At 58.5% G+C, this 114,049-nt stretch carries 106 protein-coding genes, 4 tRNA genes and 1 pseudogene (1 of these 111 cut by a window edge); 36 read left to right on the forward strand and 75 right to left on the reverse strand.

The window, feature by feature from the left end; genetic code table 11:
• The 6 genes and pseudogenes from ACM110_RS15850 to ACM110_RS15875 form a co-directional block, all read right to left on the reverse strand.
• Window positions 1-919, reverse strand: a pseudogene (locus tag ACM110_RS15850) (type IV secretion protein Rhs); the annotation flags it as partial.
• 210 nt (window positions 920-1,129) lie between these two features.
• A complete protein-coding gene (locus tag ACM110_RS15855) occupies window positions 1,130-1,537 on the reverse strand; it encodes a sel1 repeat family protein (protein ID WP_416128527.1) in 408 nt (135 codons plus the stop codon).
• Window positions 1,538-1,909, reverse strand: a complete 372-nt coding sequence (locus ACM110_RS15860; RefSeq protein ID WP_007945207.1) for a hypothetical protein — start codon at window positions 1,907-1,909, stop codon at window positions 1,538-1,540. It abuts the gene before it with no gap.
• Complete coding sequence (locus ACM110_RS15865; RefSeq protein ID WP_338585441.1) at window positions 1,906-2,247, reverse strand: helix-turn-helix transcriptional regulator; 342 nt, start codon at window positions 2,245-2,247, stop codon at window positions 1,906-1,908. Before ACM110_RS15865 ends, ACM110_RS15860 begins: the two co-directional genes overlap by 4 nt.
• A gap of 114 nt (window positions 2,248-2,361) precedes the next feature.
• Window positions 2,362-2,817, reverse strand: coding sequence for a YkvA family protein (locus tag ACM110_RS15870; RefSeq protein WP_416128528.1), 456 nt, complete (start codon window positions 2,815-2,817; stop codon window positions 2,362-2,364).
• 293 nt (window positions 2,818-3,110) lie between these two features.
• A complete protein-coding gene (locus ACM110_RS15875; RefSeq protein ID WP_338585439.1) occupies window positions 3,111-3,824 on the reverse strand; it encodes an FKBP-type peptidyl-prolyl cis-trans isomerase in 714 nt (237 codons plus the stop codon).
• A gap of 269 nt (window positions 3,825-4,093) precedes the next feature.
• Here ACM110_RS15875 and ACM110_RS15880 point away from each other — a divergent pair, with 269 nt between their 5' ends.
• Window positions 4,094-5,896, forward strand: coding sequence for a di-heme-cytochrome C peroxidase (locus tag ACM110_RS15880; protein WP_416128529.1), 1,803 nt, complete (start codon window positions 4,094-4,096; stop codon window positions 5,894-5,896).
• A 28-nt stretch (window positions 5,897-5,924) separates the two neighbouring features.
• Window positions 5,925-7,061 (forward strand): catalase family protein, encoded by a 1,137-nt coding sequence (locus tag ACM110_RS15885; RefSeq protein WP_416128530.1) that lies wholly within the window; start codon window positions 5,925-5,927, stop codon window positions 7,059-7,061.
• Between the two features lie 97 nt (window positions 7,062-7,158).
• On the opposite strand, the gene ACM110_RS15890 is transcribed toward ACM110_RS15885, so the two are convergent.
• The 4 genes from ACM110_RS15890 to ACM110_RS15905 form a co-directional block, all read right to left on the reverse strand.
• A tRNA-Asp gene (locus tag ACM110_RS15890) sits at window positions 7,159-7,235 on the reverse strand.
• Between the two features lie 15 nt (window positions 7,236-7,250).
• Window positions 7,251-7,326 (reverse strand) — tRNA-Val (locus tag ACM110_RS15895).
• A gap of 198 nt (window positions 7,327-7,524) precedes the next feature.
• A tRNA-Asp gene (locus tag ACM110_RS15900) sits at window positions 7,525-7,601 on the reverse strand.
• Window positions 7,602-7,620: 19 nt separating this feature from the next.
• Window positions 7,621-7,696: transfer RNA gene (locus ACM110_RS15905), tRNA-Val, on the reverse strand.
• A 159-nt stretch (window positions 7,697-7,855) separates the two neighbouring features.
• Between ACM110_RS15905 and rdgC the strand changes: the two genes are divergently transcribed.
• The 3 genes from rdgC to sugE all read left to right on the forward strand — a co-directional run bounded on the left by rdgC (window position 7,856) and on the right by sugE (window position 10,332).
• Window positions 7,856-8,776: a recombination-associated protein RdgC gene (gene rdgC / locus ACM110_RS15910; RefSeq protein ID WP_008060875.1), complete on the forward strand. Its 921-nt coding sequence runs from the start codon at window positions 7,856-7,858 to the stop codon at window positions 8,774-8,776.
• 157 nt (window positions 8,777-8,933) lie between these two features.
• Window positions 8,934-9,899: a bile acid:sodium symporter family protein gene (locus ACM110_RS15915; RefSeq protein WP_416128531.1), complete on the forward strand. Its 966-nt coding sequence runs from the start codon at window positions 8,934-8,936 to the stop codon at window positions 9,897-9,899.
• A 118-nt stretch (window positions 9,900-10,017) separates the two neighbouring features.
• Entirely contained in the window at window positions 10,018-10,332 is a 315-nt protein-coding gene (sugE, locus tag ACM110_RS15920) for a quaternary ammonium compound efflux SMR transporter SugE (RefSeq protein ID WP_027922462.1), read from the forward strand.
• Window positions 10,333-10,451: 119 nt separating this feature from the next.
• On the opposite strand, the gene ACM110_RS15925 is transcribed toward sugE, so the two are convergent.
• The 3 genes from ACM110_RS15925 to ACM110_RS15935 form a co-directional block, all read right to left on the reverse strand.
• A complete protein-coding gene (locus ACM110_RS15925; protein WP_416128532.1) occupies window positions 10,452-12,320 on the reverse strand; it encodes an MFS transporter in 1,869 nt (622 codons plus the stop codon).
• Window positions 12,321-12,418: 98 nt separating this feature from the next.
• Entirely contained in the window at window positions 12,419-13,570 is a 1,152-nt protein-coding gene (locus ACM110_RS15930) for a TDT family transporter (protein ID WP_416128533.1), read from the reverse strand.
• A 118-nt stretch (window positions 13,571-13,688) separates the two neighbouring features.
• Window positions 13,689-14,885 carry an MFS transporter gene (locus tag ACM110_RS15935; protein WP_416128534.1) on the reverse strand — a complete coding sequence of 399 codons (1,197 nt, stop codon included), beginning with the start codon at window positions 14,883-14,885 and terminating at the stop codon, window positions 13,689-13,691.
• A 152-nt stretch (window positions 14,886-15,037) separates the two neighbouring features.
• Here ACM110_RS15935 and ACM110_RS15940 point away from each other — a divergent pair, with 152 nt between their 5' ends.
• Window positions 15,038-15,577: a TetR/AcrR family transcriptional regulator gene (locus ACM110_RS15940; RefSeq protein WP_416128535.1), complete on the forward strand. Its 540-nt coding sequence runs from the start codon at window positions 15,038-15,040 to the stop codon at window positions 15,575-15,577.
• Window positions 15,578-15,704: 127 nt separating this feature from the next.
• The gene (locus ACM110_RS15945; RefSeq protein WP_416128536.1) at window positions 15,705-16,070 is read left to right on the forward strand and encodes an Mpo1-like protein; all 366 of its coding nucleotides are present in this window, start codon (window positions 15,705-15,707) and stop codon (window positions 16,068-16,070) included.
• Here the strand turns inward: ACM110_RS15945 and ACM110_RS15950 are convergent, their stop codons facing one another.
• The 3 genes from ACM110_RS15950 to ACM110_RS15960 all read right to left on the reverse strand — a co-directional run bounded on the left by ACM110_RS15950 (window position 16,071) and on the right by ACM110_RS15960 (window position 18,180).
• Complete coding sequence (locus ACM110_RS15950) at window positions 16,071-16,868, reverse strand: thioesterase family protein (RefSeq protein WP_338585428.1); 798 nt, start codon at window positions 16,866-16,868, stop codon at window positions 16,071-16,073. It abuts the gene before it with no gap.
• A gap of 219 nt (window positions 16,869-17,087) precedes the next feature.
• Window positions 17,088-17,855: a CHAD domain-containing protein gene (locus ACM110_RS15955; protein ID WP_416128537.1), complete on the reverse strand. Its 768-nt coding sequence runs from the start codon at window positions 17,853-17,855 to the stop codon at window positions 17,088-17,090.
• Window positions 17,856-17,901: 46 nt separating this feature from the next.
• Window positions 17,902-18,180 carry a hypothetical protein gene (locus ACM110_RS15960; RefSeq protein WP_338585426.1) on the reverse strand — a complete coding sequence of 93 codons (279 nt, stop codon included), beginning with the start codon at window positions 18,178-18,180 and terminating at the stop codon, window positions 17,902-17,904.
• Window positions 18,181-18,401: 221 nt separating this feature from the next.
• On the opposite strand from ACM110_RS15960, the gene ACM110_RS15965 reads away from it, so the two are divergent.
• The gene (locus ACM110_RS15965; protein WP_416128538.1) at window positions 18,402-19,442 is read left to right on the forward strand and encodes a patatin-like phospholipase family protein; all 1,041 of its coding nucleotides are present in this window, start codon (window positions 18,402-18,404) and stop codon (window positions 19,440-19,442) included.
• Between the two features lie 121 nt (window positions 19,443-19,563).
• Here the strand turns inward: ACM110_RS15965 and ACM110_RS15970 are convergent, their stop codons facing one another.
• The 6 genes from ACM110_RS15970 to kdpF all read right to left on the reverse strand — a co-directional run bounded on the left by ACM110_RS15970 (window position 19,564) and on the right by kdpF (window position 27,627).
• Window positions 19,564-20,256, reverse strand: coding sequence for a response regulator (locus ACM110_RS15970; protein ID WP_416128539.1), 693 nt, complete (start codon window positions 20,254-20,256; stop codon window positions 19,564-19,566).
• Window positions 20,257-20,324: 68 nt separating this feature from the next.
• Window positions 20,325-22,970, reverse strand: coding sequence for a DUF4118 domain-containing protein (locus tag ACM110_RS15975; RefSeq protein WP_416128540.1), 2,646 nt, complete (start codon window positions 22,968-22,970; stop codon window positions 20,325-20,327).
• 119 nt (window positions 22,971-23,089) lie between these two features.
• Window positions 23,090-23,635 carry a potassium-transporting ATPase subunit KdpC gene (gene kdpC / locus ACM110_RS15980; protein ID WP_416128541.1) on the reverse strand — a complete coding sequence of 182 codons (546 nt, stop codon included), beginning with the start codon at window positions 23,633-23,635 and terminating at the stop codon, window positions 23,090-23,092.
• A gap of 131 nt (window positions 23,636-23,766) precedes the next feature.
• Complete coding sequence (kdpB, locus tag ACM110_RS15985; RefSeq protein WP_416128542.1) at window positions 23,767-25,824, reverse strand: potassium-transporting ATPase subunit KdpB; 2,058 nt, start codon at window positions 25,822-25,824, stop codon at window positions 23,767-23,769.
• A gap of 10 nt (window positions 25,825-25,834) precedes the next feature.
• Complete coding sequence (gene kdpA / locus ACM110_RS15990) at window positions 25,835-27,529, reverse strand: potassium-transporting ATPase subunit KdpA (protein ID WP_416128543.1); 1,695 nt, start codon at window positions 27,527-27,529, stop codon at window positions 25,835-25,837.
• Window positions 27,530-27,537: 8 nt separating this feature from the next.
• Window positions 27,538-27,627, reverse strand: a complete 90-nt coding sequence (gene kdpF, locus ACM110_RS15995) for a K(+)-transporting ATPase subunit F (protein ID WP_007899818.1) — start codon at window positions 27,625-27,627, stop codon at window positions 27,538-27,540.
• A 228-nt stretch (window positions 27,628-27,855) separates the two neighbouring features.
• Here kdpF and rfbC point away from each other — a divergent pair, with 228 nt between their 5' ends.
• From rfbC to ACM110_RS16025, 6 genes are all read left to right on the forward strand, one after another.
• On the forward strand, window positions 27,856-28,401 hold the full coding sequence (gene rfbC, locus ACM110_RS16000) for a dTDP-4-dehydrorhamnose 3,5-epimerase (RefSeq protein ID WP_416128544.1): 546 nt from the start codon (window positions 27,856-27,858) through the stop codon (window positions 28,399-28,401).
• Between the two features lie 153 nt (window positions 28,402-28,554).
• Window positions 28,555-29,637, forward strand: coding sequence for a dTDP-glucose 4,6-dehydratase (gene rfbB, locus ACM110_RS16005; RefSeq protein WP_416128545.1), 1,083 nt, complete (start codon window positions 28,555-28,557; stop codon window positions 29,635-29,637).
• On the forward strand, window positions 29,634-30,512 hold the full coding sequence (gene rfbA, locus ACM110_RS16010) for a glucose-1-phosphate thymidylyltransferase RfbA (protein WP_416128546.1): 879 nt from the start codon (window positions 29,634-29,636) through the stop codon (window positions 30,510-30,512). Before rfbB ends, rfbA begins: the two co-directional genes overlap by 4 nt.
• A 40-nt stretch (window positions 30,513-30,552) precedes the next feature.
• The gene (gene rfbD / locus ACM110_RS16015; RefSeq protein WP_416128547.1) at window positions 30,553-31,422 is read left to right on the forward strand and encodes a dTDP-4-dehydrorhamnose reductase; all 870 of its coding nucleotides are present in this window, start codon (window positions 30,553-30,555) and stop codon (window positions 31,420-31,422) included.
• Between the two features lie 191 nt (window positions 31,423-31,613).
• Window positions 31,614-32,978: an ethanolamine permease gene (gene eat / locus ACM110_RS16020; protein ID WP_416128548.1), complete on the forward strand. Its 1,365-nt coding sequence runs from the start codon at window positions 31,614-31,616 to the stop codon at window positions 32,976-32,978.
• Window positions 32,979-33,103: 125 nt separating this feature from the next.
• Window positions 33,104-33,271, forward strand: a complete 168-nt coding sequence (locus ACM110_RS16025; RefSeq protein WP_338585414.1) for a DUF2897 family protein — start codon at window positions 33,104-33,106, stop codon at window positions 33,269-33,271.
• A gap of 108 nt (window positions 33,272-33,379) precedes the next feature.
• On the opposite strand, the gene ACM110_RS16030 is transcribed toward ACM110_RS16025, so the two are convergent.
• The gene (locus ACM110_RS16030; RefSeq protein ID WP_416128549.1) at window positions 33,380-34,231 is read right to left on the reverse strand and encodes an urea carboxylase-associated family protein; all 852 of its coding nucleotides are present in this window, start codon (window positions 34,229-34,231) and stop codon (window positions 33,380-33,382) included.
• A gap of 15 nt (window positions 34,232-34,246) precedes the next feature.
• Window positions 34,247-34,900, reverse strand: a complete 654-nt coding sequence (locus ACM110_RS16035; RefSeq protein ID WP_416128550.1) for a GntR family transcriptional regulator — start codon at window positions 34,898-34,900, stop codon at window positions 34,247-34,249.
• Between the two features lie 175 nt (window positions 34,901-35,075).
• Between ACM110_RS16035 and ACM110_RS16040 the strand changes: the two genes are divergently transcribed.
• The gene (locus tag ACM110_RS16040) at window positions 35,076-35,633 is read left to right on the forward strand and encodes a TetR/AcrR family transcriptional regulator (protein ID WP_338585410.1); all 558 of its coding nucleotides are present in this window, start codon (window positions 35,076-35,078) and stop codon (window positions 35,631-35,633) included.
• Here the strand turns inward: ACM110_RS16040 and fabF are convergent.
• The 5 genes from fabF to ACM110_RS16065 all read right to left on the reverse strand — a co-directional run bounded on the left by fabF (window position 35,630) and on the right by ACM110_RS16065 (window position 40,821).
• Complete coding sequence (gene fabF, locus ACM110_RS16045; RefSeq protein ID WP_416128551.1) at window positions 35,630-36,904, reverse strand: beta-ketoacyl-ACP synthase II; 1,275 nt, start codon at window positions 36,902-36,904, stop codon at window positions 35,630-35,632. The two genes, ACM110_RS16040 and fabF, sit on opposite strands and share 4 nt — an antisense overlap.
• A gap of 32 nt (window positions 36,905-36,936) precedes the next feature.
• On the reverse strand, window positions 36,937-37,731 hold the full coding sequence (locus tag ACM110_RS16050) for an SDR family NAD(P)-dependent oxidoreductase (protein ID WP_416128552.1): 795 nt from the start codon (window positions 37,729-37,731) through the stop codon (window positions 36,937-36,939).
• A 209-nt stretch (window positions 37,732-37,940) separates the two neighbouring features.
• Window positions 37,941-38,276, reverse strand: coding sequence for a ComEA family DNA-binding protein (locus ACM110_RS16055; RefSeq protein WP_416128553.1), 336 nt, complete (start codon window positions 38,274-38,276; stop codon window positions 37,941-37,943).
• Between the two features lie 112 nt (window positions 38,277-38,388).
• Entirely contained in the window at window positions 38,389-40,383 is a 1,995-nt protein-coding gene (locus ACM110_RS16060) for a polysaccharide biosynthesis protein (RefSeq protein ID WP_416128554.1), read from the reverse strand.
• Window positions 40,384-40,575: 192 nt separating this feature from the next.
• Window positions 40,576-40,821 (reverse strand): hypothetical protein, encoded by a 246-nt coding sequence (locus tag ACM110_RS16065; protein WP_416128555.1) that lies wholly within the window; start codon window positions 40,819-40,821, stop codon window positions 40,576-40,578.
• Between the two features lie 262 nt (window positions 40,822-41,083).
• On the opposite strand from ACM110_RS16065, the gene ACM110_RS16070 reads away from it, so the two are divergent.
• The 3 genes from ACM110_RS16070 to ACM110_RS16080 all read left to right on the forward strand — a co-directional run bounded on the left by ACM110_RS16070 (window position 41,084) and on the right by ACM110_RS16080 (window position 44,983).
• Window positions 41,084-42,334 carry a hypothetical protein gene (locus ACM110_RS16070; RefSeq protein ID WP_416128556.1) on the forward strand — a complete coding sequence of 417 codons (1,251 nt, stop codon included), beginning with the start codon at window positions 41,084-41,086 and terminating at the stop codon, window positions 42,332-42,334.
• Window positions 42,324-43,859 (forward strand): hypothetical protein, encoded by a 1,536-nt coding sequence (locus tag ACM110_RS16075; RefSeq protein ID WP_416128557.1) that lies wholly within the window; start codon window positions 42,324-42,326, stop codon window positions 43,857-43,859. Before ACM110_RS16070 ends, ACM110_RS16075 begins: the two co-directional genes overlap by 11 nt.
• Window positions 43,860-43,936: 77 nt before the next feature.
• On the forward strand, window positions 43,937-44,983 hold the full coding sequence (locus ACM110_RS16080; RefSeq protein ID WP_416128558.1) for an acyltransferase family protein: 1,047 nt from the start codon (window positions 43,937-43,939) through the stop codon (window positions 44,981-44,983).
• 147 nt (window positions 44,984-45,130) lie between these two features.
• Here ACM110_RS16080 and ACM110_RS16085 read toward each other — a convergent pair whose 3' ends face one another.
• The 15 genes from ACM110_RS16085 to mtnA form a co-directional block, all read right to left on the reverse strand.
• Window positions 45,131-46,147 (reverse strand): MraY family glycosyltransferase, encoded by a 1,017-nt coding sequence (locus ACM110_RS16085; RefSeq protein ID WP_416128559.1) that lies wholly within the window; start codon window positions 46,145-46,147, stop codon window positions 45,131-45,133.
• A 34-nt stretch (window positions 46,148-46,181) separates the two neighbouring features.
• Window positions 46,182-47,135 (reverse strand): NAD-dependent epimerase/dehydratase family protein, encoded by a 954-nt coding sequence (locus tag ACM110_RS16090; protein WP_416128560.1) that lies wholly within the window; start codon window positions 47,133-47,135, stop codon window positions 46,182-46,184.
• A gap of 52 nt (window positions 47,136-47,187) precedes the next feature.
• Window positions 47,188-48,294, reverse strand: coding sequence for a glycosyltransferase family 4 protein (locus ACM110_RS16095; RefSeq protein WP_416128561.1), 1,107 nt, complete (start codon window positions 48,292-48,294; stop codon window positions 47,188-47,190).
• 133 nt (window positions 48,295-48,427) lie between these two features.
• Window positions 48,428-49,360, reverse strand: a complete 933-nt coding sequence (locus ACM110_RS16100) for an NAD-dependent epimerase/dehydratase family protein (protein WP_416128562.1) — start codon at window positions 49,358-49,360, stop codon at window positions 48,428-48,430.
• Between the two features lie 90 nt (window positions 49,361-49,450).
• Window positions 49,451-49,693 carry a DUF1049 domain-containing protein gene (locus ACM110_RS16105; RefSeq protein WP_416128563.1) on the reverse strand — a complete coding sequence of 81 codons (243 nt, stop codon included), beginning with the start codon at window positions 49,691-49,693 and terminating at the stop codon, window positions 49,451-49,453.
• Window positions 49,694-49,717: 24 nt separating this feature from the next.
• Window positions 49,718-50,014, reverse strand: a complete 297-nt coding sequence (ihfB, locus tag ACM110_RS16110) for an integration host factor subunit beta (RefSeq protein ID WP_108215432.1) — start codon at window positions 50,012-50,014, stop codon at window positions 49,718-49,720.
• Window positions 50,015-50,118: 104 nt separating this feature from the next.
• On the reverse strand, window positions 50,119-50,397 hold the full coding sequence (locus ACM110_RS16115; RefSeq protein ID WP_416128564.1) for a hypothetical protein: 279 nt from the start codon (window positions 50,395-50,397) through the stop codon (window positions 50,119-50,121).
• A gap of 216 nt (window positions 50,398-50,613) precedes the next feature.
• The gene (gene rpsA / locus ACM110_RS16120; RefSeq protein WP_008065216.1) at window positions 50,614-52,308 is read right to left on the reverse strand and encodes a 30S ribosomal protein S1; all 1,695 of its coding nucleotides are present in this window, start codon (window positions 52,306-52,308) and stop codon (window positions 50,614-50,616) included.
• Window positions 52,309-52,427: 119 nt separating this feature from the next.
• Entirely contained in the window at window positions 52,428-53,117 is a 690-nt protein-coding gene (gene cmk, locus ACM110_RS16125) for a (d)CMP kinase (protein WP_196585297.1), read from the reverse strand.
• Window positions 53,114-55,321 carry a bifunctional prephenate dehydrogenase/3-phosphoshikimate 1-carboxyvinyltransferase gene (locus tag ACM110_RS16130; protein ID WP_416128679.1) on the reverse strand — a complete coding sequence of 736 codons (2,208 nt, stop codon included), beginning with the start codon at window positions 55,319-55,321 and terminating at the stop codon, window positions 53,114-53,116. The genes cmk and ACM110_RS16130 overlap by 4 nt, the downstream gene beginning before the upstream one ends.
• 28 nt (window positions 55,322-55,349) lie before the next feature.
• Window positions 55,350-56,462, reverse strand: a complete 1,113-nt coding sequence (gene hisC / locus ACM110_RS16135) for a histidinol-phosphate transaminase (protein ID WP_338585384.1) — start codon at window positions 56,460-56,462, stop codon at window positions 55,350-55,352.
• A 13-nt stretch (window positions 56,463-56,475) separates the two neighbouring features.
• The gene (gene pheA, locus ACM110_RS16140; protein WP_027620100.1) at window positions 56,476-57,570 is read right to left on the reverse strand and encodes a prephenate dehydratase; all 1,095 of its coding nucleotides are present in this window, start codon (window positions 57,568-57,570) and stop codon (window positions 56,476-56,478) included.
• Window positions 57,570-58,655, reverse strand: a complete 1,086-nt coding sequence (gene serC, locus ACM110_RS16145) for a 3-phosphoserine/phosphohydroxythreonine transaminase (protein ID WP_416128565.1) — start codon at window positions 58,653-58,655, stop codon at window positions 57,570-57,572. The genes pheA and serC overlap by 1 nt, the downstream gene beginning before the upstream one ends.
• 228 nt (window positions 58,656-58,883) lie before the next feature.
• Window positions 58,884-61,550, reverse strand: a complete 2,667-nt coding sequence (gene gyrA / locus ACM110_RS16150) for a DNA gyrase subunit A (protein ID WP_338585381.1) — start codon at window positions 61,548-61,550, stop codon at window positions 58,884-58,886.
• A 425-nt stretch (window positions 61,551-61,975) separates the two neighbouring features.
• Entirely contained in the window at window positions 61,976-63,052 is a 1,077-nt protein-coding gene (gene mtnA, locus ACM110_RS16155; RefSeq protein WP_416128566.1) for an S-methyl-5-thioribose-1-phosphate isomerase, read from the reverse strand.
• Between the two features lie 108 nt (window positions 63,053-63,160).
• On the opposite strand from mtnA, the gene ACM110_RS16160 reads away from it, so the two are divergent.
• The 5 genes from ACM110_RS16160 to ACM110_RS16180 all read left to right on the forward strand — a co-directional run bounded on the left by ACM110_RS16160 (window position 63,161) and on the right by ACM110_RS16180 (window position 68,062).
• Window positions 63,161-64,495, forward strand: coding sequence for a TRZ/ATZ family hydrolase (locus tag ACM110_RS16160; protein WP_416128567.1), 1,335 nt, complete (start codon window positions 63,161-63,163; stop codon window positions 64,493-64,495).
• A 58-nt stretch (window positions 64,496-64,553) separates the two neighbouring features.
• On the forward strand, window positions 64,554-65,252 hold the full coding sequence (gene ubiG / locus ACM110_RS16165; protein ID WP_033055822.1) for a bifunctional 2-polyprenyl-6-hydroxyphenol methylase/3-demethylubiquinol 3-O-methyltransferase UbiG: 699 nt from the start codon (window positions 64,554-64,556) through the stop codon (window positions 65,250-65,252).
• 4 nt (window positions 65,253-65,256) lie between these two features.
• Window positions 65,257-65,928, forward strand: a complete 672-nt coding sequence (gene mupP, locus ACM110_RS16170) for an N-acetylmuramic acid 6-phosphate phosphatase MupP (protein WP_217873267.1) — start codon at window positions 65,257-65,259, stop codon at window positions 65,926-65,928.
• Between the two features lie 105 nt (window positions 65,929-66,033).
• Complete coding sequence (locus ACM110_RS16175) at window positions 66,034-66,774, forward strand: YciK family oxidoreductase (RefSeq protein ID WP_150704677.1); 741 nt, start codon at window positions 66,034-66,036, stop codon at window positions 66,772-66,774.
• 361 nt (window positions 66,775-67,135) lie between these two features.
• Complete coding sequence (locus ACM110_RS16180) at window positions 67,136-68,062, forward strand: GGDEF domain-containing protein (RefSeq protein ID WP_416128568.1); 927 nt, start codon at window positions 67,136-67,138, stop codon at window positions 68,060-68,062.
• Window positions 68,063-68,196: 134 nt separating this feature from the next.
• On the opposite strand, the gene ACM110_RS16185 is transcribed toward ACM110_RS16180, so the two are convergent.
• The 7 genes from ACM110_RS16185 to ACM110_RS16215 all read right to left on the reverse strand — a co-directional run bounded on the left by ACM110_RS16185 (window position 68,197) and on the right by ACM110_RS16215 (window position 76,080).
• Window positions 68,197-68,958, reverse strand: coding sequence for a TenA family transcriptional regulator (locus tag ACM110_RS16185; RefSeq protein ID WP_416128569.1), 762 nt, complete (start codon window positions 68,956-68,958; stop codon window positions 68,197-68,199).
• A 77-nt stretch (window positions 68,959-69,035) separates the two neighbouring features.
• Complete coding sequence (locus ACM110_RS16190; protein ID WP_416128570.1) at window positions 69,036-71,492, reverse strand: EAL domain-containing protein; 2,457 nt, start codon at window positions 71,490-71,492, stop codon at window positions 69,036-69,038.
• Between the two features lie 186 nt (window positions 71,493-71,678).
• Window positions 71,679-73,496: an ABC transporter ATP-binding protein gene (locus tag ACM110_RS16195; protein ID WP_416128571.1), complete on the reverse strand. Its 1,818-nt coding sequence runs from the start codon at window positions 73,494-73,496 to the stop codon at window positions 71,679-71,681.
• A complete protein-coding gene (locus tag ACM110_RS16200) occupies window positions 73,489-74,091 on the reverse strand; it encodes a DsbA family protein (protein WP_416128680.1) in 603 nt (200 codons plus the stop codon). Before ACM110_RS16200 ends, ACM110_RS16195 begins: the two co-directional genes overlap by 8 nt.
• A gap of 36 nt (window positions 74,092-74,127) precedes the next feature.
• Complete coding sequence (locus tag ACM110_RS16205; protein WP_338585373.1) at window positions 74,128-75,072, reverse strand: rhodanese-related sulfurtransferase; 945 nt, start codon at window positions 75,070-75,072, stop codon at window positions 74,128-74,130.
• A 171-nt stretch (window positions 75,073-75,243) separates the two neighbouring features.
• Window positions 75,244-75,543 carry a BolA family protein gene (locus ACM110_RS16210; RefSeq protein ID WP_150704429.1) on the reverse strand — a complete coding sequence of 100 codons (300 nt, stop codon included), beginning with the start codon at window positions 75,541-75,543 and terminating at the stop codon, window positions 75,244-75,246.
• Between the two features lie 12 nt (window positions 75,544-75,555).
• Window positions 75,556-76,080: a DUF2059 domain-containing protein gene (locus ACM110_RS16215; RefSeq protein ID WP_150704430.1), complete on the reverse strand. Its 525-nt coding sequence runs from the start codon at window positions 76,078-76,080 to the stop codon at window positions 75,556-75,558.
• A gap of 190 nt (window positions 76,081-76,270) precedes the next feature.
• On the opposite strand from ACM110_RS16215, the gene ACM110_RS16220 reads away from it, so the two are divergent.
• On the forward strand, window positions 76,271-77,665 hold the full coding sequence (locus tag ACM110_RS16220) for a class II fumarate hydratase (RefSeq protein WP_338585371.1): 1,395 nt from the start codon (window positions 76,271-76,273) through the stop codon (window positions 77,663-77,665).
• 131 nt (window positions 77,666-77,796) lie between these two features.
• Here ACM110_RS16220 and ACM110_RS16225 read toward each other — a convergent pair whose 3' ends face one another.
• Window positions 77,797-78,756 carry a DMT family transporter gene (locus ACM110_RS16225; protein WP_416128572.1) on the reverse strand — a complete coding sequence of 320 codons (960 nt, stop codon included), beginning with the start codon at window positions 78,754-78,756 and terminating at the stop codon, window positions 77,797-77,799.
• A 210-nt stretch (window positions 78,757-78,966) separates the two neighbouring features.
• Here ACM110_RS16225 and ACM110_RS16230 point away from each other — a divergent pair, with 210 nt between their 5' ends.
• Window positions 78,967-79,161 (forward strand): DUF6316 family protein, encoded by a 195-nt coding sequence (locus ACM110_RS16230; RefSeq protein ID WP_416128573.1) that lies wholly within the window; start codon window positions 78,967-78,969, stop codon window positions 79,159-79,161.
• 138 nt (window positions 79,162-79,299) lie between these two features.
• Here the strand turns inward: ACM110_RS16230 and ACM110_RS16235 are convergent, their stop codons facing one another.
• Together ACM110_RS16235 and pap are read right to left on the reverse strand one after the other, a co-directional pair.
• Entirely contained in the window at window positions 79,300-80,484 is a 1,185-nt protein-coding gene (locus ACM110_RS16235; protein ID WP_416128574.1) for a thiolase family protein, read from the reverse strand.
• A 102-nt stretch (window positions 80,485-80,586) separates the two neighbouring features.
• Window positions 80,587-82,110 (reverse strand): polyphosphate:AMP phosphotransferase, encoded by a 1,524-nt coding sequence (gene pap / locus ACM110_RS16240; RefSeq protein WP_416128575.1) that lies wholly within the window; start codon window positions 82,108-82,110, stop codon window positions 80,587-80,589.
• Between the two features lie 227 nt (window positions 82,111-82,337).
• On the opposite strand from pap, the gene mnmC reads away from it, so the two are divergent.
• The 5 genes from mnmC (at window position 82,338) to ACM110_RS16265 (ending at window position 89,586) form a co-directional block, all read left to right on the forward strand.
• Window positions 82,338-84,323 (forward strand): bifunctional tRNA (5-methylaminomethyl-2-thiouridine)(34)-methyltransferase MnmD/FAD-dependent 5-carboxymethylaminomethyl-2-thiouridine(34) oxidoreductase MnmC, encoded by a 1,986-nt coding sequence (gene mnmC / locus ACM110_RS16245; protein WP_416128576.1) that lies wholly within the window; start codon window positions 82,338-82,340, stop codon window positions 84,321-84,323.
• A 145-nt stretch (window positions 84,324-84,468) separates the two neighbouring features.
• Window positions 84,469-86,241 (forward strand): N-acetylglutaminylglutamine amidotransferase, encoded by a 1,773-nt coding sequence (locus ACM110_RS16250; protein WP_416128577.1) that lies wholly within the window; start codon window positions 84,469-84,471, stop codon window positions 86,239-86,241.
• 3 nt (window positions 86,242-86,244) lie between these two features.
• Window positions 86,245-87,990, forward strand: coding sequence for an N-acetylglutaminylglutamine synthetase (ngg, locus tag ACM110_RS16255; protein ID WP_416128578.1), 1,746 nt, complete (start codon window positions 86,245-86,247; stop codon window positions 87,988-87,990).
• Window positions 87,991-88,006: 16 nt separating this feature from the next.
• Entirely contained in the window at window positions 88,007-89,197 is a 1,191-nt protein-coding gene (locus tag ACM110_RS16260; protein ID WP_416128579.1) for an osmoprotectant NAGGN system M42 family peptidase, read from the forward strand.
• Window positions 89,198-89,358: 161 nt separating this feature from the next.
• The gene (locus ACM110_RS16265) at window positions 89,359-89,586 is read left to right on the forward strand and encodes a YheU family protein (RefSeq protein ID WP_003199186.1); all 228 of its coding nucleotides are present in this window, start codon (window positions 89,359-89,361) and stop codon (window positions 89,584-89,586) included.
• Here ACM110_RS16265 and csrA read toward each other — a convergent pair.
• The 3 genes from csrA to ACM110_RS16280 all read right to left on the reverse strand — a co-directional run bounded on the left by csrA (window position 89,575) and on the right by ACM110_RS16280 (window position 91,131).
• The gene (gene csrA, locus ACM110_RS16270) at window positions 89,575-89,766 is read right to left on the reverse strand and encodes a carbon storage regulator CsrA (protein WP_416128580.1); all 192 of its coding nucleotides are present in this window, start codon (window positions 89,764-89,766) and stop codon (window positions 89,575-89,577) included. The two genes, ACM110_RS16265 and csrA, sit on opposite strands and share 12 nt — an antisense overlap.
• 152 nt (window positions 89,767-89,918) lie before the next feature.
• Window positions 89,919-90,251 (reverse strand): YnfA family protein, encoded by a 333-nt coding sequence (locus tag ACM110_RS16275; RefSeq protein WP_416128581.1) that lies wholly within the window; start codon window positions 90,249-90,251, stop codon window positions 89,919-89,921.
• A gap of 64 nt (window positions 90,252-90,315) precedes the next feature.
• Entirely contained in the window at window positions 90,316-91,131 is an 816-nt protein-coding gene (locus ACM110_RS16280) for an SDR family oxidoreductase (protein ID WP_416128582.1), read from the reverse strand.
• Window positions 91,132-91,417: 286 nt separating this feature from the next.
• On the opposite strand from ACM110_RS16280, the gene ACM110_RS16285 reads away from it, so the two are divergent.
• Entirely contained in the window at window positions 91,418-91,570 is a 153-nt protein-coding gene (locus ACM110_RS16285; protein ID WP_008060837.1) for a DUF3309 family protein, read from the forward strand.
• A gap of 62 nt (window positions 91,571-91,632) precedes the next feature.
• Here ACM110_RS16285 and ACM110_RS16290 read toward each other — a convergent pair whose 3' ends face one another.
• From ACM110_RS16290 to ACM110_RS16335, 10 genes are all read right to left on the reverse strand, one after another.
• The gene (locus tag ACM110_RS16290; RefSeq protein ID WP_416128583.1) at window positions 91,633-93,732 is read right to left on the reverse strand and encodes an LTA synthase family protein; all 2,100 of its coding nucleotides are present in this window, start codon (window positions 93,730-93,732) and stop codon (window positions 91,633-91,635) included.
• A 375-nt stretch (window positions 93,733-94,107) separates the two neighbouring features.
• Window positions 94,108-94,713: an START domain-containing protein gene (locus ACM110_RS16295; RefSeq protein ID WP_416128584.1), complete on the reverse strand. Its 606-nt coding sequence runs from the start codon at window positions 94,711-94,713 to the stop codon at window positions 94,108-94,110.
• 40 nt (window positions 94,714-94,753) lie between these two features.
• Window positions 94,754-95,008 (reverse strand): YkgJ family cysteine cluster protein, encoded by a 255-nt coding sequence (locus ACM110_RS16300; protein ID WP_416128585.1) that lies wholly within the window; start codon window positions 95,006-95,008, stop codon window positions 94,754-94,756.
• Window positions 95,009-95,173: 165 nt separating this feature from the next.
• Window positions 95,174-95,641, reverse strand: coding sequence for a translation initiation factor 2 (locus ACM110_RS16305; RefSeq protein ID WP_416128586.1), 468 nt, complete (start codon window positions 95,639-95,641; stop codon window positions 95,174-95,176).
• A gap of 99 nt (window positions 95,642-95,740) precedes the next feature.
• Window positions 95,741-97,180, reverse strand: a complete 1,440-nt coding sequence (locus ACM110_RS16310; RefSeq protein ID WP_416128587.1) for a PLP-dependent aminotransferase family protein — start codon at window positions 97,178-97,180, stop codon at window positions 95,741-95,743.
• A 337-nt stretch (window positions 97,181-97,517) separates the two neighbouring features.
• Window positions 97,518-98,330 (reverse strand): OmpA family protein, encoded by an 813-nt coding sequence (locus ACM110_RS16315; protein ID WP_416128588.1) that lies wholly within the window; start codon window positions 98,328-98,330, stop codon window positions 97,518-97,520.
• The gene (locus ACM110_RS16320; protein ID WP_338585346.1) at window positions 98,327-98,683 is read right to left on the reverse strand and encodes a DUF4398 domain-containing protein; all 357 of its coding nucleotides are present in this window, start codon (window positions 98,681-98,683) and stop codon (window positions 98,327-98,329) included. The genes ACM110_RS16315 and ACM110_RS16320 overlap by 4 nt, the downstream gene beginning before the upstream one ends.
• A gap of 9 nt (window positions 98,684-98,692) precedes the next feature.
• Window positions 98,693-99,508, reverse strand: a complete 816-nt coding sequence (locus ACM110_RS16325) for a substrate-binding periplasmic protein (RefSeq protein ID WP_416128589.1) — start codon at window positions 99,506-99,508, stop codon at window positions 98,693-98,695.
• Window positions 99,509-99,711: 203 nt separating this feature from the next.
• Window positions 99,712-100,641: an electron transfer flavoprotein subunit alpha/FixB family protein gene (locus ACM110_RS16330; RefSeq protein ID WP_416128590.1), complete on the reverse strand. Its 930-nt coding sequence runs from the start codon at window positions 100,639-100,641 to the stop codon at window positions 99,712-99,714.
• A gap of 2 nt (window positions 100,642-100,643) precedes the next feature.
• Window positions 100,644-101,393, reverse strand: a complete 750-nt coding sequence (locus ACM110_RS16335; RefSeq protein ID WP_007987229.1) for an electron transfer flavoprotein subunit beta/FixA family protein — start codon at window positions 101,391-101,393, stop codon at window positions 100,644-100,646.
• Window positions 101,394-101,941: 548 nt separating this feature from the next.
• On the opposite strand from ACM110_RS16335, the gene ACM110_RS16340 reads away from it, so the two are divergent.
• Window positions 101,942-103,606, forward strand: coding sequence for an electron transfer flavoprotein-ubiquinone oxidoreductase (locus ACM110_RS16340; protein ID WP_416128591.1), 1,665 nt, complete (start codon window positions 101,942-101,944; stop codon window positions 103,604-103,606).
• A gap of 180 nt (window positions 103,607-103,786) precedes the next feature.
• Here the strand turns inward: ACM110_RS16340 and ACM110_RS16345 are convergent, their stop codons facing one another.
• The 6 genes from ACM110_RS16345 to ACM110_RS16370 all read right to left on the reverse strand — a co-directional run bounded on the left by ACM110_RS16345 (window position 103,787) and on the right by ACM110_RS16370 (window position 109,633).
• Window positions 103,787-104,590, reverse strand: a complete 804-nt coding sequence (locus ACM110_RS16345; protein ID WP_416128592.1) for an IclR family transcriptional regulator — start codon at window positions 104,588-104,590, stop codon at window positions 103,787-103,789.
• A 60-nt stretch (window positions 104,591-104,650) separates the two neighbouring features.
• Window positions 104,651-105,961 (reverse strand): MFS transporter, encoded by a 1,311-nt coding sequence (locus ACM110_RS16350; RefSeq protein ID WP_416128593.1) that lies wholly within the window; start codon window positions 105,959-105,961, stop codon window positions 104,651-104,653.
• A 171-nt stretch (window positions 105,962-106,132) separates the two neighbouring features.
• Window positions 106,133-107,281, reverse strand: a complete 1,149-nt coding sequence (gene dgoD, locus ACM110_RS16355) for a galactonate dehydratase (RefSeq protein WP_008085519.1) — start codon at window positions 107,279-107,281, stop codon at window positions 106,133-106,135.
• Between the two features lie 48 nt (window positions 107,282-107,329).
• A complete protein-coding gene (locus ACM110_RS16360) occupies window positions 107,330-107,950 on the reverse strand; it encodes a 2-dehydro-3-deoxy-6-phosphogalactonate aldolase (RefSeq protein WP_416128594.1) in 621 nt (206 codons plus the stop codon).
• A 27-nt stretch (window positions 107,951-107,977) separates the two neighbouring features.
• A complete protein-coding gene (locus ACM110_RS16365; RefSeq protein ID WP_416128595.1) occupies window positions 107,978-108,961 on the reverse strand; it encodes a 2-dehydro-3-deoxygalactonokinase in 984 nt (327 codons plus the stop codon).
• A gap of 189 nt (window positions 108,962-109,150) precedes the next feature.
• Window positions 109,151-109,633, reverse strand: a complete 483-nt coding sequence (locus ACM110_RS16370; RefSeq protein WP_416128596.1) for a GNAT family N-acetyltransferase — start codon at window positions 109,631-109,633, stop codon at window positions 109,151-109,153.
• 198 nt (window positions 109,634-109,831) lie between these two features.
• On the opposite strand from ACM110_RS16370, the gene ACM110_RS16375 reads away from it, so the two are divergent.
• The 4 genes from ACM110_RS16375 (at window position 109,832) to ACM110_RS16390 (ending at window position 112,150) form a co-directional block, all read left to right on the forward strand.
• The gene (locus tag ACM110_RS16375; RefSeq protein ID WP_416128597.1) at window positions 109,832-111,037 is read left to right on the forward strand and encodes an MFS transporter; all 1,206 of its coding nucleotides are present in this window, start codon (window positions 109,832-109,834) and stop codon (window positions 111,035-111,037) included.
• Between the two features lie 84 nt (window positions 111,038-111,121).
• Window positions 111,122-111,460 carry a hypothetical protein gene (locus tag ACM110_RS16380; RefSeq protein WP_416128598.1) on the forward strand — a complete coding sequence of 113 codons (339 nt, stop codon included), beginning with the start codon at window positions 111,122-111,124 and terminating at the stop codon, window positions 111,458-111,460.
• Window positions 111,461-111,488: 28 nt separating this feature from the next.
• Entirely contained in the window at window positions 111,489-111,743 is a 255-nt protein-coding gene (locus ACM110_RS16385) for a hypothetical protein (protein ID WP_416128599.1), read from the forward strand.
• A 26-nt stretch (window positions 111,744-111,769) separates the two neighbouring features.
• Window positions 111,770-112,150, forward strand: a complete 381-nt coding sequence (locus ACM110_RS16390) for a Rho termination factor N-terminal domain-containing protein (protein WP_416128600.1) — start codon at window positions 111,770-111,772, stop codon at window positions 112,148-112,150.
• A 132-nt stretch (window positions 112,151-112,282) separates the two neighbouring features.
• Here ACM110_RS16390 and ACM110_RS16395 read toward each other — a convergent pair whose 3' ends face one another.
• Together ACM110_RS16395 and ACM110_RS16400 are read right to left on the reverse strand one after the other, a co-directional pair.
• Window positions 112,283-113,212, reverse strand: coding sequence for a PfkB family carbohydrate kinase (locus tag ACM110_RS16395; RefSeq protein WP_416128601.1), 930 nt, complete (start codon window positions 113,210-113,212; stop codon window positions 112,283-112,285).
• Window positions 113,205-114,049: the 3' portion of a purine-cytosine permease family protein gene (locus ACM110_RS16400; RefSeq protein WP_416128602.1), read on the reverse strand. Its footprint extends 622 nt past the window's final position; 845 of the gene's 1,467 nt are visible here — the last part of the coding sequence; its start codon lies off the right edge, out of view; it ends in the stop codon at window positions 113,205-113,207. The genes ACM110_RS16395 and ACM110_RS16400 overlap by 8 nt, the downstream gene beginning before the upstream one ends.

The raw sequence follows: 114,049 nt of genomic DNA on the forward strand, positions 1-114,049 counted from the left end.
GGATCGCCAGATAGGCAACTCCCGCCCCCGCCGTGGCGAAGGTCAGGACGACGGCGATCAGAATGTCGATCAGCAACTCCACCACCCGCATCGATACGGCCTTGGCGGTTTCGCCGGCAATCACGCTCGGCGGCAGCATCTCCAGCCAAAGACTGGCCGTGCGCAACAGCAGACACAGCGCCGCTTCATCGCTGACCAGCAGCTGGAGTCTGGCCATGGCTTCGGGCGTTTCTTCCGCCAGTGTCTTCAGCTGCTCGACGCCGCTGCCCAGCCGATCAGCAAACTTGCCGGGGTCCTGCAGCATGTCCGAGAGCAGATTGATGCCGTCCCACACGCCCTCAATGGCTGCCCAACTGCCGGCCAGCAAACCGTTACCCACGGCGGCCGAAGTCGACTGCGACCACCGAGGCTTGAACTCATCCCACTCGCTACGCAGCCAGGTTTCGAGTGACTGGCCAAGGCCGTCATACGAGGAAAACAGCTCATCAACCTGCTGCGGTGTCACCTCGTTCTGCACACGCACGCGATAGAACTTGTCCGCCTCTCCCCTGAACTGCCCCTTGCCGTTTTCATCGAGCGTGACCGGCGTCGACTCGCCACCCTCCACCGCGATTACATCGACCTGAATATTGCCCAGCGGAACGTCATACACCGACTCGAACTTGCTCTCGATCAGCAGGGTTCCGCCTTGCGGACACTGCGCAACGGTCGAAATAAAATCGTCGTCGGTGCTGCTGACCACGGTGCGGGTGTTGCCCAGTTTGATCACCCGCTCCATGTCCATCAGTGAGGGCATGTCGGTGGCGCGGCTGAGCTTGTCGGCGGCCTGGCTGAACCAGCGTTTGAGCTGTTGGCGGTAGAGCGTCAGGGTGTCCGGGAAACTGTCGAGTTCGTGCTCGATGCGGGTGATGTGATCCATCAGCCCACCGAAAGGAACGGAGCCGGGTAAAAAACCGGGTCGAACATAAGCAATCCTTCGCGCAGGAAATTTGGCGCAAGGGACTTTGCTGGGGATCAGCGAGGAAAGAAGTCAGGCAAGGATGATGTTGATGTAGGGCGATTCGCTAAAACCAAAACGTGGCGTAGGGATCGGTCCCTACGCCACGCTGTTTGTCAGATAAGTCGGTATTTACTGTGCAGAATCGCGAGATGCCAATTCTTGCAGTTTGATCTGTGCCAGTGGATGCCCGGCCTTGGCGGCAATCTCCCAGAACCTGGCCGCTTCAGCCGGGTCCGGTGCCTTGCTCGGGCTCCCGGCGAGGCTGATCACACCTACTTGGTAGGCCGCTTTGCCATCACCGGCCAATGCCGCCAGACGCAGCAGGCGAACACCTTCTTCTCGCGCTCCCAGACCCACACCGCGAAAGGTCAGGATGTGACCATAGAAGCTCTGGGCGCCGACATCGCCGAGGTTCGCCATACGGGCGAACTGACCTTCCAGCCAGCTCCAGCCACGCGGTTGGCGTACAAACCACTGCCAGTGAAACAGCCTACGCGCCAACCAGTAACTGGCCTGCGCCTTGAGTCGAAAAAACACTCAAGCCTCTGCCGACTCGGGGTACTCGTATTCGAATACCCGCACCACTTCCGAAGCATGCCAGGAAGCGGCAGCGACACCATCGGACGGACCGGAAAACCGCCCGAGGCGCTCGACACACTCAAAAAAACCGGTGCGAGGCAGGCGGCTCGCGCCCTGGCTGATCACCAGCGAACTGCGCAACGGCTGCTCGGCCTTGGCGTCCAGCGCCGCCAGATGTTCCAGCGCGGCGGTCAGGGTTTGCATGGCTGGCGTAGGCAACTGCAAACGTTCCAGCAATGCCCGATAAGTCAGGAGGTGACGCTGACGGCGCGCCTGATCCAGTTCGCCCAGCAATCCGTCCCAATGATGACGACTGATGCGCACGCTCACGATTCATCCCTCCACCCTGGCACCGTCAATTCCCAGGCCAGGCTGCGGCGAATCGCGGCGTCGGGCAGACGCTCGCCACTTTCGATCATGGCCAGGTAAGACGGGCTGATGCCTACCGTGCGGGCGAGCGCCTCGATGGCGATGCCCTTCCCTTCGCGCAAACTGCGTAGTTGATCAAGACCTGGAAGAATCGGGTCTTGAGTTGTCGCCAGCGGCGCTGGGGCCGGACGCGACGGTGCTTCGTTGATGCCTGCTGCTTTCAGTAGAGCCTGATACTGAGCCCATGGCAGAACCGCATATTCGGGCTCGCCTTCGCGTGTAATTATCTGAATATCCATGACTACCCCGTAGGACAACAACACTTAGCGAGTCGGCACTTTTCCCTAGAAGTGTAATCCTAACAGCGGCTAAGGTCGCGGGGGCTATCTATCTGAGAATGAGGCTGAATTGGCTTAGCTTTTTTTCGGTCTCTGAAGGCGAAGTTGCTCTGGCGTATCAGGCAGGCGCTCGACCACTGCGAGCTTTTCCGGGACCTGACGTTTGCGCCAGGCGCGGAACGCGTTGAGTTCATCGTCGAGAACTTTCATCAGCCAGGCCAGCACGGCGATGTCATCGATCATGCCGAACAGCGGAAGGAAATCCGGAATTGCATCTACCGGGCTGAGGAAATACATCAGGCCGGCAACGACTGATATCAGCGCCTTGGGGCTGATGGCCCGGTACTCGCCACGCCAGTACGCCAGACAAAGTGCCTGCAATAGTCGCAAGTCGTCCTTGAGTTTGCCCAACCGGTTACCTTGGCTGGCACCTTTGCTGGCCACCGCGAACAACAAGGTCGGCAAGCGCCCACGTGCGAGCAGGCGTCCGGCCAGTGGCAGGAAACGAGCGAAATTCCAGGGTGCTTTCATGGATGACTCCCATGTAAATGTTATCCACACAAATTGTGGATAACCTTGTGAACAGAGCTACTTTTCACGTCTGAAAGCCCCGTAATACAAGGGCCGAGCTTAGATCGGGCGTTTTTTACTCATCAAAAAAAACCCAATATTTCATTGACTTGCTGGTCCGGCGCGGTTAGCGACGGTCCCACAATGGCTATGACTCCAGCCGGCAGCATCTGTTCGCTTTGTTTACCCGCGCCAGACCCCAGATGCAACAACGCCCCGCATAAGCGGGGCGTTGTTTTCAAAGCAGACGCTGATTACTTGGCGGCGTCTTCTTTGGATGGATCCTTGATCGCCAGCAGTTCCAGGTCGAACACCAGCACCGAGTTGGCCGGGATTGCCGGGCTTGGGCTTTGCGCGCCGTAAGCCAGTTCGCTAGGAATGTACAACTTGTACTTCTCGCCGACGTGCATCAGTTGCAGGCCTTCGACCCAACCCGGGATCACACCGCTGACCGGCAGATCGATCGGGCTGCCGCGCTCGACGGAGCTGTCAAATACGGTGCCATTGGTCAGCTTGCCGGTGTAGTGAACGGTCACTACGTCAGTCGGCTTAGGCTGAGCGCCATCAGCTTTCTTTTCCACTTCGTACTGCAGGCCCGAAGCAGTGGTCACGACGCCAGCTTTCTTGGCGTTTTCTTCGAGGAATTTCTTGCCGGCGGCTGCCGACTCTTCGCTCATCTTGGCCATACGTTCTTCGGCACGCTTTTGCAGTGCGGCGAACGCTTCAACCAACTCTTCGTCTTTGAGTTTCTGCTCTTTCTTGCCGACGGCATCTTCGATGCCCTGGGCTACGGCTTTGGAATCCAGATCATCCATGCCTTCCTGAGCCAGGCTCTTGCCCATGTTCAGACCAATGCCGTAGGAAGCTTTTTGCGCCGGGGTTTTCAGCTCTACGCTGGTCTGCGAATCGCAACCCGCGAGTACCAGGCTTACCAGGGCCACCGCCGCCGCCAACCGATGCTGTTTCATGCTATTTCCTTGTTCATGCGCCTAAAGGGCAATCGAGTAAAGCCGCGAGCTTATCAGGCGGCCACGACCAATGGCTACCGGCATGAGAGCCGGAGATTTCCGATAAGTTCAGGTGTTTAAACGCTTTCGCAGGTGGGGATGATGAAACTTCTGTCATCTGCCTCTTACGAAGGCCGCTTCCTTGTCCCACGGCATCTGGCGTAATGGCCACTTGCCGCTTATCGGGGACTCAGGCATAACGGCAGAACAAATCGACAAGGATGTTCATCTTGCGCCTCTTATTCCGCTTGCTGGTTCTGATCATTGTGCTGCTGGGGCTGGGCCTGGCCGTGGTTTTGTACTACGTCGTAAACCCGAAACTGCCGCTCTGGACGCCCGCGCAACAGGTGCATTACCTGGAGCAATGGAGCGCTGCCGACCGCGAGGCGTATTACTTCACGCCTCAGGGCACTCAGGTCAAAGGCTTGCGCTACGACTGGTTCACCGCGCTCGAACTGCCCTTCTCGCAACAGCGCTTCGCCGCCCCCGAATATCTCGCGCGATTCGGCTTCCTGATCGACCCCGGCCAGAAACCCACGCCGAACAACCCCGGCAACCTGCCCGTGGGCTTTGCCCGGCATCAGAACCCCGGCAGCCCGGATACGTTTCTGGATATTACCTGCGCCGCCTGCCACACCGGAGAACTGCGCTTCAAAGGTCAGGCCGTGCGTATCGACGGCGGTTCTGCACAGCATGTTTTGCCTTCCAGCGTTCCTACACTCAAGGGTGGCAGTTTCGGACAGGCCTTGGTGGCGAGTCTGACCTCGACTTACTACAACCCATGGAAATTCGAACGCTTCGCCCGCACAGTCCTGGGCGCTGATTACGACGTCCGACACCAGCAACTGCGCAAGGAGTTCAAAAGCTCCCTCGACACTTTCCTGAAAGTGGCCTGGAACGACACACATCGCGGACTCTATCCTACCGAAGAAGGCCCGGGACGTACCGACGCCTTCGGGCGCATTGCCAACGCCAGCTTCGGCGATGCGATCTCCCCCGCCAACTACCGCGTGGCCAATGCCCCCGTTGACTATCCGCAGTTATGGGACATGTGGACCTTCGACTGGGTGCAGTGGAACGGCTCGGCGCAGCAGCCGATGGCACGCAATATTGGTGAAGCCCTGGGCGTCGGCGCCACGCTTAACTTCTTCGACAAAAATCGCCAGCCACTGATGGGTGATGACCGTTACCCCTCCAGTGTGCGTGTCCGCGATTTGCACCTGATTGAAGAGACCCTGCAACGGCTCGAACCGCCCGCCTGGCCAGAGACATTGCTGGGCACAATCGATAAGCCCCTTGCCGCCAAAGGCCGCGCACTGTTCGCCGAGAATTGCGCCGGCTGCCACGTACCCCGAGTGTCGCAAGGCGAAGGCCGATACGTACAACACCTGAAAATGATCCCGGTGGACCACATCGGTACCGATCCCGGCGCCGCCAACAATATCGCCGACCACCGCTTCGACCTGACGGCATTGCAATGGAATCAGGCGGAGCTGGAAAAGCTGGATGTCGATCCCAAACCCACCGAACCGCTGGATATGAGCCAGATGTCGGTGGCCAAGGGGCTGGCGTATGTCACCGCATTTGTCGAGAACCGCGCTTATCGTGAAGCCGGCATCACCCCGGCCGAGAGTCCGGAGATGGATGGCTTCGGTCTGTCAATCGGTGTTCGCGAGCTGCGCGCCTACAAGGCTCGACCACTGGCGGGGGTGTGGGCGACGGCGCCGTTTCTGCACAACGGTTCGGTGCCAAGCATTTATCAACTGCTCTCGCCGCAGGATGAGCGCGCAACGACGTTCTACAAAGGCACGTTCGAGTACGACCCGAAACACCTGGGCTATCGCACCGAAGCCTTTACCAACGGATTCCTGTTCGACACGCGCATCACCGGCAACCACAACAGCGGTCACGAATTCCGCTCCGGCAAGCTCGGAAACGGCGTGATCGGCCGCCTGCTGCAACCGCAGGAACGCTGGGCATTGCTGGAGTATTTGAAGGTGCTGGGCGGCCCGCTGGAGTCGCAACTGCCGTGACCCTGGTTCTTAACGAAAGGATTTCTGCATGTTGAAGACCCTCTGGCTGCGCCTGGGCGCTTTTCTCGGCAAGACGCTGCTGTGGTTGTTGGCGCTTGGGCTTCTCGGCTGGGCGCTGGCCACGGCGTGGTTTGCCTGGCAACACCGTGGACCGGTATCAGCGCAAGAACTGATCCCGGACGGCGAAGCGGCGATGACTCAGGACATCATTCAGACCGCCGTGCGTATCGTCGACCAACACCGCGAAAGCACCCGCTATCTGCGCGATGCCCATGCCAAGGCCCACGGTTGTGTGAGAGCCGAAGTGCAGGTGTTGCCGGAGCTGGCAGGCGAGTTGCGTCAGGGAGTGTTCAGCGAGCCCGGTAAAACCTGGCAGGCGACGATGCGCCTGTCCAACGGCAACGCTTATCCACAGTTCGACAGCATCCGCGATGCCCGGGGTATGGCGATCAAGCTGCTCGATGTGCCGGGCAAGCAACTGCTGAGCGACCAGCAGCAACGAGGCGACCAGGACTTCGTGATGTTCAGCCATCCGAACTTCTTCGTCAGCGATGTCGCCGAGTATCGTCAGAACGTCGCTGCTCAGGCGGATGGCAAGAAGATGATGGCGTTCTTTCCGGGCTGGGATCCGCGTAGCTGGCAGGTTCGTCACCTGTTTATCGCCCTGGCGACGCTGTCCCCTGCTCCGTCGAGCCCGACCCAAACCACCTATTTTTCGGTTTCGCCGTACAAATTCGGCGAGGCCAATGCCAAGTTTCGTGTGATGCCCGACCCGGAAAACTGCCCGGCTTACAACCTGCCTGCGCAAAACCAGAAGTTGCCCAACTTCCTGCGCAGCGCGCTGAACCAACAGTTGTCGACCGATCGGGTGCCCGCATGCTTTGTACTGCAGATCCAGCGTCAGGACGCGAACAAGTACATGCCGATCGAAGACACCAGTATTGAATGGAGCGAGAAGGATGCGCCGTTCCAGACCGTGGCGCGGATCAAAGTACCGGCACAGGATTTCGATACGCCGGCGCTGAATCTGCAATGCGACAACCAGTCCTTCAATCCATGGTTCGGCCTTGAAGCGCATCGCCCGATCGGCGGCATCAACCGCCTGCGCAAAGCCGTCTACGAAGCCGTCAGCGATTACCGCCACGCGCGCAATGCCGGGCAATGATCCCGCAGGAAAAGCCAAACTCCAGACAGCAAAAAGCCCGCACTAAGCGGGCTTTTTGTGTGGTGACCTGGCGTTCAGTATTCCAGGTTACCGAATATGGCGCAGCGGACGGGACTCGAACCCGCGACCCCCGGCGTGACAGGCCGGTATTCTAACCGACTGAACTACCGCTGCGCGTAGCGTTGAGAGTGGTGGGTGATGACGGGATCGAACCGCCGACATTCTGCTTGTAAGGCAGACGCTCTCCCAGCTGAGCTAATCACCCTTTACCTTCGTTGCGGGGCACATTATGCCACAGGTTTTTATAAAGTGTTGATTTAATTGAAGTTTTATCAAAAAAATCTAAAAACCGGTGAAACGACGCATCCCGCAGGAACAACAGTCAAACTTGAGGCAGAAAAAAACCCGCTTCAGCGGGTTTTTCCGTGGTGACCTGGCGTTCAGTGTTCCAGGTTACCGAATATGGCGCAGCGGACGGGACTCGAACCCGCGACCCCCGGCGTGACAGGCCGGTATTCTAACCGACTGAACTACCGCTGCGCGTAACACATGAAACGAATGGTGGGTGATGACGGGATCGAACCGCCGACATTCTGCTTGTAAGGCAGACGCTCTCCCAGCTGAGCTAATCACCCTTCGCTTCGGTGTGGCGCGCATTCTACGGAGCGACCCTACCTCTGGCAAGCACTTTTTTAATTAATTTTCTGATGCCTTCCAAAGGCTTAGAGAAGGGTTGGCCTATGGCACACGGAGGACAATAATGCCCGCCTTTGTATAAAGGAGAGACTCACCCCATGTGGTTCAAAAACCTGCTTATCTATCGCCTGACCCAAGATCTGCCTGTTGATGCCGAGGCGTTGGAAACTGCACTGGCCACCAAACTGGCGCGCCCATGTGCAAGCCAGGAGTTGACCACCTACGGTTTCGTCGCACCGTTCGGCAAGGGCGAAGATGCGCCGCTGGTGCACGTCAGCGGTGACTTCCTGCTGATCAGCGCGCGCAAGGAAGAACGCATTCTGCCGGGCAGCGTCGTGCGTGACGCTGTGAAGGAAAAGGTCGAAGAGATCGAAGCCGAGCAAATGCGCAAGGTCTATAAGAAGGAACGCGACCAGATCAAGGATGAGATCATCCAGGCCTTCTTGCCGCGTGCCTTTATTCGCCGCTCGTCGACCTTCGCTGCCATCGCGCCGAAACAAGGTCTGATCCTGGTCAACTCGGCCAGCCCGAAACGCGCCGAAGACTTGCTGTCCACTCTGCGTGAAGTGATCGGCACCCTGCCGGTACGCCCGCTGACCGTGAAAATGTCGCCGACCGCGACCATGACCGAATGGGTCACCACCCAGAAAGCCGCGGACGATTTCTTTGTGCTGGACGAGTGCGAACTGCGCGACACCCACGAAGACGGCGGCATCGTGCGTTGCAAGCGCCAGGACCTGACCAGCGAAGAAATCCAGTTGCACCTGAGCACTGGCAAAGTGGTCACTCAGCTGTCGCTGGCCTGGCAGGACAAACTGTCTTTCGTCCTCGACGACAAGATGGTGGTCAAGCGCCTGAAGTTCGAAGACCTGTTGCAAGACCAGGCGGAACAGGACGGTGGCGACGAAGCTCTCGGCCAACTGGATGCCAGCTTCACCTTGATGATGCTGACCTTCGGCGACTTCCTGCCGGCGCTGGTTGAAGCGTTGGGTGGGGAAGAGACTCCGCAAGGGATCTGATTTTTTCTCCCGGATAGTCGACGTCTTTAAAAGATCGCAGCCTGCGGCAGCTCCTACAGGGAAATTCATTCCAATGTAGAGCTGCCGCAGCTGCGATCTTTTTTTGCGAGAGGCGTATGCTTAGCTCCCTACGCTTTCACATAACAAGGAACAAGCCATGCGCGCACTGGCTGCATTGAGTCGTTTTGTCGGCAACACCTTCGCTTACTGGGTACTGATTTTCGCTGTCGTGGCGTTCCTGCAACCGGCGTGGTTCATCGGCCTCAAAGGCGCCATCGTGCCGCTGTTGGGCCTGGTGATGTTCGGGATGGGCCTGACACTCAAGCTTGAAGACTTCGCTGAAGTCGCCCGTCATCCGTGGCGCGTGGCTTTGGGTGTAGTGGCGCATTTCGTGATCATGCCCGGCGTAGCGTGGTTGCTCTGCCAGGCGTTCCATTTGCCACCGGAAATCGCCGTCGGTGTGATCCTGGTCGGCTGCTGCCCAAGCGGCACGTCGTCGAACGTGATGACCTGGCTCGCCCGTGGCGATCTCGCGCTGTCAGTGGCCATCGCGGCCGTGACCACCCTCCTCGCCCCGCTGCTGACCCCGGCTTTGATCTGGTTGCTGGCTTCGGCCTGGTTGCCGGTGTCGTTCATGGAACTGTTCTGGTCGATCCTGCAAGTGGTGCTGCTGCCGATCGTGTTGGGTGTGGTTGCCCAGCGCCTGCTTGGCGACAAGGTGCGTCACGCGGTGGACGTGCTGCCGCTGGTATCGGTAGTGAGCATCGTGATCATCGTCACCGCCGTGGTCGCCGCCAGCCAGGCGAAGATCGCCGAATCCGGCCTGCTGATCATGGCCGTGGTCATGCTGCACAACAGCTTCGGCTACCTGCTGGGTTACTTCACCGGTCGCGTATTCAAGCTGCCATTGGCTCAGCGCAAATCCCTGGCACTGGAAGTCGGTATGCAGAACTCCGGTTTGGGCGCCGCCCTGGCCAGTGCGCACTTCTCGCCGCTGGCGGCGGTACCGAGCGCATTGTTCAGCGTCTGGCACAATATTTCCGGGGCGCTGCTCTCGACGTATTTCCGACGCATGAGCGAGAAAGAAGATCGCGAAATAGCCGCTCAGCAGGCCACTGACTGATTCAAAAACTTGATCCCCGGGTTAATGCTGGGCACTCTATTGCGCAACGCGGGGACGACCTCGCGGCTCGATCGAGTCATTAATCTGGGGACGACCCCGTCAATCGATGGAGGTCTTCATGTCCTGGATCATTCTGTTTTTCGCCGGCCTGTTCGAAGTCGGCTGGGCCGTCGGCCTGAAGTACACCGACGGTTTCAGCCGTCCCCTCCCAACTGCCCTCACCGTCGCCGCCATGGCCATCAGCCTTGGCTTGCTGGGCCTTGCCATGAAGGAATTACCGCTGGGCACGGCCTATGCGATCTGGACTGGCGTGGGCGCCGTCGGCACGGTGATTGCCGGGATCATTTTGTTTGGTGAGTCGATGGCATTGTTTCGACTGGCCAGTGTGGCGTTGATTATTGCCGGGTTGGTTGGGCTGAAGGTCAGCGCTTAAGCGGCTGGCCCCATCGCGGGCAAGCCCGCTCCCACAGGTTCTGTATTGTGTGCCGATATTGTGAACGACCTAGAACGTGGGAGCGGGCTTGCCCGCGATAGGGCCGGCACAGACACCGACTATCTAACGGTGCCCCGCAATTCACCCACCACGCGCTGCAACTCCGCAGGCTCAACCGCTTCAACAGCCGGCCCAGCCACCAACGTCACCCGCGACCACAACCGGCGAAACAATCCCTTACCCGGATCGCGGCTGAAGAAGCTCCCCCACAACCCCTGCAAAGCCAATGGAATCACCGGCACCGGAGTCTCTTCAAGAATCCGCGTCAGCCCGCCCTTGAACTCATTGATCTCGCCATCAGCCGTCAACTTGCCCTCGGGGAAAATGCACACCAGTTCGCCGTCCTTCAGATACCGGGCAATGCGCGTGAAGGCCTTTTCGTAGATCTGGATGTCTTCGTGACGTCCCGCAATCGGAATCGTCCCCGCCGTACGGAAGATAAAGTTCAGCACCGGCAGGTTGTAGATTTTGTAGTACATGACAAAGCGAATCGGCCTACGTACCGCACCGCCAATCAGCAAGGCATCGACGAACGAAACGTGGTTGCACACCAGCAACGCGGCGCCTTCGTCCGGTATCAATTCAAGATTGCGATGCTGCACGCGGTACATGGAATGGCTGAGCAGCCAGATCATGAAACGCATGGTGAACTCGGGGACAATTTTGAAGATGTAGGCGTTGACGCCGATGTTGAGCAACGACACCACCAGGAACAACTGCGGGATCGACAGCTTGGCCATGCTCAGCAGGATGATCGAGACAATCGCCGACACCACCATGAACAACGCGTTGAGAATGTTGTTGGCGGCAATCACCCGCGCCCGCTCGTTCTCGGCAGTGCGTGACTGGATCAGTGCATACAACGGGACGATGTAGAAGCCACCGAACACGCCGAGTCCGAGGATGTCGAGCAACACCAGCCAGGTGTGGCCGAAGCCGAGAATTTCGATCCAGCCATGCCCCGCAACGCTGTCCGGAATTCCGCCGGAATGCCACCACAGCAGCAAACCGAACACGGTCAGGCCGAACGAACCAAAGGGCACCAGGCCGATTTCGACTTTGCGCCCGGACAGTTTTTCGCAGAGCATCGAACCCACGGCGATACCGACCGAGAACACCGTCAGAATCAGCGTCACCACGGTCTCGTCACCGTGCATCCATTCCTTGGCGTACGCCGGGATCTGCGTCAGATAAATCGCCCCGACAAACCAGAACCACGAGTTGCCGACTATCGAGCGCGATACCGCTGGAGTCTGCCCCAGGCCCAGCTTAAGCGTGGCCCACGACTGGCTGAAAATATTCCAGTTCAGGCGCATTTCCGGCGTCGCCGCCGCTGCCCGCGGAATGCTGCGACTGGCCAGGTAACCGAGCACGGCGATGCCGATGATCGCGGTAGAAACCACGGGCGCGTAATGACTGGACGACATCATGATCCCGGCACCGATGGTCCCGGCCAGAATCGCCAGGAAGGTGCCCATTTCCACCAGACCGTTGCCACCGACCAGCTCATCTTCACGCAGCGCTTGCGGCAGGATCGAATACTTCACCGGACCGAACAGCGCCGAATGCGTGCCCATGGCGAACAGCGCCAACAGCATCAGCGACAGGTGATCGAACATGAAGCCGACCGCGCCGACCGCCATGATGACGATTTCCCCGAGTTTGATCAGACGGATCAAGGCGTCCTTGGCAAATTTTTCCCCGAACTGCCCGGCCAGCGCCGAGAACAGAAAGAACGGCAGGATGAACAGCAGCGCACACAGGTTGACCCAGATCGACCGGTCACCTTCGATGGTGAGCTTGTACAAAATGGCGAGGATCAACGACTGCTTGAAGATGTTGTCGTTGAACGCCCCGAGGGACTGGGTCACGAAGAACGGCAGGAAACGCCGGGTGCGCAGCAAGGTGAATTGTGAGGGGTGACTCATCGTCCATGTGTCCCTGATGTTGGGTAAAGAGTGGCCTGGGTTCTTTGATTGGAATGTCGATCGTCGATCCAGGCCACACATTACCTAAACTTCGCAGGTTATTTCTTCAAACCTGCGATGCATGGCGACACAAACAACTCACCGCGCCATGCACCTTGCAGCGTGCGCTTGCCGACGATCAGCCACATCACCGCCAGCAATGCCACCAGCAGGCAGCCGAAGACCGCGAAAAACGTCAGGTTCAAGGTACTGGCCAGTTTCAGCGTTGCCAGGGAATAGACGCCCAACGGAAAGGTGAAGCCCCACCAGCCAAGGTTGAAAGGTATGCCGGCGCGCAGATAACGCAAAGTGATCAGCACCGCCATCAGCATCCACCACAAGCCGAAGCCCCACAGGGTGATACCCGCGACCAGACCTAACCCGGCCGCAATTTCACCGATGCCCGCCATGCCATTCTCGGCGAAGATTGCCGGAGCGTCGGCGCCCAACAGCAACATGCCCAGCGCACCGGTGCCGATCGGCCCCAATGCCAGCCAACTGGAAGCGGCCATGTTTTCGTGGGGCAATTTGTGCAGCGCCATGCGCAGAAGCAGAATCGTCAGAATGCTGAATGCCACCGGTAGGGAAAATGCCCAGAGCACGTAGCTGGTTACCAGCACCACCAGTTGCGAATGGGCGTCGTCCAGATGCGGCGCCAGCAGGCCACCGCTGGCGGCCGCCACTTCAGCTGCCACCACTGGCAGCAGCCAGACGGCAGTCATTTGATCGATGCTGTGCTCCTGGCGGGTGAACATCATGTAAGGAATCAGCACCCCGCATGCCAGAGACATCGCCACATCCAGCCACCACAGCACCTCGGCCAGTTGAATCACGCCTTCGCCCCAGCGCGGCAAACCGAACAGCAAAAAGCCGTTGATGATGGTCGCCAGGCCCATGGGAATGGTGCCGAAAAACATCGAAACCGTGGAGTGGCCGAAAATCCGCCGCGCCTCATCGAAAAACAGCAGCCAACGCGCCGCGTACAGTGTCGTGAACAACAGGAACAGAAAGATATTGAATAGCCAAAGGGCTTCGGCGATGCCGTGCAAAACGGAATTGCCGATGGGCAATTGCGCCAGCGCCAGGGCCAGCACGCCGGTGCCCATGGTGGCGGCAAACCAGTTCGGAGTGAACTGGCGAATCACCTCGCGCGGATGCTGCAAGTGGCTGAAAGGTTTGATGCCGGGCTTGGCGATGTTGGGGCATGTCATGGCGAACTCCTGTCCTCTTGTGAGGTGGAGCCCATCATAGATCCGGATCGAATATCTATATAACGGGTAATATCTCTAACTGTTATCTATTTTGTAGATACAAACAGCAACCGCTTTTTTATGGCTGTCCGGTAGCGCTGCAAGCGCTGACCGAGCGCTGGCGCATCAATGCGAACAAGGCACTGAGGGACAGGATGATCAACACCGCTCCATAACCATCGGTAGTGGTGACCAGCCCAAAGGTGTGCGTGAGGTTACCGGCCAGCAGCGACGGGAGACAGAACGCCAGATAACTGAGCACGTAATACGCCGACATCAACCCGGCCCGTTCATGGGGCAAGGCCAACGGCACCAGACTGCGCACGGCGCCGAGGAAGCCGGCGCCAAAGCCACACCCGGCGATGAGGGTGCCAAGGAAAAACAGCGTCAGGCTCGCGTTGTGCACACCCAGCAAAATCAGGATCAGGCCGATCGGCAGCAGACTCGCCCCCAACTGCAACGATCTGGCGGCAGCCCGATTGCGCAACGTGTAGATCATCAACGCGCCCGTCAAAGTCAGTGCGGCGACAGTCGCGCCGCCGATCAGGTTCGACGTCGAGCCAGTCGCGGTGCGCACCAAGGATGGTGCCAGGGATGCGTAAAAACCGCCGAGCGCCCAGGTTGCGGTATTGAGCGGCAGCACCCGCCACAACGTAGAACGCGCCTGAACCGGCACATGCAGGGTTGGCCGCAACGAGGCCCAGGCGCCGGGTTGTGACGAGACACTTTCCGGCAACCGCCAGACATACAAAGCCTGTATCGCGAACAAAGCCAGCAGTAGCCAATAGGTCAAGTGCAACGGCGCCGGCGCAAACTGCGCCAGCAAACCGCATCCCAATCCGCCCAGCGCCATGCCGATCAACGGGGCCACGCTGTTGATCAACGGCCCTTGCTGGCGATCGGTGTCCAGCAGCGTTGCACTCAGCACAGCAGTCGCTATGCCGGTGGCGAAGCCTTGGAGTACTCGGGCGCTGATCAGCCACGTGACGCTGTCGGCGTAGATGAACAACAGCATCGCCACGGCATTGAGCATCACTGCCGTGAAGATCACCGGTTTGCGCCCAAGAAAGTCCGAGAGCGAACCGACCGTCAGCAGTGCCGCCAGCAGGCTGAGGGCGTACACGCCGAAAATCAGGGTCAGCACGGCAGACGAGAATTGCAGTTGCTCTTGATACAAGTGATACAACGGCGTCGGCGCAGTGGACGCTGCCAGGAAACTGAGCAAGGTGATCGCCAGGAACCACAGGCTTGCACGGTTAGAACGGGAACTGGACATGGACACTCTCCGCAAAAGCTAATTTTTTGCTTTTGCGGAGTGTGCTACCGGTTTGCGCTTAAAGCAAATTCTTTGTGTTAAGGTCCGATGCATTGCTTTTCAGAACCGGCGTTCTGTCGACACAGGCCCCGGCGCGAGACAGGAACTACGTGATGACCGCTCCCACTTTACGCCCCGGTGGCCGCAGCGCCCGGGTGCAAGAATCAGTTCATACCGCCGTGCGCGAACTCCTCGAAGAGCAGGACCGCGCCAGCGTGACGGTGCCGCAGATCGCAGCACGCGCAGGCGTTACGCCCTCGACCATTTATCGGCGTTGGGGTGATTTGTCGGCGTTGCTCGCGGACGTTGCGCTCGCCCGCATGCAACCGGAAACGGAATCGACCAACACCGGCAGCTTGTCCGGCGATGTGCGCGCCTGGGCGGAGCAATATCTGGACGAGATGAGCTCCGCGCCCGGTCGCAACATGCTGCGCGACGTGCAATCGAGCCTCAAGCCGAGCTATTGCGCGACGATCATTGGCGGGCAGTTGCAGGTCATTCTCGATCGCTATCCGGATGAGCCAAAACCTGGTGTTGATCGACTGATCAACCTGGTCGCGGCCCCTATCGTGTTTCGCATTCTGTTTTCCGAGGCGCCGCTGGAGGCCGAGGAGTTGCATCGGTTGGTCGAGATCGCCTTGAGTCAGCCATAGCGGCCGACGCCAGCATCAAGATTGCCCATGGCGCCTATCACTTCGATAGCCAAGCTCGATTCGCCGCCTGCATTTAGCGGGCCTATTCTTCAAGCATGTGTTCAACATGGACTTGAGGATCAGCATCATGGGCAAACGTCATCCCAACCTTCCCGCCTGGCAATGGCGCGCCTACCCGAACAATCACCAGCACCCGACCAATCTGGTGTTGCACCTGATTGCCGTGCCGCTGTTCATCGTGGCGTTTCTATTGATTGTGTCCGGGGTGTTCGGCCTGAATCTGGCGAACTTCGCCATCGGCATCATCGGCGTGATCGCCGCGCTCGGTCTGCAGCGTCATGGTCATAGCCTGGAGGTTGAAGCCTCCGAGCCGTTCAGCGATCGTAAAGACGCGATCTCGCGTTTGATGGTCGAGCAGTTCCTGACCTTCCCTAGGTTTTTCCTCAGTGGCGGCTGGTGGCGCGCCTGGCGTGAGCGCCACCGCCGTCATTGATCAGGCGAACACTGTCACCGTTTGCCGGCTCATGGCAATCAATCGACCTTCAGCGTCCCACATCTTGGCTGCAGCGTGGCCGTAGCCGTCGGCGGCGTGCTCGGTTTCCACAAGGTATTTGCACCAGTCCAGCGTGCTCAATTCCAGCAACGGCTGCACGAACTCGATGGTCCAGGTCAGCGTGCTGCCCATCGCCGGTTTCTTCAGGAACGGCATTACGGCCGGAGGCCAGGCGTCTACCAGCGCGAGGATGTGCGCCTCGCTGACCGCCTCTTCCTTCACATCACCGCGCAAGCGTACCCAGCCACCCATCTGGCGAGACGTGCTGCCGGAGAACGGCAAGCCGCCGACACTCCAGCGCATCGCCAGGTGCCGCATGAACTCCGGGATGACGCCCTCGATGAAAGGCAGTTCCTGACAGTCGTCCCAATGCTTCATCTCGGGCGCGGGCTCTGATTTCACCGCCACTTCCGAGGGACGCGAAGCGCCGAAGCTGCCCTGGATCAACGTCACGACCTGCCCCTTCTGCATCGCCCGCCCCAGCACCTGGCTGACAGCCTTGCCTTCGCGTAGCACGTCGACTTCAAAACTGACCGGCACTTCCGGCTCGACGGGGCCTACGAAAGTAATCGCCAGCGAACGCACCGGTCGATCCGCCGGGACTTTTGCGCGCATGGCTTCGTACTGCAAAGCGGCCACTAAACCACCGAAACTGGCGCGGCCCTGCGCCCAAGAGGCCGGGATAGACAACTCCAGCGGCTGGCGGCGGACGGCGTCGAGCAGATCGGAGAAGCGCATGAAAACCTCAGGTGCGGGAAAAGGATGAAGGGATCTTAACCAGCCGGCGAATGCTGTACAGCGCGCATTCCGGCCAAATTGACTGACAGATGGGCCGCTGACGTGTGGTTTTATTTAGGAACTGCCGAAGGCTGCGATCTTTTGATCCTGGCAATGTCATCTGTGCAAAGATCAAAAGATCGCAGCCTTTGGCAGCTCCTACAAAGGGTCATGGTTTCTTCAGGATTTGAAGCAGTCTGCGCTGAGCTTGTCCAGCACGCGGTCGGCGCGTTGTTCGGCCTTGATCATGGTGGCTTGCCAGACTGCGACACAGGGTTGCAAATCGGCTTCCTGCTCGGCAATGGCCAGCCATTGCAGGCAGTCGTGCCAGTCGCCCAAAGCGCCCTGTGCCGATTTCAATCGGGGCATCGCCGCTTTCGGCAAGCGATCCAGTTCAGGATAGGCATCGATGCCATAGCGCACGCGCTTGATCAGCAGGCGCAAACGATGGCGGTCATGGGCGGGATCGTGCAGGGCTTCGTCGAGTTTCTTCCACTGTTTGCCCAGGCGTTTCTCAATGCGTTTACCCAATCCCTTGAGCAAACCCTGACGTTGAGAGGCCCGCAAAAAACGTGGAAAGGCATCAAGAATGACCAGCAATTGCGCGAGCTCGGTACTGGTCGCAACCGCCGGATAAGCCTCGGCCATCTGCGCTAACCGGCGCTGCGCGGCTTCGGGTTGGTCGTGCTTTAGCAAGTAAGCCGCCAACACTTCACGATCGCGCCACGGCGTGGTCAGGTCGCCGACGCCGGAGGCCGCCGCTTCCAGTTGCTCGACGCCGGGCAATCCGCGCAATGGCCGCAACAGACTGCGCAAACGGCGCACCGTGGTGCGCAGGTCATGCAAGGCTTCAGGGTCGGTACGCGCACTTAAACGCGCCTGACAGGCCAGTACACGAACTTCCAGGCCCAAGACATGAGCCACTAACCGATCCACCAATGCCGACATCACTTGCTCCCTGTCTCGAATGTCCCGTGTAGCCCTGCATCATGCCTCAACGGCCGGCGCGTGACTCACGAATATAGAAGCGCGCCTTCTCGGCTTTTTTGGTGCAACCTTCGAAGCCTTCGAATTGCTGTTGGGTCTTGGCCGCGGTCAGCAGCGACAAGGCCTTGGAGTAACTGACGTTCCCGGCGAAACCTTCAGCCTTGGCCAGGTCCAGTTCATGCCATGCAGCATCGAGGTTGCTGCCGCAGCTGTCGCGATAAGCGGTTTTACCGGCGCAACCGGCGAGTGCCAGGGCTATCAGCGGCACACAGATCCAGGCTTTCATCACTCACTCCTCAAAGATAGGAAAACAGTCATGCACGTAGGACGGTCTGGCGCGTGAAAAGTGCCGTCCATCGCCCGCGCAAACTGTAGCGCTGGCGAGAATAACCATCCGCCGCCATCAAGTGTCGAAAAAACGACGCGTTCGCTGTGCCAAGCGACCTTGACGATTGAAGCGTGCCCCTCGATGGGTGCATTGTTGAACCATTCAAACGAGGGCGATTCATGAAAAAGCGTGTCGCACTGGTGTTGGGCTCGGGTGGAGCCCGGGGTTATGCCCATATCGGCGTTATCCAGGAGATCGAACGGCGTGGCTACGATATCGCCTGTATCGCCGGTTGTTCCATGGGGGCGGTGGTCGGCGGGATCTACGCCGCCGGCAAACTCGATGAATATCGCGACTGGATCGAGAGCCTGGATTACCTCGACGTGTTGCGTCTGGTGGATGTCAGTTTTCGCCTGGGGGCGATCCGTGGGGAAAAGGTCTTCGGGCAGATCCGCAAGATCGTCGGCGAGATCAATATCGAAGACCTGCGCATTCCCTACACTGCGGTCGCCACCGACCTGACCAACCAGCAGGAAATCTGGTTCCAGGAAGGTTGCCTGCATCAGGCGATGCGCGCCTCGGCGGCGATTCCCAGCCTGTTTACCCCGGTGATGCAGGGCAATCGCATGCTGGTGGATGGCGGTATTCTCAACCCGTTGCCGATCGTGCCGGTGGTCTCGAGTCATTGCGATCTGATCATCGCGGTCAACCTCAACTCCACTAACCAGCGTCACTATCAACTGCCGGTAATCCAGCGCCCCGCCGCGTTCAAGAGTCGTTTCAACAGCCTGCTTAACTCCCTCGGTTCGAAGATGCCATTCCGGCGCAAACAGGCCGAGCAATTACTGCTGCTGGAGAAAGAGGCGTTGATGGCGGAAGCGGCCGAGATCAACCCTTGGGTCGAATCCGCCGCACCGGAAGCCCAACAACCGGCTGCAGCCCCGGAACGCGAAGGCGCGCCGAAGTCCGCCACCGGGTCGTTCATCATCGACAACGTCGGCCCGGCGTCCTTGCTGGACTTGATCAACCAGAGTTTCGAAGTGATGCAGACTTCGTTGGCGCAGTACAAGATTGCCGGGTATCCGCCGGACGTTTTGATCAACGTGCCGAAGCGGGTGTGCCGGTTTTTCGAGTTCTACAAGGCGCCGGAATTGATCGCGCTGGGACGGGAGATTGCGCGGGATACGTTGGACCGGTATGAGAATGAGCGGGATTCTTGAAGTTCTCGAGTGAATGTACCGGCGTCATCGCGAGCAAGCTCGCTCCCACATTGGAATGCATTCTCCTGTGGGAGCGAGCTTGCTCGCGATGACGCCGGGTCAGACAACACAAAACTAAAGACTACCCCTCACTCAACAACCGATACCCCACCCCCGCCTCGGTCACGATAAACCGTGGCTGGGTCGGATCGTCCGCGAGTTTTTGCCGCAGGTGCCCGACCACGATCCGCAGGTAGTGACTGTCTTCGGTATGGGTCGGCCCCCAGATGTCCTTGAGCAATTGCTGCTGGGTGATGACCCGCCCGGGATGCCGCGCCAGTTGCGCCAACACTGCGTATTCCTTGCGGGTCAGCGCAACTTCGACACCTTCGAGCAATACCCGGCGATAAGCCAGGTCCACCGTCAGCGGACCGAAGGTCAACGCCGCTTGCTGCGCCTCGCCCACCGGCGCCTGACGCAACAGCGCACGTACCCGCGCCAAGAACTCCTGAATGCCGAAGGGCTTGGTCACGTAGTCATTGGCGCCGCCATCCAGCGCCTCGACTTTCTGCCCTTCGCCGGCACGCACCGAGAGCACCAGCACCGGCACCGTCGACCACTCGCGGAACTCGCGCAGAACCTGCTGGCCGTCCATGTCCGGTAAACCGAGGTCGAGCACCAGCAAGTCCGGTTTGTTCAACGCAGCCTGGGCCAGCCCTTCGCTGCCGGTACCGGCCTCCAGCACTTTGTAGCCTTGAGAAGCGAGGCTGATGCGCAGGAATTTGCGGATCTGCGGTTCGTCATCGATGACCAAAATGGTCGCGGTCTGGCTCATGAATTCACGTCAACACAAAGAGGTGGCTAGAGAGTAACGCACGCACGATCAGGCTTCACTTTCGGCCCTTAACTTTCAAAGGCCGGCTGAGCCTGCAAAGGCAGGTGCAAAGTGATGCAGGTGCCGCGCCCTTCGATGCCGTCGGCGACGCTGATCCGCCCACCATGGGCGCCGACCATGCCCTGACAGATCGCCAGCCCCAGCCCGGTGCCCTGCCCGCCACGATCGCCGCGAGCGGCGGTGTAGAACATGTCGAAAATTTTCGACCGTTCCGACTCTGGAATCCCCGGGCCTTCATCGCTCACCGAGAAAAACAGCTCACTGTCGTCGGCCCCTGCGCGCAATTGCAAACGCCCATGGGACGGCGAAAAACGCGCGGCGTTTTCCATCACGTTGATCAGCGCCTGCTCGATCAGCGCAGCATGGACGAACAGCAGCGGCAATTCTGCCGGTACTTCGGTGCTGACCTGCAACGGCGCCAGCACCGCACGCAGCCGATTGAGCGCGCTGCCGACGATGTCCGCCGGCGATACCCAGTCCCGCGCCAGCTTCAGCGCGCCGTGACCGAGACGGGTCATGTCCAGCAGGTTTTGAATGTAGCGATCGAGCCGTTCGGCTTCATCGCGGGTGCCTTCGAGCAATTCACGGCGATCCTCCAGCGGGATCGCTTCGCCAAGCGCCAGCAGGCTGTCGATACTGCCGCGCATGGAGGTCAGCGGCGTGCGCAAATCGTGGGACACCGAGGCCAGCAAAGCACTGCGCAGTTGCTCGGTTTCGCCGTGCAGCCGCGCCGCTTCCAGATCATCGGCCAACTGCGCGCGGGCCAGCGCCTGGGCCAGCGGCTGACTCAACGCGGTCAACAAACGTCGACGTTGACCGCTCAAGGTCTGGCCTTCCTTGGCACACACGCCGAGTAACGCCAGCGGTCCGTCCTCCACGGTGAGCGGCCACCACCACCAACGCCCGAACGGCAAAGTACCGGTGCCGGCGCCGGCCGGTTGATCGTGCTGCCAAGCCCAATCGGCGGCGGCACGTTCCGCTTCGGAGAACTCCAGCGGGCCGCCGGTTTCGACTTTCCAGCCACTGGGACCGTCGCGATTGAGCAGGCACAGTTGCAGATCGCTCCAGCCTTCGAGATGGTGCGCGGCCGCGCTGATCACTGCCTGGCGGTCGGTGGCGGCGGTGAGTTTGCGCGACAGGTCGAGCAGTTCGGTGGTTTCTTCCTGGGTATCGCGCAGGGCCTGCAATTGCCGCCGCTGCCGCGCCGCGAGGTTACCGGTGAGGGCCGCCATCAGCAGGAAGAACAGCAAGGTCAGCACGTCTTCTTCGCGCTGGATGCTGAAGGAAAAATTCGGTGGAATGAACAGGAAGTCGTAGGTCAGAAACGACAGCGCCGCACAGACCAGCGCCGGCCCCAGGCTACTACGGACCGCCACCAGCAATACGGCGGCGAGGAACACCAGCGAGATGTTGGGTAACGGTAGAGTTTTTGCCACGGCCCAGGCCAGCGCGGAAGCCAGAATCGTCGCCACCACCGCTAAGGCGTAGTCGAACCACACCAGCGACTGCATCGAACGCTGCCGTGGCTGATGCTGTTCGTGATCGCTGTCGAGGACGTTGATTTCCAGCCCGCGAGCAGTGCGCAGCAGCCGCGCCGCCAGCCCGCCGCCGAACAGACGGCGACGCAAACTCGGTCGGGACTGGCCCACCAGCACCAGGCTGGCACGACGCTCGGCGGCATGCTGGATCAGGGTTTTCGCCACTTCACCGGCCCGCAGCAACACCACTTCGCCGCCCAGGCGTTCGGCCAGTTGCTGCGCGCTTTGCAAACGCAGGCGCGACTGCTCGTCACGCACGCTGCCATTGTCCACATGCACCAGACTCCATGGCAGATGCCGACGCTGAGCGACGCGACTGGCATGCCGGACAAGGCGTTCGGCCTCGGCATCGCCGTCGACACCCACCAGCAAACGTCCGCGAACGGCTGGCGCTGCCTGACCCAACTGACGGTAGCCCTGGGCCAGATCGTTATCGACCTGGGCCGCCGCGGTTTGCATCGCCAGTTCGCGCAGGGCCGTCAGGTTGGTCTGGGAAAAAAACGCGTCGATGGCCGCCCGCGCCTGCTCCGGCACGTAGACCTTGCCATCGCGCAGACGCTCCAGCAGCTCGCGCGGCGGCAGGTCGATCAAAAGCAGTTCGTAGGCTTCCTGCAGCACCCAATCCGGCAGGGTTTCGCGAACCTGCACGCCGGTAATCCCGCGCACTTGATCGTTGAGACTTTCCAGGTGCTGGACGTTGACCGTGGTGTACACGTCGATGCCGGCGGCGAGCAGTTCCTGAATGTCTTGCCAGCGCTTTTCGTGACGGCTGCCGGGTGCGTTGGTGTGGGCCAGCTCGTCCACCAGCACCAGTTTCGGTTTGGCCACGAGCAGGCCGTCGAGGTCCATTTCCTCAAGCTCGACGCCTCGGTATTCCGAGCGCACCAAAGCTTGTTGGGGCAAGCCGCTGAGCAGCGCTTCGGTTTCGGCGCGGCCGTGGGTTTCGACGACGCCGGCGATGACTTTCACCCCTTGGCGCATCTGGGTGTGAGCCGCTTGCAGCATGGCGTAGGTCTTGCCGACACCCGGCGCGGCGCCGAGGAATACCTTGAGCCGGCCACGGCCATCGCGGGGCAGGTCTGCTAATAGCGCGTCGGCGCGGCCGGAGTCGCTCATTTGTCTTTGCCTTGTTCGACTTGAAAGTGGGGGGTGCCTTAAAAGATCGCAGCCTTCGGCAGCTCCTACATCGGACGGCGAACATCCTGTAGAGCTGGCGGAGCCTGCGATCTTTTGATCTACAGGTTTTCCAGCGCCCGATTCAACTCAAGCACATTCACCACCGGCGGTCCCACCAGCGGCTGCTCGATATGGGCGTCCAGCAGGTTTTGCAGGGTCGCCACCGGCACGTTACGCGCCGTCGCAACACGCGCCAGTTGATAGGCAATTGCGGCCGGTGGCAAGTGTGGATCGAGGCCGCTGCCGGACGTGGTGAGCATGGCCAGCGGCACGGGGCCCTGACCTGGGACCTGCAATTTGTTGGCATCGTCGATCACCCGAGTGGCCAGCGCCGGGTTGCTCGGCGACAGGTTGCTCGCGCCGCTCGCCACGGTGGCAAAGGCACCGGCCGATGGCCGTGGGTGGAACCAGGCGTCGCCGACAAAATCCTGGGCGATCAGCGAGGAACCGCGGACCTTGCCGTCGATGTCGCGCACCAGGCTGCCATTGGCTTGATCCGGGAAGGCAACCTGGGCCACGCCGGTGACCACCAAGGGATAAGCGACGCCGGTGATCAGGGTCATCAGGACCAGCAGGCTCAGGGCCGGACGTATCATTGTGGACATTTCAAAATCCTCGAATTGTAGGAGCGAGCTTGCTCGCGAAAAACCGGAGGGCGCTGCGCTCATACAGACAGAACGCGTCATCGTTAACTTCCATCGCGAGCAAGCTCGCTCCTACAGGGTGTGTAGGGTGCTTAAACCAGATGCAACGCCGTCAACAGCATGTCGATCGCCTTGATGCCCACGAAGGGCACCAGAATCCCGCCCAGCCCGTAGATCAGCAGATTGCGTCGCAGCAATGCCGCCGCACTCGCCGCCTGAACTCGCACACCGCGTAGCGCCAACGGAATCAGCACCACGATGATCAGTGCGTTGAACACGATGGCCGAGAGAATCGCGCTCTGCGGACTGCTCAGGTGCATGACGTTGAGCACACCCAGTTGCGGATAGATCGAGGCGAACAGTGCCGGCAGAATCGCGAAGTACTTGGCCACGTCGTTGGCGATGGAAAACGTCGTCAGCGCGCCGCGGGTCACCAGCAATTCCTTGCCGATCTGTACCACGTCCAAGAGCTTGGTCGGGTCGCTGTCGAGATCGACCATGTTGGCCGCTTCACGCGCCGCTTGCGTACCGTCGTTCATCGCCATGCCGACGTCTGCCTGGGCCAGGGCGGGGGCATCGTTGGCGCCGTCGCCGCACATCGCGACCAGGCGTCCGTCGTTCTGCTCGTGACGGATGCGCGCCAGTTTTTTCTCCGGCGTAGCTTCGGCCAGCACGTCGTCCACGCCCGCTTCAGCAGCAATCGCCGCAGCGGTCAGCGGGTTGTCGCCGGTCACCATGACCGTGCGGATCCCCAGTTTGCGCAGCTCGGCGAAACGCTCGCGGATGCCGGGCTTGACCACGTCCTTGAGGTGGATCGCACCGAGCAATTTGCTGTCGACGCAGACCAGCAACGGGGTGCCGCCGCTCTGGGCGATCTTGTCGATTTCTCGGGACAACGGTGCGGCGAGATCGGCGCGAGTGAGGCCCACAAAAGCCAGCAAAGAATCCACCGCGCCTTTGCGATACACGCGACCCTGATAGTCGACACCGGACAAGCGAGTCTCGGCGCTGAACGGTACGGCAGTCAGCAATTCGGCGGAAGGCTCTGGCTGCGGCTGGGTTCCACGCAGGTACTCGACGATGGACTTGCCTTCCGCCGTGTCATCAGCCAGCGAGGCAAACAACGCACCCTCGGCCAGTTCCCGGGCAGTGACGCCCGGCGCGGCATAGACCGCGGTGCAACGACGGTTACCGAAGGTGATGGTGCCGGTCTTGTCCAGCAACAGCACGTGCACGTCCCCCGCCGCTTCCACGGCGCGGCCGGACTTGGCGATCACGTTCAGGCGCACCAGACGGTCCATCCCGGCGATACCAATCGCCGACAACAGGCCGCCGATAGTGGTCGGAATCAGCGTGACCAACAACGCCACCAGGAACACCAGCGGCAGGTTGCCGTTGGCGAAGTGGGCGAACGGTTGCAGCGTCACCACCACCATCAGGAAGATCAGGGTCAGGCCGATCAGCAGGATGTCGAGCGCCACTTCGTTCGGGGTTTTCTGGCGCTTGGCGCCTTCGACCAGAGCGATCATGCGGTCCAGTGTCGACTCGCCAGGGTTGGCGGTGATCTTCACCAGCAGCCAGTCGGACACCAGCCGCGTATTGCCGGTGACGGCCGAACGGTCGCCGCCGGACTCACGAATCACCGGTGCGGATTCACCGGTAATCGCCGCTTCGTTGACCGCCGCGATGCCTTCGATCACTTCGCCGTCACCGGGGATCATCTCCCCCGCTTCGACACGCACCACATCACCTTTGCGCAGGCTGGTGGCGGGCACCACCTGGAAGGTGCCGTTGCTGGTTTTGCGACGGGCGCTCAAACCTTCACTGCCGGCCTTGAGGCTGTCGGCGCGGGCCTTGCCGCGACCTTCGGCCAGGGCCTCGGCGAAGTTGGCGAACAGCACGGTGAACCACAGCCACACGGCAATTTGCGCGGCGACGAAAGTCGGCACCGCCGTGTCGGGAATGAAGCACAGCACGGTGGTCAGGATGGCGGTCAGTTCGACCACCAGCATCACCGGCGCACGTTGCAATTGCCGTGGGTCGAGCTTGACGAAGGCTTGCACCAGCGCCGGGCGCCACAGGGCCGAAATCGCGGTTTTCGGTTGCTCCGGCGCCTTCACGGCAACCGGTTTAGTTACGGGCATATTCATCAAATAGTCCTCAGAAGCCCATGCTCAAATGTTCGGCGATTGGACCCAGAGCCAGAGTCGGCAGGAAGGTCAGGCCGCCCACCAGCAAAATGGTCACGGTCAGCAAAGTCACGAACAGCGGGCCGTGGGTCGGGAAGCTGTTCTGGCCGATCGGCGCGGTTTTCTTCATCGCCAGGCTGCCGGCCAACGCCAGAACCGGGAGGATGTAGCCGAAGCGACCGATCAACATGCCCAGACCCAGCATCAGGTTGTGGAACGGCGTGTTGGCGCCGAAGCCACCGAACGCGGAACCGTTGTTCGCACTGGCCGAGGTGTAGGCGTAGAGCAACTGGCTGAAACCGTGGGGGCCGGGGTTGCTCACCGAGGCCACCGGGCCAGGCAGGCTGGCGGCAATGGCGCCGAGCACCAGCACGCCGATCGGCATGACCATCAAGGTTACTACCAGCAATTGCACTTCCTTGGCTTGCAGTTTCTTGCCGAGGTACTCCGGAGTGCGGCCGATCATCAGGCCGGCGAGGAACACCGCGATCAATACGTTGAGCAACATGCCGTAGAGCCCGGCGCCGACGCCGCCGAAGATCACTTCGCCGACCATCATGTTGACCATCGCGACCATGCCGCTCAGCGGGTTGAGGCTGTCGTGCATGCCGTTGACCGAACCGTTCGATGCAGCGGTGGTGGTCACCGACCACAGCACGGTGGCGGTGGTGCCGAAGCGTGCTTCCTTGCCTTCCAGCGGCGCAGTCTGTTCGACGGCGACGTTGTTCAAGGCCGGGTTCGGTTGGTATTCAGCCCACAGCGACGTCGCGCCGCCGATCAGGAACAGCGCCAGCATGCAGGCGATGATCGCGCGGCTCTGACGCAGGTCTTTCACGTAGTGGCCGAAGGTGAACACCAGCGCCACAGGGATCAGGATGATCGACGACAGTTCGAACAGGTTGCTCCACGCCGTCGGGTTCTCGAACGGATGCGCCGAGTTGACACCGAAGAAGCCACCGCCGTTGGTGCCCAGTTGCTTGATCGCAATCTGGCTGGCCGCCGGGCCGAGCGGGATCACTTGATCAACGCCCTGCATGGTCACCGCATTCACATATTGCGCGAAGGTTTGCGGCACGCCTTGCCACACCAGGTACAGCGCCAGCAGCAGGCACAGCGGCAGCAGGCCATAGAGGGTGGCGCGGGTCATGTCGACCCAGAAGTTGCCGAGCGACGCGGTGGATTTGCGGCCGATGCCACGGCACAGCGCGACCAAAACCGCCAGGCCGGTGGCGGCGCTGACGAAGTTCTGCACGGTGAGGCCGACCATCTGGCTCAGGTAGCTCAACGATGCTTCGCCGCTGTAGGCCTGCCAGTTGGTGTTGGTCATGAAACTGATGGCGGTGTTGAACGCCAGCGTCCACTCCTGACCCGGCAAATTCTGCGGGTTGAGCGGCAAGTGATCCTGAAACAACAGGATCGCAAACAACAGCAGGAAGCCCGCAAGGTTGAACGCGAGCAAGGCCAGCGTGTATTTCTGCCAGCTCTGTTCGGCCTGCGGATCGACGCCGGCCAGACGATAACAGCCGCGCTCGACCGGGCCGAGAATCGGCGTCAGCCAGGTGCGTTGGCCTTCCATTACCTTGTAGTAGAAGCGCCCGAGAAACGGCGCCAGGACCAATACCACCGCGAAAAACGCGAGGATCAGCCAATAGTCATAACTGTGCATAGCCGCTCCTAGTTCCGGTCCGCGCGCAACAGCGCAACCAACAGATAAATGAACAGCCCCACTGCCAACAGCAGTGACACCCCGTCCAGAACGCTCATGGAAGTTCTCCGTGTTACGGCGTATTGCCGCGTGTGCAGCCATTGTCGGAAAGGAGGCTGTAAAGGAACGAGACCGAGGGTGCGCGCGGGGCATAAAGAAAGCGTAAAGAGTGGGTTTATGCGGGCGTTACAGCAGCGTTTTGTCGACCTCTGTGGCGAGCGGGCTCGCTCCCACTGCGACTTTGCGCAAGAATGTCGGCTGTCGCTGCCCATTGCCGGAAAAACACCATGAATGTAATCACCACCGATTTGCCCGGTGTTCTGATCATCGAGCCGAAGGTGTTTGGTGATGAACGCGGCTTTTTTTACGAGAGTTTCAACGCGAGGGCTTTCAAGGAAGCCACGGGGCTGGACGCTGATTTCGTTCAGGACAATCATTCGCGCTCAAGCAAAGGGGTGTTGCGCGGTCTGCATTACCAACTGCAGAACACTCAGGGCAAATTGGTGCGGGTCACTGCCGGTGAAGTACTCGACGTTGCCGTGGACATTCGCCGCAGCTCAAAGCATTTCGGCAAATGGGTGGCGGTGCGACTGTCGGCCGAGAATCATCGTCAGCTCTGGATTCCTGAAGGCTTCGCCCATGGTTTCGTGGTGCTGAGTGAGTTCGCCGAGTTTCTCTACAAGACCACCGACTACTACACGCCATCCGCCGAACGCTGCATTCGCTGGGATGACCCGGACCTGGCCATCGACTGGCAACTGGACGAAGCGCCGCAACTGTCTGCGAAAGACCAGGCGGCGGTGTTCTTCAGGGATGCTGAAGTTTTTTCCTGAGCCATGGCCGTATGCACCTCATCCGCAAGTGCACGATCCTCTTATTGCTCGACAATCCGCCAGATCGGACCAACACTTCCAGTGCAACGCTGCGCTCATGCCTGCAAGTTGTGCGCATTTGGTGTCAACGACTTACTGCAAAGGCTGGTCAACATGCGAATTCTCATCACCGGCGGTGCCGGTTTCATCGGCTCGGCCCTGATTCGAGAGTTGATTCGACACTCCAGTCACGAAGTGCTCAATCTGGACAAGCTGACCTACGCCGGCAATCTCGAATCGCTGACCAGCATTGCCAATGACACTCGCTATGAATTCGTTCAAGCCGACATCATTGATCAAGCCGCTGTCAGTGCTGTGCTGAACCGTTTCGAGCCGCACGCCATCCTGCATCTGGCTGCTGAATCCCACGTCGATCGATCCATCGACGGCCCCGCTGCTTTCATCCAGACCAACATCGTTGGCACCTATAGCTTGCTGGAAGCCACCCGCGCCTACTGGGAGACCCTCGACGAGCCGCAAAGAAGGGCCTTTCGCTTTCACCACATTTCCACCGACGAGGTCTATGGCGACCTGCAGGGTGTCGATGCGCTGTTTACCGAAACAACGCGTTACGCTCCCAGCTCGCCGTATTCCGCCAGCAAAGCGGCGTCCGACCATCTGGTCCGCGCCTGGCATCGCACTTATGGCCTGCCGGTCGTGCTGAGCAATTGTTCAAACAACTACGGCCCCTGCCAATTTCCTGAAAAACTGATTCCGCTGGTAATACTCAATGCGCTGGCGGGCAAGCAGTTGCCGGTCTATGGCAATGGCCTTCAGATCCGCGATTGGCTGTTTGTCGAAGATCACGCCCGAGCGCTGCTCAAAGTGCTGAACGCAGGCAAAGTCGCAGAGACCTACAACATCGGCGGGCATAACGAACAAAAGAATATCGATGTGGTGCGGGCCATTTGCACATTGCTGGAGGAGCTGGCCCCACAAAAACCTGAGGGTGTCGCGCGCTACGTCGACTTGATCACTTTCGTTGAGGACCGCCCTGGCCATGATTTGCGCTACGCAATCGATGCCAGCAAAATCGAACGTGAACTGGGCTGGGTGCCCGCTGAGTCATTCGAAACCGGCCTGCGTAAAACCATTCAGTGGTACCTGAAAAACCTGGAATGGTGCCGACGTGTACAGGATGGCAGCTATCAAGGTGAACGCCTGGGCGCCATCGATCCAAAGGAGTTACTCGCTTGATGAAAGGCATCGTTTTGGCGGGCGGCTCGGGCACGCGCCTGCATCCGATTACGCTCGGTGTGTCCAAACAACTGTTGCCGGTTTACGACAAACCGATGATCTACTATCCGATTTCAGTCCTGATGCTGGCCGGTATCAAAGAAATCCTGGTGATATCGACGCCTCAGGATCTGCCTCAATACCGCAACCTGCTGGGTGACGGCAGCCAGTTCGGGGTGAGCTTCAGCTACGCCGAACAGCCGTCGCCGGATGGTTTGGCACAGGCCTTTCTGATTGGCGAACAATTCATCGGCAGCGATTCAGTGTGCCTGATCCTCGGTGACAACATCTTCCACGGCTCCAACTTTGGCGGGCAATTGCAGGACGCTGCAAAACGCTCTCGCGGCGCGACCGTGTTCGGGTATTGGGTAAACGACCCCGAGCGCTACGGCGTAATTGATTTCGACGACAATGGCCGTGCGCTCTCCATCGAAGAAAAACCGAAAAATCCCAAATCCAGCTACGCCGTTACCGGGCTGTATTTCTATGACAACGATGTGATCGACATTGCCAAGGCTGTCAAACCTTCGCTACGTGGCGAACTGGAAATCACCGACGTCAACAATGCCTACCTGCAACGTGGCGACCTGCAAGTAGAGCGCTTCGGCCGTGGCTTTGCCTGGCTCGACACCGGCACTCACGACAGCCTGCTCGAGGCCTCACAATATGTGCAGACCATCGAACATCGCCAAGGTCTGAAAATCGCCTGCCTTGAAGAAATCGCTTATCTCAATAAGTGGATCAATCGCGAACAGCTGCTTGAGCGCGCCCATTATTTCGGCAAGACCGGATATGGTCAGTACCTGGCTAAATTGGCGGGTGAGCAACAACGATGAATGAGTCCGGCCTCTGCAATCACGTAACCAGGTTATCCCGATGAAAGTTCTCATCGTTGGCCGGCATGGTCAGGTCTCACGTGAGCTGCAACATCGGTTGGGCGCGCTCGGCGAGCTGATCGTGATGGGTCGCGATCAGCTCGACATGGCGCAACCCGATCAGATTCGTCGTCAGGTCCAATGCATCCATCCCGATCTGATCATCAACGCAGCAGCCTATACCGCGGTCGACCTCGCAGAAAGCGAACCGCAAACAGCCTTCGCCATCAACGCCGTAGCGCCCGGGATCCTTGCCGAAGAGGCGCTGACACTCGACATCCCGCTGATTCATTACTCGACCGATTATGTATTCGACGGGATGAAACCCGCTCCTTACACCGAGGACGACAGGCCAAACCCGCTCGGGGTCTACGGCAAGAGCAAGCTGGCGGGCGAGCAGGCAATCATCGAGGTGCAAGGCAAACATCTTATCTTGCGCACCAGTTGGGTCTACTCGACCGAGGGCCGCAATTTCTTGCTGACCATGCAGCGGTTACTGCAAGAAAAAACAGAACTGCGGGTGGTTGCCGATCAGATCGGTGCGCCCACGTGGGCCGGCACCGTAGCCCAGAGCACACTGGCCTTGATTGAGCGCTGGCAGTCACACGCCCCGGCGAACTGGGGTGTTTATCACTTGACCGCTCAGGGCAGCACTTCCTGGTTTGGTTTTGCCCAGGCCATTGGCGAGGCATTGCGGCAACAGGGAAAAACTTGCGCAACTCTGCTGCCGATTTCTTCCAGCGATTACCCGCTGCCTGCCGCCCGGCCACTCAATTCATGCCTGGATTGCAGTCGTTTGCAGCGTGAATGGGGAGTCGGCCTGCCGGACTGGCAAACCGCCTTGCGCGAATGTCTCGCCCAGCAAGCCTGAGTACCTGAGGCCTGCCCACGAAGGTGGCAACAGAGCCACGCCTGCTCCTGGCTGGCGCACAAAAAGCCGGCATTTAGCCGCGAACATCCTCGATACGACAAATTTTCTTCCTTTGCGACCGCTGTCATAACACTGGCACGCCCGCTGCACTGCCCTCCCCGAGCTTTCCAAACCGTTCAGGGAGCAAACGCATGAACACACAACTCAAACCCACGCTGGGCACGCTGCACTTGTGGGGCATTGCGGTGGGGCTGGTGATTTCCGGGGAGTACTTCGGCTGGAGTTATGGCTGGGGCGTGGCCGGGACGTTGGGCTTTCTGGTGACGTCCTTCATGGTCGCCACCATGTACACCTGTTTCATCTTCAGCTTCACCGAACTGACCACCGCAATTCCTCATGCCGGTGGTCCCTTTGCCTACAGCCGCCGCGCCTTCGGCGAGAAAGGCGGATTGATCGCCGGGCTGGCGACGCTGATCGAATTCGTCTTCGCCCCGCCCGCCATTGCCTTGGCAATTGGTGCGTACCTCAACGTGCAGTTCCCCGCCCTCGATCCAAAGCACGCGGCGGTCGGTGCCTACATCGTGTTCATGGGCCTGAACATCCTCGGCGTGAAGCTGGCGGCGACTTTCGAGTTGGTGGTCTGCGTGCTGGCAGTCGCTGAGTTGCTGGTGTTCATGGGCGTGGTCGCGCCCGCCTTCAGCTTCAGCAACTTCGCCCTCAATGGCTGGGCCGGTTCTGATGTATTCGGCGCACCGGCGATTGCCGGGATGTTCGCGGCGATCCCGTTCGCGATCTGGTTCTTCCTCGCCATCGAAGGCGCGGCCATGGCCGCCGAAGAAGCCAAGGACCCGAAACGCACGATTCCCAAGGCCTACATCAGCGGCATCCTGACCCTGGTGTTGCTGGCGATGGGCGTGATGTTCTTTGCCGGTGGCGTCGGCGACTGGCGCACCCTGTCGAACATCAACGACCCGCTGCCGCAAGCGATGAAAACCGTGGTCGGCGAAAGCTCGGGCTGGTTGCACATGTTGGTATGGATCGGTCTGTTCGGGCTGGTGGCGAGTTTCCACGGGATCATCCTCGGCTATTCGCGGCAGTTCTTCGCCCTCGCCCGCGCTGGCTATCTGCCGGCGTCACTGGCCAAATTGTCGCGCTTTCAAACGCCACACCGGGCGATCATCGCCGGCGGCGTGATCGGCATCGCGGCGATCTACAGCGACGGCCTGATCAATCTCGGCGGCATGACCCTGACGGCGGCGATGATCACCATGGCCGTGTTCGGCGCCATCGTGATGTACATCATGAGCATGCTCAGCCTGTTCAAATTGCGTAAAACCGAACCGAATCTGGAGCGCACCTTCCGCGCGCCCTGCTACCCACTGGTGCCAATGATTGCACTGGTGCTGGCGGTGGTGTGCCTGGTGGCCATGGCGTGGTTCAACACCCTGATCGGCTTGATTTTCCTCGCCTTCATGGCCGTGGGTTTCGTGTACTTCGTACTGACTGCGCAACTGCGCGCCGATGCCCCGGCGGATGCGATGTTGACCGGGCTTTAATCAATGACGGTGCGGGGTCATATCAGGCATAGAATGGAACCACTGCGAAAATAATTCGCTCAATAGTGGTATGCAGGATTGATTGGCGAAATCCGTCAATCGACCTGCTTTTAAGGAGAGCCCCTATGCCCTGGTATGCCTGGTTGATTCTGATCGTTGCAATAGGCTCGATCGTTGGTGGGTTGATGATGCTGCGCGACACCGCCACCAAGGTTGAGCTGACCGAAGAACAGCGCGCTCGCGTGGCTGAACGCAACGCGCAAGCGGATGCCAAGGATGCGCAGGACCGCTAAAAACGGCTGAACCGCTTTTCGTAGGATCAAGGCTTGCCCGCGGTGGCGATCTCAAGGACGCTGTCGCGGGCAAGCCTTGCTCCTATAAGTCCAATGTGTGTGGGTAGATTATTTTTCCCAATTGGCCTTGGCGATGTGCAAGCCATGCAGGCCTTTGTACGCTGCGCGCTCCGGCTGGCTCCAGCCCTCCAGCAACGAATCCTCCAGACGATAGATTTCCACGCCCAGCGGGCGACATACGCTCAACGGGTCCTGAGCATCCGGCCCCCACATGGCCAACGACAGGTCGCCCCCCGGGCAGGTCGACAGTGCGCACAGCAAATCGATCTCGGCAAAGAACTCCAGGTAATCGCCCTTCTGCGCCGGACAGGCTTTCATGAAGTACATGTCGTCGTGGTTCAGGCCCGTGCACTGGAAAATATTCAGCACGTCATGCACATCGAATTCGGTCAGGCCGTGGGGCAGTACGGCGCGGGTCAGGTTGGAGTGGCAGTGATGATGGAAATCTTCGCCGGTGAGCATTTTATTCACATAGGGATCGCAACGTGTTCCGAGCAAATCGTGCAAACGACCGCCATGTTCATCGATTCCGTAACCGGCCAGGCTGTCATCGGTGATGGTCACCAGCGGCCGAAGAAACGGCAGGTTCGACCACAACCGGTCATGGGTGCTGACATGCGCGCCCTGCAACTGCCGGGTGCGTGACGCCCACAGGCGTTCGCGCGGATCATGGGCATTCCAGACGTTGAAGTCGCCTACTTGCGGGCCAACAGGGGTTGTAACCCGGAACACATGCCCGGCCGGAACATTCCAGGCGCGGCCGGTGCGAATCGGCACTTCGAAAGACTCGACCAACGTGCGCCCGTCCTTCGCGTCGCGCACCCGTTCGTAGAAGGCCTTGTCCACCTGCAATGCCGAACCTTTGCTGACTTGATAGGTCGCCGGATAGTCTTTGTACATGGCAAGAATCCTCGATCAGTGATGGGAAGATGGGGTGATCATTTGTAAAAGGAGGTGTTCCGAATCGTCGAGATAGAGGCTCATCGCATCCTCGGCGGCGCGTTTATCACCCTCGACCAGCAGCTCATGGATCTGCCTGTCGCGAATCAGCCAAGGCTTCTGAAAACTTGATTCATCGGGAGCCGTGCAGAACACCAGGCGCAACTGCGCGACGACATTGGTGAAGAACTCATCGAACAACGGACTGCACAGCAACCCGACGACGTGCTGATGAAAGGCCAGACTGTGGGTGCCGACGGCCCGCCAGTCTTCGCGTTCCCGGGCAAGCTCAGTCGCCTCCAGCGCTTCGAGCATCCGGTCGGATTGGTAATCGCGCAGCGGGTAGCTGCTGTTGATGGCTTGCAGTTCTAGCGTGCGGCGAACCTTGAACAGGTCCCGCACATCATCAAAACCCAAACGCCGCACCATCACGCCTTTGTTGCGCACATACCGGGTTAGGCCTTCCTGCCCGAGGCGATGCAATGCTTCGCGGATGGTATTGCGCGAGGCGTTATAGGCAGACACCAGATCGTTTTCCACCAGCGCCATGCCGGGCAGCAAGCGACCGCCGATGATGTCGGCGCGCAACTCCAATGTGATGTGATCGGCCAGTGACAGTCCGCTATTCATAATCATCGCCTCAAGATTGTTCAACAATCGTCAGCCAATGGGTAATCACTATTCGTGCCAGTAGTTTGTGATATTCATACTCGTTCGACGCATCTGCATGCTTTTTAGAAGTAGAAGTACAGTCAGCATCCAATTTTCATTGGTTAATATGGGCGCATTGATGTGGAGATATCAGATGCGTTACTCGCAGGACCATAAAGCCCAGACCCACCAACGCATCATCAAGGAAGCCTCGGCACGTTTTCGCCGTGACGGTATCGGCGCGACCGGCCTGCAACCTCTGATGAAAGCGCTGGGCTTGACTCACGGTGGCTTTTATTCGCACTTCAAGTCCAAGGACGAATTGGTGGAGAAGGCCTTGCAAGAGGCCGGTGAACAAGTCGATGGATTATGTGCGCAACTCTTCGCCGAGAATAATCCCCTCGCAGCGTTCATCGACACATACCTGTCGGAATGGCATCAGACTTCGCCCCATGAAGGCTGCCCGCTGCTGACCATTTCTTCTGAGTTGGGGCTGCGTGGTCAGCCGAGCCCGACCAGCGATGTAGTACTCAAGGCCCGGCTCGATCAGATCGAGAGCACCCTGGCAGGAGAGAACGCCGCCGACCGCAGCATTGTGATCATGTCTGCACTGGTCGGCGCGTTGCTGTTATCGCGCAGCGTTGCCGACGCCGAGTTTGCCCAACGCATACTCGACGTCACCCGCGAACACCTGAAGAACTCCCAGGATTAACCCTGCCAGCGCTTGAACAACACGCTGGCGTTGACCCCGCCAAACCCGAAGCCGTTGGACAACGCATATTCGATCGCCATCGGCCTGGCCTGACCGTGAACGATGTCCACGCCTTCTGCGGCCGGATCCGGGTTTTCGAAGTTGAGCGTCGCCGGTACAACCTGATCACGGATCGCCAGCAGGGTGAAGATTGCTTCGATCCCGCCTGCCGCGCCGAGCAAATGCCCGGTGGCGGATTTGGTCGACGTCACCGCGATACCCTTTTGCACACCGAACAACGCCTTGATCGCCGCCAACTCCCCGAGATCACCTACCGGCGTTGAGGTTGCGTGAGCATTCAAATGCTGCACTTGTTCCGGCGCAACACCGGCCTGGTTCAAGGCCAGGGACATCGCACGGCGAGCGCCACTGCCGTCCTCGGGACCTGCCGTCAGGTGGTAAGCATCGGCGCTGGTACCGTAACCGACCAGTTCGGCCAGCGGTTGAGCGCCCCGGGCCAAAGCATGTTCCAGGGATTCAATAACCAACAGGCCAGCCCCTTCACCCATGACAAAGCCGTCACGACCACTGTCGAAGGGGCGTGAAGCGCGTTCCGGGGTGTCGTTATAGCCACTGGACAAGGCGCGAGCCGCAGCAAACCCGGCGAGGCTGACACGATCGATCGCGGCTTCGGCGCCACCACAGACGGCGATGTCGGCCTCGCCGGAGCGAATCAATCGCGCCGCATCGCCAATGGCCTGAACCCCAGCGGCGCACGCCGTAACCGGCGCACCCAGCGGACCTTTGAAGCCGTGCTGAATCGACACATGTCCCGCCGCCAGGTTGACCAGAAACGACGGGATGGTGAATGGCGACAAACGCCGTGGGCCACGGCTGTCCGTGGTGCGCACCGCATCGGCAATCGCGCCGAAACCGCCGACGCCCGAACCGATGATGGTGGCCGTTCGTTCCTGGGCCTCAGCGCTCTGCGCCTGCCAGCCCGCCTGCTCCAATGCCTGACGTGCCGCTTCCATTGCAAACAGAATGAAGCGGTCCATCTTTTTCTGTTCTTTGGGTGGCGTCGCCAGGTCCGGGTCGAATCCGGCCTCGGCATCATCAGCCGCGATCGGCACTGCACCACCGACCTTGGCAGGCAAATCCGCCACCACTGCCTCGGGCAAATTACGCAGCCCGGAGCGCCCGGCGAGCAGGCGCTCCCAGACCACTTCGACGCCGCTACCCAACGGCGAAACCAGGCCCATACCCGTTACAACCACTCGACGATTAGTCATACCGCAAACACCTCATGCCGACATCTCGCGCTTCATTTGTAACGCGAGGCGGCTTTGCTTTTGGAAAGGTTCGGCGCCATAACGTGGCGTGCCGCTACGAAAGCATCCCAGTCGGCGGCATCCGGCAGCGACGGAATGGTGACCAACTCGCCCTGGTCCAGCCCCGACAGTGCTGCGTCAACCATCTCACCGGCTTCCATGACCATCTCTGCCGGAATCTGCGAAGCATCAATACCGGAGCGTTCCCAGATTTCAGTACGTGTTACGCCTGGCAACACAGCCTGGACCTTGACCCCGGTGCCATCAAGCTCGGCGTTCAACGACTGGGTCAGGCTCAGCACATAGGCCTTGCTGGCACTGTAGGTCGCGTTGAAACGCTCGGGAAACAGCGCCACCACGGAGGCAATGTTGATGATCGTACCCCGGCCCGCCTTGGAAAAACTGGCTGCCGCCGCTGAAGCCAGGCGGGTGACCGTTGTAACGTTCAACTGAATCATTCGCTCCAGCAGATCGGTATCGGCATTGCCCAACAAACCATCCGCAGCCACACCGGCGTTATTCAGCAGCAGACTGATACTCGAATCGCTACGTAACCGTTGCTCAAGTTTCAGCACATCATCCTTTTGCGTCAGATCGGCTTTGAGCACTTCGACCTGAACGCCGTACTCGGCGCGCAACTTGCCAGCCGCCTCATCCAGTCGCTGCTGATCGCGCGCGACCAGCAACAGATCAAAACCACGCGCCGCCAGACGTTGCGCATAAACCGCGCCAATGCCGGAAGAAGCACCGGTAACGAGGGCCGTACCTTGGGACTGGACAGAATTCATGACTGTGCTCCTGAGAGAGGCTTGAATGGAAAGCCAAGCGCCTCGTTCTCAAGGCGTCTTGACGGCAAACTCATTTATTATAGACATAATCTAATCTGCATATGATAGCCATAATTTTCACCACGCCGACAGAAGGCGTTGACTCTTTGCGTTCGCCGGAATGCAAAAAGGCCGGTCAATGACCGGCCCCTTGGCGTTGAATATTGAGCTTAGTTCACTTCCAGCTTCTCGCGATTGCGATCCAGAATTGCCTTACCGATGCCCTTCACTTCCAGCAATTCGTCCACCGATGAGAACGGCCCATTCGTTTCACGATATGCAACAATCGCATTGGCTTTGGCCGCACCGATACCGGCCAACTCGCGATGCAATGTTGATGCATCGGCCACATTGAGATCGATCTTGGCGGATTGTGCCTGGGCGGAAACCTCCATCACCACTGAAGAAGCATTGGCCTCCGGCTTCACCGCCGGTGCCGCGATAGCCGCGATAGAAGCGCTGGTGAGCAGGGCAAAAACCAGGGAATAAAAATAGCCAGTACGCATAAATGAAGCTCCATGACATCGATTGAGAAAGCAGCTTTTCCGAAGCTGCCTCCCAAACTTAGGCGATGAATGGAGACTGTCAAAAACGTGTCCGTTACAGGATGTGAAACAATCAGGGTTCGAGGCGACGCTGCTGGTAGATCCAGTCGACGATATCGCCGTCAGGAGTGTAGCCGCTGACCGTCTCGCGCAAGAGTTGACGTACACGCTCGTAATCGTCCAGTGCGACCGCTCCAAGCAACTCGGTCAATTTCATCTTGAGTACTTCCCACGTCACGAAGTCCTCATTTGCCGTCATGATCATCGGATGTGACGTCGCCGATACGTTATCGCCAATCAACAGTTCTTCGTAAAGCTTTTCACCGGGACGCAGACCGGTGAACTCAATGGAGATATCACCATGGACGTTCTTTTCAGATCGAACGCTCAATCCTGACAAATGGATCATTTTTTCTGCCAGCTCGACGATTTTCACCGGTTCGCCCATGTCCAGCACAAATACGTCACCCCCTTGCCCCATGGACCCTGCCTGGATGACAAGTTGCGCCGCCTCCGGGATGGTCATGAAATAACGGGTGATTTTGGGGTGGGTAACGGTCAGGGGACCACCGGACTTGATCTGCTTGTGAAACAGTGGAATAACAGAGCCGGAAGACCCCAGTACGTTACCGAAACGAACCATGGTAAAGCGGGTTTTATTGACTCTGGACACGCACGCTTTGTCGCCAAACAACACAGGCGCTTTTTCACGGCTGAGCGCCTGGAGCGTCAACTCGGCGAGACGCTTGGTACTGCCCATGACGTTAGTGGGCCGCACGGCCTTATCAGTAGAGATAAGTACAAAGTTCGCGACACCTGCCTGCAGAGCGGCCTGTGCCGTATTCAACGTACCAATGACGTTGTTCAATACACCTTCGGCAATGTTGTGCTCAACCATCGGCACGTGCTTATAGGCAGCCGCGTGATAGACAGTATCGACATGCCAGGTTTTCATCACGTCCAGCAGTTTTTCTTCATTACGCACCGACCCCAAAATCGGCAGCAACTTGACGGTCAGTGACTCACGTGCAATTCGATGCTCAAGCTCGGACAGGATACTGTAGAGGTTGAATTCACTATGCTCATAGAGAATCAACGTCGTAGGCTTCAACTCAAGTATCTGCCGGCAGAGTTCTGAACCGATTGATCCTCCCGCCCCGGTCACCAGTACCGACTGACCGGAAATGCAATGCTCGAGCAGGTCTTCTTGCGCCGGCACGGCATCACGCCCCAACAGGTCCGCGATGTCCACCTCTTGAATGTCATCGACCTTCACCCGCCCGCTCGCCAGATCCATAATTCCGGGCACACTGCGAACATGCAGTGGAAACCGTTCCAAGAACCCGAGAATCTCCCGACGGCGACCACGGTTTGCCGAAGGGATCGCCAGAAGTATTTCCTGCGCACCCGTCGTATCAATCATTTGCTGTATGTGCTTCGGCTTGAAAACCTGCAAACCGGAGATCACACGGTTGGCAATGCTCCCATCATCGTCAATAAATGCTACCGGCCGCATCAGGCGGCCCATACGCAAAGCTGCGACAAGCTGGTTGCCGGCAGCCCCGGCACCATAGATGGCCACTTTTGGCAATCCATTATCATGATTGGCAAAAGGCACGTGTTGCGCCGCTGCAAACCAGTCACCCAGAAAATACTGGCGCATGGCCAATCTCAGGCCACTGATCATGACCAGGCTGAGCCACCAGAAATTGAAGATGATCGAACGAGGAACAACGTTCTGATGGTTGCTGTACCAGTAGACGATCACACCGAGGATCAAAGCCGAAAGGCTGATCGCTTTGATGATCGCGATGAGAGCATCAGTCCCGAAATACCGCATTACCGCGCGATACATGCCGAAATGAGCGAACAACGGAATCGAAACAAGGGGTGCGCAGACAAAAAGCCAGATATGGTCACTGAATGGGTTGACCATTTCCTCTATGCCGAGCCTTACAACAAAGGCTAACCATAGCGCCCCCCAAACCAGAACGACGTCAGTCAAGATCTGGATTACGCGCTTTCGACGGCGTGACAATCCCAACAGTAAACCCCTCAGTCCATCCATACCCACTCCTGACACCTCATCCGGCTCCGCATTGGATCTAATTCACTCATTCTACGTCTCTACGAGAAGCGACGACCGAAAAAACTCGATTTTCCTTCATCATATCGGAACGATGGCGGAATGCCCGCTCGATACTCCCTTGAAAATGCACACCGCGCGGATTTGCAGCAATGGCGCAAGACTAAGGTCTTGCTACCGCGCCGGATAGTCGATCCAGCTGAATCCTTTGCAGTTAGATTGCCGCAGAAGTTCCGCCATCACTTTTTTATCCTTGTTCACTACCCAATGGCGGTAGGCCATCGAATTCCGACCACCCGTCGGCTCGTCAATGCTCGGGTTAAACCCGGTGAAAAAAACGCTGTCCGAATTGGCTGCACCTCGCTGCCCACGGGGGTTCGGAGCCTTTACAAAGCGGTCCTTGGTGTTATTCTCTGCCATCGGTAAGGAGCCTGCTGCTCCTGTCAGCGGATCACTCGACAGATTTTACGGGGCGCATGATATTTCCATTTCGCCGATGACGCAGACATTAATTTAACAATATCGACAAAAATTCTTAGAAAAAATTAAAAACGAGCTAAGTTAGTACGGGGGTTTCAGTCAGGACTTTCACGCTACTCGTACGCCATAACACACCTACCTGTAAAGGCATCGACACACCATGCCTGAGCTTTAAACGAGAAACCCTGATGACAGCAATTCAATGAGTCTGAAAGTAGCCATTAACAGGCCGTCGCTAGCCAAGGCCGTACGCGCCTTTTCATGGCTGACCATTGATCGGATCGGCCAAGTACTCACCACACTCACTGTAAGCGCGTTGATCGCCCGTGGAGCAGGTGTTGAATCCTACGGACAATGGCAGGTAGCTCTCTCACTTCTGTTCATGCTTGCAACACTTTCTAACTTTGCCAGCAATGATGTCACGATCCCACTAGTTATTGCCAAGGGAGATCACGGCAAGAGCGTTATATCAGCCGCATTAAAACTGCGCTTCATGGCCGCCCTGTTCAACATTGGGGTAGGCGTGCTACTTGCACTTTTCTGGCCCGGCACCTCTCCGCTCTTGGTCATACTGATATTACCAATACTTCTCCGAGAGCCAGTTATCGCGGTCATGATGTGGTTCATGGCAACGGGAAATGTAAGACCGTATGCACTCATTTCCATATCAACCCTTATTGTGCGCCTATTCTGCACATTAGTTATTTACCTCGCTGACAAACCACTTTACTGGTACGTCATTCCGTTGCTCATCGAAAATGTTTTCTTTGTCGGGCTGCTGTTACGCGAAGCAAAAAAAGAAAAAATCGGACTATTCCAAACGGTCCCGAGTGAGTTGCTACGGAGCATGGCCTATCTTTCCGGCTGGGGTTGGCTCGCAGCAGTGGCGTCGCTTGCCATCATGAGAGCGGATCGATTGCTGCTTTCTGCACTGGTCCCGGCAGACAGTCTGGGCTTGTACTCCGCTGCCGCCCAAATCAACGACAACTGGTACTACCTGGGAATATTGATGGCCGGAGGGCTCGCGCCCACGCTGATTTACAGAGCGAAACCGGACTTGGTGGTTCGCAACACCATTGTACTGACGCTTGCAGTTCTTTCGACATGCGTGGTGGGTGCCGCCTTCATATCGTTCTTTTCGAACAGCATTGTGCTAATAATCTTCGGTAAAGAATTTCAAGCATCTGTGGACATTCTGAAGATAACCACATGGACGACCGCGCTAATTCCAATTGACATGATCCTCAGCCTTCCATTGCTGCACTTTCGAAAAATAAAATGGGTAGCCATAAAAAACATCTGCATTTTACTTGGTGTTTTAAGCATCGCATATTTGCTTTTCCCACTTTACGGCATTTACTCACCCGCCATAGCCCTCGCTACCGGATACCTTGTCTCCATAACTTTAACCTGCCTAAAAATTCGCACCTTGAGGGTGGAAGATGAACGTTGAAATGAATAGTCCTTCTAAAATCCATCAGCTATCAGGCCCCTCAGTCTCACCGGCTACCTTGCTTTGCGGCTTTACATTAATTGCCGGGTTTCTAGTGTTAAACCAGAGCTCACTGATTGACGGATCTGAATCCTGGTTCAACACCTTTGCAGGCTTAGAGTTTTTTGCAATTCTGATATTTTCCGCTATCAGCGCTGCGTTAATTGAAAAAACGATAATCCACCCATATATTTTCCTTCAAGGGACCCTGGCGCTTTTTATCGGTGGGCGTTTCCTGGCCTCGCCTTTCATTGGTGCCGAGATCTTCTCTGATAACAACTATATCCCAATCGAGTTGAGCTATTCGGAAGCCAGTCATCTCATGAGCCGCATTTGCGGCGCATTATTGATGATTCATGCCGGCTATTTGCTCATACAAGTGCTCCACAACAACAAACGCATTACCTTTCCCAAAGACAAGGCACAGAAAGGGTTATTCATTCCCTGCATTGCGCTTCTCTTGGTTTCTACCGTCATTTCCATGTACGGAATCAGCCAACATTACGCGGCATGTGTTGAGCGTGGATACATGGCGATTTACCAGGATCAGGGCACCGACAATCTCCTGCGCCTTTCTTCGATTGGACAGTATGGCTTGCTGCTGGGTGCCGGCCTAGCGTTTGCCACATCCAAGCGTTGGCTCCAGATGCTCGCGATCACTTTAGTCACGGGCTATTACATTGCCTATCTGGGTGTAGGTTTGAGAAGTGGCTTCCTGGCCCTCGTACTCATGGCTACCTGGCTTGCGCACACTCGCTTGAAACGACTGAACATCATCACCTTGATTTTCGTTCCAGTGTTAATGTTCGGCCTCGCTCAATTATCAACCACCGTAGGATGTCGAGCATCGGGTGGCGAAGCGCCGGTAAAAGAAGTTCCATCGCATTCCACAAACTCGGCATCAAAAATCCCTGAAGCAATTCAGCGCTACCAGGAAAATTTGAAACTACAGCAACTGGCATGGTTTACCTATCTGCAAGGTTCAACACTGGTATACACCGGTGCAGCTATGAGAATCGATAACTATCCGAGCAGCGCCTTTTTCCAAACCTTCATTCCAGGTTACAGCCAGATTGCTCACGCTATCGAACCGGATAAACTGAACTCCGACTTTTACTTCCCCCACTACTTGGCCAGAAGCTACTCGGAAGAAAAATATGAGAAGGGATTCGGCATGGGCTGGAGCATCTTTTCAGACCTATCCGCGTTTTCCAAACAAAACGGCTTTTTGTTTGCCCTGTTCTCTTTGATTCTTGGTTCAGCTATTGCTTACCTCCTCAAGGGCATTGAAACCAGCGCTTACCTGTACGGAGCATTGATATGCATCTTCATGAAACTGATGCTGCTGCCGCGAAGTGGACTCTATAGCGTGATCCCCTACTTAACCGTCTTTACCGCGCTTTTCCTCGGGTGGAAATTTTTCATGTATCTGATTCAATTAATAAGAAAAGAAAAAAACCTCACAGACGAAACTCGACCGTCGTAAATACCCCTCCGCAATGAAAATCGGTTGACCGAATATTAATTTCCCAGCCGATTTTCAGTATTCAAAAGCACACAATCATGACAAAGCGTCGATTAAATGAATTGGATTTGCTGCGTTTCCTGGCGGCTATTGCGGTAGTCATTTTTCACTATGCTTTTCGGGGATATGCGGGGGGAAACATGTCCGTAATGCCCTACCCGTTACTGGCTGAGCCCGCAAAATATGGTTACTTGGGGGTGGAGCTGTTTTTCATGATCAGCGGCTTTGTAATTCTAATGACCGCCTCCAACAACACCCTGAAGCATTTCTTTATATCTCGTGCCGTACGACTTTACCCGGCTTTTTGGGTGTGCTGCACCATCACCTTTATAATTACCCTTGCCATTGGGCAGCCCAGATACACCGCAACGTTCTATCAATACGTTGTCAATATGACACTACTAAGCGATTTCATGAGCATCCCTTCGATAGACGGGGTTTACTGGTCGCTATTTGTAGAAATCAAATTTTATCTTTTGATCTCGGTCCTGCTAGCCTTCAAGAAGATAGAGAAGATCGAGACCTATTTGGTACTTTGGCTACTGATATCTGCTATGACAGAAGCTTTTTCCTTTGGAAAACTGCGCTCCATATTAATTACAGACTACTCCGCCTATTTCATAGCAGGCGCGACGTTCTACCTCATATGGACTGAAGGCATCACCAAGACACGACTTTCACTACTGATTGGTTCACTGGCACTGGCTTGCTATACAGCAATCGTGTTCGCAAAGCTACTTGAGACCATTTACCCTACACAATTCAACCTTGTGATCATTTGCAGCATAATTACCATTTTCTTCATGACGTTTTATTTGATTGCCACAAACAAGACGATTGCAATAGGTGCGTGGAACTGGACCGCTTTGGGCGCACTCACCTATCCACTCTACTTACTGCATCAAATGATAGGCTTCATGATTTTCAACATCGCATACCCCGCCGTGAACCCGCATCTACTACTGTGGGGCACCACCGCTCTCATGATAGCTGCGTCCTACATCATCCACAAAAAAGCTGAAGTACCTATCAGCAATCTATTAAGAAAACTCCTTTCCACCTCCCTTGTTCGCGTAAGGGGCTGATCAGTAATAACTTCACAGGTATTACCGACTTCCAGAGACATCCCACACTTTAACCCCACCTTTGGTATATAAAAAAGCCTCTCTAATCGAATTAGAGAGGCGCTTTACATCAAACACATTAAACGACTGCTACTAACCACAACTCAACTACTGACTGATTTCACGTGCACCCGCATGAAACTTTATTGCCAGGAAGATGAGGGGGGCATACGCCACAACCAAACCAGTCGTACCATCAAGTTTTCCAAGTGCGATCAATATGGCAATAGGCGTGAGCCATAACAAATTAATACCGCCAATGGCCAACGTGACAGGAACATGCTTTCCAAACTGACGGGATGCAAATTGATACCCATGGCTGCGATGTGCCTCATAGACCTTATCGCCTCTTAACAGCCTGCGAACCAGCGTAAAGGTTGCATCGACAATGAACACACCCAACAACACCAGCCAGGCCCAAAGCAATTGAGGAGCCTGCCAGGCTGCTTGAATCGACAACACGCCTAGTGTGATTCCAAGGAATCCACTACCTGCATCCCCCATGAAGATTCGTGCGAGCGGGAAATTCCAGTAGAGGAAACCCATGACGGCCATGGCGAGTACCAATGGAAGCCAAACAAGTCCGACAGATCCAGTCAGGTAGTAAATCAGGGCAATAGCAAGGCAAATACATATCGCCTCAACACTTGCAAGTCCATCAATACCATCCATAAAGTTGTAAAGATTCAACATCCAAACCAGATAAACCGCGGCCAGAATATTGCCTATCCATCCCATATCGATAACTAAACCGAATATTGAAACAGCAGGCAAGCCTCCTAGCCAGAACAATGCCCATGCGGCCGCACTAAAGTGACCGAGCAATCGCCAGCGAGCAGCGATGTGCCCATGATCATCCAGAAACCCAATCACAGCGACGGAAAATCCTGCGCCCAAGAGGGCGATCAAACTCGCCCAAGCTGAACCTCCTGCAAGCCCCAGAAGGGGTATGACTGCCAAAAAACTCAGAACAATGGCAACACCACCACCACGGGGTGTAGGAAGCTGATGGGAACTGCGGGCGTTAGGAACGTCCAACAGGCTGCGCGATAACGCGTACTTGCGTAATGCCCCAGTCAATAACAGGGAAATAATCAATACTACGGGCAGAAGCCAAAAAGTCATCTTTTAACGATCCAGGTTAATTAATTCAAAGATTTTAGTCAGACCGCCCCGATTTGTACCGCATCCCGGCTTCTTTCAACGCTACAGAGGTGGATTGTCGAGGAACCCACCCCAAGAGTTCACGGGCCTTGGATGAGTCAACCACCAGCGACCGAAAAAGCTGCGTATAAAGCGAGGACTTGCCTAGCATCCTCGCGCCCACTTGAGCAATCGATGCTGGAAAAGGAAGCAACCACACACGTCGCCCCATACCCTCTGCAAGCAAGCTGACAATTTGCCTGGTAGATACATCGTCGCCGTCGGAAATCAAGAACAGTTCATTTGCCGCAGCAGGATGATCAATGCACAGGCTGATGAAATCAGTGAGATTGCCTAACGAAACCATACTCCGTTTATTATTTGTCATCGCAAATGGTAACGGTATTCCGGACTTCACCAGTTTAAGTAGACGCTGAAAATTACCAGGAGCCTTAGCCGAGTACACCAGAGGAGGCCGGATTATGACCAACTCCATCAAGCTACCCTGCACGAGTTCGAGCAACATCTGCTCAGCGCTTCGCTTGGACTCGGCATAAATGGCGTGCGGCGCATTCGGGCTGGACTCGTCGAACGCCTTGTTCTCGGTGTAAGCCCCATTAACGCCTATGGAACTGATAAACACGAAGCGCTTGACCCCTGACTTCAGCGCTTGCTGTGCCAGGTTTACCGCCCCTTCTACATTGACCCGGTGAAAATCAGCCTGATCGTCACTTGCATCGAGCACATGCGCACGTGCGGCCAAATGAACAACTACCTCAACCTCTTCAAGAGCCTCGCTCCAATCGGTTGTCGCGCTAATATCTCCAACCGCCACAGTCTGCGACGAGCCAACGACGTCGTTGCCCAGTTTCCTGACAGAGCCTTTCACATGGTGAAGGCCCTCGCCGTTCAGTCTGTCAATCAGTGCGCGACCCACAAACCCTGTGGCACCTGTAACCAGAACATTCATAATTCGACCAAGTATTATTTGTGCCTGCCAAGAACATTTGTGCTTGCAGGCATCAATTAAAGAAAGCGCGATACTCGGCGATAAGCAAGTCCGAATACCTTTTGCTATCAAAAGTGCTTACTGCTCGTTCCCTGGCAGCGGATGACATTGATTTCAAGAGCTCCTCATCTGTCACCAGCGTACGAATCGCATCAGCAAGGCCCTGCGTATCACACACGGAGACAAGCATCCCGGTCTGTCCGTCGACAACGGCATCAGTAAGCCCATAAATCCTCGTTCCAACGGTAGGAAGACCCATCGCTGCCGCTTCAATGACCACTGTACCAAATCCTTCGCGATAACTTGGCAAACACAACATATCACCTATCGCCATGTATCTTTCCGGGTCGCTGGAAAACCCGACAACTTTGATTCGGCTCAAAACCTCAGGGCTTGTCACGCTCTCAACGATCGCCAGACCATCAGGCTCATAAGGCCCGACCAACAAAAGGAAGATATCGTTTTTCTCTGCGACCAATAGTTCGAACGCGCGTATTAACTCGCTGACACCTTTGTCCTTGGTAATCCGCCCAACAAAGACAATGACCTTGCTCTGAGGGTCTATTCCCAACTCCACCTTCAAGATCGCTTTTTCGCTCTCGCTGAAACACGCGGGATCAAAACGCGTGAGATCAACACCCGCGAAAGACCCCTCCCCGAGCACACTCAGCCTGTCGGCCTTGACAATATTTTCGGCCACCAAAAACTGCTGCTGACTGAAACTGTCGGTATAACAACGGGTATTTAGATAACCAATAGTCTTGTCACAAAATTTCAGGATGTTCTTTTTTAATCCCGTCATCGTTACCCAAGGTTGACCGGTGTAGGTGTGCAAACGGACTTTGATACCGGCAAGCCTTCCTGCAATGGCACATAGCAGGCCCGCTTTAGGTGTTGTCGAGTGAACAACATCAAACTTATGTAATCGAAAAACCCTAATCAATGAGAGTAACGAACGAAGATCCTGGATAGGATTAATCTCCCTTACCATCTTCAACGGTATAAAACCGCTGCCTGCAAGATCTCGTAACTCGCCACCCAATTCGTCATCACTGGAAATTATCGTTACCGTAGCACCTGCGTCTTTAAGCGCTTTGATAGGCGCACTCAATTGAGTCACGATAAAAAACGGGACGGTAGAAACCCTTGCTATTTTCAGATCTAAACTCGACAAATCAAACCCTCAGCCACACTCTGCACCCAGTGCGTACAATCAGAAAAAAATCGATTACAAACTTATTCTAGTACCGAGGCTAAATATCACAAATATTTTCTGGCACGTGTTTCTTCGGGACGAAACCAAGAACTCTTTCAATTTTTGTATATGGGTATCGGGTTCTCGCGGTCAGGGCATTGACTCTCTCTTGCGTTATAAGCCCTTTAGTCAGTAAAGCTGCGACGGAAACACCCAAGCGCACAACAAACTCCGGGATCACCAGCCGGGGAGCAGGCACAGAAAACCCAGAAGCAAGACCACCTATTACTTCTCTCAACGAACAATCATTGGAGATATTGAAAATTTCGCCTTTTGCACGCCCATCAAAACCGCACAGCAGCAATGCAGAAACCACATCATCTACATGAATATACGTTGCAATTGAATTATTAAAACCGACATAGAAGAACAAGCGACGTCGAACAATACCCGCCAACTGCCTGATAGAGTTATTAGGCATTGCGGGGCCAAAAACATTTGACGGTCTTAAAATAGAATAAGTGAAGCGCCCACTGCTCGACATCTCGACAATGCACTGGTCTGCCAGGGTTTTGGTGACTTCGTATTGTCCCTTGGGATTGACCTGGGTTTCCTCGGTAACAACCCGCTCCACATTGGGAACCGAACCATAAGCCCCCACACTACTCAATTGAACCCAATGCACCGGCCGAGCAGCAGTACTTTCAGCCAGGACCTTAAGGAAGCGCTCGGTTGATGCAACATGAAGCTCATGCATCAAATCATCATTACGTATTTCGCCTGCACAATTGAAAATGACCTCACAACCATTCGATAACGCAACGAAATCGAGATTCGGATCTTTTAAATCACCAACGAAGACTTCTGTATTCTCACTGGGAATCTTACCTTGCGTGCGGGTGAGAATCCTTACCTGGTGGCCATCTTCAATCAGGCGATGAACCAGCTTGGTGCCTATAAATCCGTTTGCGCCCAAAACCAAAGCTTTCATCGCTCCTCCATATCAAATCAAAAAGCAGTATCTCGACTAAAAAAGGGTAAACAATCTGGAAACCCAATAAAACAAAAGTAACCGTTACGGTTACCATTTTTTAGTCATTTTACCCTTTTTTAAATGATAACGCCTGAGCAAGGCCAGGAAGGGGCCTACTACCAGACCAAGTAAAAATGCGGATAACACCAGTGCAGACACCGCCAGTGGCGGAGCGTCCATCCCCAAAAAGACTAGCGACACTGCTTTTTGATTTTCTAGGGTAAAAATCAAAATCAGCGCCGCAACCGGTAAAATGAAGGCGACGGCGATGATTTTTATCAGGTTACGCATAAGCGACTCCGTGGATGGCTGTCGTCAACTCACTTCTTCTTCATCTTCGTTTACTCGATCCCTAAGCTCCTTTCCCGGCTTGAAATGCGGAACGAACTTACCATCCAGGCTAACGGACTGACCGGTCTTCGGATTACGCCCAACCCGCGGCGCGCGGTAGTGCAAGGAGAAGCTGCCGAACCCACGGATCTCAATTCGATCCCCCGTGGCCAGACATTGGGACATTTGCTCAAGCATGGTCTTGATGGCCAACTCCACATCCTTTGATGAGAGCAGCCCTTGATGGGTGACAATTCGTTCGATCAACTCCGACTTCGTCATATTTTTCCCTTCTTTTTCAAGCAGCTAGGAAAATCGCTCAAAAGGTTTTAGCACGCCCGGAAGAATTTGAACAGCCCGAGTTTTACTCCCCTCACCTCACCTGCTCACCTGCAAATAACCAGCATCGTGCGCGTTAGATACCCAGCCGGGTTGAAGCCAAAGGGAAACTCATCCTCTTCCTTGGCGTCGTCAGATCTTGCCACTACTTTATAACCTGACGCTTTGCATTCCTTGGCGGCTCGTTTGCGACACTTCTCCCATCCGGACCCCAGCCCCGAACAATCGATCTCAATGCCGCTGACACCGCGCACTGCGTGAGTCTTGGCATTAGTGGTACAACCCGCCAGCGTCAGAACTGCTATTGCGACAATGAGCCTATTCATTCGCTTCCTTATGCCGGGCACTCCGCCCTGGCCTCGTTCGTCTCAGGCTAAGACTAGCTGCAATTAAACGATTGATCCTGTTAAAGAAAGAGACATCCTTTAACGACCGTTTGTTTCATGCGAGAACGGAACCCAGTCTTACGCTCCCGACCGCGATCAAATTTCAGGCACAAAAAAGGGCGACCGAAGTCGCCCTTTTTTACAGAAAGTCAGAACTTAGTTCTGTTTTTCCGCTTGTGCAGCACGCAGCAGGTCACCCAGAGTGGTGGCTACTGGAGCGTCACCAGCTACTGGCTTGTCGCGCAGGCTCTGGATAGCTTCTTTCTCGTCTTCAACGTCTTTCGACTTGATCGAGAGCTGGATTACGCGGCTCTTGCGATCAACGCTGATGATCTTGGCTTCTACTTCTTCGCCTTCTTTCAGAACGTTACGAGCGTCTTCAACGCGGTCACGGCTGATTTCGGAGGCTTTCAGAGTCGCTTCGATATCATCGGCCAGAGTGATGATGGCGCCTTTAGCGTCAACTTCTTTCACGATGCCCTTAACGATTGCGCCTTTGTCGTTCTCTTGAACGTACTCGGAGAACGGATCGCTTTCCAGTTGCTTGATACCCAGGGAGATGCGCTCGCGCTCTGGGTCAACCGACAGGATAACGGTGTCCAGCTCGTCGCCCTTCTTGAAACGGCGTACGGCTTCTTCGCCCACTTCGTTCCAGGAGATGTCGGACAGGTGAACCAGACCGTCGATGCCGCCGTCCAGACCAATGAAGATACCGAAATCGGTGATCGACTTGATGGTGCCGGAGATTTTATCGCCCTTGTTGAACTGGCCAGAGAAATCTTCCCATGGGTTAGATTTGCACTGCTTGATGCCCAGGGAGATACGACGACGCTCTTCGTCGATGTCCAGAACCATAACTTCCACTTCGTCGCCGACTTGTACGACTTTCGAAGGGTGGATGTTCTTGTTGGTCCAGTCCATTTCGGAAACGTGTACCAGACCTTCAACGCCTTCTTCCAGCTCAGCGAAGCAGCCGTAGTCGGTCAGGTTGGTTACACGAGCGGTAACGCGAGTGCTTTCTGGGTAACGGGCTTTGATAGCAACCCATGGATCTTCGCCCAGTTGCTTCAGGCCCAGGGAAACACGATTGCGTTCGCGATCGTACTTCAGAACCTTGACATCGATCTCGTCGCCAACGTTGACGATTTCGGAAGGATGCTTGATACGCTTCCAAGCCATGTCGGTAATGTGCAGCAGGCCATCGACGCCACCCAGATCGACGAATGCGCCGTAATCGGTGAGGTTTTTGACGATACCTTTGACTTGTTGGCCTTCCTGCAAGGATTCCAGCAGAGCTTCGCGCTCGGCGGAGTTCTCGGCTTCCAGGACGCTACGACGGGAAACGACAACGTTGTTGCGCTTCTGGTCCAGCTTGATGACCTTGAATTCCAGCTCTTTGCCTTCCAGGTGCGTGGTGTCGCGCACTGGACGGACGTCAACCAGAGAACCTGGCAGGAACGCACGGATGCCGTTAACGTCGACAGTGAAGCCGCCTTTAACCTTACCGTTGATAACGCCCTTGACCACTTCTTCGGCTGCGAAGGCTGCTTCCAGAACAATCCAGCATTCAGCGCGCTTGGCTTTTTCACGGGACAGCTTGGTTTCACCAAAGCCGTCTTCAACCGAGTCCAGAGCAACGTGAACTTCGTCACCGACGTTGATAGTCAGGTCGCCAGCGTCGTTGTAGAACTGCTCAAGCGGGATGAGTGCTTCAGACTTCAGGCCAGCGTGAACGGTTACCCAGCGAGCTTGGTAATCGATATCAACGATAACACCGGTGATGATGGAGCCTGCCTGAAGGTTCAGGGTTTTTAGGCTTTCTTCAAAGAGTTCCGCAAAGCTTTCGCTCATTTTAATTCCTGTTGATGAGGGCGAAGAATACGCCCATCTCCACACCCCAGACGGTGTGGGTTAGTTTCATTTAAAAGAAGCGCCGCAGGACTATGACTGGTCCCCTGTGGCCTTCTTGGTCACCCGGCGATATCGCGGATGGCGATCTCGCTCATGATGCGTTCCAGCACCTGATCGATGGATAATTCCGTGGAATCCAGCTGTATGGCGTCAGCCGCCGGTTTGAGCGGGGCTACCGCTCGCTGGGTGTCACGCTCATCGCGTGCACGTATCTCATCTAGCAGACTCGACAGACTAACACCATCGACTTTGCCCTTCAACTGCAAGTATCGACGGCGCGCACGCTCCTCGGCACTGGCGGTGAGGAAAATCTTCAGCGGTGCGTCCGGAAAAACCACCGTGCCCATGTCACGACCATCAGCCACCAGACCCGGCGCTTCCTGAAATGCGCGTTGGCGCTGCAGCAGCGCCTCGCGTACCGCGGGCAATGCAGCCACTTGGGAGGCACCGGAGCCGACGCTTTCCGTACGGATCACATCACTGACTTCGTCGCCTTCCAGAATGATCCGCTGCAGCTGACCATCGGTCGCCGCAATGAATTGAACATCCAGATGAGCGGCAAGTTTTTTCAGCAGTTCTTCGTTGGTCAGGTCCACGCCATGGTTATGCGCAGCAAAAGCCAACAGACGGTACAGCGCACCGGAATCCAGCAGGTTCCAGCCAAGACGCTTGGCCAGAATCCCGGCTACCGTGCCTTTTCCGGAGCCGCTAGGCCCATCGATAGTGATGACCGGTGCAATGTTGTTCACGACTGAGCCTCTTGGGCAACGCGGATACCGACCTGCGCGCACAGCGCGAGGAAGTTCGGGAACGACGTCGCGACGTTGGCGCAATCATGGATGCGAATCGGCGCAGTAGCGCGCAGCGAAGCAACGCTGAAGGCCATGGCAATCCGGTGATCGCCGTGACCGTGCACTTCGCCGCCGCCGATCGAGCCGCCATCAATAATGATGCCGTCCGGGGTCGGTTCGCACTTGACTCCCAGCGCCAGCAGACCATCGGCCATGACCTGGATACGGTCCGATTCCTTGACCCGCAACTCTTCGGCGCCGGTCAGCACGGTGCGCCCTTCGGCGCAGGCAGCGGCGACGAACAGCACCGGGAATTCGTCGATAGCCAGCGGCACCAACGCCTCGGGAATCTCGATACCTTTGAGTTTAGCTGCACGTACGCGCAAGTCCGCTACCGGCTCGCCGCCCACTTCACGCTGGTTTTCCAGGGTGATGTCGGCACCCATCAGACGCAGGATGTCGATGACGCCGGTACGGGTCGGGTTGATGCCGACGTGCTCAAGCACCAGCTCCGAACCTTCGGCGATCGAAGCGGCCACCAGGAAGAACGCGGAAGACGAGATATCGCCCGGCACTTCAATGTGGGTCGCGGTCAGCTTGTTGCCGGACTCGACCGAAGCGGTCGCGCCATTGACGGTGACCGGGTAGCCGAAGCCGCGCAACATGCGCTCGGTGTGGTCGCGAGTCGGAGCAGGCTCGGTCACCGTGGTCTTGCCTTGGGCGTACAGACCGGCCAACAGCAGGCAGGACTTAACCTGGGCACTGGCCATCGGCATGGTGTAGGTCAGGCCTTTGAGCTTGTTGCCACCACGGATAACCATCGGCGGACGGCCTTCAGCGGCGGTTTCGATCACGGCACCCATTTCACGCAGCGGGTTGGCCACGCGATTCATCGGGCGCTTGGACAGCGAAGCGTCGCCGGTCAGGGTGCTGTCGAAGTTCTGCGCAGCCAACAGGCCGGACAGCAGACGCATCGAAGTACCCGAGTTGCCCAGATAGATCGGGCCCGGCGCAGGCTTCAGGCCATGCAGGCCGACGCCGTGAATGGTCACGCGACCGTGGTGCGGACCTTCAATGACCACGCCCATGTCACGGAACGCCTGCAAGGTCGCCAGGGCGTCTTCGCCCTCGAGGAAGCCTTCGACTTCGGTGACGCCTTCGGCCAGAGAGCCGAGCATGATCGAACGGTGGGAAATCGATTTGTCACCTGGTACGCGAATCCGACCGGACAAGCGGCCACCAGGTTGAGCCAGGAAAATCAGATCGTTGGAATTCATAGCGTCCACATAGGCCCGACGGGCCAGGATTTTACTGAAATGCTCGCGGGCAACCCGGGCGCGAGTGAAAACGCCCAACAATTGGTGCCCATCCCCTGCATCGACCGCGTCGCGCAAGGCGTCGAGATCGCTGCGAAATGTATCGAGTGTGCGCAGGACAGCTTCGCGGTTGGCGAGGAAGATGTCGTGCCACATGACCGGGTCGCTTCCGGCGATTCTTGTGAAATCGCGGAAACCGCCCGCAGCGTAGCGGAAGATCTCAAGGTTTTCATTGCGCTTGGCCAACGAATCGACCAAACCGAATGCCAGCAAGTGCGGCAGATGGCTGGTTGCCGCCAACACTTCATCGTGACGCTCGACTTGCATATGTTCGACATCGGCGCCCAATTCGCGCCACAGGCGATCAACGATTGCCAAGGCCTGCGGATCGGTCTGCTCCAGCGGAGTCAAGATCACTTTATGACGACGGAACAGCTCGGCATTGGAGGCTTCCACCCCGCTCTGCTCGGAACCGGCAATCGGATGCCCCGGTACGAAACGCGAGGGCATGCCGCCAAACGCTTCAGTGGCAGCGCGCACGACGTTGCCCTTGGCGCTGCCGACGTCGGTCAGAACCGCCTGCCCCAGGTCCATGCCAGCCAAACGGCCAAGCATTTTCTCCATGGCGAGGATCGGAATAGCGAGCTGGATCACGTCGGCGCCCTGGCATGCAGCCGCCAGGTCTTCTTCGCAGCGATCCACCACACCCAGTTCAACCGCCAGTTTGCGCGACTGCGGATCGAGATCGACCCCGACCACTTCGCGGCACAGGCCACTCTCGCGCAAACCCTTGGCAAACGAACCGCCGATCAAACCCAGACCGACCACCACAAGGCGCCCGATCATAGGTTCAGCAGATTGCAGTGCAGTGACATCAACCACGAGCCAGAACCTTGGTCAGCGCCTCGAGGAAGCGGCTGTTTTCCGCTGGCAACCCGATGGTGATGCGCAAGTGGTTCGGCATGCCGTAGTTGGCCACCGGACGCACGATCACGCCTTCGCGCAGCAAGCCCTGGAAGACCGGAGCCGCTTCGCGCCCCAGATCAACGCAGATGAAATTGCCCTTGGACGGAATCCAGCCCAGCCCCAACTCACGGAAACCCGCTTCCAGTTGCTGCATGCCGGATTCGTTCAGGCGACGACTTTCAGCCAGGTACTCTTCGTCCTTCAACGCGGCGCAAGCTGCGGCCAGGGCCAGGCTGTTGACGTTGAACGGCTGACGTACACGGTTCAGCACATCGGCAACCACTGCGGTGGACAAGCCGTAGCCGACGCGCAGCGATGCCAGGCCGTAGGCCTTGGAGAAGGTACGGGAAACCAGCAGATTCGGATAAGCCGCGAGGAAATCCAGACCATCCGGCAAGTCACTGCCTTCGGCGTACTCGATGTAGGCCTCGTCCAGCACTACCAGCACGTGCTCCGGAACATCCTGCAGGAACTCGTCCAGCGCCTCGGCGCCGAACCAGGTGCCGGTCGGGTTGTTCGGGTTGGCGATGAACACCACACGGGTATTGGCATCGATCGCAGCCAGCATTGCAGGCAGGTCATGCCCCCAATCCTTGGCCGGAATCACCTTGGCCTGCGCGCCGACCGCCTGGGTCGCGATCGGATAGACCGCGAAGGCGTGCTCGCTGAACACGGCATTCAGGCCCGGCGCCAGATAAGCGCGCGCCACCAGCTCAAGAATGTCGTTGGAGCCGTTGCCCAGCGTCACTTGATTCAGTTCGACGCGGCATTGCTCGGCCAACAGGGTCTTGAGTGCAAAACCGTTGCCGTCCGGATAGCGGGTCAGCTCGGCCAGCGCGTCACGGATGGCTGCCAGCGCTTTCGGACTGGCGCCCAGCGGGTTTTCGTTGCTCGCCAGTTTGACGATGCTGGCCGGATCCAGATCCAGCTCGCGAGCCAGTTCGTCCACGGGTTTGCCCGGAACGTAAGGCGAAAGTTGTTGCACGCCCGGCTGTGCCAGAGCGAGGAAATTGCCACTCATTTGCTACCGCCCCTTAGAGAACTGCTTTCGGGTAGGAACCCAGCACTTTGAGTGCCACTGCTTCCTGACTGATCTTTTCCAGCACACCTTTTACCAGCGGATCACGGTGGTGGCCGACAAAGTCGATGAAGAACACGTAGGTCCATTTGCCGCTGCGCGACGGACGGGTCTCGATGCGCGTCAGGTCGATGCCGTTGTCGTGGAACGGCACCAGCAACTCGTGAAGAGCGCCCGGCTTGTTGCTCATGGAGACGATGATCGAAGTCTTGTCGTCGCCGGTCGGCGGCACCTCCTGATTACCGATCATGAGGAAACGCGTGGAGTTGTCCGGACGGTCCTCGATTTTTTCGGCCAGACGGGTCAGCCCGTACAGACCGGCCGCCATGTCGCCGGCAATCGCCGCCGAGTTCCACTCACCCTTGACCCGCTTGGCCGCTTCGGCGTTGCTGGACACTGCCACGCGCTCGACATTCGGGTAATGGGCGTCCAGCCACTTGCGGCACTGGGCCAGCGACTGGGCGTGGGAATAGATGCGGCTGATGCTGTCGGTCTTGGTGTTTTCACCGACCAACAGGTGGTGGTGAATCCGCAACTCGACTTCGCCACAGATCACCATGTCGTGTTCGAGGAAGCTATCGAGGGTGTGGTTGACTGCGCCTTCGGTGGAGTTCTCCACCGGCACCACGCCGAAGTTCACCGCACCGGCCGCCACTTCACGGAACACTTCGTCGATCGCCGCCATCGGCTTGCTGATCACGGCGTGGCCGAAGTGCTTCATGGCGGCGGCCTGGGTGAAGGTGCCTTCAGGGCCGAGGTATGCCACTTTCAGCGGCTGTTCGAGCGCCAGGCACGAGGACATGATTTCGCGGAACAGCCGCGCCATCTCTTCGTTACCCAACGGCCCCTGGTTGCGTTCCATGACACGCTTGAGCACCTGAGCTTCGCGCTCAGGACGATAGAACACCGGCACTTCGCCTTCGGCCAGCGAGGCCATCTTTACTCGCGCGACTTCCTGGGCGCAGCGCGCACGCTCACTGATCAGCTCCAGCACCTTGGTGTCCAGAGCATCAATGCGAACGCGCAGTGCCTTGAGTTCTTGCTCAGACATTAGCCGTGTTCCTTCTCGAACTCTGCCATGTACGAAACCAGTGCGTTGACCGCAACGATGTCGACGGCGTTATAGATGGAGGCGCGCATGCCGCCCACGGAGCGGTGACCTTTGAGGTTCAGCAGGCCACGCTCGTCGGCACCGGCCAGGAACGGCTTGTCCAGACGGTCGTCCGCCAGGCGGAACGGCACGTTCATCCACGAGCGATCCGACTTGTTGATCGGGTTGCTGTAGAGGCCGCTGGCATCGATGAAGTCATACAGCGTGCGCTGCTTCACTTCGTTTAGCTTGCCGATGGCTTCGACGCCACCCTGCTCTTTCAGCCATTCGAACACCAGGCCGGACAAATACCAGGCCAGGGTCGGCGGGGTGTTATACATCGAGCCGTTATCGGCCGCGACCTTGTAGTTGAGCATGGTCGGGCACAGGGAACGGGCGTGACCCAGCAGGTCTTCGCGCACGATGTTGACCACGATCCCGCTCGGACCGATGTTTTTTTGCGCGCCGGCGTAGATCATGCCGAAGCGCGAGACATCCACCGGACGCGAGAGAATGTCGGAAGACATGTCGGCCACCAGCGGAACATCACCGGTTTCCGGAATCCACTGGAATTCCAGGCCACCGATGGTTTCGTTCGGCGCGTAGTGAATGTAGGCCGCGTCCTTGGACAGCTTCCACTCGTTCTGGCCGGGAATGGCGAAGTAGTCGTAAGGCTTGGCGGTCGCAGCGACATTGACGTTGCCGTAACGCAAAGCTTCTTCGATGGCTTTCTGCGACCAGATACCGGTGTCGATATAGTCGGCAGTGCCGTTTTCCGGCAACAGGTTCAGAGGAATCTGAGCAAATTGCTGGCTGGCGCCGCCTTGCAGAAACAGCACTTTATAGTTCGAGGGGATATTCAGCAGATCACGCAGATCCTGCTCGGCCTTGGTGGCGATGGACACGAACTCATCACTGCGATGGCTCATTTCCATGACCGACAAACCCTTGCCGTGCCAATCAAGGAGTTCACCCTGGGCGCGCTTCAGGACAGCTTCGGGAAGCGCCGCAGGACCGGCACAGAAGTTATAGGCTCTCTTGCTCACATCCAATCTCGCTCTGATTTGGTGGTATCACGCAATAAATCTGAAAACACTGAAACCCTGTAGGAGCTGACGAGTGAAACGAGGCTGCGATCTTTGCGTGCCGCCCCGTAACGCAAGAGCAAGATCAAAAGATCGCAGCCTCGTTTCACTCGTCAGCTCCTACAGGCCCTACATTCAAACAGGAGAAACAAGAAGGGGCGAATTTTCATCCGCCCCCCATTTACCCGATTATTCCTGTGGTTCTTCGTCAGCGGCAGCGTCGAGTTGCTGGTCTTCGGCGGCATCATCGATCACATGCCCCTCGAATTCTGCACCCTCTTCACCTTCAAGCTCTGCACCTTCGAGCTCTTCACCTTCGACTTCCGAAGGTTCCTGAACCCGCTCAAGGCCGACCAGGGTTTCATCCTTGGCCAGTTTGATAAGGGTCACGCCCTGGGTGTTACGGCCGAGGCTGGAGACTTCGTCCACGCGGGTACGCACCAGCGTGCCCTGGTCGGAAATCAGCATGATTTCCTCGCCGTCGAGTACCTGCACCGCGCCGACCAGACGGCCGTTGCGCTCGTTGCTGACCATGGCGATAACACCTTGGCCGCCACGCTTGTACTCAGGGAACTCGGTGATCGCCGTACGCTTGCCGTAGCCACGCGCCGAAGCGGTGAGGATCTCGCTGCCTTCTTCCGGGATCAGCATGGAAATCAGCTTCTGCCCTTCCGGCAGACGCATGCCGCGCACACCACGAGCGGTACGGCCCATGGCGCGCACGTCGGATTCCTTGAAGCGAGTCACCTTGCCGCCGTCGGAGAACAGCATGACTTCACGCTCGCCATCGGTGATGGCCGCGCTGATCAATACGTCGCCTTCGTCCAGCTCCAGCGCGATCAGGCCAACGCTGCGTTGACGGCTGAAGGATTCCAGCGGGGTCTTCTTCACGGTGCCGTTGGCGGTCGCCATGAAGATGTAGTGACCTTCGGTGTATTCCTCGACCGGCAGCATGGTGGTGATGTATTCACCGTCATCCAGCGGCAGCAGGTTAACCAGTGGACGACCACGGGCGGCGCGGGATGCTTCCGGGATTTCGTAGGTTTTCAGCCAGTACACCTTGCCCTTGCTGGAGAACAGCAGCAGCGTGGTGTGGCTGTTGGCAACCAGCAGGTGAGCGATGTAGTCCTCATCCTTGACGCCGGTCGCCGACTTGCCTTTACCGCCACGACGTTGTGCCTGGTACGCAGCCAATGGCTGGGTCTTGGCGTAACCACCGTGGGAAATGGTCACGACGCGCTCTTCTTCCGGGATCATGTCACCCAGGGTCAGGTCGAGACGGGCATCGAGGATCTCGGTGCGACGCACGTCGCCGTATTCGGCGCGGATCACTTCCAGTTCTTCGCGGATCACTTCCATCAGGCGCGTGGCGCTGTTGAGGATGCGGATCAGCTCGCCGATCTGGTTGAGGATCTCTTGATACTCGGCCAGCAGCTTTTCGTGTTCCAGACCGGTAAGGCGGTGCAGACGCAGTTCCAGAATGGCTTGCGCCTGTTCCGGCGACAGGAAGTACTTGCCTTCGCGCAGGCCGTATTGCGGATCGAGGTTTTCCGGACGGCACGAATCGGCGCCGGCACGTTCAACCATCGCCACTACCGCCGAGGATTCCCAAGGCGTGCTGATCAGCGCTTCCTTGGCTTCCGATGGCGTTGGCGAGGCCTTGATCAGGGCGATGACCGGGTCGATGTTCGACAAGGCAACCGCTTGACCTTCGAGAATGTGACCACGCTCGCGCGCCTTGCGCAGTTCGAACACGGTACGGCGGGTAACGACTTCGCGACGGTGACGAACGAAGGCTTCCAGCAGGTCCTTGAGGTTCAGGATCCGCGGACGGCCATCGATCAGCGCAACGATGTTGATACCGAACACCGCTTGCAACTGGGTCTGGGCGTAGAGGTTGTTGAGGATCACCTCAGGCACTTCGCCGCGACGCAGTTCGATCACGACGCGCATACCGTCCTTGTCGGACTCGTCGCGCAGTTCGGTGATGCCTTCGAGTTTCTTCTCTTTAACCAGCTCGGCGATCTTCTCGATCAGACGGGCCTTGTTCAGCTGGTATGGGAGTTCGGTGATGACGATCTGCTGACGACCACCGACCTTGTCGATGTCTTCGATCATCGAGCGGGCGCGCATGTAAATGCGGCCGCGACCGGTGCGGTAGGCTTCGATGATGCCGGCACGACCGTTGATGATCGCGGCGGTCGGGAAGTCCGGACCGGGGATGTATTGCATCAGCTCGTCGACGGTCAGCTCAGGGTTGTCGATGAGCGCCAGGCAACCGTCGATGACTTCACCGAGGTTGTGCGGTGGAATGTTGGTCGCCATGCCCACGGCGATACCGCTGGAGCCGTTGACCAACAGGTTGGGAATACGGGTCGGCATGACCGCCGGGATCATTTCGGTGCCGTCGTAGTTCGGCACCCAGTCCACGGTTTCTTTGTGCAGGTCAGCCAGCAGCTCGTGTGCCAGCTTGGTCATGCGCACTTCGGTGTATCGCATGGCCGCGGCGTTGTCGCCGTCCACCGAACCGAAGTTGCCCTGGCCGTCTACCAGCAGGTAGCGCAGGGAGAATGGCTGTGCCATCCGAACGATGGTGTCGTACACCGCGGTATCACCGTGCGGGTGATACTTACCGATCACGTCACCGACAACACGGGCAGATTTCTTGTACGGCTTGTTGAAGTCATTGCCCAGCTCGCTCATCGCGAACAGCACACGCCGGTGCACGGGCTTCAAGCCATCGCGCGCATCCGGCAGTGCCCGCCCGACAATTACGCTCATCGCGTAGTCGAGGTAGGACTGCTTCAGCTCGTCTTCGATATTGACCGGGAGGATTTCTTTGGCCAGTTCGCCCATGAGAAGCCTGATTCCTTTTTCTGGTGAAACTTCGTCACATCCATATGGGACCAACGAAGCTCGCCGATACAGGCTGAGTGCCATGCACCGACTTACGACAAATCAACGAGTTATGCCATGGATCTGCGCAGTGAAGGCCACCCCGCGGGGCAACCTTGGAAACCGCCGGATGTTATCACAAGAGCCGCCACGCACCTATCCCCTAGATGCGCATGGAGAGTAGTTAGTTGACCGGTGACAGGCTTGAGGGGGACGAGAGAGGCTTAGAGCTTCTTTGAATGCAGATTTGAGGCCTGGCTTGCGGTTGTTTATTGACTTTTAAGGCCCCATCGCTGGCAAGCCAGCTCCCACAGGATTATCGGCGGGCGCAAAACCTGTGGGAGCTGGCTTGCCAGCGATGGCGACCTTTCAGGCACAACAATCCTTTAATGCAGACGCTTACGACACATCAACTGCGCCATTTTCGCCGTATCCGGGCGCTCGACGATGCCTTTTTCGGTGACGATGGCATCTATCAGGTCCGCCGGGGTCACGTCGAACACCGGGTTAAAGGCATCGACATCCGCCCCGACCCGCTTGCCGCCGACTTCGAGCAATTCGCGACCGTCACGCTCTTCGATCGGAATGTCGTCGCCACTGGCCAGGTGCATGTCGATGGTCGAACTCGGCGCCACTACCATGAAGCGCACGCCGTGGTGCATGGCATTGACCGCCAGTTGATAGGTGCCGATCTTGTTGGCGACGTCGCCATTGGCGGTGATCCGGTCAGCGCCGACAATGACCCAGGTGATGCCCTTGGTCTTCATGATGTGCGCGGCAGCGGAGTCGGCATTGACGGTCACCGGAATGCCTTCGTTGGCCAATTCCCACGCGGTCAGCCGCGAACCTTGCAGCCACGGACGGGTTTCATCGGCGTAAACGCGTTCGACCATGCCTTCGATGAACGCCCCGCGAATCACCCCCAGCGCCGTGCCGAAGCCGCCGGTGGCCAGTGCGCCGGTGTTGCAATGGGTCAGGATCGCCTGGGCATTGCCCTGGTGCTTGCGGATCAGGTCGACACCCAGTTGCGCCATGGTCAGGTTGGCTTCACGATCACTTTCATGAATGGCGATCGCCTCGGCCTCCAGCGCCACCAGCGGATCAACATTATCTTTCAGGCGATCGAGCCGATCATGCATGCGGCCCAGCGCCCAGAACAGGTTGACCGCCGTGGGACGGGAATCGGCCAGCAGCGCGAAATCCTCCTCCAGCGCCGCGTACCAGTCGCCACCTTCGGCAATCCGGGCACGCGCCGCCAGCACAATGCCATAGGCGGCACTGATGCCAATGGCCGGCGCGCCGCGCACGACCATCGAGCGAATGGCGTCGGCCACGCCAGCCGCGCTGGTGTAGGCGATCCAGGTTTCCTCGAACGGCAAAATACGCTGATCCAGCAGATAGAGGGCGTCATCACGCCAATCGATGGCCTTCACCTTCTCCGCAGCCAACAGTCGATCGCGCATCCCACACCCCGCACTCATGAACAAAAGCCGCCGATTATAGCGATCCCCCCGCGAAGACGCTCGGGTATACTTCGCCATCCTTTACAAAAGCACTGGAACCGACCCTCGATGCCGAACACTGCCGCTGCGCTCGACCTGTTATTGCTGCCGACCTGGCTGGTACCCGTCGAACCCGCTGGCGTTGTCCTCAAGGATCATGCCCTGGGCATCCGCGACGGGCGTATCGTGTTTATCGGCCCACGCTCGGCCGCACTGAAGTTTAACGCAAGCGAAGTTCGCGAATTGCCGGACATGTTGCTCAGCCCCGGCCTGATCAATGCTCACGGCCACGCGGCGATGACCCTGTTCCGCGGCCTGGCGGATGATCTGCCCTTGATGACCTGGCTGGAAAACCACATCTGGCCTGCCGAGGCCAAATGGGTCGACGAGGATTTCGTGCGCGACGGCACGGACCTGGCTATCGCCGAGCAGCTCAAGGGCGGCATCACCTGTTTCTCTGACATGTACTTCTTCCCGAAGGTTGCCAGTGAGCGCGTGCACAACAGTGGCATTCGCGCACAGATCGCGATCCCGATCCTTGATTTTCCGATCCCCGGCGCCAGTACGGCGGACGAAGCCATTCGTCAGGGCATCGAATTGTTTGGCGATCTCAAGCACCACGACCGCATCAAAATCACTTTCGGCCCCCATGCACCCTACACCGTGGGCGATGAAAACCTGGAAAAAATCCGCGTGATCGCCGAAGAACTCGACGCGTCGATCCACATGCACGTGCATGAAACCGCCTTCGAAGTGCAGCAAGCGGTCGAACAGCGCGGCGAACGCCCGCTGGCCCGCCTTGCGCGGCTGGGCCTGCTCGGGCCACGCTTCCAGGCGGTTCACATGACGCAGATCAGCGAAGAAGACCTGGCGTTGCTGGTAGAAAGCAACACCCATGTGATTCATTGCCCGGAGTCGAACCTGAAGCTGGCCAGCGGTTTCTGCCCGGTGGAGCGCTTATGGCAGGCCGGGGTCAATGTCGCGGTGGGCACCGATGGCGCGGCCAGCAACAATGATCTGGACCTGCTGGGCGAAACCCGCACCGCTGCGTTGCTGGCCAAAGCCGTCGCCGGGTCCGCTACGGCGCTGGACGCCCATCGTGCCCTGCGCATGGCGACCCTGAATGGCGCCCGCGCTTTGGGGATCGAAACCCAGACCGGCTCGCTGGAAATCGGCAAAGCCGCCGACATCGTCGCGTTCGACCTCTCTGGCCTGGCCCAGCAACCGGTCTACGACCCGGTTTCGCAGCTTATATATGCCACCGGCCGGGACTGCGTGAAACATGTCTGGGTCGCCGGCAAGCAACTGCTCGACGACCGTCGCCTGACACGTCTGGATGAACAGCAACTGGTCGCCACGGCCAAGGCCTGGGGCCAGCGCATCAGCGGCCGTACCGAATCGTAAGCCCCCCGGACTCAACACCGGGGCAACAGGATTTTTCAAGTTTTAGAGGACTTAAACCATGAGCAACGTCGACTACGCCGAAATCGCCAAATTCGAAGCCCTGGCCCATCGCTGGTGGGACCGCGAAAGCGAATTCAAACCGCTGCACGATATCAACCCGCTGCGGGTCAACTGGATTGACGAACGCGTCAATCTGGCCGGCAAGAAGGTCCTCGACGTCGGTTGCGGCGGCGGCATTCTCAGCGAAGCCATGGCTCAGCGCGGCGCAACTGTCATGGGAATCGACATGGGTGAAGCGCCGCTGGCGGTCGCTCAGTTGCATCAGCTGGAATCCGGCGTGAGCGTCGAATACCGGCAGATCACCGCCGAAGCCCTGGCCGAAGAAATGCCGGAACAGTTCGACGTGGTCACTTGCCTTGAGATGCTCGAACACGTGCCGGACCCGTCCTCGGTGATTCGCGCCTGCTTCCGCATGGTCAAGCCTGGCGGCCAGGTGTTCTTCTCGACCATCAACCGCAACCCGAAAGCGTACCTGTTCGCCATCGTCGGTGCCGAATACATCATGAAGTTGCTGCCGCGCGGCACCCACGACTTCAAGAAATTCATCCGCCCTTCCGAGCTGGGTGCCTGGAGCCGCATGGCCGGCCTGACCGTCAAGGACATCATCGGCCTGACCTACAACCCGCTGACCAAGCACTACAAACTGGCCTCCGACGTGGACGTCAACTACATGATCCAGACCCTGCGCGAGGAGTAAGCCGATGCGTATCAGAGCAGTTCTTTTCGACATGGACGGCACCCTGCTCGACACCGCGCCGGACTTTATCGCGATCTGTCAGGCGATGCGTGCCGATCGCGGCTTGCCGCCGATCAACGATAAACACATCCGCGACGAGATCTCCGGCGGCGCCAAGGCGATGGTCGCAGTGACCTTCTCCATGGACCCGGAATCGCCCGGGTTCGAGGAGCTGCGCCTGGAGTTCCTGGAGCGCTACCTCGTCGGCTGCGCGGTGCACAGCAAACTGTTCGACGGCATGGGCGAGCTGCTCGCCGACATCGAGAAAGCCAACCTGATCTGGGGCGTGGTCACCAACAAGCCACTGCGTTTCGCCGAGCCGATCATGCAGCAACTCGGTTTGGCAGAGCGTTCGGCACTGTTGATTTGCCCGGATCATGTGAAGAACAGCAAGCCTGATCCCGAGCCACTGATTCTTGCCTGCAAGATGCTCGACCTGGACCCGGCCAGCGTGTTGTTCGTGGGTGATGACTTGCGTGACATCGAGTCGGGGCGCGATGCCGGGACCAAGACCGCTGCCGTGACTTTCGGCTACATCCACCCGGACGATAATCCGCGGCATTGGGGGGCGGATGTGGTGGTTGATCATCCGCTGGAGTTGCGCAAGGTGCTGGATAGCGCGCTTTGCAGCTGCTGATCTGCTTTTCGTAGGAGCACGGCTTGCCGGCGATAGCGACTTCAGAGACGCCATCGCCGGCAAGCCGTGCTCCTACAGGGTCTGTTTCCGACGTTGAGGTTTTTTATGTTTGATTACTCCGCCCGCCCCGACTTGCTCAAGGACCGGGTCATTCTGGTCACCGGTGCCGGTCGTGGCATTGGTGCCGCTGCGGCCAAAACCTACGCCGCTCACGGTGCGACCGTGCTGTTGCTGGGCAAGACCGAAGCCAACCTGACTCAGGTTTACGACGAGATCGAAGCCGCCGGCCATCCGCAACCGGCGGTGATTCCGTTCAATCTGGAAACCGCCCTGCCTCATCAATACGATGAGCTGGCGGCGATGATCGAAACCGAGTTCGGCCACCTCGACGGCCTGTTGCACAACGCGTCGATCATTGGTCCGCGCACCCCGATCGAACAGCTGTCCGGCGAAAACTTCATGCGTGTCATGCAAGTCAACGTCAACGCCATGTTCATGCTCACCAGCACCCTGCTGCCGTTGCTCAAGCTGTCGCAGGATGCCTCTGTGGTGTTCACTTCCAGCAGTGTCGGCCGCAAGGGTCGCGCGTACTGGGGCGCTTACGGCGTTTCCAAATTTGCCACTGAAGGGCTGATGCAAACCCTGGCCGACGAAGTCGACACTGTGGCGCCGGTACGCTCCAACAGCATCAACCCGGGTGCCACTCGCACCAGCATGCGCGCCCAGGCGTATCCAGGGGAAAACCCGCTGAACAATCCGACGCCTGAGGAGATCATGCCGGTCTATCTGTACCTGATGGGTCCGGACAGCACCGGCATCAACGGCCAGGCTTTCAACGCCCAGTAACGCCGTACGTCGCATTTGTGCCGCGCCGACTTCCCGTCGCGGCACGCCGGCAAAGGCGAATTTCAGTCAATCTTATGTCGCAATATTCGCCGCCTATTGCGCACCGACATCCAACCATTTGATTTATAACCACTTTATTGAAAACAAATCGAATGGCACGACTTTCGCTCTGCTTTGCTCAAACACACCATGTGAAAGCGAACGGGGCGAGCCTGAAGTCAGCAGGTTCCTAAACTTCTACAAAGCAGATTAAACTTGTACGAAATGTCCTACGGGACTGACGGACCAGTATTGACGCGCAGCCCAAAGCCGCTCTCACCCAGCTTGTAAGACAGCCTTACTGCTCAAGGGCGCACGCCATATGAAATCACCTTCCCAGACCAACGCAATTGACTTCGATAGCGCCAAATTGCAACGCCTGGGCTTTGGTCAGCAGCAACCCACTCTGGAGAGGCCGGTCAGCCTTGCGCAATTGCGCCAGCAACTGAGCATGCAGCTGCAAACCAGTCTTGAGCCACAACGTATTCTCGGTGTGTTTTTCCGCGAGATTCAGCGCCTCGTCCCCCTTGATGCCTTGAGCTATGAGCACAAGAGCAGCGACTTGCGCCTGGAGTTCGGCCAACGTGGCCATCATTCGATCAGCTACAGTCTCAGCCACGAAGGCGAGCACTTGGGTGAACTGGTGTTTCGTCGTAACCAGCGTTTCAGTGAGCAGGAACAGGGCAACCTTGAGTCACTGCTGGCGGCGCTGCTCTACCCGATGCGCAACACCCTGCTCTACCGCGTCGCCACTCAAAGTGCGTTGCGTGATCCGCTGACGGACACCGGCAACCGCATCGCGATGGACCAGACGCTGCATCGTGAAGTCGAACTGTCCCGGCGCCACTTGCAACCTTTGTCGCTGCTGATGCTGGACATCGATCACTTCAAGCAGATCAATGACAACCACGGACACAGCGCTGGCGATGATGTGCTCAAGGCAGTTGCCGCCTCGATCAAGAACCAGTTGCGCAACGTTGACATGGTGTTTCGTTTTGGCGGCGAGGAGTTTTTGATTCTGCTGTCCAACACCTGCCGGGAAGCCGCCGCCCTGGTCGGCGAGCGTCTGCGGTTTGCGGCACAAGCCGAGGAATACCTCGCCGATGGCCGCTCGATCGGACTGACCGTCAGCCTCGGTTGCTCGACCCTGCTGCCCGGCGAGTCTGCCGAGAGCCTGTTGCGTCGGGCCGATAATGCGCTGTACGTCGCCAAGCGCGAGGGGCGTAACCGGGTGACGATGGCGGGATAAATCTTTAACCGCGACACAAAACAATGTGGGAGCGAGCTTGCTCGCGATAGCGGTGTGTCATTCAACAGGATTGTTGCCTGACACGGCCTCATCGTGAGCAAGCTCGCTCCCACAGTTTTACTGCCGGGTAGTCATCAGCTTTCCGCCAACTCCAATCGCCCACGGGCTACCGGCTGCTTTTCCGCTTGCTCAAGCTGCATGCAGCGCTCCAGGAACAGGTACATGTAGTCGTAGCTCTTGCACACGGCCTGACGCAATTCCACTTGCAGGGCTTTGCTCGGGTTCATGCCCGCCAGCGTGCAGATGATTTCCAGCGCTTCCCAGGGATGGGCATCATCGTACTGGGCATGCATCTTCAGCCACTTCATCGCACGCTTGCGCTCTTCCTCGGGGAACGAGGCGGCGTAAACGCCACTGGAACAGACCACTGCCGACCACTCTCCGGTCGCACCTTCGATGGCGTAGTTGGTGGCGGCAATCGCCACGATCAGCGAGTCCGACGAGCTGGTGTGCCAGCACCAATGACTCAAGGCGTGAAGTTCCGGGGCAACCTGTTGCGCCTGCAGATCTTCCAGGCTCACGCCGTGCGCGCGACTCCAGTTCACCCAGTAATCGGCGTGGTTCAATTCGACACGAATGTTGCGCATCAGCCAGCGACGCGCCATGTCTTCGCCGGGATGACGGGCAAAACGGGTCTTGGTCAGGTTTTGTGCCATGTATAACGCGAACTGTTCGACCACCGGCCAGCCACCTATCAGGTACTGACGCATGGTCTTTGCACTGAGCTTGTTGTCACGCATGCGCTGATACAGTTCGTGTTCGACAACCCGGCGCTTACTCTCGCTGCAATCCTGAATCAGGCGCTGGGCCCATGCAGGATAACTTGCAGCTTCCATGAGTGGTCCGGTTCTGTTGAATGTGTCGATCACTGTCGAGCTCCTTTTGATTGTGATTATTAGATCAGCGAGAGATTTCAACGGAACGTGCCAGGGGCCTTGAACAACAAAGGCTGAGGTCTGGCAGGACGACTTAGCAGGCTATCGCAGGTAAACAGTTGCGGGCGTTCAATGACATACCCTTGAGCGTAATCCACCCCGATCTCCAGCAATGCCTGCTCGATCTGAGGCGTTTCGACAAACTCGGCAATCGTACGCTTACCCATGACATGGCCGATGTGATTGATCACCTCGACCATGGCGCGGTTAATCGGGTCGTCCAGCATATCCTTTACGAAACTCCCGTCGATCTTCAGGAAGTCTACAGGCAAATGTTTCAGGTACGCGAATGAAGACATCCCGGCACAAAAGTCGTCCAGCGAAAACAGGCAGCCTAACCCTTTGAGTTCATTAATGAATCTAATTGCGCTGCCAAGATTGGAAATCGCGCTGGTTTCAGTGATTTCAAAACAAATCATTTCAGCCGGAATCGAGTAAGCAACGAACTGTTCACGCAGGAAGTCCAGAAACGCCTCGTCTCCGATGGTTGTGCCTGACAGATTGATCGCACACATGGCCAGCGGCCCATGGCGTTTCTCAGCGCGGCATTGGGCAATGATCTTGAACACGTTCTGCACGACCCAACGGTCGATGGAACTCATCAGGCCATAACGCTCGGCAGCCGGAATGAAACTGTCGGGCAGAATCATCCGCCCGGATTCATCATGCAGGCGCAACAGGATTTCAATGTGTGCGCCGCCAGAATCGATTCCCAGCGGCGCGATTTCCTGCGCGTACAGGCAGAACCGGTCCTCTTCCAGCGCCATGTGCAAACGCTGCACCCAGGCCATTTCGCCGAAACGCAGGGACAGTTCCGAATCGTCGGGATGGTAGACCTGAACCCGGTTGCGGCCCTTTTCCTTGGCCATGTAGCACGCCATGTCGGCAGCACGAAGCGAGGCTTCGAGGGTGGTCGGGTTCTGCGAAACATGGACCAGACCGATACTCACGGTGGTCACGAATGGCCGGCCCTTCCATACGAAGTGCAGGTTTTGCACGGTCAGGCGCAGGTTCTCGGCAATTTTCTCCGCCGCCTCCGGCCCACAGTTCTCCAGCAGGATGCCGAACTCGTCGCCCCCCAGGCGGGCCAGGGTATCGCCCTCGCGCAACCCGGATTGCAGCAGCGCGCAGATATGCCGCAGCAACTCATCACCCGCCGCATGGCCGCAGGTATCGTTGACCAATTTGAATTGGTCGAGGTCAAGGAACATCAGGGCATGCCGCCCCGACTGGCGCGTCAGGTTGTGCAGCGCTTGCTCCAGGCGATACTCGAATTCGCGGCGATTGGCCAGGCCGGTCAAGGCATCGTGAGTGGCCTGCCACGACAGGTTGGCGATGTACTGCCGCTCCTGAGTCATGTCGTGCAGCACCAGTACGGTGCCGCTGACCTTGCCGGCGTTGCTGATGGGCGCACCGACAAGCGTGACCGACACCGTACTGCCGTCCAGACGCTGGATCAGTTTGGAATGCTCGCTGCCGCCACTGAGCTGACCGCTCAGAATGCGTTCGATCAAGGTAGAACCGTCGGCCTGGGCGTTCTCGTCCAGCAGATTGAACAGCGCCGCCAGCGGCAGACCCGTCGCTTGCTCGGCCTTCCAGTGGGTCAACGCCTCGGCGGCGGGGTTCATGTAGGCGATGGCGCCTGCGACGTCCGTGGTAATCACGCCATCGCCAATTGATTGCAGGGTGATCTGCGCCCGGTCTTTCTCCAGTTGCAAGGCGTCGGCGAAAGCATGTCGCTGCTTGAGTAGTTTATGAGTGCGCATCAAGGCCAGCGCGATCAGGCCCAGGGCGGTGGCCAGGTTCGTGACCAGCAGCAGGCGAAGAATCACCCGCGAACCTTCACCCAGAGCATCGCTAAAGGCCTTCGCCGCGGGCGTCACCTCATCGTTGATCGCGAAAATCTGTTCTTTCCAGCGCCGGATATCGCTTTCCGATGCCGGGGTGGCGGTGACGTGCTGGTGCATGTCCCGCGCAACGTCATCGAGCCGGACCAGATACGCGTCACCCACGGTCCAGAGATCGATGGCCTTTTCGAGGTAACTGAAATGGCGAAAATTCAGATACAGCCAGATCAGGCTGGAAATGTCGTCAGGATGGTTGCCGCCCTTGAGGATTGCCAGTCGTGCGGCCTCGATATCCGGTGGCTGTTGATCCAGCGCCACCCGCAGCTCATGACCGCCCTGAGGCACCGAAATAGCATCCTGGTACTTGCGAAAAATCGCCTCGTCACGGCTGTCGGCGTAGAGATTGAGGTAATAGATGGCGTCTTTCTGGCCCTTGGACCAGAGGCTTTCACCGGCCACATAGCCGCGAACCGCCGACAATACGTACAGGCTGACACCGCCCAACAGGGCTTGAAACAACACAACGGCGATAAATGGCCAGACGATGCCCAACAACCGTGGCGTTCCGAGAGTCCGCGTTTGATTCATGAGGTCCCTTGTTTTAGCACTGCTTGATCGTCATCCGGACGAAATCGCTACCGCTAGACTAGGTGGCGATTGCGATCAGGGCAAGCGGTGAGCCTCGCCCGAGAAGGGCTGAAACGGCCATTGATAGCGGTGACGATATTGTTTTTGTCGGACTTCAAACAGCGTTCATTCGTTCGGCCTCGTAGGCTACATTTGCTGCAAATGACCGTACAGCTTGGCGTACAAACCACCATCGGCGATCAACTGCTGATGGTCGCCATCCTCGGCGATTTGCCCGCCGTCGAACACCAGGACGCGGTCAGCCTGTTTTACCGCGGAAAGTCGGTGGGCAATGATCAACGTGGTGCGGTTGCTCAGAAACCGCGCCAGCGCCTGGTGCAGGTTGTATTCGGTGGCGGCGTCCAGCGCAGAGGTGGCCTCATCGAGGATCACCACTTTCGGCTCCGCCAACACCATGCGCGCAATCGCCAGGCGTTGCCGTTGACCGCCGGACAAACGCACGCCGGAGCGGCCTACGATACTGTCCAGGCCATTGGGCAATTCACGGATCGTGGCGTGTAACTGGGCAATTTCCAGGGCCTGCCAGCAGGCTTCGTCGCTGCGCTCACGGCCCATGGTCAGGTTGGCCCGAACGGTGTCGTTGAACAGAGCCGGATGTTGCAGGACCACGGCGACATTTTCCCGTACGGTTTCCAGGCCGATCTCTTGCTGGGTCGAGCTGCCGAAGCGGATGGTCCCGGCCAGCGGCGTGTACAGCCCCAGCAGCAACTGCACCAGCGTGCTCTTGCCGCCACCGCTGGCGCCGACGATGGCGACCTTCTCACCGGGGACGATGGACAGGTTCATCTGGTTCAACACCAGCTCATCACCGTATCCGAAACTCAAGCCTTGGACCTCGATACCCACGGTCTCACGCCCGGTGAACGGGTCGACGCCATTGGGGTATTGCGGCTCGTCGGCGCGGGACAGCAATTCATTGATTCGCGACAGCGCCCCACCGGCGGCGTAATAGGCGTATTGCAGGTTCAGCAGTTGCTCCACCGGGCCGATCATGAACCACAGGTAACTGAACACCGCGAGCATCTGGCCGATGGACAGGTCGGAGAACAGCACGGTAAGCATGGCGGCCGCACGGAAAATATCGATGCCGAACTGGAACAGCAAACCACTGGCCCGGTTCGATGCGTCGGTTTTCCACTGCGAGTTCACTGCATAGTCACGAACATCCCGGGCCCGTTGCCCCAAGCGGCCGAGGAAAAAACCCTGACGGTTGCCAGCGCGCACTTCCTGGATCGCATCCAGGGTTTCAGTCAACGCCTGGGTGAAGCGCGAAGTGCTGTCGTTCTCGAGTTTCTTCAGGTGCTTGACCCGTTTGCCCAACTGCACCGTGGCGTAGATCACCAGCGGGTTGAACAACAGAATCAGCAGCGCCAGTTGCCAGTGCATCCACATCAGGATCCCGGCGGTGCCGACCAGTGTCAGCATGGCCACGAGGAAACGGCTGAGGGTTTCGCCGACGAATTTGTCCAGTGTGTCGAGGTCGGTAACCAAATGGGTGGTCACCGTGCCGCTGCCCAGACTTTCGTATTCACCGAGCGAGATGCGCTTGAGGCGTTCAATCAGGCGGATGCGAATGCGATAGACAATGTCCTTGGCCAACGCGGCAAACAACTTTGCCTGCACCACGTTGAACAGCAATGCCGCGCAACGCAGGGCCAGGGTCACCACCAGCATCAGACCGATGTAGCCCGCGGCTTTTTGCCAGACCTCAGGGAGTGCGAGGTTCATGACTTTCAACGCGGCGTCACCGTGGCCCAGCAGCACTTCATCTACCAGCAACGGCAGCAGCAGCGGGATCGGCACACTGCACAGGGTCGCCAGCACGGCTACGCCGTTAGCGATCCATAGGGATTTCTTGTGGTGCAGGGCCAGACGACGAATTTCTGCCCAGCTCAGCCGATCGACACGTTTCGCGGTTGGGGCATCGTCGGGCAGATCATGCACAGGCAGCGCGCTCCAGCCAGCGGCCGAGCAGCGGGGACAGCTCGCTAAGCGGTTGATAGCCATTGGTCAGCAACGCCAATTGACCATTGCGCTCAGCCAGCAAGGTAGGGAAACCGGCAATGCCCAGGTCCTGGACCCAGGTGAAATCGGCAGCCGTCGCGGCGTGCATGTCGGCACGGTCGAACGCGGCGGCGAATTCGATACGCGGCAGGCCGGCCTGCTCGGCCAACTCCACCAGCACGCCGGCGCGGGTGACATCGCGACCTTCGGCGTAAAACGCGTTTTGAATCAGCCCCAGAAGTTTCCATGCACAATCCGGCGCCAGACTGCGTGCAGTCACCAACGCGCGGCACGCAGGTTCGGTGTCGTAGACGAAACCGTCGGGCAACGCACCTTCACGCTTGAACGGTTGGCCGGTGGCTTCGGTGACCGCCTGCCAGTGTTCAAGAATGTACCGTCGAGTGGTCGGTTCCAGCGCGGCGCCACTGCCTGTGCGCAGGCCGCCCACCACCAGATGAACGTCCACACCCGCGGCCGCCGCCTGCTCTACCAATGCGCTTGCAACCGGAGCGAAACCCCAGCACCAGGAACACATCGGGTCCATCACATAGAGCAGGCGTGCAGACATGATTCAGGCCTCGGTAGATGATGCTTGCTTGTAGTTGTAGCCGATCGGATGAGGCATGTTGCGGGCCTTGGCCAGTTCGATCTGCTTTTGCCGATCGATGGCGCTGCGACGGGTTTTCTCGCTCAGCGTGTCCCAGCAGTGCGGGCAGCTGATACCGGCCACGTAGTGTTCGGAGGTGCGATCTTCAACGCTGACCGGCGTGCGGCAGGCATGACATTGATCGTAATCGCCTTCGCTCAGGTCATGGCGCACCGTCACGCGGTTATCGAACACGAAGCAGTCGCCCTGCCATTTGGTTTCTTCCTGCGGCACCTCTTCGAGGTACTTCAGGATGCCGCCCTTGAGGTGATAGACCTCACCGTAACCTTCGCTGAGCATGTAGCTCGACGCCTTCTCGCAGCGGATGCCGCCGGTGCAGAACATCGCGACCTTCTTGTGCACGGCCGGGTCGAAGTTGGCTTTGATGTAGTCGGGAAATTCGCGAAAACTGGTGGTTTTCGGGTCGATAGCGCCTTCGAAGGTGCCGATCGATACTTCGTAATCATTACGGGTATCGATCAACAGCACTTCCGGATCGCTGATCAGTGCGTTCCAGTCCTGCGGATCAACGTAGGTGCCGACCTTTTTGTTCGGGTCCACGCCTTCGACGCCGAGGGTGACGATTTCTTTCTTGAGTTTGACTTTGGTGCGGTAGAACGGCTGTTCGTCGCAGTACGACTCTTTATGGTCGATGTCGTCCATGCGCGGGTCGTTCTTGAGCCAGGCCATCAGCCCGTCAATGCCTTCGCGGCTGCCGGACACGGTGCCGTTGATGCCTTCTTCGGCGATCAGCAGCGTGCCTTTGATGCCGTTGTCGACCATCGCTTGCAGCAGTGGCTCGCGCAGGGCGACGTAATCTTCCAGGGTGACGAACTTATACAGTGCCGCCACGACAATCTGTTGTGTCATGGGTAAATCTCCAGGTGGCTACCCTCGTAAGGGGTGAACCGGATGCGAAAAAAAACGCGCCGGGTGAGCGGCGCGTTGGGCATTCTAACAAAAAAGATCGCAGCCTGCGGCAGCTCCTACATGGGAATGCGTATTCCTGTAGGAGCTGCCGCAGGCTGCGATCTTTTGAGCTTAATGCTTGCTGCCGCCAGCACAGGTTGGCGAGGCCGGAGCCGCGTCGATCTGTGCCCACTCCTCTGGCGTGTAGGTATGCAGCGCCAACGCATGGAACTCGCCCATCAGCTCGCCGAGCGTGCCGTAGACTTTCTGGTGGCGCTTGACCCGGTTCAGACCTTCGAACTGCTCACTGACGACCACGGCCTTGAAGTGCGTCTGCAACCCGCGGCTGTGCATGTGGCTTTCATCCAGCACCTGCAGATGCTGGGGCTGAAGCAGGCCCAGCGTCGATTCGATGCGTTGTTGCATGGTCATACCGAACTCCGCTTAAGGCTTTTTCTTGGCTGGTGCGGCGGCGCCTTTCGGCTCCAGCTCGGCAGTCATGTCAGCCAACAGTTTGTTGACCACAGGCACCGCGCTTTCCAGCTTGGCCTGGGTCATCTGGGCCGATTGCTGAGTCAGCTGCGGCATTTTTTCCAGAACTTTCTTGCCCAGCGGCGACTGGTAGAACGCAACCAGGTCCTTGAGCTCCGATTCGGTGAAGTTGGTGGTGTAGAGCTTGACCATGTCCGGTTTCAGCTTGTTCCAGCCGATGGCCTGGTCCAGCGCGGCGTTAGCCTTGGCCTGGTAAGTTTCCAGTACGGCTTTTTTCGATTCCGGGGCTTTGGTTTGCTGGAAGCGCTGGGCGAACATCTGCTGAACCTGCATGTACACCGGAGTGCCCAATTTGTCAGCATGCGCCAGGGTCAGGAAAGCCTCGGCACTGGCGTTGTGGCTGGCGGTATCGGCAAAAACCTGGCCGCTGGCACAAACCAATGCAACCGCGGTACAGATGGCACGAAGACGAGTCATCGAGTTTCCTTTTCTAGCAGGCGAGGTAAAACCCCAAGGACGTCCATTCTGCGCCTAAAAAAGTGTGTCACTCAACCCCAAGCCTTGTCGCGCCTGATTTAGAGGGGTTCAATGGTCAGAATCGAGACTGATGGAACCCCGGCCGTCGATCACGGCCTAAACTGCGCAATCACCTACAGGAGTGTGACCGATGAGCCGTATCGAAACCGACAGCCTTGGCCAGGTTGAAGTCCCGGATGAAGCCTACTGGGGCGCTCAGACGCAACGCTCGCTGGTCAACTTTGCCATTGGCAACGAACGCATGCCGCTCGCGGTGCTGCATGGCCTGGCGCTGATCAAGAAAGCCGCGGCTCGGGTCAACGACCGCAATGGCGACCTGCCTGCCGACATCGCCCGGCTGATCGAACAAGCCGCGGACGAAGTGCTCGAAGGCCAGCATGACGATCAGTTCCCGCTGGTGGTCTGGCAGACCGGCAGCGGTACCCAGAGCAACATGAACGTCAACGAAGTGATCGCCGGTCGCGCCAACGAACTGGCCGGCAACCCGCGTGGCGGCAAGTCGCCGGTGCACCCCAACGATCACGTCAATCGCTCCCAGAGTTCCAATGACTGCTTCCCCACCGCCATGCACATCGCCGCTGTCCAGGCCGTGCAGCAACACTTGCTGCCGGCGATCAGCGAGTTGTCGGGCGGTCTGGCCGAGCTGTCGGCGCGCCACATGAAACTGGTCAAGACCGGCCGCACGCACATGATGGACGCTACGCCGATCACCTTCGGCCAGGAAATCTCGGCGTTCATCGCGCAACTCGATTACGCCGAACGGGCAATCCGCAGCGCTCTGCCAGCGGTGTGTGAACTGGCCCAAGGCGGCACGGCAGTCGGCACCGGGTTGAATTCGCCGCATGGTTTCGGTGAAGCGATCGCCGCCGAGCTGGCCGCCCTCTCCGGCCTGCCGTTCATCACCGCACCAAACAAATTCGCCGCGCTCGCGGGTCACGAACCGCTGACCACGCTATCCGGCGCGTTGAAAACCCTGGCCGTGACGCTGATGAAAATCGCCAACGACCTGCGCCTGCTGGGCTCCGGGCCGCGTGCCGGTTTCGCCGAAGTGAAACTGCCGGCCAACGAACCCGGCAGTTCGATCATGCCCGGCAAGGTCAACCCCACCCAGTGCGAAGCGCTGTCGATGCTGGCGTGCCAGGTGTTGGGCAACGACGTCGCCATCGGTTTCGCCGCCAGTCAGGGGCATTTGCAGTTGAACGTGTTCAAACCGGTGATCATCCACAACCTGCTGCAATCGATCCGCCTGTTGGCCGATGGCTGCAGCAACTTCCAGCAGCATTGCATCGCTGGGCTGGAGCCGGATGCAGGGAAAATGGCTGAGCATCTGGAGCAAGGTTTGATGCTGGTGACGGCGTTGAACCCGCACATTGGTTATGACAAATCGGCGGAGATTGCCAAGAAGGCTTACAGCGAAGGGCTGACCTTGCGTGAGGCAGCACTTCAGTTGGGGTATCTGACTGATGAAGAGTTTGATGCGTGGGTAAGGCCTGAGAATATGCTGGAGGCTGGGGCCAAGGGCTAAAGTCTTCGGTGCCTGATAGTCAGTCATCGCGGGCAAGCCTTGCTCCTACAGGTTTTGCGTCGTGCATATATTCCGTGAACGACACAATCCCTGTAGGAGCAAGGCTTGCCCGCGATGAACGATGACGCGGTCTAGCTGGCCGCCATCCGCATCTTCCGCGCCTTGAGCCCGGCAATCAACGAAGGCCCCAACGCCACCAGCGCCGATCCCAATACAACCAAAATCGCCCCGCCATAACCCAGACCATTGATGGTCTCGGCATGCACATATTCGGGCCACCACAAAGCCGCCAGGGCAACAGCGCCAAACGTCACCAACGGCGTGATCGCCAACGTGGCACTCACCCGCGACGCTTCCCAATGCGCCAGCGCTTCGGCAAACGCACCGTAGGCAATCAGGGTATTCATGCAGCACGCCAGCAGTAGCCAGCCTTGCAATGGATTCAGTTGCAGTGCTTCCAGCGGATGCACCCACGGCGTCAGTAACAGCCCGCAGAACAGGTAGATCACCATCATCACCTGCAACGAATTCCATACCGTCAGCAGCTGTTTTTGCCCCAGCGCATAGAAAGTCCAGACCGTGGACGCCAACAACACCAGCAACACGCCGGCGGTGTAATCGCTCAATGACGTCAGCAACTCAGCCAGGCGCTGATTGAAAAACAGGACGAAACCGATCAGCAGTACCAGCAAGCCAATGCCCTGCCCCAGGCTGAAGCGCTCCTTGAACACAAACACACTGGCGATCAACAGCATGATCGGTCCCATCTGCACCACCAGTTGCGCGGTGCCGGGGCTGAGCAGGTTCAGGCCCATCAGATACAGCACATAGTTGCCCACCAGCCCGAGCACCGCCATCAACACCAGCCAGCCGCCACGCGGCCCGAGCACTTTACGGCTCGGCAAGCGTTTGGTCGCCGCCAGATACATGAACAGGCAACCACCGGACACCATCAGGCGAAACCACGTCACCGTGACCGGGTCCATCACCGTCAACACCTGTTTGAGCTTGATTGGCAGGATTCCCCACAGCAGCGCGGTCAGCAAGGCCAGGAACAGACCGTACACCCAGCGACCCGATGAAATGTGCATGCGAACCCCAAAACCCAGTGACAAGAACCGCCATTCTAGGCGCACCGGCGTGTGGCACACAGGGACAGTTGGCGTCTGGCCGCGAATGAAACTGTGCAGGTCGCAACGTGAAATTGGCGTCGTGCCGTCGATCGGGTCGCCAGGCGCGGCAAGTGCTTGTTGCCTAACCTGATTGGATCCATCAACAGCAATTCCCCTCAGGAGATCGCCATGTACGGCATGCGCGCCCAGGACAACGCCCCCGCCCTGCATTTTCGCAGTGACCGGTTATGTCGGGTGAATGGGGAATTGTATTTCAGCACCCGGGAAAACACCCTGGAGGGGCCGTTTGCGAATACCGAGGCGGCTGTGCGGGAGGTTCAGGCTTACATTGAGCGGGTGCAGAATTTGAGCAATTGTCCTTAAATCGCGGCGTCTGCATCGCGGGCAAGCCCGCTCCCACAGGTTTTGTGGCGTATACAAAATTTGTGATCGCCGGCGAACACTGTGGGAGCGGGCTTGCCCGCGATAGCAATTTCACAATCACTGCATAATCCGAAGCAGTTACCGCACCGCCTCAAACAACCCGGTCGCTCCCATCCCGCCACCCACGCACATGGTCACGATGCCGTAGCGCAGATTACGCCGCTGCAACTCACGCACAATGTGCCCGACCTGACGCGAACCGGTCATGCCGAACGGGTGGCCGATGGAGATCGAGCCGCCATTGACGTTGTACTTGTCGTTGTCGATTTCCAGTCGATTGCGCGCGTACAGGCACTGCGAGGCGAAGGCTTCGTTGAGTTCCCACAGATCAATGTCGGCAACGTTCAAGCCCTTGGCCTTGAGTAATTTCGGCACCGAGAACACCGGGCCAATGCCCATTTCATCCGGTTCGCAGCCCGCCACGGTGAAACCGCGGAAGAACGCTTTCGGCTTCAGGCCCAGTGCCAAGGCTTTTTCCAGGCTCATCACCAATGTCATGGAAGCGCCGTCAGACAGTTGCGATGAGTTGCCAGCCGTCACCGAGCCATCCTCGGCAAACACCGGATTCAACCCGGCCAGGCTTTGCAGTGTGGTATCGGGACGGTTGCAGTCATCGCGATCGACGATGCCGTCGAGAATCTGCACCTGACCGGTGGCCTTGTCCTCAACGCGGTACTTCACCGCCATCGGCACGATTTCATCATCGAACAAACCGGCGGCCTGCGCCTGTGCGGTGCGCTGCTGGCTTTGCAGAGCGTACAGATCCTGTTCTTCGCGGCTGACGTTGTAACGGCGAGCGACGATTTCGGCGGTCTGACCCATCGGGAAATAGATGCCCGGCACTTGTTCCTTGAGCAGCGGGTTGATCAGGTTATCGGTGTTGACGCTTTTCATGGTCAGGCTGATCGACTCGACGCCACCGGCGACGATGATGTCGCTGCAACCCGAAGCGATCTGGTTGGCGGCAATGGCGATGGCCTGCAAACCCGACGAGCAGAAACGGTTGAGGGTCATGCCGGCGGTGCCGATGCCCAACCGCGACAGCACCGCGACGTTGCGACCGATGTTGTAGCCCTGGGCGCCTTCATTGGAGCCGGCGCCGACGATGCAATCCTCGACACTGGCCGGGTCGATGCCGGTACGCGCCAGCAAGGCGTTGACGCAATGCGCGGCCATGTCGTCCGGACGGGTCTGGTTGAACTTGCCGCGAAAGGATTTGGCCAGGCCGGTCCGCACGCTGTCGACGATCACCACTTCACGCATGGCATACCTCATTGTTGTTGTCGGTTGAGAGTGGACCGAGCATAAGCCCACCCAATTACCGACCGCGACAATCATTCACCTCGCGTATGCGTAACCATCGCATCAGTGTTTGCCTTTGCTTTCCTTCTTCGTATGTTTGTCGGACTTTTCGAATGCTTCTTCCAACGCTTGGTTAATGGTGCGCAAGACCTTGACCCGTGCCCAGCGCTTGTCGTTCGCTTCGATCAGGGTCCACGGCGAGATTTCAGTGCTGGTGCGGTCGACCATGTCGCCGACGGCTGCACGATAGTCGTCCCACTTTTCGCGATTGCGCCAATCGTCTTCGGTGATCTTGAAACGCTTGAAGGGGATTTCTTCACGCTCCTGAAAACGTTCCAGTTGCGTCTGTTTGTCGATGGCCAGCCAAAACTTGACCACGACTACTCCGGCATCGCTGACCTGTTCTTCGAAATCGTTGATCTCACTGTAGGCGCGCAACCAGTCCGCCGGGCTGCAAAAACCTTCGATGCGTTCCACCAAGACGCGGCCATACCAGGAACGGTCAAACACGGTGAATTTGCCCCGCGCCGGCAGGTGTCGCCAGAAGCGCCATAGATACGGCTGCGCCCGTTCTTCTTCGGTGGGTGCGGCAATCGGCACGATGTTGTATTGGCGTGGGTCGAGCGCCGCCGCCACACGCCGAATCGCACCGCCCTTACCCGCCGCGTCATTGCCTTCGAATACCGCCACCAGCGCGTGTCGGCGCATGCGTTTGTCGCGCATCAGCCCGGAAAGCCGCGCCTGCTCGGTCACCAACTGTTCTTCGTAATCGGCTTTGTCCAAATGCAGGGTCAGGTCCAGGCTGTCGAGCAGGTTCACCTGATCGACGCTGGGGAACACCGGCGCTGCGCTGACTTTCTCCGGATGGATCTTCGGCCGCTTCAAGGCGCCGTGCAGGCTGTCGAGCAGAATCTTGCCCACCACCAGGCTGCGATAGCGCGCGTCCATCCCGGCGATCACATGCCACGGCGCATAGTCACGGCTGGTGCGACGCAGGACACGCTCACCGAATTTCACGAACCGGTCGTAAGTCTCCGACTGTTGCCAGTCCAGCGGGCTGATGCGCCAGCTGTGCAATGGGTCGTCGGCCAACGCCTTGAGGCGCGCCTTCATCTGTTTCTTGGAGAGGTGGAACCAGAATTTGACGATCAGTGCGCCTTCATCGCAGAGCATCTTTTCCAGGCGCTCGGCCGCGTTGATCGCTTGATCGAGACGCGGGTCCTTGAACTCGCCATGCACCCGGCCCTGCAACATCTGGCTGTACCAGTTACCAAAGAAAATCCCCATGCGCCCTTTGGCCGGCAACATCCGCCAGTAACGCCATGCCGGAGGCCGCGACAGTTCTTCATCGGTTTGCTGATCGAACGTGCGGACCTCGATCAAGCGCGGGTCCATCCATTCGTTGAGCAATTTGACTGTTTCGCCCTTGCCGGCGCCTTCGATGCCGTTGATCAAAATGATCACCGGAAACCGGCGTTGCTGCTGAAGCTCGAATTGCGCTTCGAGCAAGGCTTCGCGCAGCGCAGGCACTTCGGCGTCGTAGATTTCTTTGTCGATGGCGTGATCGATTTCGGCGGACTCGAACATGGACGGCTCCCTTCCAGATGTGAGCAAGACTAGCGGATTGGACAGAAGGCCGGGAGGGAAATCCCTGCGGATGTAACTCTCTTTTTTGTAGGAGCATGGCTTGCCCGCGATAGCGACCTTGAGATCGCCATCGCGGGCAAGCCTTGCTCCTACAATGGCGGTTCAGCGCAAACGCTCCATTGATCACGATCAGCTAGAATGGCCGTCTTGCCGTTACCGAGCCTGCCATGAAACCTGTATTGCCCCACGCCCAGCTCGACTGGGACGACCAAGGTCGTCCGTATTCGCGCGTGTTCGACGATGTGTATTTCTCCGATAAGTCGGGGCTGGACGAAACCCGCTACGTGTTCATCGAGCAGAACCGTTTGGCGGAGCGTTTTGCTGCATTGCCGCAAGGAGGTCGACTGGTCATCGGCGAGACCGGTTTCGGTACGGGGCTGAATTTTCTGTGCGCCTGGCAGGTGTTCGAACAACATGCGGCGGCGGGTGCGCGGATGCATTTTGTCAGCGTCGAAAAGTACCCGTTGAGCCCCGCCGACCTGCAACGCGCCCTGGCGCTGTGGCCGGAACTCAAGGTGTTTGTCGATCAATTGCTGGCGCAGTACGTAGCGATCCATCAAGGATTCCAACGCCTGACGCTGGCCAACGGTCGAGTGACGCTGACCTTGATGATCGGCGATGCGCTGGAGCAATTGCCGCAACTGGACGCGCAGATCGACGCCTGGTTTCTCGACGGTTTTGCCCCGGCGAAAAACCCTGACATGTGGACCGCCGAACTGTTCGTCGAACTGGCGCGGCTGGCCGCCCCCGGCTCGACCATCAGCACCTTCACCAGTACCGGTTGGGTAAGGCGTCTGCTGAATGCCGCCGGCTTCAAAATGAAACGCACGCCGGGCATCGGCCATAAATGGGAGATCCTGCGCGGTGAATTCCTAGGTTGGCCGCAAGAAGTTCTCGCGCCCACGCCAGCCAAACCGTGGTTCGCCCGCCCTGCACCGCTGACAGGTGAGCGCCGGGCACTGGTGATCGGCGCCGGGCTTGCCGGTTGTGCCAGTGCGGCCAGTCTGGCGGCGCGGGGTTGGCAAGTGACTCTGCTGGACCGCCACGCCGACATTGCCCAGGAAGCCTCCGGCAATCCTCAAGGCGTGCTTTACCTGAAGTTATCGGCCCACGGCACGGCGCTGTCGCAAATGATCGTCGCCGGATTCGGCTACACCCGACGCCAGCTCGAACACCTGCAACGCGGCACCGATTGGGACGATTGCGGCGTACTGCAACTGGCGTTCAACGCCAAGGAAGCCGAACGTCAGCAGCAATTGGCCGACGCGTTTCCCGAAGATCTGCTGCAACTGTTGGATCAGGCCCAAGCGCAGAATCTGGCGGGCATCGGGTTGGACCACGGTGGGCTGTTCTATCCCGAGTGTGGTTGGGTTCATCCGCCGGCGCTGTGCCAATGGCAGGCGGCGCATCCATACATTCAACTGCTGATGCACCACGATGCCGTGCAATTGCGCAAAGTCGATGGTCAGTGGCAAGCCTGGGACGGCGAACGGCTGCTCGCCAGCGCACCCGTGGTGGTATTGGCCGGCGCCGCCGAGATCCAGCGTTTCAGCGAAACCGCCGATCTGCCACTCAAGCGCATTCGCGGGCAAATCACCCGTCTGCAGCAAACCCCACAGAGCCAGGCGTTGAGCACCGTGGTCTGCGCCGAAGGCTATGTCGCTCCGGCACGGTTGGGCGAACATACCCTGGGCGCCAGTTTCGACTTCAAGAGTGATGACCTGACGCCGACCACGGCCGAACACCTGGGCAATCTGGCCATGCTCGAAGAGATTTCCCACGATCTCGTCACGCGCTTGGGGATTGACCAACTTGAGCATGAAACCCTTCAGGGCCGAGCTGCGTTTCGCTGTACCAGCCCCGACTATCTGCCCATCGTCGGCCCCGTGGCAGACAGTCAGCTCTTCGCCCAAAGCTATGCGGCGCTGAGCAAGGATGCACGGCAAGTGCCCGACATCGAATGCCCATGGCTCGACGGTTTATACGTCAACAGTGGCCACGGCTCGCGTGGGTTGATCACCGCACCGCTGTCCGGTGAATTACTCGCGGCCTGGCTGGATAACGAGCCCCTGCCCTTGCCGAGAAGCGTGGCCGAAGCCTGTCATCCGAATCGCTTCGCACTGCGTCGGCTGATTCGCCGAACCAACGCATAAAACGCCTTCCAACCGGTTCAGATTCCGCGACTTATAACTTATCGGTCTAAAACTCCGGGGATTCAGCCGGGTCAGTTTCTGAGTACCCGCCGTTTTGGCGCGGTATCGATTGACCCTCCCCAACGGAAAAACCGGTAAGGAATTTATGTGCGGATTAGCTGGCGAGTTACGTTTTGACAATCAACCTGCCGACCTCGCGGCGGTTGAACGAATCACCCATCACCTGGCCCCTCGCGGCCCCGACGCCTGGGGTTTTCATAGCCAGGGACCGATTGCCCTGGGCCATAGACGCCTGAAAATCATGGACCTGTCGGACGGCTCGGCGCAGCCCATGATCGACAACCCATTGGGCTTGTCCCTGGCATTCAACGGCGCCATCTACAACTATCCGGAACTGCGTGCCGAACTGGAAGACCTCGGTTATGCCTTCTATTCCGGTGGCGACACCGAAGTGTTGCTTAAAGGTTTTCATGCCTGGGGCGAAGCGCTGTTGCCGAAACTCAACGGCATGTTCGCATTCGCCATTTGGCAGCGCGACACGCAAAGCCTGTTCATTGCCCGCGACCGTCTCGGCGTAAAGCCGCTGTACCTGTCGCGCACCGGCCAACGCTTGCGTTTCGCCTCTTCCCTGCCGGCGTTGCTCAAGGGCGGCGACATCAACCCGATCCTCGATCCGGTGGCGCTCAACCATTACCTGAATTTTCATGCCGTGGTCCCGGCGCCGCGCACCTTGTTGGCGGGCATTGAAAAACTGCCACCGGCCACCTGGATGCGCATCGACGCGGATGGCACCACCGAGCAAAAAACCTGGTGGACCCTGCCCTACGGCCCACACGCCGATGAGCAGAATCTGACACTCGAAGACTGGCGCGACCGCGTGCTCGACAGCACCCGCGATGCCGTCGCGATTCGCCAACGCGCAGCGGTCGATGTCGGGGTACTGCTTTCGGGTGGTGTCGATTCGAGCATGCTGGTGGGGCTGTTGCGAGAAGTCGGCGTGGAAAACCTGTCGACCTTCTCCATCGGGTTTCAGGACGCCGGTGGCGAGCGCGGGGACGAATTTCAGTATTCGGACCTGATCGCCAAACATTACGGCACCCAACATCACCAACTGCGCATCGACGAAAAAGAGATCATCGAGCAACTGCCTGCCGCGTTTCGCGCCATGAGCGAGCCGATGGTCAGCCACGATTGCATCGCTTTCTATCTGCTCTCCCGGGAAGTGGCCAAGCATTGCAAAGTGGTGCAGAGCGGTCAGGGCGCCGACGAATTGTTTGCCGGTTATCACTGGTATCCACAGGTCGACGGTGCCAGCGATCCCTACGCGGCCTATCGCGAAGCGTTTTTCGACCGTAGCTACGACGACTACGCCGCCACCGTGCAGCCGAAATGGCTGACGGCGAATGACGCCGCCGGTGACTTCGTGAAGGAACATTTCGCACAGCCTGGCGCTGATGCAGCCGTGGACAAAGCCCTGCGCCTGGACAGCACGGTGATGCTGGTGGACGACCCGGTCAAACGCGTCGACAACATGACCATGGCCTGGGGCCTGGAGGCGCGCACGCCGTTTCTCGACTATCGCCTGGTGGAATTGTCGGCGCGGGTGCCGGGCAAGTTCAAACTGCCCGATGGCGGCAAACAAGTGCTCAAGGAAGCTGCGCGGCTGGTGATCCCGAGTGAAGTGATCGACCGCAAGAAAGGCTACTTCCCGGTGCCGGGTCTCAAGCATTTGCAGGGCGACACGCTGGACTGGGTGCGCGAGTTGTTGCTCGACCCAAGCCAGGATCGCGGGCTGTTCAATCCCGCCATGCTCGACCGTTTATTGACTGACCCGCAAGGTCAACTGACGCCGTTGCGCGGCTCCAAGCTGTGGCAATTGGCGGCCCTGAACCTGTGGCTCAGTGAACAAGGAATCTGATCGATGAAACCTCACGCCACGGCTTTCAGCCAACGCTTGTTGCGCGGTCAGGCGCCCTCCTACGAACGTTTGCAGGCGCGCCTGGCCGAAGACGGCAGTGCACTGGGCGGCGAGCCGATTGCGCTGCATTGCGGTTGGGGCCGGTTGCTGATCGGCCACACCTTTGCTGACCCGGCAAGCCTTGCCCGAGAGTTGCTTAACGAGCAACCCGGCGAACGCGACATTGCGTTATACGTCGCCGCGCCCCAGCAAGTGCTGGGGCTGGAGCCGACCCAGTTGTTCCTTGATCCGTCCGACACCTTGCGCCTGTGGTTCAGCGATTACCGCCAGGCGACTCGGGTGTTTCGCGGGTTCCGTATCCGTCGCGCCCAGAGTGAAGCCGACTGGCACGCGATCAATCAGCTGTATCAGGCGCGCGGCATGCTGCCGATCGATGCCACGTTGCTGACCCCGCGACACCTCGGCGGCCCGGTGTACTGGCTGGCCGAAGACGAGGACAGCGGCGCGGTGATCGGCAGCGTCATGGGCCTCAATCATCACAAGGCATTCAATGATCCGGAAAACGGCAGCAGCCTATGGTGCCTCGCGGTCGATCCGCATTGTTCGCGGCCCGGCGTCGGCGAAGTGCTGGTGCGGCATTTGATCGAGCACTTCATGAGTCGCGGGTTGAGTTACCTCGACCTGTCGGTGCTGCACGACAATCGTCAGGCGAAAAACCTTTACGCCAAGCTCGGTTTTCGCAACCTGTCGACGTTTGCCATCAAGCGCAAAAACGGCATTAATCAGCCGTTGTTTCTCGGTCCGGGTCCCGAAGCCGAGTTCAATCCATACGCGCGGATCATTGTCGAGGAAGCGCATCGACGTGGCATCGATGTGCACGTCGATAACGCTGAGGCCGGGATGTTCACGCTTAGCCATGGCGGACGCCGGGTGCGCTGCCGCGAATCCCTCAGTGATCTGACCAGCGCAATCAGCATGACGTTGTGCCAGGACAAAAGCCTGACCCACAAAGTGCTGAAAGCCGCTGGCCTGAATCTTCCGGCACAGCAACTGGCGGGGAATGCCGACGACAATCTGGCGTTCCTCGACGAGCATCATCGGGTGGTGGTCAAACCGCTGGACGGTGAACAAGGCCAGGGCGTGGCGGTTGATTTGCAGACCATCGAGGACGTCCAGCAAGCCATCGAAGCCGCCCGCCGGTTCGACAGTCGAGTGTTGCTGGAAAGTTTCCATGAAGGTCTCGATCTGCGAATCCTGGTGATCGGCTTTGAAGTGGTGGCCGCGGCCATTCGCAAACCGGCTGAAGTGGTGGGCGATGGTCAGCATTCGATCGGCGCGCTGATCGAAGCCCAGAGTCGACGCCGCCAGGCTGCCACCGATGGTGAAAGCAAAATCCCGCTGGATCATGAAACCCAGCGCACCTTGCATGCCGCCGGTTACGACTACAGCAGCATTCTGGCTGCGGGCGAACATCTGTTCGTACGGCGTACGGCGAACCTGCATACCGGCGGCATTCTCGAGGACGTCACCGCAATCCTGCATCCGTCTCTGGTGGATGCCGCAGTGCGGGCGGCGCGGGCACTGGACATTCCAGTGGTCGGCCTCGACCTCATGGTGACCGCCGCCGATCAACCGGAGTACGTGTTTATCGAAGCCAATGAGCGCGCCGGACTGGCCAACCATGAGCCGCAACCGACGGCCGAGCGCTTTGTGGATTTGTTGTTTCCGCATAGTCAGCCGGTGGTTTGACCTATCAGGAGTTTCCATGACCATCAAATACCCAGAACCGGATCTGACCTACCTGCAAAAAGTCCTGCTGGAAATGCTCGCCATTCCCAGCCCCACCGGGTTCACCGACACCATCGTGCGTTACGTTGCCGAACGTCTTGAAGAGTTGGGCATCCCTTTCGAAATGACCCGTCGCGGCACCATTCGCGCCACGCTCAAGGGCAAGAAGAACAGCCCCGACCGCGCCGTTTCCGCCCACCTGGACACCATCGGCGCGGCCGTGCGCGCCGTGAAAGACAACGGTCGCCTGACACTGGCCCCGGTGGGTTGCTGGTCCAGCCGTTTTGCCGAGGGCAGCCGGGTGAGTCTGTTCACCGACAACGGCGTGATTCGCGGCAGCGTGTTGCCGCTCATGGCTTCCGGGCACGCGTTCAACACCGCCGTGGATGAAATGCCGATCAGTTGGGACCACATTGAATTGCGCCTGGACGCCTATTGCGCGACCCGCGCCGATTGCGACTCGCTGGGCGTCAGCGTCGGTGATTTCGTCGCCTTCGATCCGTTGCCGGAGTTCACCGAAAGCGGTCACATCAGCGCCCGTCATCTCGACGACAAGGCCGGTGTCGCTGCGCTGTTGGCGGCGTTGAAAGCCATCGTCGACAGCGGCGAGGAACTGCTGATCGACTGTCACCCGCTGTTCACCATCACCGAGGAAACCGGCAGCGGCGCGGCGGCGGCGTTGCCGTGGGACGTCAGCGAATTCGTCGGCATCGACATCGCACCGGTCGCGCCCGGCCAGCATTCCAGCGAGCATGCCGTGAGCATCGCGATGCAGGATTCCGGCGGGCCTTATGACTACCACTTGTCACGGCATCTGTTGCGCCTGGCCAGTGACAATGAACTGCCGGTACGCCGCGATCTGTTCCGTTACTACTTCAGCGATGCGCACTCGGCGGTGACCGCCGGTCACGATATCCGCACCGCCCTGCTCGCCTTCGGCTGCGACGCCACCCACGGCTACGAGCGCACCCACATCGACAGCCTCGCCGCGCTCAGCCGCCTGCTCGGTGCCTACATCCTCAGCCCGCCCGTGTTCGCCAGCGATGCGCAACCGGCCACGGGTTCGCTCGACCGGTTCAGTCACCAGATCGAGCATGACACCCAGATGGAAAGCGATACGCGGGTGCCGTCGGTGGATAGCCTGGTGGGGCAGCGGTCGGATAGTTAGGCCGACAATGGATAGGTAGGAGCTGCCGAAGGCTGCGATCTTTTGATTTTCAGCGGTGCGACTGATGCCGAAGATCAAAAGATCGCAGCCTTCGGCAGCTCCTACTGGTGATGTGTTCATAACCGCCGTAGCATCGCGCCATTGATTGAACCGAGGTGCCTATGCTGATTCCCCACGACCAACTTGAAGTCGACACCCTGACCCGCCTGATCGAGGACTTCGTGACCCGCGACGGCACCGACAATGGCGATGACACGCCACTGGAAACCCGCGTTTTACGCGTACGCCAGGCATTGACCAAGGGCCAGGCCTTGATTGTCTTCGACCCGGAAAGCGAGCAATGCCAGTTGATGCTCAAGCACGATGTGCCCAAGCATTTATTCGACTGATTTTTTCTTTCGCGGCACTTTGCGCTGGATCCGGTCGTAGATCTCGGACCGGTGCACATCGACGCTCTCCGGCGCCTCGACACCAAAACGCACGCTGTTGCCGTTGATGCCAACGACGCGGATGGAAATGGTGTCACCGATGGAAATCAATTCACCTACAACACGACTGAGTACAAGCATGGCCTTGGTCCTACAGGGTTACCGGACCTTGAAGATGCCCGGCGTCGGTCGGGCCTTCAAGGCAGGGACGGTAATCCAGACCGAACTGACAGCCAACGACCAACCTCCTGACGGAAACGCCCTACAGATCGACTGTATGTAGGATCGAGCCTTCAGGCTGCGGAAAAACGCGGACCGAACAGGATCACGCTCGCACCGATCACGCACAACGCCACGCCAATCCAGTCCGACCCCAGCGGACGAATGCGTTCGACCACCGCCAGCCAACCAATCGACGCGATGATGTAGATACCGCCATAAGCGGCATAGGCGCGCCCGGCGTAGGTGGCTTCGATACGGGTCAGCAACAGCGCGAACAAGGTCAGGCTGAGCAGCGCCGGCACCACCCACCAGGCACTTTTGCCCTGGCGCAACCACATCCAGAAAGCAAAACATCCGGCGATTTCGAACAGCGCGGCGAGGAAAAACCACAAGTAGTTGAGCATGCGAACGTCTCGCGAAAGTGGCCGATGGCGGCCACCCTAACTATGCAGTCGCTTGCGGGCAAGTTCAGCTTGCGGATTGTTTAGCCTTGGCGCGCATCTTGTCGGCCATCAGCGTCATTTCGTTGTAGAGCAGTTGCGGGTTCTTTTGCTTCAACGCCCACGCCATGCGCCCCTGTTCGTGGGGCAGAATCATGAACTCGCCGGCGGCGACCTGCTGGTAGATGTAATCGGCAATGTCAGCCGCGCTGATCGGCGAACTTTCCAGCAACTTGCCGACCTGGGCCTTCATGGCCGGCGTCGGGCCACGGAATGAATCCAGCAGGTTGGTCTGGAAGAACGACGGACACACCACGTGCACCCCGACTTCCTGGTGCGCCAGTTCGATCAGCAGACTTTCGGACAATGCCACCACGCCGGCCTTGGCCACGTTGTAGTTGCTCATGGCCGGACCTTGCATCAATGCAGCCATCGACGCGATGTTGATGATCTTGCCTTTGCTCTTTTCCAGGAGTGGCAGGAACGCTTTGCAGCCCTTGACCACGCCCATCAGGTTGATCGCGATCTGCCAGTCCCAGTCTTCCAGCGACAGTTCACTGAAGAACCCGCCCGAGGCCACGCCCGCGTTGTTGACGATGACGTCGATACCACCGAGCTTCACTTCGCAAGCCTGGGCAAACGCGGTCAATTGACTGTAATCGCGCACGTCGCAACGCTGGATGAAACCGTCGCCGCCCGCTTCGCGCACAAGCTTCAGGGTTTCCTGCAGGCCGGTTTCGCTGACGTCCGACAAGGCCAGTTGCCAGCCTTCACGCGCCCAGCGCAGCGCGATTTCGCGACCCAGGCCCGAGCCTGCGCCAGTGATCATCATGCGATTTTGCATAGCAAACAGCCTTGTTGTTCCGGGGAAGATGCGTCGAGTGTAGCGAAGGATATTGCCCGACCCACGCTCCATCAGATTGCTGAATGGCCCGAGCAAACCGCCGGAACGGCTGAATCAACTAATGAAATAAGTAATGGAATGGGCGCGGGCTCGAAAAACATCAAAAAAACTTGGAATTTTCTTTCACGCGCGACGGTCGGAAACTTTAAGCAGCTCGAATTAATGACATTCCCGCTGACTGATAACGGCTAAGTCATTCCTGAACTCTTACAGCAAGGAAACAGACATGGGCACAATTCTTCTGATCATTTTGATCCTGTTACTGATCGGTGGTCTGCCGGTCTTCCCGCACTCCAGAAGTTGGGGTTATGGCCCGTCCGGTATCATCGGCGTGGTGTTGGTGGTGATACTGATTCTGTTGTTACTCGGCAAGATATGACGATTTAACCGGCAAAAAAAAAGAGGCCCTTTCAAAGGGCCTCTTTTTATTGCATCACTGTTTTAGTCCGGCGTGCCGTCGACCACACCGGCGGTGTTGTCGAGCAGGCTCTTGGTCGCCGTTTGCAGGAACGCTTCGAGCTTGGTTTTCAGCTCGGCGGTACGCGGAGCATCCGGCACCACTTCAGCGTGCGGCTTGGCACCCAGTTCATAACGGTACATCTTCGGCGCCATGTCCTTGTCCCGTGGCAGTACCAGAATCTGGTCCGCAGTCACGATGGCCGTGGTCTGTTCGCTGCCCGACGGCTTGATCACACCGAATCCGGTATCACCTTCAGGCAGGTTGAGCAGGTCGCGACCCCAGCACTGATGACGCACTTCGCCACCCAGACGACCCATGATGGTCGGCACGATGTCGATCTGCGTGCCCACGGTATGGTCAAGCTTGCCGAACTTCTCCTGGATGCCCGGTGCGATCAGCAGCATCGGCACGTTGAAACGACCCAGGTCCATTTCGGTGATCTGACGTTCGTTGCCGAAGCCATGGTCGCCGACGACGACAAACAGGGTTTCCTTGAAGTACGGCTCCTTGCGAGCCTTCTCGAAGAACTGACCTAGCGCCCAGTCCGAGTAACGCATGGCGGTCAAGTGCTCGTTCAGACTGCCGCGATCGGTTACACGGTCGACCGGCAATGGTGTCGGCAAAGCATATGGCGTGTGGTTGGACAGGGTTTGCAGCAAGGCATAGAACGGTTTCTTGTCCTTGCCGTCGCGGGCTTTCAGTTCAACCAGGCCACGGTCGAACATGTCCTGGTCGGACACGCCCCAGGTCGGGTCGGAGAACACCGGGTTAACGAAGTCGTTACGCCCGATGAAATTGGTCATGCCCTGGTTGCTGAAGAAACCCGACTGGTTGTCCCAGGCAAAATCGCCGTTGTAGACGTACACGTCGTCGTAGTCACGGGCACTGAGCAACTGTGGCAGGCCGGACAACTTGTGGCTGCCTTCCGGCGTCTGCATCAAGTATTCGAAACCCGGCAGGTTCGGGAAGCACGCCATGGTGGCGAACATGCCTTGGTGGGTGTGAGTACCATTGGAGAAGAAGCGGTCGAACAGCAGGCCTTCCTTCGTCAGTTGATCGAGGTATGGCGTGATGTTGCCGGGAGCGCCCAATGCGCCCACCGAGTGACCCGCCATGCTTTCCATCAGGATCACAACGACGTTCTTGATCGGTAGGGTCTTGTCGGCCGGTGGCGTGTAGTCGCGGCGTACCGCGGCAGTTTCGCCATCTACCAGTTTGTCGTCCTTCATCACCAGCATGTCGCGCACAGTCTGCTGCGCCATCGGTTGCGGCAACGTGGCTTTCCAGATGTTGTCGCGATCTTCGGACATCCGGCTCTTCGCTGCCGCTACCAGGGACAGGGTACCGTTGAGGCCCAGTTGGTTAGCGAAGTTGGAGTCGGTGGTGTAGACGTCACCCCAACGCATCGGCGGGCCTTGGCGCAAGGTGCCACGAGCCGCGACCACGCAGATCAGCAGGCAGACCACGAACACCATGGCGCGCGTGTACCAAGGGGCAACCTGCCGAGTGCTGATGCTGCCGCCGCTGAAAGGGCCACGAGGACGGGTCGCACGGTCGGCGCCCTTGAACGCCAGGCTGAGGATCCAGGTGCCCACGGCCCAGGCCAGCAGATAGCGAACCACCGGGAAACCGTACCAGAGCATGCTCATCACGGTTTTCGGGTCTTCCTTCACATACTGGAAGACCAGGCCGTTCAGGCGCTGGTGGAACTCACGGTAGAAGTCCATCTCCATCAGGCCGAGGAACAGCGCAATGCTCGAAGCAATGGTCAGCCAGAGACGGAAGAACCCACGCGCCGCCATGGCCCGGGCACTGAACAGAGCCAGCAGCAACGGGATGCTGAGGTACACCACCAGACGCAGGTCGAAACGCAGGCCGTTGACGAACGCCTCGATAAAGGTCGAGGCCGGTGTATCGAGGATCATTTCGCGGTTGTAGACCAGCAGCGCGAGGCGCAGCGCGGAAAACATCACCATCATGACCAGAGCGCACAGCAGCGTGTAAGCCAGATGCGATTTGACGGTCGGTTGCAGCAAGCGACTCGAAGCTCGCTGCTGACTCAGGGCGTCCGGGATTGCCATGTCGTTTTAGGACCCATTGGAAGTTGAAGTTTCAAAAATACAGCGGCGCCTTGCCCTCTATCGGCCAGTACTCGGCCCTGGGGTTTGCGCGGTGCGCAAATGTTGCACGATCAACCGCGGCATTGCCATTGATTACTGTTCTGTCATGCCGGCGCGGGCGAATTGTCTTGGAGGCTTTGTGAAAATTTTGTGCAACGCATATCTGGAAACACAATAAAGGCTTCAGATCGAATTCAGGATCAAAAGATCGCAGCCTTCGGCAGCTCCTACATTGGAACATTTCGTCGTAGGAACTGCGGAGTGCAACGAGGCTGCGATCTTTTCCACCAGGCAGGGAGTGGACGCGCAGCAGATCGGAGGCGATACGCCCAACGTTTACTTCTCAGCCCGCGCCTTCAGAGCTTTGAGGGTATTGAACGGCGCATCCACCACAAACTTGTTGGCAACCATCGAAGGAATACTGCCACCCGGCTCAGTGTGAACCTGATAAGTCACTTCAATCTGATCGCCCTTGGGAACGAACTTCCAGAAGCCATCCACTTTGGTAACCCGCACAAATCCTTTTTCTTCGGGAGTGTACTTGGGTACACCTTCAAGTTTGCGGGTCAGGCTGCCATCGGCGCCTTCAATCGTCGTGATATGCAGCACTGAGTCACGCGGGGTAACCGGCCACGGAGTATTGAATTGGGTGTAAGTCCAGCTCTGGTCACCTTCATGCTTGAGCAACTTCTGGCTCTTGCATTCGTGAATCCAGGTGCAGGCGCCGGCTACGTCTTCCTGCAGCGCGCGCAGCTTGGCCATGGTGGTTTTCATCAGGGTGACACCCTGGTAGGCCTTGTAGTCGGAACCCGGTACTTCACTCAGGGAGACCTTGATGCCGTCTTCGTTCTTGGCGACTTTCCAGTCTTCGGCCTGTGCAACCGAAGTGGCCAATACAGCCGTCAAACCACACAGCACAGCGATACGATGCAGCGAACCCATAATGTTATTCCTTATTGTTGAAGTTCCGTTCGTTGACACATTACGCCGCCGTCATTTGCTCCCACCAGCCAATCAGCCTGATGGCCTCTTCACTGCTGCTGCCACACACCTCAACGTCAGCCTCGAATGCCGAGCACACCGCTGGACGCTCCGGCTGACCGAAAATGTTGCACAGGTTATCGGCCGACAATTGCAGGCAACGTTCCCCGGCGGACTTGCCGCTGGGCATACCGGGAATGGGTGAACTGATGGATGGGGCAATGCAACAGGCGCCACAGCCTTCACGGCATTTCATGACGACGAGCTCCTCGCGACGGGCGATGTGTTAAAGGACGGGGCACAGAGTAACCGCTAAAACAGTTGTTTTAAATTACCGAGCCACGGGTTTTTACCTGCAAACGGCTGTGACTGGGCAGTCTCCGACAAAGCGTCTACCCAGCGTATCGTGATTAGCGTCAACTTATCGCTTGAACTCAAATTCCAGCGCTGCACCGTCGACTTCACGGCGTTCTTCATTGCGTAACTGCAACTGCATTTCGTTGCTGATCAAACGACCGTTGAGCTGGAACCCGCTGCTTTTGTCTCCGAACATCTGCGGCAACACGGGATCGCGCTTAGGTAACGGCACAGTACCGACGGGATCAAGCTCCTCAACCATATCCTTGGGCAGGCTCAAATCGAGATTGGCGGAAGGCAGTTGGGTTTTCACCACTTCACTGGCCGGTTTTGACTTGGCGGCAATCGGCGGGCGTTTTTTCACCACAGCCGCCTTCTTCTTGACCGGTGCAGTTTTTTTCGCGGGCGCCGCTTTTTTCGATGGCGTGCTCGCTGTCGGTTTTTCTTGAGCAGAAGCGGCCAGAACGGATACCGGCGGAGCGCTGATGAACAGGCAGATCAACAAACAGGTGGCAGAAAAAATCGATTTCATGGATCCAACGGCGCATATCGCGCAATCGACAGCGGGGCCATATGCTCGCCTGTTGCAGGCGCCAAGACAAGCTCGGGCAGGATTAACCTGCCCGCCACCTCAAAAGCCGCCGGCCATCTCCTGGCAAAGCTGGGTGGCCAGCATGCCCAAGGTCATCAATGCCCGATCAGCTTCACGATTCCACGGGATGCCGCAGTTCAACCGGATGCAATGATTGAATTGCTCGGTGTTACTGAAAATAAGCCCCGGCGCAATGCTGATGCCCTGTTGCAGTGCGCGCACATGCAATTCCTGGGTATTGACCCTTCCCGGCAGGCTCACCCACAAAATAAAGCCGCCGGTAGGCCGCGTCATTTGCGTGCCTTCGGGAAAATATTGCTGCACCGCCAACTGGAAGGCGCTGAGGTTCTTGCGGTATTCCTGGCGGATGAAGCGCAGATGCCGGTCGTAACCGCCGTTTTCCAGATAGGCGGCAATGCCCATTTGCGTGACGCTGCACGCCGAATGGGTACTGAAGGTCTGCAAGCGCTGAATTTCCTGCTGATACTTGCCGGCAATCATCCAGCCGATGCGCACACCCGGCGACAGGGTCTTGGAGAAGCTCGAGCAATAGATCACCCGATCCAGCCGATCGTAGGCCTTGAGCGCCTTGGTGCGGCCCTGCTCGAACATCAGTTCGCCGTAGATATCGTCCTCGACAACCTGGATGTCGAAATCCGACGCCAGGCGCAGCAGTTGCTTCTGCCGCTCTTCAGGCATGGTGCCGCCCAACGGATTACTCAGACGCGTGGTCAGCACCAGCGCCTTGATCGACCACTGGTTGGCCGCCAGTTGCAGGGCTTCGAGGCTCATGCCGGTAGCCGGATCGCTGGGGATTTCGATGACCTTGAGCCCCAACAGATCGGCCAGTTGCAGCAGACCATAGTAGGTCGGCGACTCGGCTGCGATCAGGTCACCCGGCCGGGTCAGCACCCGCAGCGACATCTGTAAGGCATCGACGCAACCGTGGGTGATCACCACTTCCGACGGATCGACCACCACGCCGGCATCGCGCATGCGGATCGCCACTTGTCGGCGCAATGGCTCGAAACCGGGGCTGAACATGTAGCTGAAGGCACGCGGGCTATGGAAACGGGTGACTTTGGCCAATTGCTGGTGCAGCGCCCGCACCGGAAGATAGTCGACGCTCGGCACTGCGGCGCCCAATGGGAACACCCCTTCGCGCCGGGATTCGACCAGAACCTGTTGAATGATGCTGCTGCGAGTAACCAGGCCCGGACGCTCGACCCGAGCGATATCCGGAGTCGGCGCCGTCAGGGCCGGCGTTTGGTGCACGTAGTAGCCCGACTGCGGCCGGGCGCGGATCAGCCCTTGATCTTCAAGATTGGCATACGCCTGCAAAACCGTGGCATGGCTGACGTTGAGCTGCGAACTCATCTTGCGCACCGAAGGCACGCGCTCGCCCGGTTGATAAACACCACGGCGGATGTCTTCGGCCAGTTGCTGAGCAATACGTTGGTAGAGCAAGAGGTTGGTCATGACGCAGCACTCGATTTCACAGGCATTTTATTCTTGTCGGAAACGATACCGGAACAGTTTAGAAGTGTACTGGGACAGTTGCCACAATAGTCGACAGTACAGTGCAGTGTCAGCAAAAACTGTACTGTTTTGCGAGGTATTTGGCAGGCGTAAAAAAACCCGGCGCTGTCCAGGCAGGCCGGGTTTTGTAGGAGCTGTGTAGGAGCTGTGTAGGAGCTGTCGAGTGAAACGAGGCTGCGATCTTTTCAGCGTGTTGCACATCAAGAGCAAGAACAAGATCAAAAGATCGCAGCCTCGCTCCGCTCGACAGCTCCTACAGGGTATTTAGCGGGCAGCTTCAGCGGGCGGCGCCGAGCTGGCCTTTTTCGTCGGAGAACACAATTTCCACCCGGCGGTTCTGTGCGCGTCCACGCTCGGAAGCGTTGGCGTCAACCGGGTATTCATCGCCGTAGCCTTCGACCTGAATGCGTTTGTCGTCGACACCCAAGTCCATCAACACATCCGCCACCGACTGCGCGCGGTCACGGGACAACTTGAGGTTTTCCTGTTTACCGCCGGTACTGTCGGCATAACCTTCGATGCGCACCACACGTTTGGGGTTGAGCTGCAGGAACTGCACAATCTTCAGGACGACGCGGTTGGCCGAGCTTTTCAGCTCCGCTTCACCCGTGTCGAACAGCACATCGCCCAGGGTCATCACCAGACCGCGATCAGTCTGGGTGGTGGCCAGTGCCACAATCTGCTCTTCTATCCATTTGCCTTGCTGCTGCACGCTGAGCAGCTTGGACTCACGCAAGGCCAATTGCAGGCGCTGACGCTCCAGTTCGAGTTTCGCGGCGCGCTCTTCGTTAAGCACCTGATTGGTGTGTTCGCGGGCAATTTCGCTGTAGCGCTGACTCAGGTAAGCGTAATGCGCCACATCCGAACCGCTGCCCCAGTAGCTGGACAAGCGATCGGCGCGTGCCAAGGACTCACCGGCGCGAATCACGTCCTTGGGGGCGATACGCAGGACGTTGGAGTCTTCCTTGACCTTCTGGAAGTCGGTACCGGCCTGTTGTAATGCGGCCTCGCTGCGCTGACCGGCACAGCCATAGAGACTCGCGCAGCCCACCAGGAGCAAACCACCGATTACTGTGGACTTGAGGCTCATTGGGCGTCCCCCAGTTGCTTGCGCAGGCGGGTGATGCGGGTATTGAGCACGTTCAGCTGTTCCTCGCTCTTGAGGGTCAGGACCCGGGCTTCAGCCAGACGCGCATCCAGCTCGGCCTGCTCGGCCCGCATCCGCGCGTTCTTGTAGGACTGGTCAGCCATGCTGCCCTTGGCCCGGTTGTATTTGTCTTCGGCCAGTTTCATTTCCGGCACTTCATCGGCGGTAGCGCCAACAGCCTTGGCTTGCTCGACGGCCTGAGCGGTCAGGCGCATTTGTTCATTCGGCGCCGGATCGGCTGCACAACCCGCCAGAGCCAGAACGGCCAGGGCAGCGAAAAGAGGTCGAATACTCACAAAAAATCCCTACTGTTTTGGGGCACTGACAGGTTGCTTCTGCTGCGCGTTCCAACGCTCGATATTGCGTTGCAGTACAGCTTCCGTCAGTCCGGACGCGGGCAATTCTGTCATCTTTTTGGCCAGCTGTCCGCGCAACCACGGATCGTTGCAGGCAGAGTTATGGGAAAGCGCCAGAAACAACCCCGGCTTGTCGACCGGTTGCGCACGGGCGATCAAGTCATTGGCCATGCCCAGTGTCTGCGCCATTGCCATGCCCGAGTAACGTCCGGCGAGGACAAATTCCACTTCACCCAAGAGCAATTTCTGAAAGGCCTGGGTGAGATTGGGTGTACGGGTGAGGGTCAATTGCTGATCGGCGAACGTGACGAATGCCGAGGTCAATCGAGACTTTTCCGACAAAGCGCCGGGATGGCCGTGCAGGTCCTGCACGTCGTTGTAGACCAGTGGCGAGTCTTTACGGGTCCAGACCAGGTAATCGTTTTCCAGCAACGGTGGATGAATGTAGTCCAGGGACTCCAGCTCACTGACCGTCAAACTGGCGTCGGCCAGCATGTCCATGCGCCCACTGCGCACCTCGTCCAGGGCCTGGGAGCGTTTACCGGCGTAAAGCAGTTCGACCTTCAACCCCAACTCCCCCGCCACTTGCTGCAACAGATCGGCACTGGCGCCGATCAAGTGCTTGGGATTTTGCGGGTCTTGCCACAGGTACGGAGGTGCATCCGGGCTGCCGGTCACCACCAGACGTTCGCACTTGCCCGCCGCGATCGACAGCGTCGGCAACAACGCCAATCCCAGCAAGCTCCACGCAACACGCAGATCCATGGCAATACACTCCACTCAAACCGGTTATGTCACTTGTAGGAGCTGTCGAGTGAAACGAGGCTGCGATCTTTCCAACTTCACTTGAGCATCAAGAGCAAGATCAAAAGATCGCAGCCTCGTTTCACTCGACAGTTCCTACAGAAAAGAAAAGCAAAAAAAAGCCCGACCAAAAGATCGGGCTCTTTATAAGTGAAGCAGCCGGATTAGACCAGCTTCTCCAGCTCAGGGATGGCTTCGAACAGGTCCGCCACCAGGCCGTAATCGGCCACCTGGAAGATCGGCGCTTCTTCGTCCTTGTTGATCGCAACGATCACTTTGGAGTCTTTCATGCCGGCCAGGTGCTGGATCGCGCCGGAGATACCGACGGCGATGTACAGCTGTGGAGCAACGATCTTGCCGGTCTGACCGACCTGCATGTCGTTGGGTACAAAACCTGCGTCGACCGCGGCGCGGGAAGCACCGACGGCAGCGCCCAGCTTGTCGGCCAGGGCGTACAGGTGTTTGAAGTTGTCGCCATTCTGCATGCCGCGACCGCCGGAAACGACGATCTTGGCAGCGGTCAGTTCCGGACGATCGGACTTGGCCAGTTCTTCGCCAACGAAGCTGGAGATACCAGCGTCGTGAGCAGCGCCAACGGCTTCAACGGCAGCCGAACCACCTTCAGCGGCAACCGGGTCGAAACCGGTGGCACGCACGGTGATCACTTTGACCGCAGCGTTCGACTGAACGGTAGCGATAGCGTTACCGGCGTAGATCGGACGCTTGAAGGTGTCAGCGCTTTCTACCGAGATGATCTCGGAGATCTGGTCAACATCCAGTGCAGCGGCAACGCGCGGCAGGATGTTTTTGCCATTGGAAGTAGCGGCAGCCAGGATGTGGCTGTAGCCCTTGCCCAATTCAGCAACCAGCGGAGCGACGTTTTCCGGCAGCTGATGCGCGTAGGCAGCGTTGTCGGCTACCAGCACTTTAGTCACGCCAGCGATTTTCGCAGCGGCTTCAGCCACGGCGCCAGCGCCCTGGCCTGCAACCAGAACGTGGATGTCACCACCGATTTTGGCGGCGGCAGCAACAGTGTTCAGCGTGGCCGGGGCCAGCACTTTGTTGTCGTGTTCAGCGATTACCAAGATAGTCATGATTAGATTACCTTCGCTTCGTTTTTCAGTTTCTCGACCAGTTCAGCCACCGACTTGACCTTGATACCCGCGCTACGTGCAGCTGGCGCTTCGACTTTCACGGTTTTGTTGGTGGAGGCGGTGGAAACGCCCAAAGCGTCCGGAGTCAGCACTTCGAGAGGCTTCTTCTTGGCTTTCATGATGTTTGGCAGAGACGCGTAACGCGGCTCGTTCAAACGCAGGTCGGTGGTGACGATGGCCGGCAGTTTCAGGGAAACTGTCTGCGCGCCGCCGTCGATTTCGCGGGTAACAGCTACGCTGTCGCCGCTGATTTCGACTTTCGAAGCGAACGTGCCCTGACCGTAGCCGCTCAATGCAGCGAGCATCTGGCCAGTCTGGTTGTTGTCGCTGTCGATGGCTTGTTTGCCAAGGATCACCAGCTGAGGCTGTTCCTTGTCGACAACAGCCTTCAACAGTTTGGCAACGGCCAGGGAAGTCAGATCTTCGGCGGATTCGACGAGGATGGCGCGGTCGGCACCCAGAGCCAGCGCGGTGCGCAGTTGCTCTTGAGCGGTGGACGGGCCGACGGAGACGACGACGATTTCAGTCGCAACACCTTTCTCTTTCAGGCGTACGGCTTCTTCCACTGCGATCTCGCAGAACGGGTTCATCGACATCTTGACGTTGGCAAGATCGACGCCGGAATTGTCCGCCTTGACGCGGACCTTGACGTTGTAATCCACAACGCGTTTGACAGCTACAAGAACCTTCATGGATTCCTCGTTACTCTCCGGTGAAAAGAAAGTCGCCTAGGCGAACCTGGCGGTTGATGCTCATCGGGCGCAAGGGCACCTCCAAAAACGCCGGCAAATGTGTCAAGTGAGCCTCGCTCATGATGTTGATGACCGTTCGTCAGGAGTGACTGACGAGTCATTCAATATCGCGGCGTGTAAACTGCGCGCCAAACCCGCACGGCGCATCACTTTCTACTGCCATCGCCCTGTCTTTAGAGGTGCACTTGAAACCAACAGTCAGCCTACGGCGAGCGCAAAACCGCCCGTATCTTGACCGGAACACCTATTCCGGTCAATACGGCAAAATAGCCGTTCATAAGCCGCGTGACTTTGATTTCTCTGGCTTTGAGCCAATTCAAACAAACGTTTGTATTGGACCCTGAGAGTGGTGTAGATATAATGCGCCACCCAAAGAGAAAGGTGGTTGATCGATTGTCCGCTCCCGACGTTGCGCTGGGATTCATGGATGCGACACCTAACCTCCAAAATTAGAAAAAAACTGTTGAGCCTTGAGTAGGAGATAGCCTGTGGAACGCGAATACATGGAATTCGACGTGGTCATCGTCGGTGCCGGCCCCGCTGGCCTGTCCGCCGCCTGCCGATTGAAGCAGAAGGCCGCCGAAGCCGGTAAGGAAATCAGCGTCTGCGTGGTCGAAAAAGGCTCCGAAGTCGGCGCACACATCCTTTCCGGTGCCGTGTTCGAACCACGGGCCCTGAACGAACTGTTCCCGGACTGGAAAGAACTCGGCGCACCGCTGAACACGCCGGTCACGCGCGATGACATCTTCGTGCTGAAGAATGCTGAAAGCGCGCAGAAAATCCCTGACTTCTTTGTGCCCAAGACCATGCACAACGAAGGCAACTACATCATCTCCCTGGGCAACCTGTGCCGCTGGCTGGCGCAGCAGGCCGAAAACCTGGGTGTGGAAATCTACCCGGGCTTCGCCGCTCAGGAAGCGCTGTTCGACGAAAACGGTATCGTTCGCGGGATCATCACCGGTGATCTGGGCGTAGACCGCGAAGGCCATCCGAAAGAAGGCCTGTACACCCCAGGCATGGAACTGCGTGGCAAATACACGCTGTTCGCCGAAGGTTGCCGTGGCCACATCGGCAAGCAGCTGATCAAGCGCTTCAACCTCGACAACGATTCCGACGTGCAGCACTACGGCATCGGCCTGAAAGAAATCTGGGAAATCGACCCGGCCAAGCATCAGCCAGGCCTGGTGGTCCACACCGCCGGTTGGCCGATGGACATCATGGGCACCGAAAACACCGGTGGTTCGTTCCTCTATCACCTGGAAAACAATCAGGTTGTCGTCGGCCTGATCGTCGATCTGTCCTACAGCAACACTTACCTGTCGCCGTTCGACGAGTTCCAGCGCCTCAAGCACCACCCGGTACTCAAACAGTATCTGGAAGGCGGCAAGCGCATCAGCTACGGCGCGCGCGCCATCTGCAAGGGCGGCCTGAACTCGCTGCCGAAAATGGTCTTCAAGGGCGGCGCGCTGATCGGTTGCGACCTCGGCACCCTGAACTTCGCCAAGATCAAGGGCAGCCACACCGCGATGAAGTCCGGCATGCTCGCCGCCGAATCCGTGGCTGACGCACTGTTCGCCGACAAGGATGGCACCGAAGAGCTGACCAGCTACGTCGACGCATTCAAGAACAGCTGGCTGCACGAAGAACTGTTCGCCAGCCGTAACTTCGGCCCGGCAATCCACAAGTTCGGCGCTATCGTCGGCGGTGGTTTCAACTGGCTGGACCAGAACATCTTCGGCGGCAAACTGCCGTTCACCCTGCACGACACCAAGCCGGATTACGCTTGCCTGAAACTGGCGGCCGACTGCAAGAAGATCGACTACCCGAAACCGGACGGCAAGATCAGCTTCGATAAACTGAGCTCGGTGTTCATCTCCGGTACCAACCACGAAGAAGAGCAGCCGTGCCACCTGAAGCTGACCGATCCGAGCATCCCGATCAGCAAGAACCTGCCGCTGTACGATGAGCCTGCCCAGCGTTACTGCCCGGCTGGCGTGTACGAAGTGATCACCAAGGAAGACGGCGAGAAGCGCTTCCAGATCAACGCCCAGAACTGCGTTCACTGCAAGACCTGCGACATCAAGGACCCTGCACAGAACATCACCTGGGTGACGCCGGAAGGCGCCGGCGGCCCGACTTACCCGAACATGTAAGCCGAACGCCTGAACATCAAGGCTCCCGAAATGGGGGCCTTTTTGTTGTCTGGGATTTACGACTTAACACACTTCAAATGTAGGAGCCGAGCTTGCTCGCGATGGCGGTGCATCAGGCACCTATGATGCTGAATGACATACCGCTATCGCGAGCAAGCTCGGCTCCTACAGGGTTATGTGTCAGACCTTCAGGCCCAACTCGGCCGACAACCGGGCAGTGACGCTTTTGATCAGAGGAATCAACTCAGCCATTTTTTCCAGCGGCATGTACGGCACGGTGCTGGCGATGCTGATACCGGCGACGATGCGTTTGCTGGCATCGCGGATCGGCGCCGCTACGCAACGGATCGACGGTTCATTGTCTTCCAGATCGAAGGCGTAGCCACCGGCAACGTATTCGATCATGCGCTGCTGGAACTGCTCCCAGGATTGCTCCGGGTGCTGTGGCCAGAACAGATTTTTCCCACCCGCAGGCAGGCTGACTTCGTACAGCCGTTGCCACTCTTGTGGCGTGTCATCGAGCATCAGCGCCTTGCCGATCCCGGTGCGCGCCAACGGCATGCGGTGGCCGACTCGCGAACGCATTTCCGGGCCGTTGCGCCCCGGATTCTTGTGCAGGTACAGCACTTCGTCGCCTTCACGAATCGCCAGGTGAATGGTGTCGCCGGTCAATGCCGACAACTCGTCCAGGTATGGCCCGGCCAGGGTCACCAGCGGCAACTCTTCGCGCGCCTGAAAACCCAGTTCGATCAGCTTCGGCCCCAGCAGATAACCGACTTGCGGCACCACCCGCAGATAACGCTCGTCCACCAGGCAACTGGCCAAGCGATGGGTGGTGCTGCGCGTGGTGCCGATCAGCCGGGCGATTTCCTTGAGATCGCGGGCGCCGCTGGCCACGGCCTGAACCACACCCAGACCGCGAAGCAGTGTCTGGGTGCCGGTCGGGGCGGCGTCCTTGGCAACTTTTGGGGCGTCTTCCTGCATATCCAGCCTTTACCGTTGAGCGAGTGAACGGGCGGCATTATGGTCGCCCGCGTGCCACGACTACAACTTGATACGCTCGACCTTGCCGACCAGCAAGATGTAGGAAAGCGCGCCCATCAACGCCAGAACCGAGATATAGGTGATCGCCGGGGCAAAGGAATCACCGCTGGCGAGAAAACCGATCACGATCGGCGTGGCAATCGCCGACAGGTTGCCGATGAAGTTGAACACCCCACCGGTCAGTCCCAGCAAACGTGCCGGAGCCAACGTCGAGACCAGCGACCAGGTGATCGAGGCCAGCCCGTTACCGAAGAACGCCAGCGCGAGGAAAGCTATCACCAGCGGCGTCGATTCGACAAAGTTGGCGCCGATGATCGAGGTCGAAATCAGCAGCCCGCTGATGATCGGCAACTTGCGGGCGAACCCTACGGTATAGCCGCGACGGATCAGGAAGTCCGAGAAGAAACCGGAGCACAGCACGCCGACAAATGCCGCAAGAAACGGCAGCGACGCCAGCAAGCCGGATTTGATGAAGTCCATGCCGCGGTATTTCACCAGGTAGGTCGGGAACCACGTCAGGAAAAACCACAGCGTCGAGTTGAGGCAGAACTGGCCGAGGTAGATGCCCCAGAGTTTGCGTTTGCTGAGGACGATGCCGAGGTCGGTCCAGCTGAATTTGGCTTTGACCTTGGCTTGTTCCGCCTGGATATCCACCAGCCCGCCGCCTTCGCGGATCAGGTCGATTTCGGCCTCGTTGGCGCCTTTGAAATCCCGTGGCTCGCGATACACCGCGTACCAGATTGCCGCCCAAATGATCCCCACCGCGCCCGTGGCGACGAACACCATGTGCCAGCCGAATGCATGCTGAAGCCAGGCCAGAACCGGGGTCAGGAATGCCAGGCCGACGAACTGCCCGGAGGTGTAGAAACCGATGGCCGTGGCGCGTTCACGCTCAGGGAACCAGGTCGTGACCACGCGGCTGTTGATCGGATAGGCCGGCGCTTCCAAAGCACCGACGGCCATGCGCAGGACGAACAACGCGATGAAGCTGCCGGCAAAACCAAGCATCACCGTGGCGATCGACCACAGCAGTAGCGCAGCGGTGTAAAGGATGCGCGGCGGAACGCGGTCCACCAGCCAGCCGCCGGGGATCTGCATGGCGGCGTAAGTCCAGCCGAACGCGGAGAAGATCAGGCCGACGTGAATCGGGTCGATGCCCAGGTCGCTGGTCAGCGCTGGCGCGGCAATCGACAGGTTGCTGCGGTCGAGGTAGTTGATCACCACGGTGATGAACAGCAGGACCATGATGAAAAACCGCTTGCGGCTGGGCGCCGCCAACGACGCCTGCCCGGTGAGGGTTTGCGGTTGCATGGGGAGTGCCTCTTTTTATGGTTATTGAGGTCAATTTAAAAACTGGCGACAAACCCTGTGGGAGCTGGCTTGCCAGCGATGACGGCGACACATTCAATAATGATGTGACTGACAGGACGCTATCGCTGGCAAGCCAGCTCCCACAGGGATTTGTGATGGATCAGAAATCACTCACCACTCGGCAAAACTGCCATCGGCATGGCGCCAGATCGGGTTGCGCCAGCGGTGGCCAACGGCGGCGCGTTCGATCACGTATTCCTCGTTGATCTCGATCCCCAGGCCCGGGCCGTTCGGGATCTTCACGAAGCCTTTGTCGTAGTCGAACACCCGTGGGTCTTTGACGTAGTCGAGCAGGTCATTGCTCTCGTTGTAGTGGATGCCCAGGCTCTGTTCCTGGATGAACGCGTTGTAGCAAACCGCGTCCAGTTGCAGGCAAGCGGCCAATGCAATCGGACCCAGCGGGCAATGCAGTGCCAACGCCACATCGTAGGCTTCGGCCATGTTGGCGATCTTGCGGGTTTCGGTGATGCCACCGGCGTGGGATGCATCCGGCTGGATGATGTCGACGTAGCCTTCGCTGAGCACACGCTTGAAATCCCAGCGCGAGAAAAGGCGCTCGCCCAAAGCAATCGGCGTGCTGGTAAGCGGCGCCAGTTCTTTCAGCGCTTCATAGTTTTCGCTGAGCACCGGCTCTTCGATGAACATCAGTTTGTATGGGTCGAGTTCCTTCATCAACACCTTGGCCATCGGCTTGTGCACGCGGCCATGGAAGTCCACGCCGATACCGACATTCGGGCCGACCGCGTCACGCACGGCAGCAACGTTGGCCAGGGCCAGGTCGACTTTTTCGAAAGTGTCGAGAAATTGCAGCTCTTCGGTGCCGTTCATTTTCACTGCGGTGAAACCACGGCTGACCGCTTCCTTCGCTGCCCGTGCGGTGTCCGCCGGACGATCGCCGCCGATCCACGAGTACACACGGATCTTGTCCCGCACCTGACCACCCAGCAGATCGCTGACCGAAACGCCCAGCGCCTTGCCCTTGATGTCCCACAACGCCTGGTCGATACCGGCCAGGGCGCTCATGTGGATCGCGCCGCCACGGTAGAAGCCACCGCGATAGAGCACGGTCCAGATGTCTTCGATGTTGCGTGGGTCTTTGCCGATCAGGTAGTCGGACAATTCTTCAACGGCAGCGGCGACAGTGTGGGCGCGGCCTTCGACCACGGGTTCGCCCCAACCGGTCACGCCCTCGTCGGTTTCGACCTTGAGGAAGCACCAGCGCGGCGGAACGATAAAGGTGGTCAGCTTGGTGATTTTCATCTGATTGTCTCTCTTGTTAGATGCAGCGCTCGCAGCGCCAAAAAGGTCTTAGCGAAGGGCTTTCCAGGCAGCGACGTAGGCCTTGGCATTGGCCGCCACTTGCTCCGGTGTCATGCCCGATTTGAACAGGCCCGAGCCGAGGCCGAAGCCTTTGACGCCCGCGTCGATGAATACCTGCATGTTGTCCGGCGTGATCCCGCCCACCGGCGCCAGAATCGTTCCGATCGGCAGCACCGCCAGCCAGGCTTTGACGACTGCTGGCCCCATCTGCTCGGCCGGGAACATCTTCAGTACGTCCGCACCTTCGGCCAGTGCTGCGAAGGCTTCGGTTGGCGTGGCGACACCCGGCGACAGATACAGCCCCGCCGCTTTCGCTGCGCGCAGGACCTTTGGATCGCTATGGGGCATGACGATCACCTGACCGCCCGCCTCTTTCACCTGCTCGACCTGCTCCGGGGTCAACACCGTTCCCGCGCCGATCAGGCAATCGGCGGGCAAGGCATCGCGCAGGATGCGGATACTTTCGTACGGCAAAGGAGAGTTGAGCGGTACTTCGATAACGCGAAATCCCGCCGCGTACAGGACTTTTCCGATGGCGGCGGCCTCTTTGGGATGCAGGCCACGCAGGATCGCGATCAGACCGTTTTGCGCCAGTGCTTGTTTAAGCATGTCAGGACTCCAGTCAGGTTAACGGGATTAAGGGGGCGAGATCAGGCCGGCGGCCAGCGCCAATTGCCACAACCCGCGTTCGGTGGCTTGCTCGGCCAGGGTCACCTTGGCAAAGCCGCAAGCGTCGAGGGCCCGGCTGTAGCGTGTGCAAAGTTGGGAATTGCCGATGAGGATGATCGACGGCAGATGAACGCTATTGCGCCGACGACGCTGCACGTTGGCCAGGGCCGACAGCTCATGGCCAATCAGCAGGCCGGACAGGTAATCCGCTTGAGCTGCGCCGCTGAGTTCACCGGTCAGTCCCAGGCTGCGGGCGCTGAACAGGGTCGACAGCACGCCGATTTCTCCGTCCGCCGACATCGCCACTTGCACGCCGCGATCAAAGGCTTCGCCGTCGAAAGAGCCGCCGCGCTGCTGGGTGCGCCCCAGAATGCTGTGTTCGCTGAGTACGGCGAAGACTTCGCCGGTCATGAAGGTGTCGAAATGCACGATGCAGCCGTCGGCCACTTCCACCCATTTCGAATGACTGCCCGGCAGGCCGATCAGCACATCAGCGCCCGCCTCGCCCGTCAGGTTTTGCAGCACACCGAGCACCTGGGTTTCTTCGCCGCGCATGACGTTTGGCAGGCGCGAGCGCTGAATCACACCCGGCACGATGTGCACATCGACGCCACGCTGACTGCGCACGGTTTGCAGGGAAGTTCCGAGATTGGCAACGTTTGCCGGCGTATCGCGGTAGGCCGCTTCGCGCCAGCCCTGGGCGCTGCCAACCATGCCGCAGGCAATCACCGGCAAATCGGGTTGGGCGTCGAGCCAGTCACCGCAAGCCTCGTCGAAAGCCAGTTCAAAACCGTCGGTGCATTCGCGACCGTTGATGATTCGCGGCGCCTTGGGCAACTGCATGATCCCCGACGACAGCGAACGCTGTTCGAGCACCAGGCCACCTTCGGCAAGTTTGTAAGCACGTAATGAGGTTGTCCCCCAATCGAGCGCGATCAATTGCGCCAGCATCGCTTCACCTGTTTTGGTTTTTGGCAGTGAGTGAGCTGGACTATAAACCCTCGCGCTGGAAAATCTCAATATATAAATATCAATCCCATATTGTGAGACTCAACAAAAAAGATCGCAGCCTTCGGCAGCGCCTACAGGGAACGCATTCCAATGTAGGAGCTGCCGAAGGCTGCGATCTTTTAAGAAGCTTCAGTTACCCGCAGCAAAATCCCGCAGCACGGCCCCGTCCATCCGATACCTAACCCACTCCTCCTGCGGCTGTGCACCCAGGGATTTGTAGAACTCGATGGCCGGGGTATTCCACTCCAGCACGCTCCATTCAAAACGCCCGCAGTCATTGGCGCAGGCGATTTTCGCCAGATGCCGCAGCAAGGTTTTGCCCGCACCGCCACCGCGTTGTTCCGGGGTGATGTAGAGGTCTTCGAGGTACAGGCAGTTGCTGCCCAGCCATGTGGAATAGCTGAAGAAGAACACGGCGAAGCCGATCGGCAAGCCATCGCGCAGACAGATCAGGCCATGGGCCGTGGCGCCCTCGCTGAACAGGCTGCGCTCGATGTCGGTGACACTGGCAATGACTTCATGGCGGGCACGTTCGTAGTCGGCCAGCTCAGTGATGAACGCGAGAATTTGCGGCGCGTCACTGGGGGTCGCCGGGCGGATTTCGATCGTCATGGACGTGCCTTGTCGGAAGTTGAAAACGCCATACTAAGTCGGCGAGAGAATTGTTGCGAGGGAGCAAGCTCCCTCGCCACAAGAGCGGCATTACTCCGCCCGGCGCTAACCCTGGAATCGATAACCTCGGACCTAACATCCCGGCCTCGCGTGGTTAGATGGATGAGCCGCTCATTTATCCGGTCAAGGAACCGCGTCATGTCTACCGCAACACCTCCCGTTTCAAGCAAGTTGTTCGGCCTGTTTTGTCTCGCCAGCTATTTGTTGTCGCTGTCCTACGGCTCGACGTTTTTGCTGTCGCTGTTGATCGGCTCACGCGGGGGCAACGAGCACGATGCCGGCAGCGTGATTTCAGCGGCGATGCTCAGCACGTTTGCGGCGGTGATTGTTTCCGGTCACTTGTCCGACTTGCTCGGTGCGGCGCGATCGGTGGCGCTGTTCGGCATCTTGCTGGTGGCCGCCAGCCTGGGCTTCGCGCTGACTCCGGGCTTCGGCCATCTGCTGTTGTTTTTCGGATTGCTGCTGGGCTTGGGCTGGGGCGTGTTCTACACCTTGGGGCCGATCATCGTTTCAAGCCTGGTGACACCTGCACAACGGGCGAAATACTTTGCGTTGCTGTCGGGCAGCATGATGACCGGGATCGGCAGCGGTCCTTTGCTGGGCCGCGCCGCGAGTGCCTTGGGTTATCCGGTGACGGCGGCGTTTTACCTCGCCGCGCTGGCCAGTTTGGTCGGTGTGCTGTTGTTCTGGCGACTGGATCGGCAACTGAAAGCGGCCACGATGCAGTCGACAGCGGTGTCGCGGATTTCCTGGCGCGCAGCGGCGCAAGTGCTGTCGTCCCGGGCAGTGTTGCCAATCATCATGGTCGGTTTGGGCGGCTGTGTTTTTGGTGGACTGTCGAGCTTCCAGACGAGTTACGCCGCCGCACGCTCACTCGACTATTCGCTGTTCTTCCTCGGCTTCATGAGTGCCGCGATCAGCAGTCGAATGTTGATCGCCGGCATCGTGGTCAAGCGCGATCCCTTGCGCGCATCCTGCCTGCTGTCCGGGTTGATGATGGCCTCGATTGTGATGTTCGGTTTCGTGGTCGATGACGGTTTCAGTTACGTGCTCGCAGCGGTGACGCTCGGCGTCGGTTACGGGCTGACTTACTCGGTGATCAACGGCCTGGCCGCCAACGAAGCACCGAGCGGCACCACCGCGCAAGCCTTGCTGTTGTTCAGCCTTTCGTATTTTATCGGTGTGTTTGGTTTTCCGCTGCTCGCCGGGAAAATCATCGTCGAGCACGGGATGGCCACATTGTTGCTGACCGTGCTGGCGGTCGCCGCGCTCAACTGGCTGATTACCGTGGGTCGCTTGATCTGGCGTCGCGCAGCCAAGGCCAAGACCTTGCAGCAGGCCTGAACCGTTCGTCGTTCATCAGGCACCAATTCGAATCGGGGGCGGACCAACATCAGGTAAGGACTCTAAATCAATGGAGACACCACCATGATCTCGTCCAGGTTGACCGCCCTCGCCTTCGCTACCCTGCTGTGCCCTCCCGCCATCGCTGCGACCACCGCGTCCGGCACCGGCCCGACCAACCCGGTCGAATCCCCCAAAGCTCCCGCCATCCAGAGTGCCCCCGGCATGAACACCAACGGCACGGGTGTCGACAGCAGCCTGCCGCCGTCAACCGGCACCGATCCACGGACTCAAGGCAATGACATGGGCCGCCAGGGCGGCTTGAACATGCCGGACACCAAAACCCCCGATAACGCCGGTCCCGGCGTCGGTTCGAAAACCACCACCGGTGGTTCGGGTTCAGAAGGTGGTGTGAGCCAATAAGCGATTCATCCCAATGAAAGAGGTAACCATGAACGTCGATAAAAACCTGGAAAAAGAAGTCCTGACCCGCCTGCTGCATGCCCATCCAAGTGGCTTGGGCAAGGAGGTCCTGGACAATTACCGGGGGGAGAAAGTCGTGGCCAGCACCCTCGCCACCTTGCAGGAGCGCGGACTGATCCAGCACGGCAATGTGCAGTGCAATGATGCCGGCGAACACTCGCTTAACCTGCCGATCAAACTCAGCGCCGCCGGCGTTGAGGCCGCACGCAAGCTGGATGTTTGAACCACTCTGAAGCCAGGAGAAATCCCATGCCTCGTGGAAGCAAAGACAAATACACCGCCGAGCAGAAACGCAAGGCCGAACACATCGAAGACAGTTACGAGAACAAAGGCGTGTCCAAGGATGAGGCCGAAGCCCGTGCCTGGGCGACGGTGAATAAACAGTCCGGCGGCGGCGAGAAATCTGGCGGTTCCGGGCGCAAGAAACCGGCCAGCGCCAAGTCTGCGGATCGCAAGGAATCGTCGCGACGCGCGGTGGCGAGCCGTGAAGGAAAGCCACGTAGCAGCAAGGCTTCGCGAGATACCCAGACCGTGGACAGCTTGATGAAAGAGGCTCGTGCGAAGGATATTCCGGGGCGGTCGTCGATGCGCAAGCAGGAGTTGATCGAGGCGTTGCGCAAGGCTGGCTAGCGCCCGAATCATCTATCGAATCCGAGGGCCTCATCGCGGGCAAGCCCGCTCCCACAAGTTGCGATGGTGAACACAAATCTTGTGAACACCCTAGAACCCTGTGGGAGCGGGCTTGCCCGCGATAGCGTCCGCTCAGTGACTAAATGACTTGCTGATTAACGCATCAACTTCAGCAGTGCCGGGCGAAGTCGCCGGGCCCCACTTGGTCACCGCCAACGCCGCCGCCGCATTGGCCCGAAGCGCCGCCTCAAACGCCGACAACCCCTGCGCCAATCCCGCCACAAACACACCAGCATGAGCATCACCGGCACCGTTACTGTCCACGGCCTCAACCTTGAATCCCGGCACATGCCTGCGCTCTGAACCCTGGCTGATCCAACAACCTTGCGGCCCGTCACGCACCACCATGAGTACCTCGCGTGGCAGATACCCGACCAGTCGATCCAGTGCCTCAGCGATGTCCGTCGCACCGGTAATCTTCAGCGCTTCGACGCTGTTGCTGGTCCACACATCGATGCGCGGCAGCAGCGCCTGCATCAACGGCGCATCCGGCGAATCCACCAGCGGCCCCGGATCGAACACCACATTGACGCCGTCCGGCAGCGCCAGCACCCAATCCACCAGCGCCTGCGCCTTGCCGACATGCAGCAGGCTGTAACCGCTGACGTAGACAAAATCACCCGCCTCGGCCGCTACGCTGGCCAGGTCCTCGGCGGTCAAATCACCTTCGGCGCCGATGTAGGACACGAAGCTGCGCTCGGCCGAAGCATCGGTTATCGCGACGCACAAACCGGTATCGCGTTCGGCGCGATCAGCGATGCCGATGCGGATGCCTTCCGCGTTCATCGCGTCGCGGGCCAGGTCACCGAAACGCCCGGTGCCGTGGCGACCGAGGTACACCACTGGCAACCCGTTGCGCTGGGCGGCGGCCATCACGTTGAAGCCACCGCCGGCTTCGAAACTGGCGGACTGCGCCAGCACGTCGCCCCCGGCTTGCGGCAGTTTATCCACGGCCATGACCAGGTCGATGATGACCTGGCCGGTGTGCAACATCTTAGGCATGAGCATTCTCGGTCAACGCAGCACGACGATCCTTCGCCCCGCCGAGTACACAATAAATCCCGCCAGCCACCACGAAGGTCACGATCCAGCCGAGGCCGTTGTGCCCCAGCCACGAGTCGGACAGGAAGCCCTTGAACCAGACGTTTTCCGCCGTGGTGCCGATAGTGGTGAAGCTGAAACCCAACACGATGGCGATGGCCCAGGCGCCGAACGCGCGCCACTCCACGCCGCCGCGATACCAGTAGGCGCTGCTCGGGCTGACGTCCAGCAGGTCCTTGGGGCTGTAGTAATGACGGTGAATCAGGTCGACCACGAAGATCCCGACCCACGCGGTGATCGGCACCGCCAGCAGGGAAATGAAGGTGATGAACGGACCGTAGAAACTGTCGGCGATCAACATGAAGTAAATCGAACCGGCGAAGATTGCGACGATGTCGACCACTACGGCGTAGACGCGTTTGACCTTGAGGCCGAGGGTCAGCGTGGTCAAACCGGCGGAGTACACCGACAGGTTGTTCGACAACAGCAAACCACCGAACGCGGTGATCAGGTACGGCACGGCCATCCAGGTCGGCAGCATGTCGCGGATCGCGATGATCGGGTCCGTGGCTTGGGCGAGATCGTTGTTGCCCACCGACAGCAAGCCGCCGAGAGTGATCAGCAATACCAGCGGAATCCCCGCACCGAACGCCGCCGACGCCACCAGGCGCACGGCTTTGACGCTGCGGTGCTGATAGCGCGACATGTCCGCACCGGCGTTGGCCCAACCGATCCCGGTGCCGGCCGCCATCGTGCCGATGCCGATGATCATCGCGCTCATCGGCGCAGGCGTGGCGT

Origin of the sequence: Pseudomonas sp. NFX98 (assembly GCF_047784845.1) — a bacterium.
Lineage (GTDB): Bacteria > Pseudomonadota > Gammaproteobacteria > Pseudomonadales > Pseudomonadaceae > Aquipseudomonas.

Excerpts from the sequence above, each read along its gene's own strand:
- kdpA (WP_416128543.1), bottom strand. The coding sequence starts at position 27,529 with ATGCACAGTTATGACTATTGGCTGATCCTCGCGTTTTTCGCGGTGGTA.
- ACM110_RS15930 (WP_416128533.1), bottom strand. The coding sequence starts at position 13,570 with ATGACATGCCCCAACATCGCCAAGCCCGGCATCAAACCTTTCAGCCAC.
- mnmC (WP_416128576.1), top strand. The coding sequence starts at position 82,338 with ATGAAACCTGTATTGCCCCACGCCCAGCTCGACTGGGACGACCAAGGT.
- ACM110_RS16025 (WP_338585414.1), top strand. The coding sequence starts at position 33,104 with ATGCCCTGGTATGCCTGGTTGATTCTGATCGTTGCAATAGGCTCGATC.
- rfbD (WP_416128547.1), top strand. The coding sequence starts at position 30,553 with ATGAAAGTTCTCATCGTTGGCCGGCATGGTCAGGTCTCACGTGAGCTG.
- pap (WP_416128575.1), bottom strand. The coding sequence starts at position 82,110 with ATGTTCGAGTCCGCCGAAATCGATCACGCCATCGACAAAGAAATCTAC.
- rpsA (WP_008065216.1), bottom strand. The coding sequence starts at position 52,308 with ATGAGCGAAAGCTTTGCGGAACTCTTTGAAGAAAGCCTAAAAACCCTG.
- ACM110_RS16085 (WP_416128559.1), bottom strand. The coding sequence starts at position 46,147 with ATGACTTTTTGGCTTCTGCCCGTAGTATTGATTATTTCCCTGTTATTG.
- kdpF (WP_007899818.1), bottom strand. The coding sequence starts at position 27,627 with ATGAGCGTTCTGGACGGGGTGTCACTGCTGTTGGCAGTGGGGCTGTTC.
- ACM110_RS16275 (WP_416128581.1), bottom strand. The coding sequence starts at position 90,251 with ATGCTCAACTACTTGTGGTTTTTCCTCGCCGCGCTGTTCGAAATCGCC.
- ACM110_RS16395 (WP_416128601.1), bottom strand. The coding sequence starts at position 113,212 with ATGCCTAAGATGTTGCACACCGGCCAGGTCATCATCGACCTGGTCATG.
- ACM110_RS16235 (WP_416128574.1), bottom strand. The coding sequence starts at position 80,484 with ATGCGTGAAGTGGTGATCGTCGACAGCGTGCGGACCGGCCTGGCCAAA.
- ACM110_RS15935 (WP_416128534.1), bottom strand. The coding sequence starts at position 14,885 with ATGTCCAGTTCCCGTTCTAACCGTGCAAGCCTGTGGTTCCTGGCGATC.
- ACM110_RS15970 (WP_416128539.1), bottom strand. The coding sequence starts at position 20,256 with ATGAGCCAGACCGCGACCATTTTGGTCATCGATGACGAACCGCAGATC.
- ACM110_RS16280 (WP_416128582.1), bottom strand. The coding sequence starts at position 91,131 with ATGCAAAATCGCATGATGATCACTGGCGCAGGCTCGGGCCTGGGTCGC.
- ACM110_RS16130 (WP_416128679.1), bottom strand. The coding sequence starts at position 55,321 with ATGATCGGGCGCCTTGTGGTGGTCGGTCTGGGTTTGATCGGCGGTTCG.
- ACM110_RS15955 (WP_416128537.1), bottom strand. The coding sequence starts at position 17,855 with ATGTCGGCATTGGTGGATCGGTTAGTGGCTCATGTCTTGGGCCTGGAA.
- ACM110_RS16100 (WP_416128562.1), bottom strand. The coding sequence starts at position 49,360 with ATGAAAGCTTTGGTTTTGGGCGCAAACGGATTTATAGGCACCAAGCTG.
- ACM110_RS16160 (WP_416128567.1), top strand. The coding sequence starts at position 63,161 with ATGCCGAACACTGCCGCTGCGCTCGACCTGTTATTGCTGCCGACCTGG.
- ACM110_RS16285 (WP_008060837.1), top strand. The coding sequence starts at position 91,418 with ATGGGCACAATTCTTCTGATCATTTTGATCCTGTTACTGATCGGTGGT.
- ACM110_RS16350 (WP_416128593.1), bottom strand. The coding sequence starts at position 105,961 with ATGCAACCGCAAACCCTCACCGGGCAGGCGTCGTTGGCGGCGCCCAGC.
- ACM110_RS16080 (WP_416128558.1), top strand. The coding sequence starts at position 43,937 with ATGACAAAGCGTCGATTAAATGAATTGGATTTGCTGCGTTTCCTGGCG.
- ACM110_RS16315 (WP_416128588.1), bottom strand. The coding sequence starts at position 98,330 with ATGAGCCTCAAGTCCACAGTAATCGGTGGTTTGCTCCTGGTGGGCTGC.
- ACM110_RS16290 (WP_416128583.1), bottom strand. The coding sequence starts at position 93,732 with ATGGCAATCCCGGACGCCCTGAGTCAGCAGCGAGCTTCGAGTCGCTTG.
- ACM110_RS16105 (WP_416128563.1), bottom strand. The coding sequence starts at position 49,693 with ATGCGTAACCTGATAAAAATCATCGCCGTCGCCTTCATTTTACCGGTT.
- ACM110_RS16075 (WP_416128557.1), top strand. The coding sequence starts at position 42,324 with ATGAACGTTGAAATGAATAGTCCTTCTAAAATCCATCAGCTATCAGGC.
- ACM110_RS16065 (WP_416128555.1), bottom strand. The coding sequence starts at position 40,821 with ATGGCAGAGAATAACACCAAGGACCGCTTTGTAAAGGCTCCGAACCCC.
- ACM110_RS15875 (WP_338585439.1), bottom strand. The coding sequence starts at position 3,824 with ATGAAACAGCATCGGTTGGCGGCGGCGGTGGCCCTGGTAAGCCTGGTA.
- ACM110_RS15975 (WP_416128540.1), bottom strand. The coding sequence starts at position 22,970 with ATGAGCGACTCCGGCCGCGCCGACGCGCTATTAGCAGACCTGCCCCGC.
- ACM110_RS16030 (WP_416128549.1), bottom strand. The coding sequence starts at position 34,231 with ATGTACAAAGACTATCCGGCGACCTATCAAGTCAGCAAAGGTTCGGCA.
- ACM110_RS16040 (WP_338585410.1), top strand. The coding sequence starts at position 35,076 with ATGCGTTACTCGCAGGACCATAAAGCCCAGACCCACCAACGCATCATC.
- rdgC (WP_008060875.1), top strand. The coding sequence starts at position 7,856 with ATGTGGTTCAAAAACCTGCTTATCTATCGCCTGACCCAAGATCTGCCT.
- ACM110_RS16300 (WP_416128585.1), bottom strand. The coding sequence starts at position 95,008 with ATGAAATGCCGTGAAGGCTGTGGCGCCTGTTGCATTGCCCCATCCATC.
- ACM110_RS15865 (WP_338585441.1), bottom strand. The coding sequence starts at position 2,247 with ATGGATATTCAGATAATTACACGCGAAGGCGAGCCCGAATATGCGGTT.
- ubiG (WP_033055822.1), top strand. The coding sequence starts at position 64,554 with ATGAGCAACGTCGACTACGCCGAAATCGCCAAATTCGAAGCCCTGGCC.
- ACM110_RS16115 (WP_416128564.1), bottom strand. The coding sequence starts at position 50,397 with ATGAATAGGCTCATTGTCGCAATAGCAGTTCTGACGCTGGCGGGTTGT.
- ACM110_RS16190 (WP_416128570.1), bottom strand. The coding sequence starts at position 71,492 with ATGAATCAAACGCGGACTCTCGGAACGCCACGGTTGTTGGGCATCGTC.
- ACM110_RS16185 (WP_416128569.1), bottom strand. The coding sequence starts at position 68,958 with ATGGAAGCTGCAAGTTATCCTGCATGGGCCCAGCGCCTGATTCAGGAT.
- kdpB (WP_416128542.1), bottom strand. The coding sequence starts at position 25,824 with ATGAATATGCCCGTAACTAAACCGGTTGCCGTGAAGGCGCCGGAGCAA.
- dgoD (WP_008085519.1), bottom strand. The coding sequence starts at position 107,281 with ATGAAAATCACCAAGCTGACCACCTTTATCGTTCCGCCGCGCTGGTGC.
- ACM110_RS15885 (WP_416128530.1), top strand. The coding sequence starts at position 5,925 with ATGTTGAAGACCCTCTGGCTGCGCCTGGGCGCTTTTCTCGGCAAGACG.
- eat (WP_416128548.1), top strand. The coding sequence starts at position 31,614 with ATGAACACACAACTCAAACCCACGCTGGGCACGCTGCACTTGTGGGGC.
- ACM110_RS16310 (WP_416128587.1), bottom strand. The coding sequence starts at position 97,180 with ATGACCAACCTCTTGCTCTACCAACGTATTGCTCAGCAACTGGCCGAA.
- ACM110_RS15915 (WP_416128531.1), top strand. The coding sequence starts at position 8,934 with ATGCGCGCACTGGCTGCATTGAGTCGTTTTGTCGGCAACACCTTCGCT.
- ACM110_RS16265 (WP_003199186.1), top strand. The coding sequence starts at position 89,359 with ATGCTGATTCCCCACGACCAACTTGAAGTCGACACCCTGACCCGCCTG.
- ACM110_RS16055 (WP_416128553.1), bottom strand. The coding sequence starts at position 38,276 with ATGCGTACTGGCTATTTTTATTCCCTGGTTTTTGCCCTGCTCACCAGC.
- ACM110_RS16230 (WP_416128573.1), top strand. The coding sequence starts at position 78,967 with ATGTACGGCATGCGCGCCCAGGACAACGCCCCCGCCCTGCATTTTCGC.
- ACM110_RS16295 (WP_416128584.1), bottom strand. The coding sequence starts at position 94,713 with ATGGGTTCGCTGCATCGTATCGCTGTGCTGTGTGGTTTGACGGCTGTA.
- ACM110_RS16090 (WP_416128560.1), bottom strand. The coding sequence starts at position 47,135 with ATGAATGTTCTGGTTACAGGTGCCACAGGGTTTGTGGGTCGCGCACTG.
- ACM110_RS16385 (WP_416128599.1), top strand. The coding sequence starts at position 111,489 with ATGAACGTCGATAAAAACCTGGAAAAAGAAGTCCTGACCCGCCTGCTG.
- ACM110_RS16210 (WP_150704429.1), bottom strand. The coding sequence starts at position 75,543 with ATGACCATGCAACAACGCATCGAATCGACGCTGGGCCTGCTTCAGCCC.
- ihfB (WP_108215432.1), bottom strand. The coding sequence starts at position 50,014 with ATGACGAAGTCGGAGTTGATCGAACGAATTGTCACCCATCAAGGGCTG.
- ACM110_RS16345 (WP_416128592.1), bottom strand. The coding sequence starts at position 104,590 with ATGCAGGAAGACGCCCCAAAAGTTGCCAAGGACGCCGCCCCGACCGGC.
- sugE (WP_027922462.1), top strand. The coding sequence starts at position 10,018 with ATGTCCTGGATCATTCTGTTTTTCGCCGGCCTGTTCGAAGTCGGCTGG.
- ACM110_RS16360 (WP_416128594.1), bottom strand. The coding sequence starts at position 107,950 with ATGCTTAAACAAGCACTGGCGCAAAACGGTCTGATCGCGATCCTGCGT.
- ACM110_RS15950 (WP_338585428.1), bottom strand. The coding sequence starts at position 16,868 with ATGCGCTTCTCCGATCTGCTCGACGCCGTCCGCCGCCAGCCGCTGGAG.
- ACM110_RS16370 (WP_416128596.1), bottom strand. The coding sequence starts at position 109,633 with ATGACGATCGAAATCCGCCCGGCGACCCCCAGTGACGCGCCGCAAATT.
- ACM110_RS16070 (WP_416128556.1), top strand. The coding sequence starts at position 41,084 with ATGAGTCTGAAAGTAGCCATTAACAGGCCGTCGCTAGCCAAGGCCGTA.
- ACM110_RS16060 (WP_416128554.1), bottom strand. The coding sequence starts at position 40,383 with ATGGATGGACTGAGGGGTTTACTGTTGGGATTGTCACGCCGTCGAAAG.
- hisC (WP_338585384.1), bottom strand. The coding sequence starts at position 56,462 with ATGAGTGGCAATTTCCTCGCTCTGGCACAGCCGGGCGTGCAACAACTT.
- ACM110_RS16220 (WP_338585371.1), top strand. The coding sequence starts at position 76,271 with ATGAGCCGTATCGAAACCGACAGCCTTGGCCAGGTTGAAGTCCCGGAT.
- ACM110_RS16180 (WP_416128568.1), top strand. The coding sequence starts at position 67,136 with ATGAAATCACCTTCCCAGACCAACGCAATTGACTTCGATAGCGCCAAA.
- ACM110_RS16325 (WP_416128589.1), bottom strand. The coding sequence starts at position 99,508 with ATGGATCTGCGTGTTGCGTGGAGCTTGCTGGGATTGGCGTTGTTGCCG.
- ACM110_RS16050 (WP_416128552.1), bottom strand. The coding sequence starts at position 37,731 with ATGAATTCTGTCCAGTCCCAAGGTACGGCCCTCGTTACCGGTGCTTCT.
- gyrA (WP_338585381.1), bottom strand. The coding sequence starts at position 61,550 with ATGGGCGAACTGGCCAAAGAAATCCTCCCGGTCAATATCGAAGACGAG.
- ACM110_RS15870 (WP_416128528.1), bottom strand. The coding sequence starts at position 2,817 with ATGAAAGCACCCTGGAATTTCGCTCGTTTCCTGCCACTGGCCGGACGC.
- ACM110_RS16215 (WP_150704430.1), bottom strand. The coding sequence starts at position 76,080 with ATGACTCGTCTTCGTGCCATCTGTACCGCGGTTGCATTGGTTTGTGCC.
- ACM110_RS16205 (WP_338585373.1), bottom strand. The coding sequence starts at position 75,072 with ATGACACAACAGATTGTCGTGGCGGCACTGTATAAGTTCGTCACCCTG.
- ACM110_RS16390 (WP_416128600.1), top strand. The coding sequence starts at position 111,770 with ATGCCTCGTGGAAGCAAAGACAAATACACCGCCGAGCAGAAACGCAAG.
- ACM110_RS16330 (WP_416128590.1), bottom strand. The coding sequence starts at position 100,641 with ATGACTATCTTGGTAATCGCTGAACACGACAACAAAGTGCTGGCCCCG.
- ACM110_RS16175 (WP_150704677.1), top strand. The coding sequence starts at position 66,034 with ATGTTTGATTACTCCGCCCGCCCCGACTTGCTCAAGGACCGGGTCATT.
- ngg (WP_416128578.1), top strand. The coding sequence starts at position 86,245 with ATGAAACCTCACGCCACGGCTTTCAGCCAACGCTTGTTGCGCGGTCAG.
- mtnA (WP_416128566.1), bottom strand. The coding sequence starts at position 63,052 with ATGCGCGATCGACTGTTGGCTGCGGAGAAGGTGAAGGCCATCGATTGG.
- ACM110_RS16375 (WP_416128597.1), top strand. The coding sequence starts at position 109,832 with ATGTCTACCGCAACACCTCCCGTTTCAAGCAAGTTGTTCGGCCTGTTT.
- fabF (WP_416128551.1), bottom strand. The coding sequence starts at position 36,904 with ATGACTAATCGTCGAGTGGTTGTAACGGGTATGGGCCTGGTTTCGCCG.
- kdpC (WP_416128541.1), bottom strand. The coding sequence starts at position 23,635 with ATGTCCACAATGATACGTCCGGCCCTGAGCCTGCTGGTCCTGATGACC.
- ACM110_RS16260 (WP_416128579.1), top strand. The coding sequence starts at position 88,007 with ATGACCATCAAATACCCAGAACCGGATCTGACCTACCTGCAAAAAGTC.
- ACM110_RS15940 (WP_416128535.1), top strand. The coding sequence starts at position 15,038 with ATGACCGCTCCCACTTTACGCCCCGGTGGCCGCAGCGCCCGGGTGCAA.
- ACM110_RS15945 (WP_416128536.1), top strand. The coding sequence starts at position 15,705 with ATGGGCAAACGTCATCCCAACCTTCCCGCCTGGCAATGGCGCGCCTAC.
- ACM110_RS16250 (WP_416128577.1), top strand. The coding sequence starts at position 84,469 with ATGTGCGGATTAGCTGGCGAGTTACGTTTTGACAATCAACCTGCCGAC.
- pheA (WP_027620100.1), bottom strand. The coding sequence starts at position 57,570 with ATGTCTGAGCAAGAACTCAAGGCACTGCGCGTTCGCATTGATGCTCTG.
- rfbC (WP_416128544.1), top strand. The coding sequence starts at position 27,856 with ATGAATGTAATCACCACCGATTTGCCCGGTGTTCTGATCATCGAGCCG.
- mupP (WP_217873267.1), top strand. The coding sequence starts at position 65,257 with ATGCGTATCAGAGCAGTTCTTTTCGACATGGACGGCACCCTGCTCGAC.
- ACM110_RS16380 (WP_416128598.1), top strand. The coding sequence starts at position 111,122 with ATGATCTCGTCCAGGTTGACCGCCCTCGCCTTCGCTACCCTGCTGTGC.
- ACM110_RS16365 (WP_416128595.1), bottom strand. The coding sequence starts at position 108,961 with ATGCTGGCGCAATTGATCGCGCTCGATTGGGGGACAACCTCATTACGT.
- rfbB (WP_416128545.1), top strand. The coding sequence starts at position 28,555 with ATGCGAATTCTCATCACCGGCGGTGCCGGTTTCATCGGCTCGGCCCTG.
- ACM110_RS15965 (WP_416128538.1), top strand. The coding sequence starts at position 18,402 with ATGAAAAAGCGTGTCGCACTGGTGTTGGGCTCGGGTGGAGCCCGGGGT.
- ACM110_RS15925 (WP_416128532.1), bottom strand. The coding sequence starts at position 12,320 with ATGAGTCACCCCTCACAATTCACCTTGCTGCGCACCCGGCGTTTCCTG.
- ACM110_RS15960 (WP_338585426.1), bottom strand. The coding sequence starts at position 18,180 with ATGAAAGCCTGGATCTGTGTGCCGCTGATAGCCCTGGCACTCGCCGGT.
- ACM110_RS16035 (WP_416128550.1), bottom strand. The coding sequence starts at position 34,900 with ATGAATAGCGGACTGTCACTGGCCGATCACATCACATTGGAGTTGCGC.
- ACM110_RS16335 (WP_007987229.1), bottom strand. The coding sequence starts at position 101,393 with ATGAAGGTTCTTGTAGCTGTCAAACGCGTTGTGGATTACAACGTCAAG.
- ACM110_RS16305 (WP_416128586.1), bottom strand. The coding sequence starts at position 95,641 with ATGAAATCGATTTTTTCTGCCACCTGTTTGTTGATCTGCCTGTTCATC.
- ACM110_RS16225 (WP_416128572.1), bottom strand. The coding sequence starts at position 78,756 with ATGCACATTTCATCGGGTCGCTGGGTGTACGGTCTGTTCCTGGCCTTG.
- csrA (WP_416128580.1), bottom strand. The coding sequence starts at position 89,766 with ATGCTTGTACTCAGTCGTGTTGTAGGTGAATTGATTTCCATCGGTGAC.
- ACM110_RS16200 (WP_416128680.1), bottom strand. The coding sequence starts at position 74,091 with ATGTGTTCCTGGTGCTGGGGTTTCGCTCCGGTTGCAAGCGCATTGGTA.